Annotated in this window: 99 protein-coding genes and 1 riboswitch (1 of these 100 running past the window's edge); of the genes, 71 read left to right on the plus strand and 28 right to left on the minus strand. The window is 55.4% G+C overall.

The window, feature by feature from the left end:
* The first annotated feature begins 346 nt into the window (after positions 1-346).
* The 4 genes from metA (at position 347) to aceK (ending at position 6,255) form a co-directional block, all read left to right on the plus strand.
* Positions 347-1,276 (plus strand): homoserine O-acetyltransferase MetA, encoded by a 930-nt coding sequence (gene metA, locus AC2CF9_RS14960; RefSeq protein ID WP_071668471.1) that lies wholly within the window; start codon positions 347-349, stop codon positions 1,274-1,276.
* A 258-nt stretch (positions 1,277-1,534) separates the two neighbouring features.
* Positions 1,535-3,133: a malate synthase A gene (gene aceB / locus AC2CF9_RS14965; RefSeq protein WP_484557351.1), complete on the plus strand. Its 1,599-nt coding sequence runs from the start codon at positions 1,535-1,537 to the stop codon at positions 3,131-3,133.
* Positions 3,134-3,149: 16 nt separating this feature from the next.
* On the plus strand, positions 3,150-4,451 hold the full coding sequence (gene aceA / locus AC2CF9_RS14970; RefSeq protein WP_484557352.1) for an isocitrate lyase: 1,302 nt from the start codon (positions 3,150-3,152) through the stop codon (positions 4,449-4,451).
* A 67-nt stretch (positions 4,452-4,518) separates the two neighbouring features.
* Entirely contained in the window at positions 4,519-6,255 is a 1,737-nt protein-coding gene (gene aceK / locus AC2CF9_RS14975) for a bifunctional isocitrate dehydrogenase kinase/phosphatase (RefSeq protein ID WP_484557353.1), read from the plus strand.
* Here the strand turns inward: aceK and iclR are convergent.
* From iclR to pgi, 6 genes are all read right to left on the minus strand, one after another.
* On the minus strand, positions 6,252-7,085 hold the full coding sequence (gene iclR, locus AC2CF9_RS14980; RefSeq protein WP_484557354.1) for a glyoxylate bypass operon transcriptional repressor IclR: 834 nt from the start codon (positions 7,083-7,085) through the stop codon (positions 6,252-6,254). The two genes, aceK and iclR, sit on opposite strands and share 4 nt — an antisense overlap.
* 194 nt (positions 7,086-7,279) lie before the next feature.
* Positions 7,280-9,370, minus strand: a complete 2,091-nt coding sequence (locus AC2CF9_RS14985; RefSeq protein WP_484557355.1) for a YjbH domain-containing protein — start codon at positions 9,368-9,370, stop codon at positions 7,280-7,282.
* Positions 9,370-10,107, minus strand: coding sequence for a capsule biosynthesis GfcC family protein (locus AC2CF9_RS14990; RefSeq protein ID WP_484557356.1), 738 nt, complete (start codon positions 10,105-10,107; stop codon positions 9,370-9,372). The genes AC2CF9_RS14985 and AC2CF9_RS14990 overlap by 1 nt, the downstream gene beginning before the upstream one ends.
* A complete protein-coding gene (locus tag AC2CF9_RS14995) occupies positions 10,104-10,751 on the minus strand; it encodes a YjbF family lipoprotein (RefSeq protein WP_094112274.1) in 648 nt (215 codons plus the stop codon). Before AC2CF9_RS14995 ends, AC2CF9_RS14990 begins: the two co-directional genes overlap by 4 nt.
* A gap of 75 nt (positions 10,752-10,826) precedes the next feature.
* Positions 10,827-11,078: an exopolysaccharide production protein YjbE gene (gene yjbE, locus AC2CF9_RS15000; protein ID WP_113655588.1), complete on the minus strand. Its 252-nt coding sequence runs from the start codon at positions 11,076-11,078 to the stop codon at positions 10,827-10,829.
* A 505-nt stretch (positions 11,079-11,583) separates the two neighbouring features.
* On the minus strand, positions 11,584-13,230 hold the full coding sequence (pgi, locus tag AC2CF9_RS15005; protein WP_484557357.1) for a glucose-6-phosphate isomerase: 1,647 nt from the start codon (positions 13,228-13,230) through the stop codon (positions 11,584-11,586).
* A gap of 454 nt (positions 13,231-13,684) precedes the next feature.
* Positions 13,685-13,879, plus strand: a riboswitch (Lysine riboswitch).
* 112 nt (positions 13,880-13,991) lie between these two features.
* On the opposite strand from pgi, the gene lysC reads away from it, so the two are divergent.
* Positions 13,992-15,347, plus strand: coding sequence for a lysine-sensitive aspartokinase 3 (gene lysC / locus AC2CF9_RS15010; protein WP_484557358.1), 1,356 nt, complete (start codon positions 13,992-13,994; stop codon positions 15,345-15,347).
* 295 nt (positions 15,348-15,642) lie between these two features.
* Entirely contained in the window at positions 15,643-16,563 is a 921-nt protein-coding gene (gene panS / locus AC2CF9_RS15015) for a ketopantoate/pantoate/pantothenate transporter PanS (protein ID WP_039381880.1), read from the plus strand.
* A gap of 46 nt (positions 16,564-16,609) precedes the next feature.
* Here the strand turns inward: panS and AC2CF9_RS15020 are convergent, their stop codons facing one another.
* Complete coding sequence (locus AC2CF9_RS15020; RefSeq protein WP_039381881.1) at positions 16,610-17,203, minus strand: YhgN family NAAT transporter; 594 nt, start codon at positions 17,201-17,203, stop codon at positions 16,610-16,612.
* Positions 17,204-17,423: 220 nt separating this feature from the next.
* Between AC2CF9_RS15020 and asd the strand changes: the two genes are divergently transcribed.
* From asd to glgP, 6 genes are all read left to right on the plus strand, one after another.
* Positions 17,424-18,533: an aspartate-semialdehyde dehydrogenase gene (asd, locus tag AC2CF9_RS15025; RefSeq protein WP_071668465.1), complete on the plus strand. Its 1,110-nt coding sequence runs from the start codon at positions 17,424-17,426 to the stop codon at positions 18,531-18,533.
* Positions 18,534-18,889: 356 nt separating this feature from the next.
* Entirely contained in the window at positions 18,890-21,076 is a 2,187-nt protein-coding gene (glgB, locus tag AC2CF9_RS15030) for a 1,4-alpha-glucan branching enzyme (protein ID WP_150018664.1), read from the plus strand.
* Complete coding sequence (glgX, locus tag AC2CF9_RS15035) at positions 21,076-23,055, plus strand: glycogen debranching protein GlgX (RefSeq protein WP_484557359.1); 1,980 nt, start codon at positions 21,076-21,078, stop codon at positions 23,053-23,055. The genes glgB and glgX overlap by 1 nt, the downstream gene beginning before the upstream one ends.
* A gap of 10 nt (positions 23,056-23,065) precedes the next feature.
* On the plus strand, positions 23,066-24,358 hold the full coding sequence (gene glgC, locus AC2CF9_RS15040) for a glucose-1-phosphate adenylyltransferase (RefSeq protein ID WP_150018662.1): 1,293 nt from the start codon (positions 23,066-23,068) through the stop codon (positions 24,356-24,358).
* A 65-nt stretch (positions 24,359-24,423) separates the two neighbouring features.
* A complete protein-coding gene (glgA, locus tag AC2CF9_RS15045) occupies positions 24,424-25,857 on the plus strand; it encodes a glycogen synthase GlgA (RefSeq protein ID WP_094112166.1) in 1,434 nt (477 codons plus the stop codon).
* A gap of 22 nt (positions 25,858-25,879) precedes the next feature.
* Positions 25,880-28,327: a glycogen phosphorylase gene (gene glgP / locus AC2CF9_RS15050; RefSeq protein WP_150018661.1), complete on the plus strand. Its 2,448-nt coding sequence runs from the start codon at positions 25,880-25,882 to the stop codon at positions 28,325-28,327.
* A 70-nt stretch (positions 28,328-28,397) separates the two neighbouring features.
* Here the strand turns inward: glgP and AC2CF9_RS15055 are convergent, their stop codons facing one another.
* Positions 28,398-28,952 (minus strand): DcrB family lipoprotein, encoded by a 555-nt coding sequence (locus tag AC2CF9_RS15055; protein ID WP_484557360.1) that lies wholly within the window; start codon positions 28,950-28,952, stop codon positions 28,398-28,400.
* Between the two features lie 113 nt (positions 28,953-29,065).
* The gene (locus tag AC2CF9_RS15060; protein WP_039381893.1) at positions 29,066-29,731 is read right to left on the minus strand and encodes a 7-cyano-7-deazaguanine/7-aminomethyl-7-deazaguanine transporter; all 666 of its coding nucleotides are present in this window, start codon (positions 29,729-29,731) and stop codon (positions 29,066-29,068) included.
* Between the two features lie 248 nt (positions 29,732-29,979).
* Between AC2CF9_RS15060 and tusA the strand changes: the two genes are divergently transcribed.
* Positions 29,980-30,231, plus strand: a complete 252-nt coding sequence (tusA, locus tag AC2CF9_RS15065) for a sulfurtransferase TusA (protein ID WP_039381895.1) — start codon at positions 29,980-29,982, stop codon at positions 30,229-30,231.
* Here the strand turns inward: tusA and AC2CF9_RS15070 are convergent.
* Complete coding sequence (locus AC2CF9_RS15070; RefSeq protein ID WP_484557361.1) at positions 30,209-32,485, minus strand: zinc/cadmium/mercury/lead-transporting ATPase; 2,277 nt, start codon at positions 32,483-32,485, stop codon at positions 30,209-30,211. The genes tusA and AC2CF9_RS15070 overlap by 23 nt on opposite strands.
* A 92-nt stretch (positions 32,486-32,577) precedes the next feature.
* A complete protein-coding gene (locus AC2CF9_RS15075; RefSeq protein ID WP_484557362.1) occupies positions 32,578-33,207 on the minus strand; it encodes a lysoplasmalogenase in 630 nt (209 codons plus the stop codon).
* A 159-nt stretch (positions 33,208-33,366) separates the two neighbouring features.
* Here AC2CF9_RS15075 and AC2CF9_RS15080 point away from each other — a divergent pair, with 159 nt between their 5' ends.
* Positions 33,367-33,723 (plus strand): DUF2500 domain-containing protein, encoded by a 357-nt coding sequence (locus AC2CF9_RS15080; protein ID WP_039381903.1) that lies wholly within the window; start codon positions 33,367-33,369, stop codon positions 33,721-33,723.
* A gap of 39 nt (positions 33,724-33,762) precedes the next feature.
* Here AC2CF9_RS15080 and AC2CF9_RS15085 read toward each other — a convergent pair whose 3' ends face one another.
* Both AC2CF9_RS15085 and rsmD read right to left on the minus strand, forming a co-directional pair.
* Positions 33,763-34,032 carry a DUF1145 family protein gene (locus AC2CF9_RS15085; RefSeq protein WP_039331733.1) on the minus strand — a complete coding sequence of 90 codons (270 nt, stop codon included), beginning with the start codon at positions 34,030-34,032 and terminating at the stop codon, positions 33,763-33,765.
* Positions 34,022-34,621 (minus strand): 16S rRNA (guanine(966)-N(2))-methyltransferase, encoded by a 600-nt coding sequence (gene rsmD, locus AC2CF9_RS15090; protein ID WP_484557363.1) that lies wholly within the window; start codon positions 34,619-34,621, stop codon positions 34,022-34,024. The genes AC2CF9_RS15085 and rsmD overlap by 11 nt, the downstream gene beginning before the upstream one ends.
* Before the next feature lie 228 nt (positions 34,622-34,849).
* On the opposite strand from rsmD, the gene ftsY reads away from it, so the two are divergent.
* The 4 genes from ftsY (at position 34,850) to rpoH (ending at position 39,208) form a co-directional block, all read left to right on the plus strand.
* Entirely contained in the window at positions 34,850-36,451 is a 1,602-nt protein-coding gene (gene ftsY, locus AC2CF9_RS15095; protein WP_484557364.1) for a signal recognition particle-docking protein FtsY, read from the plus strand.
* A gap of 5 nt (positions 36,452-36,456) precedes the next feature.
* Entirely contained in the window at positions 36,457-37,125 is a 669-nt protein-coding gene (ftsE, locus tag AC2CF9_RS15100; RefSeq protein WP_065650521.1) for a cell division ATP-binding protein FtsE, read from the plus strand.
* Positions 37,115-38,110, plus strand: coding sequence for a permease-like cell division protein FtsX (gene ftsX, locus AC2CF9_RS15105; RefSeq protein ID WP_484557365.1), 996 nt, complete (start codon positions 37,115-37,117; stop codon positions 38,108-38,110). Before ftsE ends, ftsX begins: the two co-directional genes overlap by 11 nt.
* Positions 38,111-38,350: 240 nt before the next feature.
* Positions 38,351-39,208, plus strand: coding sequence for an RNA polymerase sigma factor RpoH (gene rpoH, locus AC2CF9_RS15110; protein ID WP_039381911.1), 858 nt, complete (start codon positions 38,351-38,353; stop codon positions 39,206-39,208).
* A 71-nt stretch (positions 39,209-39,279) separates the two neighbouring features.
* Here the strand turns inward: rpoH and panM are convergent, their stop codons facing one another.
* Positions 39,280-39,675, minus strand: coding sequence for an aspartate 1-decarboxylase autocleavage activator PanM (gene panM / locus AC2CF9_RS15115; RefSeq protein ID WP_150018653.1), 396 nt, complete (start codon positions 39,673-39,675; stop codon positions 39,280-39,282).
* A gap of 401 nt (positions 39,676-40,076) precedes the next feature.
* Between panM and AC2CF9_RS15120 the strand changes: the two genes are divergently transcribed.
* The 10 genes from AC2CF9_RS15120 to ugpQ all read left to right on the plus strand — a co-directional run bounded on the left by AC2CF9_RS15120 (position 40,077) and on the right by ugpQ (position 50,173).
* Complete coding sequence (locus tag AC2CF9_RS15120; protein ID WP_484557366.1) at positions 40,077-41,204, plus strand: branched-chain amino acid ABC transporter substrate-binding protein; 1,128 nt, start codon at positions 40,077-40,079, stop codon at positions 41,202-41,204.
* Between the two features lie 155 nt (positions 41,205-41,359).
* Positions 41,360-42,286: a high-affinity branched-chain amino acid ABC transporter permease LivH gene (gene livH, locus AC2CF9_RS15125; protein ID WP_039381919.1), complete on the plus strand. Its 927-nt coding sequence runs from the start codon at positions 41,360-41,362 to the stop codon at positions 42,284-42,286.
* Positions 42,283-43,554 (plus strand): high-affinity branched-chain amino acid ABC transporter permease LivM, encoded by a 1,272-nt coding sequence (locus AC2CF9_RS15130; RefSeq protein ID WP_150018651.1) that lies wholly within the window; start codon positions 42,283-42,285, stop codon positions 43,552-43,554. Before livH ends, AC2CF9_RS15130 begins: the two co-directional genes overlap by 4 nt.
* Entirely contained in the window at positions 43,551-44,318 is a 768-nt protein-coding gene (gene livG / locus AC2CF9_RS15135) for a high-affinity branched-chain amino acid ABC transporter ATP-binding protein LivG (protein WP_039381923.1), read from the plus strand. Before AC2CF9_RS15130 ends, livG begins: the two co-directional genes overlap by 4 nt.
* Before the next feature lies 1 nt (position 44,319).
* Complete coding sequence (gene livF, locus AC2CF9_RS15140; RefSeq protein WP_094111290.1) at positions 44,320-45,033, plus strand: high-affinity branched-chain amino acid ABC transporter ATP-binding protein LivF; 714 nt, start codon at positions 44,320-44,322, stop codon at positions 45,031-45,033.
* Between the two features lie 224 nt (positions 45,034-45,257).
* Positions 45,258-46,574 carry a sn-glycerol-3-phosphate ABC transporter substrate-binding protein UgpB gene (gene ugpB, locus AC2CF9_RS15145; protein ID WP_150018650.1) on the plus strand — a complete coding sequence of 439 codons (1,317 nt, stop codon included), beginning with the start codon at positions 45,258-45,260 and terminating at the stop codon, positions 46,572-46,574.
* Between the two features lie 55 nt (positions 46,575-46,629).
* Positions 46,630-47,520 (plus strand): sn-glycerol-3-phosphate ABC transporter permease UgpA, encoded by an 891-nt coding sequence (gene ugpA, locus AC2CF9_RS15150; RefSeq protein WP_484557367.1) that lies wholly within the window; start codon positions 46,630-46,632, stop codon positions 47,518-47,520.
* The gene (gene ugpE, locus AC2CF9_RS15155) at positions 47,517-48,359 is read left to right on the plus strand and encodes a sn-glycerol-3-phosphate ABC transporter permease UgpE (RefSeq protein ID WP_094111291.1); all 843 of its coding nucleotides are present in this window, start codon (positions 47,517-47,519) and stop codon (positions 48,357-48,359) included. Before ugpA ends, ugpE begins: the two co-directional genes overlap by 4 nt.
* The gene (locus tag AC2CF9_RS15160) at positions 48,360-49,433 is read left to right on the plus strand and encodes a sn-glycerol-3-phosphate import ATP-binding protein UgpC (protein ID WP_484557368.1); all 1,074 of its coding nucleotides are present in this window, start codon (positions 48,360-48,362) and stop codon (positions 49,431-49,433) included.
* Positions 49,430-50,173 carry a glycerophosphodiester phosphodiesterase gene (ugpQ, locus tag AC2CF9_RS15165; RefSeq protein ID WP_484557369.1) on the plus strand — a complete coding sequence of 248 codons (744 nt, stop codon included), beginning with the start codon at positions 49,430-49,432 and terminating at the stop codon, positions 50,171-50,173. The genes AC2CF9_RS15160 and ugpQ overlap by 4 nt, the downstream gene beginning before the upstream one ends.
* On the opposite strand, the gene AC2CF9_RS15170 is transcribed toward ugpQ, so the two are convergent.
* Entirely contained in the window at positions 50,170-50,463 is a 294-nt protein-coding gene (locus AC2CF9_RS15170) for a DUF2756 domain-containing protein (RefSeq protein ID WP_484557370.1), read from the minus strand. The two genes, ugpQ and AC2CF9_RS15170, sit on opposite strands and share 4 nt — an antisense overlap.
* 201 nt (positions 50,464-50,664) lie before the next feature.
* Between AC2CF9_RS15170 and ggt the strand changes: the two genes are divergently transcribed.
* The 4 genes from ggt (at position 50,665) to gntU (ending at position 55,592) form a co-directional block, all read left to right on the plus strand.
* On the plus strand, positions 50,665-52,416 hold the full coding sequence (gene ggt, locus AC2CF9_RS15175) for a gamma-glutamyltransferase (protein WP_484557371.1): 1,752 nt from the start codon (positions 50,665-50,667) through the stop codon (positions 52,414-52,416).
* 159 nt (positions 52,417-52,575) lie between these two features.
* Complete coding sequence (gene gntR, locus AC2CF9_RS15180; RefSeq protein ID WP_484557372.1) at positions 52,576-53,571, plus strand: gluconate operon transcriptional repressor GntR; 996 nt, start codon at positions 52,576-52,578, stop codon at positions 53,569-53,571.
* Positions 53,572-53,712: 141 nt separating this feature from the next.
* On the plus strand, positions 53,713-54,252 hold the full coding sequence (gene gntK / locus AC2CF9_RS15185) for a gluconokinase (protein ID WP_039381948.1): 540 nt from the start codon (positions 53,713-53,715) through the stop codon (positions 54,250-54,252).
* Positions 54,252-55,592, plus strand: a complete 1,341-nt coding sequence (gene gntU / locus AC2CF9_RS15190) for a gluconate transporter (RefSeq protein ID WP_039381950.1) — start codon at positions 54,252-54,254, stop codon at positions 55,590-55,592. The genes gntK and gntU overlap by 1 nt, the downstream gene beginning before the upstream one ends.
* Before the next feature lie 335 nt (positions 55,593-55,927).
* Here gntU and AC2CF9_RS15195 read toward each other — a convergent pair whose 3' ends face one another.
* Positions 55,928-57,553 carry a Na/Pi cotransporter family protein gene (locus tag AC2CF9_RS15195; RefSeq protein WP_484557373.1) on the minus strand — a complete coding sequence of 542 codons (1,626 nt, stop codon included), beginning with the start codon at positions 57,551-57,553 and terminating at the stop codon, positions 55,928-55,930.
* 286 nt (positions 57,554-57,839) lie between these two features.
* Between AC2CF9_RS15195 and psiE the strand changes: the two genes are divergently transcribed.
* The 3 genes from psiE to ubiA all read left to right on the plus strand — a co-directional run bounded on the left by psiE (position 57,840) and on the right by ubiA (position 59,744).
* The gene (gene psiE, locus AC2CF9_RS15200; protein WP_065650366.1) at positions 57,840-58,250 is read left to right on the plus strand and encodes a phosphate-starvation-inducible protein PsiE; all 411 of its coding nucleotides are present in this window, start codon (positions 57,840-57,842) and stop codon (positions 58,248-58,250) included.
* An 88-nt stretch (positions 58,251-58,338) separates the two neighbouring features.
* Positions 58,339-58,854: a chorismate lyase gene (gene ubiC, locus AC2CF9_RS15205; RefSeq protein ID WP_150018202.1), complete on the plus strand. Its 516-nt coding sequence runs from the start codon at positions 58,339-58,341 to the stop codon at positions 58,852-58,854.
* Entirely contained in the window at positions 58,851-59,744 is an 894-nt protein-coding gene (gene ubiA, locus AC2CF9_RS15210) for a 4-hydroxybenzoate octaprenyltransferase (RefSeq protein WP_190315030.1), read from the plus strand. Before ubiC ends, ubiA begins: the two co-directional genes overlap by 4 nt.
* A gap of 35 nt (positions 59,745-59,779) precedes the next feature.
* Here the strand turns inward: ubiA and plsB are convergent, their stop codons facing one another.
* Positions 59,780-62,203 carry a glycerol-3-phosphate 1-O-acyltransferase PlsB gene (gene plsB, locus AC2CF9_RS15215; protein ID WP_484557398.1) on the minus strand — a complete coding sequence of 808 codons (2,424 nt, stop codon included), beginning with the start codon at positions 62,201-62,203 and terminating at the stop codon, positions 59,780-59,782.
* A gap of 127 nt (positions 62,204-62,330) precedes the next feature.
* Here plsB and AC2CF9_RS15220 point away from each other — a divergent pair, with 127 nt between their 5' ends.
* The 4 genes from AC2CF9_RS15220 (at position 62,331) to AC2CF9_RS15235 (ending at position 65,228) form a co-directional block, all read left to right on the plus strand.
* The gene (locus tag AC2CF9_RS15220; protein ID WP_108570124.1) at positions 62,331-62,699 is read left to right on the plus strand and encodes a diacylglycerol kinase; all 369 of its coding nucleotides are present in this window, start codon (positions 62,331-62,333) and stop codon (positions 62,697-62,699) included.
* Positions 62,700-62,804: 105 nt separating this feature from the next.
* Complete coding sequence (lexA, locus tag AC2CF9_RS15225) at positions 62,805-63,419, plus strand: transcriptional repressor LexA (protein WP_065650361.1); 615 nt, start codon at positions 62,805-62,807, stop codon at positions 63,417-63,419.
* 129 nt (positions 63,420-63,548) lie between these two features.
* Positions 63,549-64,871: an MATE family efflux transporter DinF gene (gene dinF, locus AC2CF9_RS15230; RefSeq protein ID WP_484557374.1), complete on the plus strand. Its 1,323-nt coding sequence runs from the start codon at positions 63,549-63,551 to the stop codon at positions 64,869-64,871.
* Between the two features lie 144 nt (positions 64,872-65,015).
* Positions 65,016-65,228: a CsbD family protein gene (locus tag AC2CF9_RS15235; protein WP_150018205.1), complete on the plus strand. Its 213-nt coding sequence runs from the start codon at positions 65,016-65,018 to the stop codon at positions 65,226-65,228.
* A gap of 51 nt (positions 65,229-65,279) precedes the next feature.
* Here the strand turns inward: AC2CF9_RS15235 and zur are convergent, their stop codons facing one another.
* The gene (gene zur, locus AC2CF9_RS15240) at positions 65,280-65,801 is read right to left on the minus strand and encodes a zinc uptake transcriptional repressor Zur (RefSeq protein WP_484557375.1); all 522 of its coding nucleotides are present in this window, start codon (positions 65,799-65,801) and stop codon (positions 65,280-65,282) included.
* Positions 65,802-66,189: 388 nt separating this feature from the next.
* On the opposite strand from zur, the gene AC2CF9_RS15245 reads away from it, so the two are divergent.
* From AC2CF9_RS15245 to pspG, 3 genes are all read left to right on the plus strand, one after another.
* Positions 66,190-67,452: a conjugal transfer protein TraF gene (locus tag AC2CF9_RS15245; RefSeq protein WP_484557399.1), complete on the plus strand. Its 1,263-nt coding sequence runs from the start codon at positions 66,190-66,192 to the stop codon at positions 67,450-67,452.
* Between the two features lie 90 nt (positions 67,453-67,542).
* Positions 67,543-68,538: a tRNA dihydrouridine(20/20a) synthase DusA gene (gene dusA, locus AC2CF9_RS15250; RefSeq protein WP_150018208.1), complete on the plus strand. Its 996-nt coding sequence runs from the start codon at positions 67,543-67,545 to the stop codon at positions 68,536-68,538.
* Positions 68,539-68,719: 181 nt separating this feature from the next.
* A complete protein-coding gene (pspG, locus tag AC2CF9_RS15255; protein ID WP_039381981.1) occupies positions 68,720-68,983 on the plus strand; it encodes an envelope stress response protein PspG in 264 nt (87 codons plus the stop codon).
* Positions 68,984-69,163: 180 nt separating this feature from the next.
* Here pspG and AC2CF9_RS15260 read toward each other — a convergent pair whose 3' ends face one another.
* Entirely contained in the window at positions 69,164-70,147 is a 984-nt protein-coding gene (locus tag AC2CF9_RS15260) for an NADPH:quinone reductase (RefSeq protein ID WP_484557376.1), read from the minus strand.
* 73 nt (positions 70,148-70,220) lie between these two features.
* Between AC2CF9_RS15260 and dnaB the strand changes: the two genes are divergently transcribed.
* From dnaB to AC2CF9_RS15290, 6 genes are all read left to right on the plus strand, one after another.
* The gene (dnaB, locus tag AC2CF9_RS15265) at positions 70,221-71,627 is read left to right on the plus strand and encodes a replicative DNA helicase (protein WP_484557377.1); all 1,407 of its coding nucleotides are present in this window, start codon (positions 70,221-70,223) and stop codon (positions 71,625-71,627) included.
* Between the two features lie 128 nt (positions 71,628-71,755).
* The gene (locus AC2CF9_RS15270; RefSeq protein ID WP_039381989.1) at positions 71,756-72,247 is read left to right on the plus strand and encodes an Lrp/AsnC family transcriptional regulator; all 492 of its coding nucleotides are present in this window, start codon (positions 71,756-71,758) and stop codon (positions 72,245-72,247) included.
* Positions 72,248-72,475: 228 nt separating this feature from the next.
* Positions 72,476-73,090 (plus strand): YitT family protein, encoded by a 615-nt coding sequence (locus AC2CF9_RS15275; protein WP_484557378.1) that lies wholly within the window; start codon positions 72,476-72,478, stop codon positions 73,088-73,090.
* A gap of 47 nt (positions 73,091-73,137) precedes the next feature.
* Positions 73,138-74,331 carry an amino acid aminotransferase gene (locus tag AC2CF9_RS15280; protein WP_484557379.1) on the plus strand — a complete coding sequence of 398 codons (1,194 nt, stop codon included), beginning with the start codon at positions 73,138-73,140 and terminating at the stop codon, positions 74,329-74,331.
* Between the two features lie 151 nt (positions 74,332-74,482).
* Entirely contained in the window at positions 74,483-74,899 is a 417-nt protein-coding gene (locus AC2CF9_RS15285; protein ID WP_150018214.1) for a secondary thiamine-phosphate synthase enzyme YjbQ, read from the plus strand.
* Between the two features lie 3 nt (positions 74,900-74,902).
* Entirely contained in the window at positions 74,903-75,253 is a 351-nt protein-coding gene (locus AC2CF9_RS15290; RefSeq protein WP_150018215.1) for an MmcQ/YjbR family DNA-binding protein, read from the plus strand.
* 4 nt (positions 75,254-75,257) lie between these two features.
* Here the strand turns inward: AC2CF9_RS15290 and AC2CF9_RS15295 are convergent, their stop codons facing one another.
* Positions 75,258-76,322 (minus strand): NAD(P)-dependent alcohol dehydrogenase, encoded by a 1,065-nt coding sequence (locus AC2CF9_RS15295; RefSeq protein WP_484557380.1) that lies wholly within the window; start codon positions 76,320-76,322, stop codon positions 75,258-75,260.
* A 258-nt stretch (positions 76,323-76,580) separates the two neighbouring features.
* A complete protein-coding gene (uvrA, locus tag AC2CF9_RS15300) occupies positions 76,581-79,409 on the minus strand; it encodes an excinuclease ABC subunit UvrA (protein ID WP_039382007.1) in 2,829 nt (942 codons plus the stop codon).
* Between the two features lie 226 nt (positions 79,410-79,635).
* Here uvrA and ssb1 point away from each other — a divergent pair, with 226 nt between their 5' ends.
* From ssb1 to AC2CF9_RS15350, 10 genes are all read left to right on the plus strand, one after another.
* On the plus strand, positions 79,636-80,193 hold the full coding sequence (gene ssb1 / locus AC2CF9_RS15305; protein WP_484557381.1) for a single-stranded DNA-binding protein SSB1: 558 nt from the start codon (positions 79,636-79,638) through the stop codon (positions 80,191-80,193).
* Between the two features lie 160 nt (positions 80,194-80,353).
* Positions 80,354-81,145, plus strand: a complete 792-nt coding sequence (locus tag AC2CF9_RS15310; RefSeq protein ID WP_484557382.1) for a site-specific integrase — start codon at positions 80,354-80,356, stop codon at positions 81,143-81,145.
* A gap of 126 nt (positions 81,146-81,271) precedes the next feature.
* On the plus strand, positions 81,272-81,601 hold the full coding sequence (locus AC2CF9_RS15315) for a hypothetical protein (protein ID WP_484557383.1): 330 nt from the start codon (positions 81,272-81,274) through the stop codon (positions 81,599-81,601).
* Positions 81,591-83,126 (plus strand): site-specific integrase, encoded by a 1,536-nt coding sequence (locus AC2CF9_RS15320; RefSeq protein ID WP_484557400.1) that lies wholly within the window; start codon positions 81,591-81,593, stop codon positions 83,124-83,126. The genes AC2CF9_RS15315 and AC2CF9_RS15320 overlap by 11 nt, the downstream gene beginning before the upstream one ends.
* Positions 83,127-83,142: 16 nt before the next feature.
* Positions 83,143-85,176, plus strand: coding sequence for an integrase (locus AC2CF9_RS15325; RefSeq protein WP_484557384.1), 2,034 nt, complete (start codon positions 83,143-83,145; stop codon positions 85,174-85,176).
* Entirely contained in the window at positions 85,169-85,588 is a 420-nt protein-coding gene (locus AC2CF9_RS15330; protein ID WP_047407003.1) for a hypothetical protein, read from the plus strand. Before AC2CF9_RS15325 ends, AC2CF9_RS15330 begins: the two co-directional genes overlap by 8 nt.
* Positions 85,589-85,639: 51 nt before the next feature.
* On the plus strand, positions 85,640-86,989 hold the full coding sequence (drt3a, locus tag AC2CF9_RS15335; RefSeq protein WP_484557385.1) for an antiviral reverse transcriptase Drt3a: 1,350 nt from the start codon (positions 85,640-85,642) through the stop codon (positions 86,987-86,989).
* Positions 86,982-89,024, plus strand: coding sequence for an antiviral reverse transcriptase Drt3b (drt3b, locus tag AC2CF9_RS15340; protein ID WP_484557386.1), 2,043 nt, complete (start codon positions 86,982-86,984; stop codon positions 89,022-89,024). Before drt3a ends, drt3b begins: the two co-directional genes overlap by 8 nt.
* Positions 89,025-90,384: 1,360 nt before the next feature.
* Complete coding sequence (locus AC2CF9_RS15345; RefSeq protein ID WP_484557387.1) at positions 90,385-91,500, plus strand: type IV toxin-antitoxin system AbiEi family antitoxin; 1,116 nt, start codon at positions 90,385-90,387, stop codon at positions 91,498-91,500.
* Entirely contained in the window at positions 91,485-92,327 is an 843-nt protein-coding gene (locus AC2CF9_RS15350) for a hypothetical protein (protein WP_484557388.1), read from the plus strand. The genes AC2CF9_RS15345 and AC2CF9_RS15350 overlap by 16 nt, the downstream gene beginning before the upstream one ends.
* Before the next feature lie 1,165 nt (positions 92,328-93,492).
* Here the strand turns inward: AC2CF9_RS15350 and AC2CF9_RS15355 are convergent.
* Positions 93,493-93,888, minus strand: a complete 396-nt coding sequence (locus tag AC2CF9_RS15355) for a transposase (protein ID WP_039382017.1) — start codon at positions 93,886-93,888, stop codon at positions 93,493-93,495.
* A gap of 527 nt (positions 93,889-94,415) precedes the next feature.
* Here AC2CF9_RS15355 and AC2CF9_RS15360 point away from each other — a divergent pair.
* Together AC2CF9_RS15360 and AC2CF9_RS15365 are read left to right on the plus strand one after the other, a co-directional pair.
* On the plus strand, positions 94,416-95,672 hold the full coding sequence (locus tag AC2CF9_RS15360) for an MATE family efflux transporter (RefSeq protein ID WP_039382019.1): 1,257 nt from the start codon (positions 94,416-94,418) through the stop codon (positions 95,670-95,672).
* An 8-nt stretch (positions 95,673-95,680) separates the two neighbouring features.
* On the plus strand, positions 95,681-96,631 hold the full coding sequence (locus AC2CF9_RS15365; protein ID WP_039382021.1) for an ATP-grasp fold amidoligase family protein: 951 nt from the start codon (positions 95,681-95,683) through the stop codon (positions 96,629-96,631).
* A 52-nt stretch (positions 96,632-96,683) separates the two neighbouring features.
* Here the strand turns inward: AC2CF9_RS15365 and AC2CF9_RS15370 are convergent, their stop codons facing one another.
* Both AC2CF9_RS15370 and soxS read right to left on the minus strand, forming a co-directional pair.
* Positions 96,684-96,965 carry a YjcB family protein gene (locus AC2CF9_RS15370; RefSeq protein ID WP_150018217.1) on the minus strand — a complete coding sequence of 94 codons (282 nt, stop codon included), beginning with the start codon at positions 96,963-96,965 and terminating at the stop codon, positions 96,684-96,686.
* 217 nt (positions 96,966-97,182) lie between these two features.
* Positions 97,183-97,611 carry a superoxide response transcriptional regulator SoxS gene (soxS, locus tag AC2CF9_RS15375; RefSeq protein WP_484557389.1) on the minus strand — a complete coding sequence of 143 codons (429 nt, stop codon included), beginning with the start codon at positions 97,609-97,611 and terminating at the stop codon, positions 97,183-97,185.
* A gap of 96 nt (positions 97,612-97,707) precedes the next feature.
* Between soxS and soxR the strand changes: the two genes are divergently transcribed.
* The 4 genes from soxR (at position 97,708) to AC2CF9_RS15395 (ending at position 102,523) form a co-directional block, all read left to right on the plus strand.
* Complete coding sequence (gene soxR, locus AC2CF9_RS15380) at positions 97,708-98,196, plus strand: redox-sensitive transcriptional activator SoxR (RefSeq protein ID WP_484557390.1); 489 nt, start codon at positions 97,708-97,710, stop codon at positions 98,194-98,196.
* A 43-nt stretch (positions 98,197-98,239) separates the two neighbouring features.
* Positions 98,240-98,905, plus strand: coding sequence for a glutathione S-transferase family protein (locus AC2CF9_RS15385; protein ID WP_039385684.1), 666 nt, complete (start codon positions 98,240-98,242; stop codon positions 98,903-98,905).
* 477 nt (positions 98,906-99,382) lie between these two features.
* Positions 99,383-100,732 (plus strand): NCS2 family permease, encoded by a 1,350-nt coding sequence (locus AC2CF9_RS15390; protein ID WP_484557391.1) that lies wholly within the window; start codon positions 99,383-99,385, stop codon positions 100,730-100,732.
* A 141-nt stretch (positions 100,733-100,873) separates the two neighbouring features.
* Positions 100,874-102,523: a Na+/H+ antiporter gene (locus AC2CF9_RS15395; RefSeq protein ID WP_039382034.1), complete on the plus strand. Its 1,650-nt coding sequence runs from the start codon at positions 100,874-100,876 to the stop codon at positions 102,521-102,523.
* Positions 102,524-102,546: 23 nt separating this feature from the next.
* Here the strand turns inward: AC2CF9_RS15395 and AC2CF9_RS15400 are convergent, their stop codons facing one another.
* Positions 102,547-103,449, minus strand: a complete 903-nt coding sequence (locus AC2CF9_RS15400; protein ID WP_150018221.1) for a LysR family transcriptional regulator — start codon at positions 103,447-103,449, stop codon at positions 102,547-102,549.
* A gap of 102 nt (positions 103,450-103,551) precedes the next feature.
* Between AC2CF9_RS15400 and AC2CF9_RS15405 the strand changes: the two genes are divergently transcribed.
* The 3 genes from AC2CF9_RS15405 to AC2CF9_RS15415 all read left to right on the plus strand — a co-directional run bounded on the left by AC2CF9_RS15405 (position 103,552) and on the right by AC2CF9_RS15415 (position 105,338).
* Positions 103,552-103,974 (plus strand): CidA/LrgA family protein, encoded by a 423-nt coding sequence (locus tag AC2CF9_RS15405; RefSeq protein WP_039382038.1) that lies wholly within the window; start codon positions 103,552-103,554, stop codon positions 103,972-103,974.
* Positions 103,967-104,662: an LrgB family protein gene (locus AC2CF9_RS15410; RefSeq protein ID WP_150018222.1), complete on the plus strand. Its 696-nt coding sequence runs from the start codon at positions 103,967-103,969 to the stop codon at positions 104,660-104,662. The genes AC2CF9_RS15405 and AC2CF9_RS15410 overlap by 8 nt, the downstream gene beginning before the upstream one ends.
* A 130-nt stretch (positions 104,663-104,792) precedes the next feature.
* Positions 104,793-105,338, plus strand: a complete 546-nt coding sequence (locus AC2CF9_RS15415) for a YfaZ family outer membrane protein (RefSeq protein WP_039382044.1) — start codon at positions 104,793-104,795, stop codon at positions 105,336-105,338.
* A 729-nt stretch (positions 105,339-106,067) separates the two neighbouring features.
* Here the strand turns inward: AC2CF9_RS15415 and AC2CF9_RS15420 are convergent.
* From AC2CF9_RS15420 to acs, 3 genes are all read right to left on the minus strand, one after another.
* Positions 106,068-107,720: a cation acetate symporter gene (locus AC2CF9_RS15420; protein ID WP_484557392.1), complete on the minus strand. Its 1,653-nt coding sequence runs from the start codon at positions 107,718-107,720 to the stop codon at positions 106,068-106,070.
* On the minus strand, positions 107,717-108,046 hold the full coding sequence (locus AC2CF9_RS15425) for a DUF485 domain-containing protein (RefSeq protein ID WP_039382048.1): 330 nt from the start codon (positions 108,044-108,046) through the stop codon (positions 107,717-107,719). Before AC2CF9_RS15425 ends, AC2CF9_RS15420 begins: the two co-directional genes overlap by 4 nt.
* 173 nt (positions 108,047-108,219) lie before the next feature.
* Positions 108,220-110,175 carry an acetate--CoA ligase gene (acs, locus tag AC2CF9_RS15430; protein ID WP_150018224.1) on the minus strand — a complete coding sequence of 652 codons (1,956 nt, stop codon included), beginning with the start codon at positions 110,173-110,175 and terminating at the stop codon, positions 108,220-108,222.
* A gap of 579 nt (positions 110,176-110,754) precedes the next feature.
* Here acs and gltP point away from each other — a divergent pair.
* From gltP to AC2CF9_RS15450, 4 genes are all read left to right on the plus strand, one after another.
* Positions 110,755-112,056 (plus strand): glutamate/aspartate:proton symporter GltP, encoded by a 1,302-nt coding sequence (gene gltP / locus AC2CF9_RS15435; protein ID WP_065650335.1) that lies wholly within the window; start codon positions 110,755-110,757, stop codon positions 112,054-112,056.
* Between the two features lie 151 nt (positions 112,057-112,207).
* A complete protein-coding gene (gene murQ / locus AC2CF9_RS15440) occupies positions 112,208-113,119 on the plus strand; it encodes an N-acetylmuramic acid 6-phosphate etherase (RefSeq protein WP_484557393.1) in 912 nt (303 codons plus the stop codon).
* Positions 113,119-114,552: a PTS N-acetylmuramic acid transporter subunit IIBC gene (murP, locus tag AC2CF9_RS15445; protein WP_484557394.1), complete on the plus strand. Its 1,434-nt coding sequence runs from the start codon at positions 113,119-113,121 to the stop codon at positions 114,550-114,552. Before murQ ends, murP begins: the two co-directional genes overlap by 1 nt.
* Before the next feature lie 247 nt (positions 114,553-114,799).
* A protein-coding gene (locus AC2CF9_RS15450) for a methyl-accepting chemotaxis protein (protein WP_484557395.1) crosses the window boundary here: on the plus strand, positions 114,800-115,343 show its beginning. 1,001 nt of this gene lie beyond the right edge of the window; 544 of the gene's 1,545 nt are visible here — the first part of the coding sequence; the start codon lies at positions 114,800-114,802; the stop codon falls past the right edge of the window.

Here is a 115,343-nt window from a genome sequence, read left to right on the forward strand (position 1 = left end):
CCATGCGAGAGTAGGGAACTGCCAGGCATCCATCCAGTAAGAGAGCCCTGAACACGCGTTCAGGGCTTTTTTACGTCTGCAGAAAATAACTTTTAGGTTTTCTCTCGAGTATTGCTGAAGCATCAGCATGCTATGCATACTTTTTTCACCTCAAAAAACATCTTACTTTCCGGCATTCAGTGCCGGCGCATTTTTCTCTCTTCTCTGCCGCTGCCGGGTATGCCACATTAAGCTGAAACATTTTCATAAATGGCATGAAGTCTCGACATTCCGCGTATGCCAGGCTAATCTCGGGCATCTGGATGTCTAAACGTTTATATGGTTATCAGCAAGAGGTGAGCAGGTTATGCCAATCAGGGTGCCCGACGAATTACCGGCAGTGAATTTCTTACGTGATGAAAATGTGTTTGTGATGACCTCATCGCGCGCCCGTGTTCAGGAGATCCGCCCGTTAAAAGTACTGATCCTTAACCTGATGCCAAAGAAGATCGAGACTGAAAATCAGTTTTTACGTCTGCTCTCTAACTCACCGCTGCAAATTGATGTGCAACTATTGCGGATAGACAGCCGCGAATCACGTAATACCCCTAGTGAACATCTGAATAACTTTTACTGCAATTTCGAAGAGATACAGCACGATAACTTCGATGGCCTGATTGTGACAGGTGCGCCGCTGGGCCTGGTTGACTTCAACGACGTCGCCTACTGGCCGCAGATCCAGCGCGTGCTGCACTGGGCAAATGAGCATGTTACCTCTACGCTGTTTGTCTGCTGGGCGGTACAGGCGGCGCTGAACATTCTGTATGGTATCCCCAAGCAGACGCGGCAAAACAAACTGTCAGGTGTCTATGAGCATCAGATTCTGCATCCGCACGCCTTACTGACGCGCGGCTTTGATGACAATTTTCTGGCGCCGCATTCGCGCTATGCGGATTTTCCCAGCCAGCTTATACGCGACTACACCGATCTCGAACTGTTTGCTGAATCTGAGGCAACCGGCGCCTATCTGATGGCGAGTAAAGACAAGCGGCTGGCCTTTGTAACCGGGCACCCGGAATATGACGCGCTGACGCTTGCAGGTGAGTTTCATCGTGACAATGACGCGGGCCTGCAGCCGGAAGTGCCGTTTAACTATTTCCCGCAGAACAATCCGGCCCTGCCGCCACGTGCGACCTGGCGCAGCCATGGTAACCTGCTGTTTTCTAACTGGCTGAACTACTATGTTTACCAGATCACGCCGTTTGATCTGCGCCATATGAATCCGACTCTCGACTGATCTCTTTTTAGCTTCTCTCCACCGCGATCGCCTTCGGGCCATCGCGGTTTTTTTGCATTTTTTCTGTCAGAAATCATTGCCTTTATTTCGATACTTTAAATAACTGCATTTACAGTGAGTTAGTATCTATTAAATAATAAAATGGAAATAGTTTTTGAAATAAAAATCAAAATGCATATGCTCTGATCCTGTCGGTTACAAAACATCCAGCATTCCGATCCCGGCAGTAAACCAGGATCGCTTCAGGAGAGAGCCAGCATGACAGACACGGTTATTCACTCTACGCTCACCTTCACTCAGCCCTTCTCAGACGCGGAAAATCAACTGCTGACGCCGGCGGCTATCGATTTTCTGCAGGCGCTGGTCGTGCGCTTTGCCCCGGAACGCGATCGACTGCTTAAGGCGCGGCAGCAGCGCCAGCGGGACTACGATCGCGGAGCGCTACCTGACTTCAGTACGGAAACCACTTCCATTCGTGAAAATGAATGGCAGGTGCGCCCGCTGCCTGGGCTGCTGTGCGATCGCCGGGTTGAAATTACCGGGCCACCCGATCGCAAAATGACCATTAACGCGCTGAACGCTAACGTTAAGGTTTTTATGGCTGATTTCGAGGATTCGCTGGCCCCGTGCTGGAGCAAACTGATTGAAGGGCAGCAGGTGCTGCGTGAAGCGGTCGCCGGTACGCTGCGTTTTACCCGCGATGATGGTCGGATCTACCAGTTGCGCTCCGATCCCGCACTGCTGATGTGCCGGGTACGCGGATTACACCTGGCTGAAAAGCATGTGGAGTGGCGTGATAAAGCGATTCCGGCTGGCCTGTTTGATTTTGCTCTCTTTGTCTTCCATAACGTGCGGGCGCTGCAGGAGAAAGGGCATGCGCCGTGGTTTTATCTGCCTAAAACCGAGCACGCCAGTGAGGTAGCGTGGTGGCGTGAGATCTTCCGCTTCAGCGAAGATCGTTTTGATCTGCCGCGTGGCACGATCAAAGCCACGGTACTGATTGAAACGCTGCCCGCGGTATTTCAGATGGATGAAATTCTGTGGGAGCTGCGCGACCACGCCGTGGCGCTTAACTGTGGCCGCTGGGATTACATCTTCAGCTACATCAAAACGCTGGGGCAGCACGGCGATCGCATTCTGCCCGATCGACAGCAGATCACCATGGATCAGCCATTTCTGGATACGTACTCCCGGCTGCTGATTAAAACCTGCCACCGGCGCGGCGTACTGGCGATGGGCGGCATGTCTGCACTTATCCCGGCGCAGGAAGAGACGCGCAATGCGTGGGTAAAAGAGAAAGTTGAGGAAGATAAAGCGCGCGAAGCGGGTAACGGCCATGACGGAACCTGGGTTGCGCATCCGGGTCTGGCAGATATTGCCATGAAGGTGTTTGATCGCCAGCTGGGCGACCGCGCCAATCAGCTGCACGTGACGCGTAATACCGATTCGCCGGTAACGGCTGAGCGGCTGCTGCGCCCCTGCCGTGGTTTACGTACTGAAGCGGGTATGCGCGCAAACATCCGCGTTGCGCTGCAGTATCTGGAAGCGTGGATTAGCGGTAACGGCTGCGTGCCGATTGAGGGACTGATGGAAGATGCGGCAACGGCTGAAATCGCCCGCGCCTCTATCTGGCAGTGGATCCGTCACAAACAGATCCTGAGTGATGGCCAGCTGGTCACCGCTGCCCTGTTTGAGCAGTTTCTTGACGAAGAGCTGGCCGCGCTGCGTCAGCGCTACGGCGATATACGTTTTCAGCAGGGACGCTTTGAAGATGCAGCCGCGCTGATGGCGCAAATCACCACGGATAACGAGCTGGTTCCATTTCTGACGCTGCCAGGCTACCGCCTGCTGCCCTGACCCCGGAGAGAGTGCTATGAATCGGACACAACAGATCACACAGCTGGAAATGAGCTGGCAGGATGCGCGCTGGAACGGTATCACGCGTCCCTATCGGGCGGAAGAGGTCATCAGCCTGCGCGGATCGGTGACGCCCGCCTGCACGCTGGCAGAGCGGGGCGCCGTCAGGCTCTGGTCGCTGCTTAACGGCGGCGCGGCAAAAGGTTATATCAATAGCCTCGGCGCATTAACCGGCGGTCAGGCGCTGCAGCAGGCGAAAGCGGGTATCGAAGCTATTTATCTCTCTGGCTGGCAGGTGGCGGCGGATGCGAACCTCGCCGGGCAGATGTATCCCGATCAGTCGCTCTATCCGGTTAACTCTGTACCGGAGGTGGTGCAGCGGATTAACCAGAGCTTTCAGCGCGCCGATCAGATCCAGTGGGCCAGCGGCCTGTCGCCGGAAGATGACGCGTATGTCGACTATTTTCTGCCGATAGTGGCCGATGCGGAGGCGGGCTTTGGCGGCGTACTGAACGCTTTTGAGCTGATGAAATCGATGATTGTGGCCGGGGCTGGTGCCGTGCATTTTGAAGATCAGCTGGCGGCGGTAAAAAAATGCGGCCATATGGGCGGTAAGGTGCTGGTGCCAACGCAGGATGCGATTCAGAAACTGGTTGCCGCACGCCTCGCGGCTGATGTCATGAATGTGCCAACCGTGCTGATTGCGCGCACCGATGCGGATGCCGCTGACTTAATTACTTCTGACTGCGATCCGAACGACAGCGCGTTTATCACCGGCGAACGTACGCCGGAGGGATTCTTCCGCACCCGTGCCGGGATCGAGCAGGCGATCAGCCGCGGTCTTGCCTATGCGCCCTATGCTGATGTTTTATGGTGTGAAACCTCCACGCCCGATCTGGCGCTGGCGCAGCGCTTTGCTGACGCGATACACGCGCGCTATCCCGGCAAACTGCTGGCTTATAACTGCTCGCCCTCATTTAACTGGAAGAAGAACCTCGACGATCGCACTATCGCCCGCTTTCAGCAGGCGCTGAGCGACATGGGCTATCGCTTTCAGTTTATTACGCTGGCCGGCATCCACAGCATGTGGTTCAGCATGTTTGACCTGGCGCACGCGTACGCGCAGGGCGAGGGGATGCGCCACTACGTTGAAAAAGTGCAGCAGCCGGAATTTGCGGCGCGCGACAAAGGCTACACCTTTTCATCGCATCAGCAGGAAGTGGGCACCGGTTACTTTGACCGCATCACCACGGTGATTCAGGGCGGCGCATCTTCTGTGACGGCCCTGACCGGCTCAACGGAAACCGCGCAGTTCTGATCGGCTCAGTAAGAGAGGCGCCGCTGGCGTACAGCGGCTCATGGCTACAGCTTACCGGAGGTAACGGATGTCACCCGGAGAATCCCTTATTGCTCATACCATCCTGCAGGGCTTTGATGCGCAGTACGGACGTTTTCTCGATATCACCGCCGGCGCGCAGCAGCGGTTTGAGCAGGCGGACTGGCCGGCGGCGCAGCGCGCCATGAAGGAGCGCATACATCTGTATGATCACCATGTCACCCTGGTAGTCAGTCAGTTGCGCGTGCTGAACGGGCAGGCGGAGTGGGATACCGCCTTCTGGCTGCGGGTAAAGGCGCACTATGAGACGCTGCTGCCGGGCTATCCGCGCCACGAAATTGCAGAGAGCTTTTTTAACTCCGTTTACTGCCGGCTGCAGGGGCACAGCCATCTGTTTCCGGAGCGGCTGTTTATTCACTCCTCGCAGGCGGGTCTGCAACAACCGGAAGCGCAGCGTCCGCTGTCGCGTCTCTATTTTCCCCGGCCGGACTGGCAGAGTGCGCTGCGGCAGCTGCTGGCCGATCTTCCCCTGCGGCTGACGTGGCAGGATCGGGCACGCGATATCCGCTGGATTGCGCGGCATCTGGAGGAGCAGTTCAGCACGGCGCAGCTGGCCGGTGCCGTGCTGGAGGTCGCCAGCGAACTTTTTTATCGTAACAAAACCGCGTGGATTGTCGCGCGGCTGCAGTTCCGCAGCGGTGAGATCCTGCCCTGTCTGCTGCCGATCCAGCGCGACAGCGATGGAGAGCTGTGGATCGATACCTGCCTCACGGATCGCGATGAGGCGAGCATTGTATTTGGGTTCGCCCGCGCCAGCTTCATGGTTTACGCCCCGGTGCCCGCGGCGCTGGTGGCGTGGCTGCAGCCGCTGCTGCCAGGCAAAACCCTCGCCGAACGCTATATCGCCATCGGCTGCCAGAAGCACGGTAAAACGGAGAGCTACCGCGAATATCTGCACCATCTGGCACACCACGATGAGGCCTTTGCGCCTGCGCCTGGCGTGCGCGGCATGGTGATGCTGGTGTTTACTCTGCCGGGCTACGATCGGGTATTCAAGGTCATTAAAGATCGTTTCGCGCCGCAAAAGGAGGTAACGGAAGCGCAGGTGCACGACTGTTACCGGCTGGTCAAAGAGCACGATCGCGTTGGACGCATGGCGGATACGCAGGAGTTTCGCTATTTTGCCCTGCCGCGCGCGCGGATCCCGGACGCGCTGATGGCGGAGTTTATGCGCGATATACCGGAAAAGATCACGCTGCGCGATGAGAGCGTGATCGTTCGTCACCTCTGGCTGGAGCGCCGCATGGAGCCGCTTAACCTCTGGCTGCAGCACGCCAGCGAGGCGCAGCGCCGGCATGCGCTGGAGGAGTATGGCAATGCCATCTGTCAGCTGGCGGCGGCTAACATTTTTCCCGGCGATATGCTGTTTAAAAATTTCGGTATGACGCGCCACGGGCGCGTGGTGTTTTATGACTACGATGAAATCCGCCTGATGACCGAGCTGATATTCCGTGACGTTCCGCCTGCGCGTTATGAAGAGCAGGAGCTGCAGGCAGAGCCCTGGTACAGCGTCGGGCCGGATGACATATTTCCGGAGACGTTCCGTTACGCGCTCTGCAGCGAACCCGCGACCGGCAGACTGCTGCAGGCGCTGCATCCGCAGCTGTTTGACCCCGGCTGGTGGCGGTCGCTGCAGGCGCAGATCCGCAATGGTCATGTTGAAGAGGCGATGGCGTGGCGTAACGCCCGGCGCTTCAGCGTGCGCTACGCCACGGTAGCGGTTTAACGTCCGGCATAAGCCTGCGTGACCGTTCGGGCGGCGCGGATCACCAGCGCACCCAGCTCGGTGATGCGATCGTCCGTCATACGGGCCAGCGGGCCTGAAATCGAGATCGCGGCAAACGCGTCGCCGTGTTCGTCATAAATAGGTGCCGCTACGCAGCGCAGCCCCAGCGCATGCTCCTCATCATCGTGCGAGAAGCCCATTTTGCGGATCAGCGCCAGATTCTCTTTCAGCGTATGCGGCGACATCAGCGTTTTAGGCGTATAGCCGTGCAGGCCTTTCTGATGCAGCAGTGCAGTTACCTGATCGTCATTCAGATGGGCCAGAAAAGCTTTCCCGGCGCCGGAAGCGTGCATCGGCAGCTTACCGCCAATCGGGGCTGACATACGCATCAGCTGCGTGCACTGCACCTGATCAACAATGACCGCCTGATAATCACTCAGGTCCAGCACCGCCAGATTCACCGTCTCGCCGGCTTCCTCCATCAGTCGCCGTAGCACCGGATGCACGATGGCCAGCAGATTGCGGCTCTGCAGAAAACTGCTGCCCACCACAAAGGCGTGGGCGCCAATCGTCCAGTAGCCCAGATCGCCCACCTGATGCACAAAGCCCTGCTGCTGCATCGTGGAGAGCAGACGATGCGTGGTTGAATTTGGCAGGCCCGCCTGCTGCGCCAGCTCGGTCAGCGCCACGCTGCCGTGCGCGTCGGCAATCAACTCCAGCAGACGCAGGCCGCGCGTCAGCGACTGAACCTGACCGCCAGCCGGCGGCATAGCCGCAGAGGGTGTGACGCGAGGTTTTTTCCCGCGTTTAGCCGGTACCGGGGTAGCCATAGTTGCTCCATTTCAGCGTTGTACGTGGAAACCATTTTCGTTTTAACCATTATGGAGGCAAATGCAGCTGTGCTGGTCGGATCTGTGAGTAAAGAGGAAAGAAACCGTGCGAGGTCTGGCTGACGCCAGCGGGAGGAGAAGTGGAGTGCGTATCAGCACAGATAGAGTGCGCGGGTATTACCCCGCGCATGATCTTAATTAAACCGCGCGTCGCGATCGGCGGTCAGATCGTAGAGCTGATATTTACGACTCAGCATCTGGCCACCATCACGCGTCAGCGGCACCCAGTTCACCTGTGCACGGCCGCGCGTTGGCGTGACGGTAAACAGATCCATCGGAATCGAAATATAGAAGCCTTTGGTAAAGTCGCCTTCGCCATACGCTTCGGATGAAACATTGGTTTTGGTAGCGTAGAAGCCCACGGCAACACCGCTGTCGTAGCGTTTGGAGATATCCAGCGTGGCGCCTTTATCCTTCGCCAGGTATTGCCCCACGCTCGCTTTTACCAGCACATCCTGCATAAACCACGGACGCCAGTAGGCGGTCAGATGACCGGTTGGCGCTTTGTAGTCGCGGAACTGCATCATGTTGTCCCAGTCGCGCTGTTTGACATAGTTGGCGTCAACGCCCACCGCCCAGTTGCTGTCTACCGGGCGGTAGAGCACTTCAGCACCGGCGCCGCCATACATGGTCTCCAGATAGCCGCCATAAACCTGACCATAAATGTTGTTACCGAGGTAACGCATATAGTTGGCCTGCAGATCGTTGACGTAGACATTGTTCTTCACATAATCGCGGATATGGGTACGCACACGCGGTAGCGTGGAGTCAGATGGCGCGCCGTTATAATTGAAGCGGTCATAGTTGTTCACGATATTGCCAAACAGGCTGCCGCCCACCAGCAGGTGATCGGTCAGCCAGTAATCCGCGTTTGCCATCGCGCCAACCTGATACATATAGAAGCTTTCCGGCCCACCAACTGACTGGTTGAGCACCGGTGACAGGCTGTAGTTCAGGCGATCTTTCCGCATAAACAGGCCCTGCTCGGTTGCGCCCGGATCGACCGGATTAACGCGCGACTGCTGCAGCGGCTGCTCATGCCCCAGCGGATAGCCGCTGAGCGTATTATGCAGGCTGGCCACCTGCGTGCGCGTCGTCACCTGCGGCATATTAAAGCGCGACTCCGTGACGGCAATCGTGTCAATGCCGGCCGGCAGATGATTCATCATAATACGATTGGCGCGATCAACGCCTTCGCGCGTATCGCGATATTTAATCTGCTCGCCGCTGACGTAAAGGGTAGCGCCTTTGGTCTGAATGCGCGGGCCATTGAATCCGGCGTCATACTTCAGTGCGCTGAGCTGGCTGGCGACCACGGCAGAATCCAGCAGATCGCCCTGCGGATGCGGGTCGTAAGCAGGCTTCGGCGTATCAATATGCGTCTGGCGCAGATCGTTGAAGTTGGTGCGAAGGGTGACGCCAAACATAAAGGTGTTGCCGCGCTCATAGCTGGCATTGATATCTGCCCAGTCAGTAAGGCGATAAATCGCACCGGCGTTGACTTTGCTGCGCTGCTCCAGTCGTCCGGCAAAATCATCCTGATAGTCGTTGCCCTCATACTCCAGCTTAAGGCGCAGCGGCTGCCACGGCGTCTGATACTCCACGCCGCCAAACAGGGCGGCGGGGCCATGAAACAGCTGTGAGCCATTGACTGAACCAGCCGTGCCGCCACCGGTGCGGCTGCAATAGCTGTCGCTGTAAGAGCAAAACGGGTTTTTCACGGTGCCGCTGTTGCCGAGATAGCCCCAGCCAAGGCCCAGCGTAAAATCAAACGGCCCCCAGGCTTTAGACGCCACCAGATATTCGCTGTCAAACAGCCCGGTGCCGCCGAGGTCGCGCGAACCTATCGCCACCTCCGGCAGCCAGTAGCTCTCCTGCCAGAGGCGCAGTTTCAGATCGAACGCTTTGTCTTTATAGCTCTGGTTGCCGCTGAAATCTTCCACGCCGCTGTAGCGACGGGTCCGCACATCGGTATAGCGTACGGTGGTTTCCAGCCACGACAGAAGCTGAAGCGAGGCGGAGTAGTAGCGATACTGATCGTTATCCCGCGCGTTAAGGCTGAATTCGCCCTCTTTCGCCATGCGGGCGGTAGGCGTCTGCAGCAGGCCAACGCCGCCGAAATCAGATTGTGAAGGACCCACCGGCTGTGGCCAGGTTTCAGCCTGCACCTGGCAGGCGGCAGAGACGGATGCAGCCAGCAGGCTGAGCAGTAGTTGTTTTTTCATTATTGCGGGATCCGGTGAGTCAGAACAGAAATCAGACGCGTATTTAAATCTGCCTGGCCCCACGGCAGGCTCCATGAGGTAAAGCCGAGCCAGATAAGGCTGCCGGGTTCGACTTCAGCATGGCGCTGATTCCAGTAGGCGACCGGCACCTGACGGGCTTCGCCAGAGGGTGCAATAACGGTGACCACGCTGCGATCGCCGCCGGTCAGGCGTTCGTGTGCGGCGAGATAGTCGCGTACGCTGCGTCCGGGCTGCCAGCTCTCTGCGCCAGGCCGGGCGAGGGCGCCCATAATCAGTACCTGGTGCGGTTCCGGCAGGGTATAGAGGTCATAACTGCCCTGCAGTGCACGATCCGCTTCCGGATGCAGCCGCAGCCAGTCGATATCCAGCGAGGTAAACTGCCGGCCGGTAACCGGCAGCGCGTCGAGCTGCCGGATCACTGCACCGATGGTTGCGCCCAGTGCGGCATCGCTGCTGCCCTGCCAGGCGCGCAGATCGGCCAGCAGCTGGTGGCGCTGTTGCTGTACGGCAGCGGTGGCACCGCGCTCTGCTATGACGGTGCCGGGCCACCAGGTATTGAGGCCGGGATGCGTCAGCAGCTGGCTCAGACGCTGAAGGTCATCAATTTGCATACTGCTATCGCCTGTCGCAGCGTGCACGGTAATCTGGCCTGCGGCCAGCGCGTTGCCTGCCGCAGGCAGAGCCAGTGCAGCCAGCAGAGTGATTATTTTTTTCATGATTTAGCCGGCTTCAGAAGAGTGGTTACAACAGGAAACTGGTCAGCGGCAAGCATCTGCTGCGCCTGCAGCACCGTGCCGTCGCGGTTGTCGATCCAGAACGTGTTCTGCCAGGTGCGGTTCAGGCTCGCCATCGACACATTTTCCTGCCAGACGCGGCACGGTATCGCTTCTCCCGCCAGCGTCAGCACTTCATCGGTGCCGCGCTCAAACTGCGAGACCGCTGTTGCGGCGCGTACCCGATCCTGTTCACGCCACTGTACGACGCGTGTCCAGCTGGCACCGTTCTGCAGATGCAGCGCATCAGCCAGCGGATCCCCGGCGAGGTTGCTGACCGCCTGCAGGTTATCGCGCAGCCCCAGCGTTTTCACCAGGCGGCCATGCTGCATCACCAGCATGGCTTTATCCTGAGTCACCCACTTTTGCTGACCCGCTTCGAGATAGCCGAGCACCACAAAGATACGTGCACCATTGTCGATGCGGGCGTACATACTGGCGTAAGGGAGTTTCTGAATCTGTTCGGCACTGACCGTCACGTCGTCGGGACCATTGACGGCAAGCATGACGGTCTGCTCAAGACCTTTTTGCGTCTGTGTGCAGGCCTGCAGCAACAGACAAAGCAGCAGCAAAGAGAGTTGGCGCACTGTGTGTATCCCTGTCTAAAAAACAAAAGCAAAAAATAACCACACGGCGGTGTGGTCAGGAGTCAAAGCGTATTATCAGCGGGTCGTGCCCGTTGTGGTTGTTGTTGTACCGGTATTTGCGCCATCACCGCCGCCGCCGCCAGCAGCGGCAAGGCCGAGACCCACCAGCGCGCCGAGCGCGCCAATCCCCACCGCGGTCGATGCGCCAGAAGAGATCGCGCCCGCCTGTGCGCCGGCTGCCGCACCGGTCTCTTCCGGTACGGCGTGGGCGGCAGAAGCGACCGCGAGATATAACAAGGCTGCACCGGCAGCCACGAGTTTTTTCATAACAGCGTTTCCTGCATTTAGAAAAAAATGAATGAAGGAGCTATCCTGGTTTCAGGCGTATTTACGTCAGAGCAATGAAATATCAGCCTGTAGCAGGCTAAAAAGCGCGCCCGTATCCGGCTGCTGTGGTATTGCAGTCAGAAAAAACCGGCGTGAATAGCTTTTTTCCGTGGCCCGTTTGCTGCTGTCTGAAGCGTAAATATGACGACATTATATACGGCAGGATTTTACACTTTTTCAGTAAAATTTGGCACGGAATAGGAATTATCGGATTTTCCTGATGGGTTGTAAATTTAAATCCGCATGGATTCAGAGGGGCTGGGCGCCTGCTGCACGCAATCAGATCCGGTAAAATCTGTGGTTTTTGCAGAGGCTTAGCGCAACATCAGATTTTCTGTAGCCAGCCGAAGGGATATTTCATCAGCAATCAATGGCCGTATTAAAACCGGCAAATAAGCGGAATAAAAAAGGCGGCCAGCGGCCGCCCTGATAACCCTAATGCAAATTAACGCCAGGATTTGTAGCGATTGATCAATCCATTGGTTGAGCTGTCGTGACTGGCAATATCTGCGTCATTTTCCAGTTCAGGCAAAATACGATTCGCCAGCTGTTTGCCCAGCTCCACGCCCCACTGATCGAACGTGTAAATATTCAGAATGGCACCCTGCGTGAAAATCTTGTGTTCATACAGCGCAATCAGCGCACCCAGGCTGTAAGGGGTAATTTCGCGCAGCAGAATGGAGTTAGTCGGACGGTTACCTTCAAACACTTTAAACGGCACAATGTGGGCCACCGACTCCGCCGATTTACCGGCATCGGTAAACTCTTTCTCTACCGTATCGCGTGACTTACCAAATGCCAGCGCCTCGGTCTGAGCAAAAAAGTTCGACAGCAGCTTCTGATGGTGATCGGCCAGCGCGTTATGGGTAATGGCCGGTGCAATAAAGTCGCACGGCACCAGCTTGGTTCCCTGATGGATCAGCTGATAAAACGCATGCTGACCATTGGTGCCAGGCTCGCCCCAGATAATCGGGCCGGTCTGATAGTCGACCGGATTGCCTTCACGATCGACATACTTGCCGTTCGATTCCATGTTGCCCTGCTGGAAATAGGCAGCAAAGCGATGCATATACTGGTCATAAGGCAGAATCGCTTCGGTTTCGGCACCAAAAAAGTTGTTGTACCAGATACCAATCAGCGCCAGCAGCACCGGCAGGTTCTGCTCCGCCGGAGCGGTGGCAAAATGCTGATCCATCGCGTGTGCACCGCTGAGCAGCTGCGTGAAGTTATCAAAGCCGATGGAAAGAATAATAGAGAGGCCGATGGCCGACCAGAGCGAGTAGCGCCCGCCAACCCAGTCCCAGAACTCAAACATGTTGCTGGTATCAATACCAAACTCGCTGACCGCGTTGCCGTTGGTAGAGAGCGCGGCAAAATGTTTTGCCACGTGCTGCTGATCGCCCGCCGTTTTCAGGAACCAGTCGCGTGCGCTGTGCGCATTGGTCATGGTTTCCTGCGTGGTGAAGGTTTTTGAGGCCACCAGGAACAGCGTGGTTTCCGGATTCAGATCTTTCAGCGTCTCAGCAATATGCGTGCCGTCAACGTTAGAGACAAAGTGCATATTCAGATGGTTTTTATACGGGCGCAGCGCCTCAGTTACCATAAACGGACCGAGATCGGAGCCGCCAATGCCGATGTTGACCACATCGGTAATGGGCTTACCGGTGTATCCCTTCCATTCGCCGCTGATGATACGCTCAGAGAAGCCTTTCATCTTATCCAGCACGGCGTTGACTTCCGGCATCACATCTTTGCCATCAACCAGAATCGGCGTATTGCTGCGGTTGCGCAGCGCCACGTGCAGCACGGCGCGCTCTTCCGTACGGTTGATCTTCTCTCCGGAGAACATCGATTTAATGGCACCCGCCAGGTCAGTCTCTTTAGCCAGCGCCTGTAATTTTGTGAGGGTTTCCTCAGTGATACGGTTTTTTGAGAAATCCACCAGCATCTGATCATCGAACGTAGCGGAGAATTTCGCAAAACGATCGGCATCCTGCTGAAAAAGATCGGCGATCTGCACTGATTTCATCTGTTCAAAATGCTGCTGCAGCGCTTGCCACGCTGCGGTTTGTGTCGGATTGATATTTTTCATGGCAACACTCTTGTTGATATAAGAACCGTCATTTCATCCGGGCGCGTTCCGCTGGCCCGGCATGCTTAGTTTCTCTTACGGCGCGCTGCTGATGCCCTGGTGTGCGCCTGTTTATCAGGAACATAACCGCGTCGGGTACAGTTGAACAGGCATCGCGCAAACGCATTTCAGTATGACCATAGTTGCGGGCGAAAGGAAAAATTTTGTGACCCTGGCCGCACGGTTTCAGTGAAATCCAGGCGGCAGTATGCCGCATGCGGAAAAGATAAATTCTGCGGCGCGTCAGTAAAAAGCCGCGCAAGCGGGCGCTTTTGCATCAGGGATCCTGCGCCGGGCGTGGCGCGTATTCACAGCGGGGCTGCACACGTTAAAAAATCATTTCTCCGGGTGCCACAAGGCTGGACAGCAGCACAATTTGTCGATAATTTATGCCCGCGACTTGCACCTCCGGGTGCAAGCCAGAAGAGGCGCGTCGCCCAGGCAGTGTGTTTGAGGATCCGTATCCGGCGAAAACACATCAGGGGGTGCGACGCCGAGATGGCATAACACGCGGAGTGTTGCGCTGTCGGCTGCAGGGGCTGAATCCTCTGGGTTGTCACCAGAAGCGTCCGCAGTCGGACGTTTCGCAAGGTGAAGTGCTTTTGGTGACTCATCTCCTGATCTTGTCTGTCCAATTCCGCTCTTCTCTTGTGCCAAGGCTGTTATCCCTGTCTTCTGAACCGAATTCCCGGCGGAAGATAACCTGACACGAGGTTTGTTACATGTCTCAACCGTTGATTGTGGCAAAATTTGGTGGCACCAGCGTTGCCGATTTCGATGCCATGAACCGCAGCGCAGACGTTGTGCTGTCCGATGCCCACACCCGTCTGGTCGTTCTCTCTGCGTCTGCTGGCGTGACGAATCTGCTGGTCGCGCTGGCCGAGGGCCAGGAGCAGGCAGAGCGTACCCAGATGCTGGATGAAATTCGCCGTATCCAGTACGCCATTATCGATCGCCTTGCTGCGCCGGATGTGATCCGTGAAGAAATTGACCGCGTGCTGGAAAACATCACCATGCTGTCAGATACCACGGCGCTGGCTAATTCTCTGGCTCTTACCGATGAGCTGGTCAGCCACGGCGAACTGATGTCAACGCTGCTGTTTGTCGAGATCCTGCGCGAGCGCGGTGTCAATGCAGAGTGGTTTGACGTACGCAAAGTGATGCGCACCAGCGATCGTTTTGGCCGGGCAGAGCCGCAGGTGGCTGAGCTGCAGACGCTGGCAGCGGCGCAGCTGCAGCCGCGCATTGCCGAAGCGCTGGTGGTGACTCAGGGCTTTATCGGCAGCGAGAGCAAAGGGCGCACCACCACGCTGGGCCGCGGCGGCAGCGATTATACTGCTGCGCTGCTGGGCGAGGCGCTGCAGGCTGAGCGCATCGATATCTGGACCGACGTAGCAGGTATCTATACCACCGATCCCCGCGTGGTGCCGGCTGCGCGCCGTATCGAAGAGATCACCTTCGAAGAGGCGGCAGAAATGGCCATTTTTGGCGCGAAAGTGCTCCATCCCGCCACGCTGCTGCCGGCGGTACGCAGCGATATCCCGGTGTTTGTTGGCTCCAGTAAAGATCCGGCCGCCGGCGGCACGCGCGTCTGCAATGAAACGCGTAATCCGCCGCTGTTCCGCGCGCTGGCACTGCGTCGCAAGCAGACGCTGCTGACGCTGCACAGCCTGAACATGCTGCACGCGCACGGTTTTCTGGCTGAGGTGTTTGCGATTCTGGCGCGCCATAATGTTTCTGTGGATCTGGTTACCACTTCTGAAGTCAGCGTGGCGCTGACGCTGGATAACACCGGCTCCACCAGCAGCGTGGATAGCCTGCTGACGCAGGCGCTGCTTACCGAGCTCTCTTCGCTGTGCCGCGTGGAAGTTGAAGAGAACCTGGCGCTGGTCGCTATTATCGGTAACAACCTGTCGAAAGCCTGCGGCGTGGGCAAAGAGGTCTTTGGTGCGCTGGAGCCGTTTAATCTGCGCATGATCTGCTACGGTGCCAGCAGCTACAACCTCTGTTTCCTGGTGCCGACGCCAGATGCGGAAGCGGTGGTGCGCGCGCTGCATCACAACCTGTTTGGTGCCTGATCCCCCCTTTATGATGCTGATTAGCCGGACGCTGTCCGGCTTTTTTTTCGCTTAATCCCGTCATATCTGCTGGCGTTTGCCGCAAAGCGCAGTGTTATTTCCCGCCTCAGGGCGCAACAGGCAGCAGCTGATAGGCAATTGCCGCCGGCACCGTCGGCGGCGATAACGAAATGTTATGATCCCTGCCGATTGCAGCGGTCGTTCCCCGGGCAATCTTTCACCTGTGGCACATCATCTAAAACCTCTCCGGCTCACTTTTATAGCGGACAAAGGTCTCTGAAAAAGGAAGTGTTTCATGCTCGCCAGTCTCACCCGCCTGTTTCCACTCTGGGCTGTACTGCTCTCAGTCGCCGCCTACTACTCGCCATCCACCTTTACCGGTATCGGTCCGTGGGTCTCTTATCTGCTGATGCTGATCATGTTTGGCATGGGCGTTACGCTGAATATTGACGATTTTAAACGCGTGCTGGTGCGTCCGGCTCCGGTGATTGCCGGCACCTTTCTGCACTATCTGGTGATGCCGCTGGCCGCATGGGCGCTGGCAAAGCTGTTTCAGATGCCGCCCGATCTGGCAGCCGGCATGATTCTGGTCGGCAGTGTCGCCAGCGGAACCGCGTCAAACGTAATGATTTATCTGGCGAAGGGCGATGTGGCGCTCTCGGTGACGATCTCTTCCGTCTCTGCGCTGGTGGGCGTGTTTGCCACGCCGCTGCTGACCCGTTTTTACGTTGATACGCATATTCAGGTCGACGTGGTGGGGATGCTGCTGAGCATTGTGAAAATTGTGGTGATCCCGATTTCACTCGGGCTGATTATTCATCACACCATGAACAGCGTAGTGCGCCGCGTTGAACCCTGGCTGCCGGCGTTTTCCATGCTCTGCATTTTGCTGATTATCAGCGCGGTGGTGGCGGGCAGTCAGAGCTTTATCGGCTCGGTGGGTCTGATGGTGATTCTGGCGGTGATCCTGCATAACGCCATTGGTCTGCTCGGCGGCTACTGGGGCGGCAAGCTGTTTGGTTTTGATGAGTCGACCTGCCGCACGCTGGCGCTGGAGGTGGGGATGCAGAATTCGGGGCTGGCGGCTACGCTCGGCAAACTCTATTTCTCACCGCTTGCTGCCCTGCCGGGTGCGCTCTTCTCGGTCTGGCACAACCTCTCCGGCTCACTGCTGGCAGGCTACTGGTCCGGTAAACCCATAAAGAAAAAATCCTGAATGGATGATGCGGGCGAGGCCAGTCGCCCGCAGCCATAGCGGGCGGTTACAGCTTCAGATACGCACGGATCCCATCCAGAAACATCTGCGTCGCCAGCATAATCAGGATCAGCCCCATTAGCCGCTCAAGCGCGTTAACGCCCTTGTCGCCCAGCAGGCGCAGAAACAGTCCCGACAGCAGCAGAATGATAACCGTAGCCCCCCAGGCGATCAGCAGCGCGCCGACCAGATGGCTCATCTGATGCGGATACTGGTGCGACAGCAGCATCAGCGTGGCGAGCAGTGAGGGACCCGCGACCAGCGGGATGGCCAGCGGCACCAGAAACGGCTCCTCGCCGGCCGGCAGGCCGCTGCTGCCGGTGTCGCCGGAGGGAAAAATCATGCGAATCGCGATCAGGAACAGAATAATGCCGCCGGAAATAGAGACCGTTTCGGTGCGCAGATTCAGGAACATCAGAATGCGTTCACCGGCAAACAGAAACAGCAGCATCAGACCGAGCGCAATCAGCATTTCGCGCATCAGCACCACGCGACGGCGTCTGGGTTCCAGATGTTTCAGCACCGACATAAAAATAGGCAGGTTGCCGAGAGGATCCATGATCAGCAGCAGCAGCACGGTCGCAGATATCATTTCAGTCATGGGCGGTAAACCACTCCTTTCTGTTGGTGTTCACTATTATTAGCTCTGTTGCTGAAAAAACAGATGTAATCGAATTAATTCACTTGCCAGAAGTGCAGCATTTTGTAGAGTTGAAGGTCGCAGGTAAACCTGAATATTACGCAGGCTCGCGCACCTTATGCGCCGGGCCTGATACATGCACTATACAGGCCTCGGCCCGAGCTCCTGAGACGGACAGAAAATGAAGAATGTAGGTTTTATTGGTTGGCGTGGCATGGTCGGCTCTGTGCTGATGTCACGAATGAGCGAAGAGCGCGATTTTGACGTGATCAATCCGGTGTTCTTCTCTACGTCGCAGCTGGGTCAGGCTGCGCCCGCGTTTGGCGGTAAGTCAACCGGTGCGCTGCAGGATGCGTTTGATATCGACGCGCTGAAAGCGCTCGACATCATTATTACCTGCCAGGGCGGCGACTATACCAGTGAAGTCTATCCAAAGCTGCGCGAGAGCGGCTGGCAGGGCTACTGGATTGATGCAGCTTCTACGCTGCGCATGAAAGATGACGCCATCATTATTCTCGATCCGGTCAACCATCAGGTTATTCGCGACGGCCTGAACAACGGCATCAAAACTTTCGTCGGTGGCAACTGCACCGTCAGCCTGATGCTGATGTCGCTGGGCGGCCTGTTTGCGAACGATCTGGTGGAGTGGGCTTCGGTGGCGACTTACCAGGCGGCGTCCGGCGGCGGCGCGCGTCATATGCGCGAACTGCTGACGCAGATGGGTATGCTGCACGATCATGTCGCACCGGCGCTGCAGGATCCCGCTTCCGCTATTCTGGAGATTGAGCGCAGCGTGACTGATTTTACCCGTTCCGGCACGCTGCCGACGGATAACTTTGGCGTGCCGCTGGCGGGCAGCCTGATTCCCTGGATCGACAAGCAGCTCGACAATGGCCAGAGCCGCGAAGAGTGGAAAGGGCAGGCCGAAACCAACAAGATTCTCAACACCGGCAACATCATTCCGGTCGACGGCCTCTGCGTGCGCGTGGGTGCGCTGCGCTGCCACAGCCAGGCGTTTACGCTGAAGCTGAAAAAAGATCTGCCGCTGGCAGAGATTGAGCAGCTGCTCGCGGCGCATAACGAGTGGGTAAAAGTGGTGCCAAACGATCGCGAGATCACGATGCGCGAGCTGACGCCCGCCGCGGTTACCGGTCGCCTGACCACGCCGGTTGGCCGCCTGCGCAAACTCAACATGGGACCGGAGTATCTTTCCGCTTTCACCGTTGGCGATCAGCTGCTGTGGGGTGCCGCAGAACCGCTGCGTCGCATGCTGCGTCTGCTTATCGACTAAGCGCAGCGACATCAGACAGGCCGGGGTTTTCCCGGCTTTTTTTTAATCAGCTGACGGGCAAAACATAAGGCAAATTGCCGCCAGCGAGTGATCGGCTTCCCTTTTTTGTTTTTCTGATAACAATTTTTCATGTTCCTCCCTGGCTTCTGCCAACCCCAAGCTATGATTTAACTGAGAAGTACCGATTGTTAACAGGTTGTACTTTGTAAGCGAATTAGTAGTGGTACCTGGCAACGAATTTTCCCATGGAGGGTGGCCTCTCTTGCCAGCGTACGTATGACTCAATGAAAAGCAGCGCACTTACAGCGGCACAGCTGCCTCTGCGGTCGCCTGCACAAAATCATAGGAAGAAAGTCATGTCAGAGTTTCCCGATCGCGATGCGATCAATGCGCTCTTTGCCGGGGATTACGCCGACCCCTTTTCTGTCCTGGGAATGCACCAGACCGTTCAGGGCCTTGAGGTCCGCGCGCTGCTGCCGGATGCGTCTGAAGTCTGGGTGATTGAAACCAAAACCGGCCGCAAATGTGGTCAGCTGAAGTGTCTGGACTCACGCGGCTTTTTCAGCGGAGTGATTCCGCGCCGCAAAAACATGTTTCGCTATCAGCTGGCGGTGAACTGGCATGGTCAGCAGAATCTGATTGATGACGCCTACCGTTTTGGCCCGCTGCTGGCCGATATGGACGCCTGGCTGCTGGCTGAAGGCACGCACCAGCGTCCATATGAAACCCTGGGGGCGCACGGCGCGACCATTGATGGCGTCAGCGGCACGCGCTTTGCCGTATGGGCACCGAATGCCCGGCGCGTCTCTGTGGTCGGGGATTTCAACTTCTGGGACGGCCGCCGTCATCCAATGCGCTTCCGGCGCGAACTCGGTATCTGGGAGCTGTTTGTGCCGGGTGCGGTAAACGGACAGCTCTATAAATATGAGATTATCGATTTACACGGGCAGATGCGTATCAAAGCTGACCCGTTTGCGTTTGAAGCGCAGATGCGCCCGCAGACAGCATCAATGATCTGCGGCCTGCCGCCGAAGGTTGAGATGCAGCCAGCGCGCAAAGCGGCGAACGGTTTTGATCAACCCATCTCTATTTATGAGGTGCACCTCGGCTCATGGCGACGCCACACCGATAACAACTTCTGGCTGAGCTACAAAGAGCTGGCTGAGCAGCTTATCCCTTATGTCAAAGAGATGGGCTTTACCCATATTGAGCTGCTGCCGATTAATGAGCATCCGTTTGACGGCAGCTGGGGTTATCAGCCGCTGGGCATGTATGCGCCGACGCGGCGCTTCGGCACGCGCGATGAGTTCCGTCAGTTTGTTGCAGCGGCACATGAAGCGGGCATCAACGTACTGCTGGACTGGGTACCGGGCCATTTCCCTGATGACGACTTCGGACTGGCGAAATTTGACGGCACCGAACTCTATGAGCACAGCGATCCGCGCGAAGGGTACCATCAGGACTGGAATACGCTGATCTATAACTTTGGCCGGCGTGAAGTCAGCAACTATCTCTCCGGTAACGCGCTTTACTGGCTGGAGCGGTTTGGCATTGACGGCCTGCGCGTGGATGCGGTGGCTTCAATGATCTACCGCGACTACAGCCGTAAAGCGGGCGAGTGGATCCCGAATCATCTGGGCGGGCGCGAAAATCTGGAAGCGATTGCGTTTCTGCGTCATACCAACCAGACGCTGGGCACGGCGGTGCCTGGCAGCATCACCGTGGCGGAAGAGTCAACTGACTTCCCCGGCGTCACGCGTCCGGGCGAGAACGAAGGGCTGGGCTTCTGGTTTAAGTGGAACCTGGGCTGGATGCACGACACCCTCGACTACATGAAGCTCGACCCGGTACATCGCCGCTATCATCACAATCTGATGACATTTGGCATGGCCTACAACTATAGCGAAAACTTCGTGCTGCCGCTCTCCCATGACGAAGTGGTGCACGGCAAGCGCTCTATTCTCGATCGCATGCCGGGTGACGCCTGGCAGAAGTTCGCTAACCTGCGCGCCTACTACGGCTGGATGTGGGCGTTTCCGGGTAAAAAGCTGCAGTTTATGGGCAATGAGTTTGCTCAGGGGCGCGAGTGGAACCATGACGTCAGCCTCGACTGGCACCTGCTGGAAGGCGATGACAACTGGCATCACGGCGTGCAGCGTCTGGTACGCGATCTCAACCACACCTATCGCCACTATGCGCCACTTTATCAGCTCGACTTTGATCCGCAGGGCTTTGAGTGGCTGGTAGTGGATGACCACGATAACTCGGTGTTTGTCTTTGTACGCCGCGACCGCGAAGGCAATGAGATCATTGTTGCCAGCAACTTTACGCCGGTTACGCGCCAGGATTACCGTTTTGGCGTTAATCAGGCGGGCAGCTGGCGCGAAGTGCTGAATACCGATCAGCACGACTATCACGGCAGCGACGTGCGCAACCACAGCATTGCCCGCACCGACGAAATTGCCAGCCACGGCCGCGCGCAGTCGCTGAGTCTGACCCTGCCACCGCTGTCGACCATCTGGCTGGTGCGGGAGGCGGACTGATGATCGAAGCGGGCCAGCCTGCGCCGCACGGGGCCCGCTATGATGGACGCGGCGTCAACTTCACGCTCTTCTCGCGTCACGCAGAGAAGGTGGAGCTCTGCCTGTTCAGCCGTGAAGGAGAGGAGCAGCGCCTGACGCTGCCCGCCCGCAGCGGCGATATCTGGCACGGCTATATCGCCGGGCTGAAGCCGGGCCAGCGCTACGGCTATCGCGTTTATGGCCCGTGGGATCCGCAGCGGGGACACCGTTTTAATCCGGCTAAACTGCTGGTGGACCCCTGCGCTAAAGCCGTCACCGGCAGCGTGGCGGATGACGCCGCGCTGTATGGCGGCATCGCGCAGCCTGACAGTCAGGACAGCGCCGGCTGTATGCCCAAATCGCTGGTTATCGCTGAAGACTTTGACTGGGAAGACGATCGGCCACTGCGTACGCCCTGGGGCAAAACGGTCATTTACGAAGCGCACGTGCGCGGTCTGACGCAGCTGCACCCGGAAATTCCTGAAACGCTGCGCGGGACGTATGCGGCGCTCGGCCACCCTGCTATGGTGAAGTACCTGCGTCACCTCGGCATTACCGCGCTGGAGCTGCTGCCGGTGGCGGCGTTTGCCAGCGAGCCGCGGCTGCAGCGGACAGGGCTGCAAAACTACTGGGGCTACAACCCCTATGCGCTCTGGGCGGTACACCCGGATTATGCGTCAGGAGAAGCGGGCGTCACGGCGCTGCAGGAGTTTCAGCAGGCGGTGAAAACGCTGCATGCAGCGGGGATTGAAGTGATCCTGGATGTGGTATTTAACCACTCCGCAGAGCTGGAAGAGATTGGCCCGACGCTGTCGCTGCGCGGAGTGGATAACGCCAGCTACTACTGGCTTGATGAGCAGGGGAACTATCAGAACTGGACCGGCTGCGGCAACACGCTGAATCTCAGCGATCCGCAGGTGGTAGCGTGGGCGCTGGAAGCGCTGCGCTACTGGGTACAGCACTGTCACGTTGATGGCTTTCGCTTTGATCTCGCCAGCGTGCTGGCACGTACGCCGGACTTTTGCGCTGAAGCACCGCTGCTGGCGGCGATTCGCGCCTGTCCGGTTCTGTCACAGGTCAAGCTGATTGCTGAGCCGTGGGATATTGGCGAAAACGGCTATCAGGTGGGCCGGTTTCCGCCAGGCTTTGCCGAATGGAACGACCATTTTCGCGACGCTGCACGCCGCTACTGGCTGCATGGCGAACTGAACAACGGCGAGCTGGCGCGTCGGTTTGCCGCCTCAGCCGATCTGTTTCAGCAGGCAGAGCGCCGGCCGCACGCCAGCATTAATTTTATTACCGCGCATGATGGCTTCACGCTGCGCGACCTGGTGAGCTATAACCATAAACATAATCAGGCTAACGGCGAGGATAACCGCGACGGCAGCAGTGATAACTTCAGCCATAACCACGGGCATGAAGGGCTGAAAGCGAATCCGGATGTCCTGCAGCGGCGGCGGCACAGCGCGCATGCGCTGCTGACCACGCTGCTGCTGGCGCAGGGCACGCCGATGCTGCTGGCGGGCGATGAGCGCGGCCAGAGCCAGTACGGCAATAACAACGCCTACTGTCAGAATAACCTGCTGACGTGGCTCAACTGGCAGCAGGGTGATGAAGGACTGGTCGACTTTACTGCGGCACTGATCCAGCTGCGCCAGCGCATTCCGGCGCTGACGGCAGACTGCTGGTGGCAGGAGGGGGATGGTCAGGTGCAGTGGTTCAATGCCAGCGGCAAACCACTGGAACCAGAAGAGTGGGAGCGGGGTGCGCATCAGATGCAAATCCTGCTGTCGGACCGCTGGCTGATAACAATAAATGCAACAGATGCAATCAGTGACCTAGCCTTACCAGACGGAGAATGGCATGCCATACCTCCTTTCGCCGGGGAAGATAATCCCATTTTGACAACTGTCTGGCACGGGCCCGCACGCGGCGTGTGTGTGTTCCTAAAGCAATCATAAGGAGTCAGACATGGTGAAGTTAGACAGAAACGATCCTCTGATGCTGGCGCGCCAGCTCCCTACCCAGACAGTTGCCCTGATCCTTGCTGGCGGACGCGGTACGCGTCTGAAAGATCTGACCGCAAAACGCGCGAAGCCTGCCGTTCACTTTGGCGGCAAGTTTCGTATCATCGACTTTGCCCTTTCCAACTGCATCAACTCAGGCATCCGGCGCATCGGCGTCATTACTCAGTATCAGTCGCATACGCTGACGCAGCATATTCAGCGCGGCTGGTCACTGTTTAACGAAGAGATGAATGAGTTTGTCGATTTGCTGCCTGCTCAGCAGCGCGCCGCGACGGAGTACTGGTATCGCGGCACTGCCGATGCGGTGACGCAGAACCTCGACATTATCCGGCGCTATAACGCGCAGTACATCGTGATCCTTGCCGGCGATCACATCTACAAAATGGACTACTCGCGTATGCTGCTCGACCACGCTGAACGCGGCGCGAAGTGCACTATTGCCTGTCTGCCGGTTCCGCTGGCGGAAGCGACCGCCTTTGGCGTGATGGCGGTAGATGCTGAAAACAACGTGGTCGATTTTGTTGAAAAACCCGCGACGCCTCCCGCTATGCCTGGCGACGCAGATAAAGCGCTGGCAAGTATGGGTATCTATGTTTTCAATGCCGACTATCTTTATCAGTTACTGGAAGAAGATTTGCTGGCAGAGAACTCCAGCCACGACTTTGGCAAAGATCTGCTGCCAAAAATTGTGGCGAGCGGTGAGGCGTATGCACATTCATTCACGCTCTCCTGCGTGCAGAACGATGAGAATGCAGAACCCTACTGGCGTGATGTAGGTACGCTGGAGGCCTACTGGCGTGCGAATCTCGATCTGGCATCCGTGACGCCAGAGCTGGATATGTATGACCATGAATGGCCCATCCGGACCCATATGGAGCCACTGCCGCCGGCTAAATTTGTGCAGGATAGATCCGGCAGTCATGGCATGACCATGAACTCGCTGGTATCGGGCGGCTGTATTATTTCCGGCTCCGTAGTCGTGAATTCAGTGCTGTTTCCGCGCGTGCGCGTAAACTCATTTTGCAATATTGATTCAGCGGTGCTGCTACCGGATGTTGTGGTAGGCCGTTCGTGCCGGCTTCGCCGCTGTGTAATTGACCGTGCCTGCGCAATCCCGGAGGGCATGGTGATTGGAGAGAATCCGGATGAAGACAGCCGGCGTTTTTACCGATCGGAAGAGGGCATCGTACTGGTGACGCGCGCCATGCTGGCCAGGCTGGCCACCGCGGGTCAGTGAGTGGCGACAAGCATACAAAAAAACCGCCGCGTGGAACGCGCGCGATAACATAATAGGGGTTCAGGATGCAGGTTTTACATGTCTGTTCAGAGCTTTTTCCGCTGCTGAAAACGGGCGGGCTGGCTGATGTCGTCGGCGCATTACCGCAGGCGCAAATAGCCGATGGTACGGATACGCGGGTACTGATCCCGGCGTTTCCGGATCTGCGTAAAGGAATTCCTGATACTGACGTGGTGGCGGAGCTGCAAACTTTTGCCGGGCCCGTGCGCCTGCTGTTCGGGCAGTACAACGGTGTCGGTATTTATCTGATTGATGCGCCAGGACTGTATGACCGTCCCGGCAGCCCCTACCACGACACGTCGCAGTTCGCATACGTAGACAACTATCTGCGTTTCGCACTGCTGGGCTGGATGGGCGCCGAGCTGGCCAGCGGAGTAGATGGCCTGTGGCGTCCGCAGATTGTGCATGCGCATGACTGGCATGCCGGTCTGACCTGCGCCTATATCGCCGCGCGCGGTAATCCGGCTAAAACGGTCTTTACCGTGCACAACCTTGCCTACCAGGGGCTGTTTAATGCCCGGCATCTGGATGAGATTCAGATCCCGCGGGAATATTTTGGCATGCATGGCCTGGAGTTTTACGGCCAGATCTCCTACCTCAAGGCTGGCCTGTTCTTTGCCGATCACATCACGGCAGTCAGTCCGACCTATGCGCTGGAGATCACCCGCCCGGAGTTTGGCTATGGCATGGAAGCGCTGCTGGAGCAGCGTTTGCGTGAAGGTCGCCTGAGCGGCATTCTCAACGGCGTGGATCCGGGCATCTGGGATCCGGCTCATGACCTGCTGCTGACCGCCCGTTATGACCGTGAAACCCTGGAAAGCAAAGCGGAAAACAAACGTCAGCTGCAGATCGCTATGGGACTGAAGGTCGATGATAAAGTGCCGGTTTTCTGCGTCATCAGCCGGCTGACAAAACAGAAAGGGCTCGATCTGGTGCTGGAAGCGCTGCCGGGTCTGCTGGCACAGGGCGGGCAGCTGGTCCTGCTGGGTCAGGGCGACGCCGAACTGCAGCAGGGTTTTCTTGCAGCCGCGGCGGAGCATCCTGGCAGCGTGGGCGTACAGATTGGCTATCACGAAGCGTTCTCACACCGCATTGTTGGCGGTGCCGATGTGATTATGGTTCCCAGCCGCTTTGAACCCTGCGGGCTGACGCAGCTCTATGGCCTGAAATATGGCACGCTGCCGCTGGTGCGTCGTACCGGTGGCCTGGCTGATACCGTACAGGATAGCTCTCTGGAGAACCTGGCGGATGGCGTCGCCAGCGGCTTCAGTTTTGAAGACAGCAACGCCTGGTCACTGCTGCGGGCTATTCGCCGCGCCTTTGTACTCTGGTCACGGCCTTCACTGTGGCGCTATGTTCAGCGCCAGGCCATGGCGATGGATTTCAGCTGGCAGGTGGCTGCGCAGGCCTACCGCGATCTTTATCAACGTATGCTGTAATTGAGAGATTGGGAGTCCGGATATGAATGCACCTTTCACCTACGCCTCACCCACGCTGACGGTTGAAGCGCTGAAGCACTCAATCGCCTATAAGCTGATGTTTACGATTGGCAAAGATCCTTCAATCGCGAATAAGCATGAGTGGCTGAACGCCTCGCTGCTCGCGGTGCGCGACCGTATGGTGGAGCGCTGGCTGCGTTCCAGCCGTGCGCAGCTGTCGCAGGACGTGCGTCAGGTTTACTACCTGTCGATGGAGTTCCTGATGGGTCGCACGCTGGGCAATGCGCTGCTGGCGATGGGCATTTATGACGATCTCAATCAGGCGCTGGATGAGATGGGACTCAATCTCAGCGAACTGATGGAAGAGGAGAACGATCCCGGACTCGGCAACGGCGGCCTTGGTCGTCTGGCCGCCTGCTTTTTAGATTCGCTGGCAACGTTAGGCCTGCCGGGACGCGGTTACGGCATCCGCTATGACTACGGTATGTTCCGGCAGAACATTGTTGACGGCCAGCAGCGTGAGTCGCCGGACTACTGGCTGGAGTATGGCAATCCGTGGGAGTTTCAGCGCCATAATACCCGCTATAAAGTGCGTTTCGGCGGTCGTCTGCAGCATGAGGGCGCGCGCGTCCGCTGGATTGAAACGGAAGAGATCGTCGCGATGGCGTACGATCAAATCATTCCCGGTTTTGATACCGATGCCACCAATACCCTGCGGCTGTGGGGTGCGCAGGCGAGCAATGAGATCAATCTCGGCAAGTTTAACCAGGGCGACTACTTTGCGGCCGTCGAGGACAAAAATCACTCCGAGAACGTCTCACGCGTTCTCTATCCGGATGATTCAACCTACTCAGGACGCGAGCTGCGGCTGCGTCAGGAGTACTTCCTTGTCTCCTCGACGGTGCAGGATATTCTGCATCGCCACTGGAAAATGCATGAAACCTGGGACAACCTTGCTGACAAAGTCGCTATCCACCTGAACGACACGCATCCGGTTCTGGCGATCCCGGAGCTGATGCGGCTGCTGATTGATGAGTATAAATTCAGCTGGGATGACGCATTTGAAGTCACCTGTCAGATCTTCTCCTATACCAACCATACGCTGATGAGCGAGGCGCTGGAGACCTGGCCGGTGGATATGATCGGCAAAATTTTGCCGCGTCACCTGAGCATTATTTTTGAGATCAACGACTACTTCCTGAAGACGATTCAGGAGCACTATCCCGACGACTGGGATCTGATGTCGCGCATCTCGATTATCGATGAGAATGATGGCCGCCGCATCCGTATGGCGTGGCTGGCGGTGGTGGTCAGTCACAAAGTAAACGGCGTCTCTGAGCTGCACTCCAATCTGATGGTGCAGTCGCTGTTTGCCGACTTTGCCCGGCTTTTTCCGGGACGTTTCTGCAACAAGACAAACGGTGTGACGCCGCGTCGCTGGCTGGCGCTGGCGAATCCGGCACTCTCCGGCGTGCTGGATGAAACCATTGGTCGCAACTGGCGTACCGATCTGTCACAGCTCAGCGAGCTGCAGCCGCATATCGACTATCCGGCGTTTATTCGTCAGGTTGCCGATGCCAAATTTGCCAACAAGCAGCGGCTGGCGGCATGGGTCGCCAAAAATATGGATATCGTGCTCAATCCGCACGCGCTGTTCGATGTACAGATCAAGCGTATTCACGAATATAAACGGCAGCTGCTTAACGTGCTGCATGTGATCACCCGCTATAACCGGATCAAAGCCGATCCCGATGCCAGCTGGGTGCCACGCGTAAATATTTTTGCCGGCAAAGCCGCCTCGGCCTACTACGTGGCAAAACATATTATTCATCTGATCAATGATGTGGCTGACGTGATCAACAACGATCCGCAGGTAAAGAACAAGCTGAAAGTGGTGTTTATCCCTAACTACGGCGTCAGCCTCGCGCAGATCATCATTCCGGCAGCCGATCTTTCCGAGCAGATCTCCACGGCGGGTACCGAGGCCTCCGGCACCAGCAACATGAAGTTTGCGCTAAACGGCGCGCTGACCATCGGCACGCTGGATGGGGCAAACGTGGAGATGCGCGAGCACGTGGGCGCAGAGAATATCTTTATCTTCGGTAACACCACTCCGCAGGTTGAGCAGCTGCGCAAAGAGGGCTACAACCCACGCAAATACTTTGAGGAAGATGCTGAGCTGCATCAGGTGCTGACGCAGATTGCCACCGGCGTGTTCAGCCCGCAGGAGCCGGGACGTTATCGTAACCTGTTTGATGCGCTGGTGAACTTTGGTGACCACTATCAGCTGCTGGCGGATTACCGCAGCTATGTGGATACGCAGGATAAAGTGGATAAGCTTTACCGGCAGCCGGATGAGTGGCAGCGCCGTGCAGCGCTGAATATCGCCGGTATGGGCTACTTCTCGTCAGATCGTACCATTCAGGAGTATGCGGATGAGATCTGGCATATTTCGCCGGTAAGGTTATAAAAAAGGTCGCCATGAATGGCGACCCTGGAAAATATGGCCCGGTGCGCATCAATGCGCATCGGGTAACGGCTTACTTCAGCGTAATGCTCTTCACAATGCTGTCTGCATCGCTCTGCGCCTGCTGCTGATTCTCCGCCGGCAGGGTGATCTGCAGCGTCAAAAGCTGGTTATCGACTTTTGCCAGCACTACCGTTGACCACGATGTCTGATTGTTAGCGGAAATCACCGTATCCAGCTGCTGTGCCGGCTGGTCTTTCAGCGTTACCGCTTTATTCGACACCACCTGCAGCTGCGGATCGCGATTGCGCTGCTGCTGCTCCAGACGTTTTGAGAGCGTCTCAAGTGAGTCACTGGTCGGGTCGCCGGCGATCACAATAATGGCGCGCTGGCCGGTTTCATTAGCGTAGACGTGCATATTGGTGGATTCAGAGCCGAGTTTACCGCTCTTATCAGACATGCCTGCAGGCAGCGTAAAGCTCAGTTTCCCTTCCATCAGATTTACCGTCTGAGCGGACTGGCTGACGCTGGTGCCGCTGTTGTCAGCGGTATCCTCTTTTTTCTGATCGCACGCCGCCAGGCCCAGCACCAGCAGGCCGATACCTGCATACTTCACTACGTTGCGCATTCTGTTCCCTTTTACAATTCCAGTCTGGCTTATACAAACGGAATCGGCGGTCAAAAGCAACCGCCGATGTGTCAGGAAATCTTAGCGCACCGCGCCATTTCGTCTATGGCACATTAGCCGAAATTGATCTGGCGCGCCTGATGCCGTTCCGCCATGCGCTTCAGGGCGGCATTCAGCAGCAGGCCGTAGGCGGGCAGGAAGAAGATCAGGCAGATCAGCACTTTGAAGCTGTAGTCCACCAGCGCAATCTCGACCCAGTGCGCTGCCATGAAGGGATCCTGGCTCTTATAAAAAGCGATAAAGAAAAAGGCCAGCGTATCGCTGACGTTGCCGAGAAACATGGCGCAGGCTGGCGCTATCCACCACTGCGGCAGCTGGCGCAGACGGTTAAAGACGTGAACGTCGAGGATCTGACCCAGCGCATAGGCCATAAAGCTGGCGCAGGCGATACGGGCGACAAAGAGATTGACCTGCTGCAGCGACGCCCAGCCCTGCCATGCCCCCTGATAAAAGAGGCAGGAAATAGCGTAGGAGATAAACAGCGCCGGGATCATCACTGCGAGAATAATGCGCCGCGCAAGCGGAGCGCCGAAAATACGCACGGTCAGGTCGGTTGCGAGAAAAATAAAGGGAAAGCTGAACGCACCCCAGGTGGTATGAAAACCGAAAATAGCGACCGGCAGCTGAACCAGATAATTGCTGGAGGTGATCACCAGCAGATGAAACAGCGACAGCCAGAAAAGGGCGTGCATGCGCTGACGCGCAGAAAAAGCGATCATAGTGAGCCTTTTTAAACAATGGGGTGAGGGAACCCATCCCTTCATCGTTCGCATTTTTGCTGCGCTGACTGCGCGTGCCAAAAGGCGAAGGATTTTGGGGACTAAGCAACGGTATTGAAAAATCGGACGGCATCTTAACCCGTTGCGCAATTTATGCAACGGTTAATTTTAACGCAATCGTTGTCGCCTTGCGCTGCGGAAATGGCGAGCTAGAATGAGCATCCCTGTTACTGACCGATAAGAGAATCATGAGCGATCCTTTCTCCGCACCCGACCATACGCTGGATGCGCTGGGCCTGCGCTGCCCTGAACCCGTGATGATGGTACGCAAGACGGTACGCACAATGCAGGCGGGTGAAACGCTGCTGATTATTGCCGACGATCCGGCGACCACGCGCGATATCCCCGGTTTCTGCCGCTTTATGGATCACGATTTACTGGCACAGCAGACGGAAGCGCTGCCGTACCAGTATCTGATCAGGAAAGGCGCGGAGGCCTGACGGGGGGCTGGCGCAGCAGACGCAGAGCGTTTGCGGTCACCAGCGCCGTAGCACCCGAATCGGCCAGCACCGCCAGCCACAAGCCGGTTAAGCCGAACAGCGTCGTGAGCAGAAACAGCGCCTTCAGCCCCAGCGCCAGCGTAATATTCTGCAGTACGATGGCGCGGGCGCGCCGCGCCAGCGCAACAGTCTGCGGCAGAAGGGTCAGGCGATTCTGCGTCAGCGCAGCGTCAGCCGTTTCCAGCGCCACGTCAGTGCCGCTGCCCATAGCAATCCCGATAGCCGCCGCTTTCATCGCTGGCGCATCATTAATGCCGTCACCCACCATCGCCAGCGGCTGCTGCTGGCTCAGCGCGCGTACGGCACTGACTTTGTCTGCCGGCAGCAAACCCGCCCGATATTCAATATTAAGTTCTGCCGCTATGGCGGCGGCCGCACGCGGGTTATCACCGGTCAGCATGACGCTGGCGATCCCCGCGGCTCTGAGCTGATCGATAGCCGCCGCAGCCTCTTCACGCAGCCGATCCTGCAGCGCCAGCAGCCCCAGCGGCCGATCTGCCTGCAGCAGGATCACCACCGTGTTGCCCTCGCGCTCGTACTCCATCACCCGCTGCCGCTGCTGCTCGCTTAATCCCGGCGCGGCACGCGGTGTCAGCAGCTGATAAGGAACGCCGTCGATGCTCGCGCGAATGCCGCTGCCCGCCAGCGTCTGCTGCTGTTGCGCTTCCGGCAGAGTCAGCTGCCGTTTCGCAGCTTCTGCGACAATCGCCTGCGCCAGCGGGTGCCCGGACCCGCGCTCTGCCGCCGCCGCGAGGCGCAGCAGCGCCGCTTCGTCAGTTTGACCAAAAGCGTGGATCGCCGTAACCTGCGGTTTACCCAGGGTCAGCGTGCCGGTTTTGTCGAAGGCGATAACCTGCACGCGGCTCAGCTGCTCCAGCGCGGCGCCGCCTTTGAGCAGCACGCCCTGACGCGCGGCGGAGGCCAGCGCTGAAGTCACCGCCGCCGGCGTTGAGATCACCAGCGCGCAGGGGCAGCCAATCAGCAGCAGCGTCAGCCCTTTATAGATCCACGGCTGCCACTCTCCCAGGCCAGAGAGCGGCGGGATCACTATCACCAGTAGCGCCAGCAGCATAATGGCCGGCGTATAGATGCGGCTGAAGCGATCGATAAAGCGTTCTGCCGGTGCGCGATGGCTTTCCGCTTCATCAATCAGCTGCAGAATACGATCGATAGCGCTCTCTCCCGGCAGGGAGGTCACTTTTATCTGCACCAGCCGATCAACGCTGGTGGCGCCCGCCATCAGCCGATCGCCGGGCTGATGGCTCACCGGCAGGGACTCACCGGTCAATGCGCTTTCATCAAAGCTGGCGCTGGACTGCAGCAGCTCGCCATCAACCGGCAGGCGGCCGCCGGCGGCAACTTCAATAATGTCGCCCGGCTGCAGCGCCGCCAGCGGGACCGTAACGCGCTGCGCGCCCTGCAGCCGTGTTGCACGCTCCGGACGCAGCGCCATCAGGGCGGTCACACCGCGCCGCGCCTGCGCTGCGGCCCAGGCCTCAAGCCGCTCACCGATTAAAAACAGCAGCAGCACCATCGCAGCTTCGGCATGAGCGCCCGTTACCAGTGCGCCAGCTGCAGCCGCCGTCATCAGCGTTTCGATTGAGAAAGGCGAGCCGCTGCGGATCCGCTGCCAGGCGCTGTGCGCGACCGGCAGGAGACCGGCCAGCGCGGTCGCGACAAACAGGCGATCGCCCCAGATCGGTGACTGCTGACTTATCAGCCAGCTCGTCAGCATCAGCAGTGCCAGCAGCAGCAGCGCAGCGCGATCGCGCCAGTGTGAAGCCGCAGGCGGGAGAGCGGGGGCATCAGCGGCGTGCAGCCTGAAGCCCGCCTGTTTTACCGCCTGTTCTATGGCAGTCTGCATGGCGGCGGGAGCGCAGACTTCCAGCTTTTCACTGGCAAAAATCACGCGCGCCTGCATGACCTGCGGCAGCTTTTGTACGGCGGTTTCGATAGTGCGTGCGCAGCCCGGGCAGTCCATCCCGGTGATTCGCCAGCGCAGTGCAGGCTGCACGCTGGCAGAGTCTCTGTTTGCATCCGCGTCAGCTGACGTCGCGCTTCCGGCACAGCAGGCGGTGCTGGCGGGCGTGGTCAGACGGGTGAAGCGGGCCGCGGGCAGGGGACGCACGGCAGCGTGTGGCTGCAGTTTGCTGCCCGGCCGGTCACAGCCGCAGGGGGAAATCTGTTGATGCATGAAGCCTCCGGTATCAGTAACGGGCAGCTGCCCGTTACTGAAGGCTACACTCTGGAGTCAGCTCCAGAGTCAAGCCCGGAATGGCCGGTTTATCAGGAGAGCCAGAGTGAACGCACAATCATAAAATGACCGGCAAAATAGCAGGCGGCGACAATGGCGCTGTCAGCGCTGAAGCGGCGGCGATAGTGGGTGATAAACCAGATAATATTGGCCAGCAGCAGCAGGCCCGCACCAATCAGCAGCGAGAAGCTGTAGTCAGTCGGACGGAAAAAGTAGTTTTCAGCCGCCATCCAGTTCATCACCAGCGTCATGCCAATCAGGGTACAGATAGGCCAGCGCAGCTCCTCCAGCCGCGTCCAGAGCAGCGCAATGACCGCAACGCCGATAATCAGAAACGTTAGCGGAATGGGCCAGTAGAAGCTCATGGTCATATGGGCGGTAAAACTGATGGTGTAGAGCAGATGCGAAAGGAAAAACGCGCCCAGCGCATAAAGCATTTGCTGCCGGGGCAGCAGCATCAGCGCATCGCCTGCCAGCGTGGCAATCAGTCCGGCAAGGATCAGATAGTCAGTGGTGTTTACGGCAGGTGCCTGCCAGGCCCAGGCAACCAGCAGCAGCAGGGTAACAGGTTTAAACAGCCAGCGTTGCCACTGCGGACCGCGATAGGAGGCATCCACATAGAGCCAGCCGGAAAAAAGTACTGCAAGGAAAGACCAAAGCATTTTTTCTCCCTTTTGTAGACGAGATGTCCACACTGTTGAAATATCCCAGACTCTCTCTGAGTTTAAGTTACCGCTGGCAAATGTGACAATCGGGCAACTCTGGTTGTATGCTTTAGCTTCTTTTTAAATGATCAAATGAAGTGAAGTGCGAGCAAAAACATGAGCAAACCACCGCTAATCTTTTTTATCGTCCTGGCGATTATCGCCATTCTGGCGACCCGGCAGTTTATCAAGCAACGGCGGGAAGCTGCGGTTAACGACGCCTCACCGGTACGATCGCTGACTGTACAGGTAAAAACCAAGCGTGAGTATCCGGCACCGAATCGCCGTTCGCGTCAGCGCGAAGAGATTGCCGGTGAAGAGATGAAATATGAAGCCTGGTTTCATCCGCTGAACGGGGCGAGCGACATTAAAACCGCGGTCAGCGCCAGCGATTACCACCAGATGGACAAAGGCGTAAAAGGCGAGCTGAAGATGCAGGGCAGCCGCTTTGTCAGCTTTACCCCCGCGCGCTGAAACCGGAGCGCCGGTAAAGGTGCCCCGGTTAGCACCGGATCACATCTTCGGATAGTGCTTTTTCTGCCAGGCGAGCAGCTCAAATACACCGAAAAAGAAAATCTTAGCCTGTGTGGCGCCGCTCAGCTTCGGCGCCTCTTTAGGCTGGGTGGCGCGCAGCAGCACCAGCTGCAGTCCATGCATAATCACCATGAAAAACAGGGCGACATGCACAAAATAGCGCAGCGGTGTGGGGAAAGGGTGCACCAGGTTAAGCAGCAGAAAAGCCCAGACGCAAATCATCAGTAACCGTCCCAGATTAAGCCACATCGTGCGCCTCCTGTTGGCGTTGATAGAGTCGATAGGCGACCTGACCGGCGATCTTTTCCCGGTAAAGCTGCCAGCTGGCGGGCACGTCAGGCGCCCCCTGTTCCACTTCACTTTCCACGTAAATCAGCGCGTCTGCGCTCAGCCACTGATTACGCTCCAGCAGCGCCAGCGTCTCCGCCAGCAGCCCTTTGCGAAAGGGCGGATCGACAAATACGATATCAAAAGCTTCGCCAGGCTGAGCCAGCCACTGCAGCGCGCTGGTCTGCACCACCGTCGCCTGCGTGGCGCGCAGCGTGTCGACGTTGCGCGCCAGCTGCTGCGCTACGCTGCGCTCCAGCTCCAGCAGCGTGACTGAATCTGCATAGCGCGACAGCGCTTCGAGACCCAGCGCGCCGCTGCCGGCGAAGCAGTCGAGGCAGCGCGCCTGCGCAAGATGAGGCGCCAGCCAGTTAAAGAGGGTTTCACGTACGCGATCGGTCGTGGGACGCAGGCCTGCGCTATCCGGCACCGGAAGTTTACGGCCGCGCCACTGGCCGCCGATGATGCGGATCTGGCCAGCGCCGCCGCTGCTGCGGGATGATTTACTCATTTTGCTCACAACTCGTCATAATTTGTTGCGTAGTTTAACGGGCGCGACAGGCAGAAGAAACGTAAAAAAGGGTGCTGTGGTGCGCTGGCCGGAAAGTGTTAGACTATTGAACGATACAAGCGTGCGTAATTCGCTGATTTTACGCCGCAGAAAGTTAAAAAACTGAATTTATATCCCCCGGGGACAGCGTGCTACCGGGAATAAGCCATCGAGGAGTGTAGTTACACAATGGCAAAAGAGAAAAAACGCGGCTTTTTTTCCTGGCTGGGATTTGGCAAGGAAGAGCAGGCACCCGCCCCGGCTGAAGAGCAGGTAAAAGAGCAGCCTGCAGAGGAGGTTCAGCCCGCTGCCGCTGAAGAGAGTGCGTCAGAGCGTGCCGAAGCGCAGGCAGCAGAAACCGTTGCGCTGACGGAGCAACTGGCGAAAGAGCAGGCCGCGGCAGAGCAGGCAGCCCCGCATGCGCTGCCCTCTGAAGAGGCCATCATCACCGCTCAGCCGGAGGAGATCCTGCCGGAAGAGGAGCCTGAGCTGGCGCCGCTGCCGGTCAATGAAGAGATCCTGCCGGAAGAGGAGCCTGAGCTGACCCCGCTGCCGGCCGATGAAGAGATTGTACCGGAAGAGGAGCCTGAGCTGGCGCCGCTGCCGGAAGAGATGCCGGCGGCCGTTGCGGAGGAGCCACCGCTGACAGCCGCCGTCGCGCCGGAGCCGGTTCTGCCCGGCGATGAAAGCCAGCTGGCGGAAGCGGAATCTCTGGCTGATGAGGATGCGCCGCTCAGCGATGAAGAGCTGGAGGCACTGGCGCTGGCGGAGACCTACGCTGAAGACGCCGCTGCAGACTCTGCAGACACCGTAAGCGATCTTCCGCTGGCGGCAGCGCCCATTGTGGCGCAGGAGCAGGAGCGCCCGACCAAAGAGGGCTTTTTTGCGCGCCTCAAGCGCAGCCTGGTTAAAACGCGCACCAACCTTGGCTCCGGTTTTATCAGCCTGTTTCGCGGTAAAAAGATTGATGACGACCTGTTTGACGAGCTGGAAGAGCAGCTGCTGATTGCGGATGTGGGCGTGGAAACCACTCGCCGGATTATTACCAGCCTGACTCAGCAGGCAAGCCGCAAACAGCTGCGCGATGCTGAAGCGCTCTATGGGCTGCTGAAAGCGGAAATGGCCGGCATTCTCAATAAAGTCGATGCGCCGCTGGATGTCAGTGGCAAAACGCCGTTTGTGATCCTGATGGTGGGCGTAAACGGCGTCGGCAAAACCACCACTATCGGTAAACTGGCGCGTCAGTATCAGGCGGAAGGCAAATCGGTGATGCTGGCTGCCGGCGATACCTTCCGTGCCGCGGCGGTCGAGCAGCTGCAGGTGTGGGGCGAGCGCAATCATATTCCGGTTGTGGCACAGCATACCGGTGCGGATTCCGCCTCGGTGATTTTCGATGCTATTCAGGCGGCGAAGTCGCGCAATGTGGATGTGTTAATTGCCGATACAGCCGGTCGCCTGCAGAACAAATCGCACCTGATGGAAGAGCTGAAAAAAATCACCCGCGTGATGAAGAAGCTGGATGAGGATGCGCCGCATGAAGTGATGCTGACGTTGGATGCCAGCACCGGACAGAATGCGGTCAGCCAGGCAAAACTGTTTAATGAAGCGGTAGGGCTGACAGGTATCGCCCTGACCAAACTGGACGGCACGGCGAAAGGGGGCGTTATCTTCTCCATTGCCGATCAGTTCGGCATTCCTATTCGCTATATCGGTGTCGGAGAAGGCATCGAAGATTTACGGCCATTCAAGGCCGAAGACTTTATTGAGGCACTGTTTGCCCGAGAGGAATGATTGGCATGATTCGCTTTGAAGAAGTCAGTAAGGCTTATCTGGGAGGGCGCCAGGCGCTGCAGGGCGTTGATTTTCATCTGCGTCCCGGCGAGATGTCCTTCCTGACCGGACACTCCGGCGCGGGTAAAAGTACCCTGCTGAAGCTGATTTGCGGCATTGAGCGTCCGAGCGCCGGACAGATCTGGTTCAGCGGGCACGATATCTCCCGCCTGCGTCACAGCGAAGTGCCGTTTCTGCGGCGCCAGATTGGCATGATTTTCCAGGATCACCATCTGCTGATGGATCGCTCTGTCTATGACAATGTGGCTATCCCGCTGATTATTTCCGGCGCCAGCGGCGAAGATATCCGCCGTCGTGTTTCAGCGGCACTGGATAAAGTCGGCCTGCTCGACAAAGCGAAAAGTTACCCGATTCAGCTCTCCGGCGGTGAACAGCAGCGCGTGGGTATTGCGCGCGCGGTGGTTAATAAACCCGCCGTCCTGCTGGCAGATGAACCCACCGGTAACCTCGATAATGCGCTGTCAGAAGATATCCTGCGCCTGTTTGAAGAGTTTAACCGGGTCGGGGTAACGGTACTGATGGCAACCCACGATCTGGGGCTAATCGCGCGGCGTAACTACCGCGTGATGACGCTGAATCAGGGACGTCTGCACGGAGGCCACGATGGTCAATAAACGCAACAAGCGCCCGGCGGCGGCCAGAGCGGCAAAGCAGCCTAAAACGCCGTCAAAGCGCAAAGCGCTGAAAGGTGGCTGGCAGGAGCAGTGGCGCTACGCCCTGCGCGGTACCCTGTCCGATATGTGGCGCCAGCCGCTGGCAACGCTGCTAACCGTTATGGTTATCGCGATTTCACTGACGCTGCCCAGCGTCTGTTACATGGTGTGGAAAAACGTCAGCCAGGCGGCCACCCAGTGGTATCCGGCGCCGCAGCTAACGGTCTATCTCGACAAGACGCTGGACGACACTGCGGCAGAAAACGTCACCGCACAGCTTAAGCAGCTGGAAGGTGTCGACAGTGTGAACTACCTGACGCGTGACGAAGCGCAGAGTGAGTTTCGCAACTGGTCTGGTTTTGGCGGCGCGATGGATCTGCTGGAGCAGAATCCGCTGCCGGCGGTGGCCATTATCACGCCGAAGCTTAATTTCCAGAACTCTGACACCATGGCAAGCCTGCGCGATCGCGTGGCAAAAGTGCAGGGCGTGGATGAAGTACGGATGGATGACAGCTGGTTTGCCCGTCTGGCAGCGCTGACCGGCCTGGTCGGGCAGGTGGCCTCCATGATCGGTCTGCTGATGATTGTGGCAGTGTTCCTGGTGATTGGTAACAGCGTCCGGCTCAGCATCTTTGCCCGGCGCGACACCATCAACGTCCAGAAGCTGATTGGCGCAACGGATGGCTTTATCCTGCGGCCGTTCCTCTATGGCGGTGCGTTGCTCGGTTTTGCCGGTGCGCTACTGTCGCTGGTGCTCTCTGAAGTACTGGTGCTGCGACTGCAGTCGGTGGTGGCGCAGGTCGCGTCGGTATTTGGCACCGCCTTTACGCTGGAAGGTTTTGCATGGGATGAGGGCCTGCTGCTGCTGCTGATTGCCGCCATTATTGGCTGGATTGCTGCATGGCTTGCCACTGTGCAACATTTACGCCGATTTACGCCGCAGTAACCCATGGCAACGATTTTTTGATATACTCTTCCTCTGCTGCCAGCGATGCGGGCGCAGAGGAATGCTCCGATTTTCCCCGCTGTCACCTGTGTGTAAAATATTCACTGCTATAATTGAACTTGTGGATAACCCTGGCGTCTAATTAGCACAGATTGCTGTTGGTTTTCGCCTGACGTTGACATACTGTAGCGTTTGCGTAAGGACACGCGCAGCAACTCCATTGAATTTGTGAGGGTTTGAATGACCAAAGAAATGCAAACTTTAGCGATTGCTCCTCTGGGCAACCTGGAATCTTACGTTCGGGCTGCCAACAACTGGCCGGTATTGACGGCAGAAGAGGAAAAAGCACTGGCTGAGCGGCTGCATTACCAGGGCGATCTGGATGCAGCGAAAACGCTGATCCTGTCACACCTGCGCTTTGTTGTTCACATCGCACGTAACTATGCAGGTTATGGTCTGCCACAGGCGGATCTGATTCAGGAAGGCAACATCGGCCTGATGAAAGCGGTGCGCCGTTTTAATCCGGAAGTCGGCGTGCGTCTGGTTTCATTCGCAGTGCACTGGATCAAAGCAGAGATCCACGAATATGTGCTGCGTAACTGGCGCATTGTCAAAGTCGCCACCACCAAAGCGCAGCGTAAGCTGTTCTTTAACCTGCGTAAAACCAAGCAGCGTCTGGGCTGGTTTAATCAGGATGAAGTCGACATGGTGGCGCGTGAACTCGGCGTCAGCACGAAGGATGTGCTGGAGATGGAGTCGCGTATGGCGGCACAGGACATGACCTTTGATATGTCCTCTGACGATGAAGCGGGCGACGGCAAGCCAATGGCTCCCGTGCTCTACCTGCAGGATAAAACGTCAGATTTCGCTGACGGTATCGAAGAGGATAACTGGGACGCCCACGCAGCGGATAAGCTGAGTGATGCGATGCTCAGCCTGGATGAACGCAGTCAGCATATCATTCGTGCCCGCTGGCTGGATGATGACAATAAAACCACGCTGCAGGAGCTGGCCGACCGCTATGGCGTCTCAGCGGAGCGCGTGCGTCAGCTGGAAAAGAATGCGATGAAAAAGCTGCGCATGGCGATTGAAGCCTGACAGTTCGCAGACGGTAATAAGGGCAACCTCAGGGTTGCCCTTTTTTATGTCCGCCATCCGGCCGCGCAACGCTACTCTGCCACTTTTACCCAGCCGTCTGCCTGCGCGCGGAAGCCACACGCCTGCATAAACGCTGCCCGAATCCCCTGGTCAGCATAGCCATCATCCGCAATCCACCAGTGATCCTGCGAACCATTCTGCGCCAGTGTCTCCTCCAGTAAGTAACGCCCGACGCCGCGCCGGCGCGTAGCCTCACGGACTTCAAAGTGCGTGATTTTGCCGTGGGTACCACGGATTTCCAGCTGCAGCGCGCCCAGCAGCCGATCGTTAAACCGCGCGGCATAGAGCCGCTGCGTATCACTTAGTGTGTTTTCCAGCTGCGCAATATCCTGCTGCGGCCAGATTTTAGCGAGGTCGATGCGATCCTGCGGCGTAAGTGAAACGATACGCTGAATAGTGAGTTTCATAACCCGTACCTGTACTGGCAGAAAGGGCATAGTGTAGCGAATTTATACAGTCAGAGCGCTGTCACTTTTTTGCGATAAAAACAGGTCAAATGGCAGACACTTTGCCAGGATTGTGGAGTAAGCCCGCAACGATTGCCGAATAAGCCAGCATAACGCGCTACCCTGGTGCGCAAATTACGGCCATAACCTCCAGAGTATTATGCTGTTCAGGCCGCTCATTACTGAATATGTCAGTTGATTTACAGCAGAAAATTCCTGTTTAATAACCTGAAAATAAAGCTGTTTTAACAAAAAAAGCCAGATAAGAGCGCTAACTCCTTCTATCTGAATCAGTTTCCTCTTTCACTGGCTGAAATAAAACCAATCACAACAGACACGACATAACAGATGGGGAAGTACGCATGAAGATGAGTAAAGGACGCGCGTTACTGGCGGGCTGCGTTGCACTGGCAATGAGCCATGCCGCGCTGGCTGCCGATATCAAAATCGCTATCGTAGGTGCAGCAACCGGCCCGGTCGCGCAATATGGTGATATGCAGTTCACGGGTGCAGCGCAGGCGATCAAAGATATTAATGCCAAAGGCGGCGTAAACGGCGACAAACTGGTTGGCGTGGAGTATGACGACGCGTGTGACCCGAAACAGGCAGTTGCGGTAGCGAACAAAGTGGTTAACGACGGCATTAAATATGTTATCGGCCATCTCTGCTCCTCTTCTACGCAGCCTGCATCTGACATCTATAACGATGAAGGCATTCTGATGATTACGCCGGCCGCCACTGCTCCTGAGCTGACCGCGCGTGGCTATGCTGACGTTATGCGTACCACCGGCCTCGATTCCGATCAGGGCCCGACGGCAGCAACCTATATTCTGGAGCAGATCAAGCCGAAGCGTATTGCCGTCGTGCATGACAAGCAGCAGTACGGTCAGGGTCTGGCGGAGTCCGTGCAGAAAACCCTGAAGGCCAAAGGTGGTAACGTGGTGCTGTTTGAGGGCATCACCGCCGGCGATAAAGATTTCTCCACGCTGATTGCCCGCCTGAAGAAAGAGAACGTCGATTTTGTTTACTACGGCGGCTACTACCCGGAGCTGGGGCAGATCCTGCGCCAGGCAAAAACGGCCGGCCTGAAAGCGGGCTTTATGGGACCCGAGGGCGTGGGTAACGCCTCACTCTCCAACATTGCTGGCGATGCGTCAGAAGGCCTGTACGTTACGTTGCCAAAGCGTTATGACCAGCTGCCGGAGAACAAAGCGATCGTTGATGCCATTAAGGGCAACAGCGCTTCAAACCGCAAAGATCCGACCGGCCCGTTTGTCTGGACCACCTATGCCGCAATTCAGTCGCTGGTGGCGGGCATTGAGCGCAGCAAAAGCGATGAGCCCGATGAGATTGCAAAAAACCTGAAAGCGGGCGCGCCGGTGCCGACCGTAATGGGCGACCTGAGCTGGGATCAGAAAGGCGATCTGAAAGGGTTCGAGTTCGGCGTGTTCAAATGGCACAAAGATGGCTCATCAACCGCAGTGAAATAAGCGCTGTTAACCGGTTCTACCGTATAGCGTAACTATCTCCCCCTCCCGTGCGCGGGCGGGGGCAGGGAGCTGGCAGACGCGCCGTGAGCGGTTTGCTGCCCTGACCCTTTCTTACCCCAGAGAGGGAATCTCTGATCCACTTGCAGGTCCTCATTATGTCCGAGCAGTTTCTCTATTTTATTCAGCAGATGTTCAACGGGGTAACCCTCGGGAGCACCTATGCGCTGATCGCGATTGGCTACACCATGGTGTATGGCATCATCGGCATGATCAACTTCGCCCACGGCGAGGTTTACATGATCGGCAGCTATGTCTCTTTTATTGTCATTGCCGCCCTGATGATGATGGGCATTGATACCTCGTGGCTGATGATCGCCGCCGGTTTTATCATGGCAGTGATCATCTCCAGCGCTTACGGCTGGAGTATTGAACGCGTTGCCTATAAGCCGGTGCGCGCTTCCAAGCGGCTGATTGCGCTTATCTCCGCCATCGGGATGTCTATTTTCCTGCAAAACTACGTCAGCCTGACCCAGGGCTCGCGCGATCTGGCGCTGCCGAGTCTGATCACCGGCCAGTGGACATTGGGTGAAAGCAACGGCTTCGCCGCCACGCTCACGACCATGCAGCTGGTGATCTGGGTAGTGACGTTTCTGGCAATGCTGGCGCTGACGCTGTTTATCCGCTATTCGCGTATGGGCCGCGCCTGTCGCGCCTGTGCGGAAGATCTGAAAATGGCCAGCCTGCTGGGCATCAATACCGATCGCGTTATTTCGCTGACCTTCGTGATCGGCGCGGCGATGGCAGCGGTCGCGGGCGTATTGCTGGGGCAGTTCTACGGCTCAATCAACCCGTTTATTGGTTTTATGGCCGGCATGAAAGCGTTCACCGCAGCGGTTCTGGGCGGTATCGGCAGTATTCCCGGCGCTATGATTGGCGGGCTGGTACTTGGCATTGCGGAAGCGCTGACGTCAGCTTACCTTTCGACAGAATATAAAGATGTGGTCTCTTTTGCGCTGCTGATTGTGGTCCTGCTGGTGATGCCAACCGGTATTCTGGGTCGCCCGGAGGTAGAGAAAGTATGAAGCGTCTCGGTCTGCTTAACGCCGTGCTCTCTGCGGCAATGCTGCTGGTGCTGGCCAGCTTCTTTATGGGCATGCGTCTCGACCTGGATGGCACCCGGCTGATTGTGGTCAGCGCGGGCGAGGTTCGCTGGAACTGGATCTTCGCGGGCTGCGCGGTGGTCTTTATCTTTCAGCTGCTGCGTCCGCTATTTTCAGGCCGGCTTCGCCGCAGCGGTAAAGCCTTTGTGCTGCCGGCGTTTGATGGATCTACCGCGAAGCAGAAACTGCTGATGACGCTGCTGATCGTCGCTGCCGTTGCGTGGCCGCTGTTTGCCTCACGCGGCAGCATCGACATTGCTACGCTGACGCTGATCTACGTCATGCTGGGACTGGGGCTTAACGTGGTGGTTGGCCTCTCCGGACTGCTGGTGCTGGGCTACGGCGGTTTTTATGCCATTGGCGCCTATACCTTTGCGCTGCTGAACCACTACTACGGTTTTGGCTTCTGGGAGAGCCTGCCGCTGGCGGGCATCGTGGCGGGCGCTTTTGGCCTGATGCTGGGGTTTCCGGTGCTGCGCCTGCGCGGCGACTATCTGGCGATTGTCACGCTCGGTTTCGGTGAAATCGTGCGTATTCTGCTGCTGAACAGTACGTCGATTACCGGCGGGCCGAACGGTATTGCGCAGATCCCCAAGCCCGGCCTGTTTGGCATTGAGTTTGGCCGCCGCGTCAGCGAAGGGGGCTGGACGACATTCCACGACCTGACCGGGCTTGCCTACAACCCTAATCACCGTGTGATTTTCCTCTATCTGGTCGCGCTGCTGCTGGTGGTACTGACGCTGTTTGTGATCAATCGCCTGCTGCGTATGCCGCTGGGGCGCGCATGGGAAGCGCTGCGCGAAGATGAGATCGCCTGCCGCTCGCTGGGTTTAAGTCCGACGCGCATCAAGCTGACCGCCTTTACCATCAGCGCCGTATTTGCCGGTTTTGCCGGGACGCTGTTTGCGGCGCGCCAGGGCTTTGTCAGCCCGGAGTCGTTTACGTTTGTCGAATCCGCGTTTGTGCTGGCTATCGTGGTACTGGGCGGCATGGGGTCGCAGCTGGCGGTGATCCTCGCGGCGATCCTGCTGGTGGTATCGCGTGAACTGATGCGCGATCTTAATGAGTACAGCATGCTGGTGCTGGGCGGCCTGATGGTGCTGATGATGATCTGGCGTCCGCAGGGGTTACTGCCGATGAAGCGTCCGCATCTGAAACTGAAAAAGAGCAAACAGGGAGAGCAGGCATGAGTCAGCCTTTATTAGCCGTTGAAGGCCTGATGATGCGTTTTGGCGGCCTGCTGGCCGTCAACAATGTGGCACTGGCGCTGCATCCGCAGGAGATTGTTTCGCTTATCGGACCTAACGGTGCCGGTAAAACGACCGTGTTCAACTGCCTGACCGGCTTCTATAAGCCAACCGGCGGCACCATTAAATTGCGCGATCGACCGCTACAGGGTCTGCCGGGGCAGAAAATCGCGCGCATGGGTATCGTGCGCACGTTTCAGCATGTGCGGCTGTTCCGTGAGATGACGGTGATTGAAAATCTGCTGGTGGCGCAGCATCAGCATCTGAAAAGCGGTGTCTTTTCCGGCCTGTTAAAAACTCCGGCGTTTCGCCGTGGTGAGAGCGAGGCGCTCGATCGCGCAGCCATCTGGCTGGAGCGTATCGGCCTGCTGGAGCTGGCAAACCGCCAGGCGGGCAATCTGGCTTACGGCCAGCAGCGCCGGCTGGAAATTGCCCGCTGCATGGTCACGCGCCCGGAGATCCTGATGCTGGACGAACCGGCCGCGGGCCTCAACCCGCGTGAAACGCATGAGCTGGATGCGCTGATCGCCGAGCTGCGCAGCGAGCACAAGGTATCAGTGCTGCTGATTGAACACGATATGAAGCTGGTGATGGGCATTTCCGACCGCATCTACGTGGTCAATCAGGGAACGCCGCTGGCGAACGGTACACCGGAACAGATCCGCAACAACCCGGACGTGATCCGGGCTTATTTAGGTGAGGCGTAAGATGGCAAACCCGATGTTAACGCTGCAGGGTGTAAGCGCCCACTACGGCCCGATCCAGGCGCTGCACAATATTAATCTGCATATCAGTCAGGGGGAGATCGTCACGCTGATTGGTGCCAACGGCGCCGGTAAAACCACGCTGCTGGGTACGCTGTGCGGCGAGCCGCGCGCCAGCAGCGGCACCATTGTGTTTGACGGAAAAACCATCACCGACTGGCAGACGGCAAAAATCATGCGGGAGGCGATCGCGATCGTGCCGGAAGGGCGTCGGGTGTTTTCCCGCATGACGGTGGAGGAGAATCTGGCGATGGGCGGTTTCTTTGCCAGCCGGCATGAGTATCAGACGCGTATTGAGCGGGTTTACCAGCTGTTTCCCCGGCTGGCAGAACGCAAAGTGCAGCGTGCCGGTACCATGTCCGGCGGCGAACAGCAGATGCTGGCGATTGGTCGTGCGCTGATGAGCCAGCCGCGTCTGCTGCTGCTGGATGAACCCTCGCTCGGCCTGGCGCCTATCATCATCCAGCAGATTTTTGACACCATCGAGCAGCTGCGTAAAGAGGGGATGACCATCTTTCTGGTTGAGCAAAACGCCAATCAGGCGCTGAAGCTTGCCGATCGCGGTTACGTGCTGGAGAACGGTCACGTAGTGCTGGAGGACAGCGGCGAGGCGCTGCTCTCTAACGAAGCGGTACGCAGCGCCTATCTCGGCGCCTGACCGGCCTGCGGCCCGGTATCCTGCCGGGCCGCCTTTCTCCTGCCTGCCGCTTTTTTTGCTAAAAAATGTGCACGACGTTCACGTTTTGCCGCCTGGCTGGCGCGTTTCTGTGTGTCATATCTCTGTCATATTTCGGTTATTTTTCTATCATCTTCCCGTGTCATGTTACTCCGCGAACAAAAAATGCGTGATATTGCGCGTACCTAACAGCACAGGAAAACTTTATGACCGCTTTAACGCTTCGTCCCCGTCTGATGAGTGTGTTGCTTGGTCTGGCGCTCAGCGGTAACGCGCTGGCTGCGACCGAAATCCCTTTCTGGCACTCAATGGAAGGGGAGTTAGGCAAAGAAGTTGACTCTCTGGCACAGCGTTTTAACCAGGCGCATCCCGATTACAAAATTGTGCCCACTTACAAAGGTAACTACGAGCAGAGCCTGGCGGCGGGGATTGCAGCGGTACGCACCGGTAAAGCGCCTGCGCTGCTGCAGGTCTATGAAGTCGGTACGGCAACCATGATGGCCTCGAAAGCGATTGTGCCGGTGCATGACGTGTTCAGCCAGGCTGGCGTGCAGATGGATGCGAAGCAGTTTGTGCCGGCCGTGGCGGGTTACTACAGCGACAGCAGCGGTCAGCTGATCTCTCAGCCGTTTAACAGCTCAACGCCGGTGCTCTACTACAACAAAGATGCCTTTAAAAAAGCGGGGCTCGATCCGGAGCAGCCGCCAAAAACCTGGCAGGAGCTGGCAAAAGACGCCGCTGCGCTGCGTAAAGCCGGCATGAGCTGCGGCTATGCCAGCGGCTGGCAGGGCTGGATCCAGATTGAAAACTTCAGCGCGTGGCATGCGCTGCCGGTAGCCAGTAAAAACAACGGCTTCGACGGCACCGATGCGGTGCTGGAGTTCAACAAACCGGTGCAGGTGCGGCATATCCAGATGCTCGAAGAGATGAACAAAAAAGGTGATTTCACCTACTTTGGACGCAAGGATGAGCCGACCGCCAAGTTTTATAACGGCGACTGCGGGATCACGACCGCCTCTTCCGGTTCGCTGGCGGATATCAAGCACTACGCCAAATTTAACTTCGGCGTTGGCATGATGCCGTATGACGATACCGTGCCTGAAGCTCCACAGAACGCCATCATCGGCGGCGCCAGCCTGTGGGTGATGAAAGGCAAAGATGCGGCTACCTATAAAGGGGCGGCGGAGTTTATGAAGTTCCTCGCGCAGCCGGAGATTGCCGCCGAATGGCATCAGAAAACCGGCTACCTGCCGATCACTACCGCCGCCTACGAGCTGACCAGAAAGCAGGGTTTCTATGAGAAAAACCCGGGCGCGGATATCGCTACCCGGCAGATGCTCAACAAAGATCCGCTGCCGTACACCAAAGGGATGCGCCTCGGCAATATGCCGCAAATCCGCACGGTGGTAGATGAAGAGCTGGAAGGCGTCTGGACCGGCAAGCAGACGCCGCAGGCAGCGCTGGATAACGCGGTTAAGCGCGGTAACGCACTGCTGCGCCGCTTTGAACAGCAGGTGAAATAAATCCGATCCACCGGGAGCGACGCTGGGTCGCTCCCGCTTTCAGCGTGAGTTCGCTATGCCCTCATCGTCTCGTCCGGTCTTTCGTGCCCGGCTGCTGCCCTATTTGCTGATGGCACCGCAGCTGATTATCACCGCCATCTTCTTTCTCTGGCCTGCCGGAGAGGCCCTCTGGTATTCGCTGCAGAGCATCGATCCATTTGGCATCTCCAGCACTTTTGTCGGGCTGGAGAACTTCAGTCGTCTGTTCAGCGATCCCTACTATCTCGACTCCTTCTGGACCACCATAGTGTTCAGCCTGCTGGTCACGGTGCTGGGGATGCTGTTCTCGCTCCTGCTGGCCGCGCTGGTTGACTATGTTGTGCGTCTGCAGAAGCTCTATCAGACCCTGCTGCTGCTGCCGTACGCGGTGGCGCCGGTGGTCGCCGCAGTGCTGTGGATGTTCCTCTTTAATCCGGGGCTTGGGCTGCTCAGCCATCTGCTCAATCAGATGGGCTATAACTGGAACTATGCGCAGAACAGCGGTCAGGCAATGTTTCTGGTCGTGCTCGCCTCTATCTGGCAGCAGATGAGCTACAACTTTCTGTTTTTCTTCGCGGCGCTGCAGTCGATTCCGAAGTCGCTGACTGAGGCGGCCGCTATCGACGGAGCCGGGCCGGTACGGCGCTTTTTCCATCTTTCTCTGCCGCTGATTACGCCGGTAAGCTTCTTTCTGCTGGTGGTCAACCTGGTCTACGCCTTCTTTGACACTTTTCCGGTCATTGATGCCGCTACCGGTGGCGGGCCGGTACAGTCCACCACCACGCTTATCTACAAAATTTATCGGGAAGGATTCACCGGTCTCGATCTCTCCTCATCTGCCGCGCAGTCGGTCGTGCTGATGCTGCTGGTGATTGGCCTCACTATTCTGCAGTTCCGCTTTGTTGAGCGTAAGGTGCAATATCAATGATTGAGAACCGACGCGGGCTGGATATTTTCAGCCACACGCTGCTGATTCTGGGCGTGCTGACCATTCTGTTTCCGCTCTATGTCGCCTTTGTCGCCGCCACGCTGGATAACACCGCGGTTTATCAGGTGCCGATGACGCTGTTGCCCGGCACGCATCTGTGGGAGAACATTTCGCGTATCTGGACGCAGGGCGTTAACGGCAGCGCGGCATTTGGCATGATGTTGCTGAACAGCTTTATTATGGCGCTGGCGATTACGATCGGCAAAATCAGCGTTTCTATGCTCTCAGCTTTTGCGCTGGTCTGGTTTCGCTTTCCGCTGCGCACGCTCTTTTTCTGGCTGATTTTCATTACGCTGATGCTGCCGGTTGAAGTCCGTATCTTTCCGACGGTCGAGGTGATCGCCACGCTTAACCTGCTCGACAGCTACAGCGGGCTGACGCTGCCGCTGATGGCGTCGGCAACGGCTACCTTTCTGTTTCGCCAGTTCTTCCTGTCGCTGCCGGACGAGCTGATTGAAGCCGCGCGCATTGACGGCGCCGGGCCGATGCGCTTCTTTTGGGACATTGTTCTGCCGCTGTCCAAAACCAACCTTGCCGCGCTGTTTGTGATCACGTTTATCTACGGCTGGAATCAGTATCTCTGGCCGCTGCTGATTATTAATGATGCCAGCCTGAGCACCGCCGTGGCGGGAGTAAAAAGCATGATCAACACCAGCGGCGGTCCGACGCAGTGGAATGAAGTGATGGCGGCGATGTTATTAACCCTGATCCCACCGGTTGTGGTGGTTCTTGTAATGCAGCGCGCGTTTGTGCGTGGCCTGGTGGAGAATGAGAAATAGATGGCAGGCGTAACTTTACAGAGCGTGACGAAATCGTATGACGGCAAAAATGCGGTGATCCAGCCGCTGACCATCACCATCAACGAGGGCGAGTTTATGGTGATGGTGGGGCCATCCGGCTGCGGTAAATCGACGCTGCTGCGCATGGTGGCCGGACTGGAGCGCGTCAGCTCCGGCGACATTTTTATTGCTGAGCAGCGGGTCACGGAGATGGAGCCGAAAGATCGCGGCATCGCGATGGTGTTTCAGAACTACGCGCTCTACCCGCATATGACGGTAGGCGAAAACATGGGCTATGGCCTGAAAATCCGCGGTATGGGCAAAGCGCAGATCGCCCAGCGCGTGCTGGAGACCGCGCGCAGTCTGGAGCTCGATCACCTGCTGAACCGGCGACCGCGGGAACTCTCGGGCGGGCAGCGGCAGCGTGTGGCGATGGGACGCGCTATCGTGCGTGAACCGGCTGTCTTCCTGTTCGATGAACCACTCTCCAACCTTGATGCGCGCCTGCGCGTGCAGATGCGTCTTGAACTGCAGCAGCTGCACCGCCGCCTGAAAACCACCAGCCTTTACGTAACGCACGATCAGGTTGAGGCGATGACGCTGGCGGAGCGGGTGATGGTGATGAACAAAGGGATTGTGGAGCAGGTTGGCACGCCGGTAGAGGTCTATGAGCGCCCGGCCAGCCAGTTTGTTGCCGCCTTTATCGGTTCCCCGGCGATGAACCTGCTGCCAGGAGAGATCAGCCGCGACGGCCTGCACTTTATGCTGGATGCGCTGAACAGCCTGCCGCTGGGCGAGAGACGGCCGCAGTGGGCTAACAGGCCGCTGACGCTTGGCATCCGTCCTGAGCATATTCATCTCTCTTCACGTGAAGCAGGCGGCGTGCCGCTGGTGGTCGATACGCTGGAGATCCTCGGCGCGGACAACCTGGCACACGGCCATCTTGGTCAGGCGCGGCTGGTGGTACGGCTGCCGCACAGCGAACGTCCGCAGGCGGGCAGCACGCTGTGGCTGCATCTGCCGCCGGATGCGTTACACTTCTTCGATGCTGTTCATGGAAAACGTCTGGAATGAGTAACAACAACTGGCCCTACCCGAAAATTGTGGCCCATCGCGGCGGCGGTAAACTCGCCCCGGAAAACACGCTGGCGGCGATCGATACCGGCGCGCGTTACGGCCATACCATGATTGAGTTTGATGCCAAACTCTCGCAGGATAAACAGATCTTTCTGTTGCACGATGACACACTCGATCGCACCAGCAGCGGCTGGGGCGTGGCGGGCGAACAGACGTGGGCGCAGCTGGCACAGCTCGATGCCGGCGACTGGTTCAGCGGGGCGTTTACGGGCGAGCCGCTGGCGCTGCTGACGGATGTGGCGGCGCGCTGTCGTCAGCACCGGATGATGGCGAACATCGAAATCAAACCCACTACCGGCACCGACGCGGAGACGGGCGCTGCCGTGGCGCTCGCCGCCTGTCAGCTCTGGCAGGGGCAGACACCTCCGCTGCTCTCCTCGTTCTCACCTGAAGCGCTGGCGGCAGCACAGCAGGCCGCGCCAGAGCTGCCGCGCGGTCTGCTGCTGGATGAGTGGGATGACGCATGGCAGGCGCTGACCAGTCAGCTGGAGTGCGTGTCGATTCACCTGAATTACCGGCTGCTCGATGCTGAACGTACCGCACTGCTGAAGGCGGCGGGGTTACGTATCCTGGCCTATACGGTTAACCAGCCCGCACGTGCCCGCGAGCTGCTGAACTGGGGTGTGGATGCCATCTGCACCGATCGCATCGATATTATCGGTCCCGATTTCAGTTAGTTGTTATTCGGCATGGTGCCGTTCTGCTGCGTATTCTGACCCGGCTGCGACTGCAGTACCTGCTGCCGGGTACTGTCGCGTTTTTCCTGCAGCTGCCGCTGCATATTTTGCGTCTGCCGCTGCTGATCCTGATGCAGCAGGCGCTGCTGCTGCTGCTGCTGGGTCTGCATCTGGGTCTGCATACGCTGCTGGCTTGGGTTATAGCCGGGCTGATTCACATTGTTATTCAGCGTATTTGCCATACCGCTCAGCGGCAGCAGGGCTGCCAGCGCAATAAGCCATGTTTTCATTATTCCCTCCGATCGTCTGATCTGCTGTGTAAACAGGCGGCCCGCAGGCCGCCTGCCTCTTATTCATAAGTTTATGCGATATCACAAAGCCTGAAATCGGGCGTGCGTGCAATTTGCGTTAAGTGTTATGTTTTTACTGCTTTAGCAAACACTTGCATCGATAAATAACAAATGTAAACAACTGAAAAGGATGGTGGCAGGATGAGGACAGCAGGCAGGTTGCGCCAGTTGAGCTGGGCGATGTTAATGAGTTTTACCGTGGTGCAGGGGGCCGCTGCGGCGCCGGCAAGCGCGCCACCAATCTCCTATGGCGTTGACAGCGACACCTTTCATCCGGTGAAAGCGCAGCACGGCATGGTCGCCTCGGTGGATGCGATGGCAACGCAGGTGGGCGTGGATATTCTCAGACAGGGCGGCAATGCGGTGGATGCGGCGATCGCCGTGGGCTTTGCGCTGGCCGTTACCCATCCGCAGGCGGGTAATCTCGGCGGCGGCGGCTTTATGCTGCTGCGCACGGCGTCCGGGCGTACTGCTGCTATCGACTTTCGTGAAATGGCGCCGGCGCGCGCCTCGCGCGATATGTTCCTTGATAAGCAGGGTAATGCGGATAGTAAGTTATCACTTACTTCTCACCTGGCGTCTGGCACACCCGGTACGGTCGCGGGATTTGCGCTGGCGGCAAAGAAGTATGGCACGCTGCCGCTGCGCACGCTGCTGGCCCCGGCTATAAAGCTGGCGCGTGACGGCATTATCGTCAACGATGCGCTGGCGGACGATCTTGCCACCTATGGCAAAGAGAACCTGATCAATCACGCAAACAGCCGGGCAATCTTTTACAAAGCGGATGGTAAACCTTATCAGAAAGGCGATCGGCTGGTGCAGAAGAACCTGGCGCGCAGCCTGCAGCTGATTGCGCAGCAGGGAGCCGATGCGTTCTATACCGGTCGCATTGCTGATGAGATCGCCGGCGAAATGGCACAGCACGGCGGGCTGATTGGCAAAGCGGATCTCGCCGCTTACCGTGCCGTGGAGCGTAAACCGGTCAGCGGCACCTACCGCGGCTATGAAGTGTTCTCCATGCCACCACCCTCATCGGGCGGGATCCACATTGTGCAGATCCTGAATATTCTGGAGAACTTCGATCTGGCGAAGTGGGGCTTCGGCAGCGCAGACGCCATGCAGGTCATGGCAGAAGCAGAGAAGTATGCTTACGCCGATCGCTCCGAGTATCTTGGCGATCCCGATTTCGTCAAAGTGCCGCAGCAGGCGCTGACCAGCAAAGCCTATGCCAGAACCCTGGCGCAGCAGATCGACGTCAGCAAAGCGCGCCCGTCATCAGAGATCAAACCGGGTAAGCTGGCACCGTACGAGAGCAATCAGACCACCCACTTCTCGGTGGTGGATAAAGCGGGCAACGCTGTGGCGGTGACCTATACCCTGAACACCTACTTTGGCAGCGGGATCGTGGCGGGCAACAGCGGCATCCTGATGAACAATGAAATGGATGATTTCTCCGCGAAGCCGGGTACGCCAAACGTTTACGGCCTGGTCGGCGGCGAGGCGAATGCGATTCAGCCGGCGAAGCGTCCGCTCTCCTCCATGTCACCGACGATTGTAGCCAAAGAGGGGAAAACCTGGCTGGTCACCGGCAGTCCGGGCGGCAGCCGGATCATCACGACCGTGCTGCAGATGGTGGTTAACAGCATCGATTTTGGAATGAACGTGGCGGAAGCGACTAACGCGCCGCGTTTTCATCATCAGTGGCTGCCCGATCAGCTGCGCGTGGAGAAAGGCTTCAGTCCCGATACGCTGCGCCTGCTGGAAGCGAAAGGTCAGCACGTGAAGGTGCTGCCGGCAATGGGCAGTACGCAGAGCATCATGATCGGTCCGGATGGCATGCGCTACGGCGCGTCCGATCCGCGCTCGGTTGACGATCTCAGCGCCGGTTATTAATCGCCGGTAAGCCCGACACTGCTTCCGGTATTGTTTAGCCAGCCTGCGTGCTGGCTTTTTTATCGCCGTTCGACCCATCCGGCGTGCGGGCAGGCATCAGACGCGGAAGCGGTAAAAATAGTGATAAACTCAGCGTATCTCTGGCCTCAGGTGCATACGATGAAGAAGAAAAGACCGGTATTACAGGACGTCGCCGATCGCGTCGGCATCACCAAAATGACCGTCAGTCGCTATCTGCGCGACCCGGAGCGGGTCTCCGCCGCGCTGCGTGACAAAATTGCCGTCGCGCTGGATGAGCTGGGTTATATCCCTAATCGTGCACCCGATATGCTCTCAAACGCCACCAGCCGCGCCATTGGCGTGCTGCTGCCCTCCCTGACCAACCAGGTCTTTGCTGACGTGCTGCGCGGAATTGAAACCGTGACCGATGAGGCGGGATATCAGACGCTGGTCGCGCACTTTGGCTACAATCCGGAAAAAGAGGAGCGGCAGCTGCGCTCGCTGCTGGGCTGGAATATTGACGGCGTGATCTTAACTGAACGTACCCATACCACTGGTACGCTGCGCATGCTGGAGGTGGCCGGGATCCCGGTCATTGAGATCATGGACAGCGTTACGCCGTGTCTGGATATGGCGGTGGGATTTGATAATGTCGAAGCGGCGCGACAGATGACGCAGGCTATCCTGAAGAAAGGGCATCGCCATACGGTCTACCTGGGGGCGCGGCTTGATGAGCGTACGCTGCAGAAGCAGCAGGGGTATGAACAGGCGATGCGCGAGGCGGGACTGACGCCGCACAGCGTGATGATGGAAGACGCCTCTTCCTTCAGCGCCGGCGCACAGCTGCTGTGCGAGGCGCAAAAGCGCTATCCGGCAACCGACAGTCTGTTCTGTACTAACGATGACCTGGCCGTAGGTGCCATGTTTGAATGCCAGCGTCAGGGGCTGCGCGTGCCGGAGCAGATGGCGATCGCGGGCTTTCACGGCCACGATATTACGCAGGTCGTGACGCCGCGGCTGGCCACCGTGCTGACGCCGCGCGAACGAATGGGAAGCGAGGCGGCTGCCATGCTGCTGGCGCGCATTAGTGGCGATTGTTCATTTAGCGGCCCGCTCGATATCGGCTTTGAGATTGCTGAAGGTGACAGCATCTGATTATGGCGAATGTATGAGCCACTTCACACTTTTACGCTTTTCCGGCTGACGAGGGTTGTCAGCATCGGGACGCACTCCGACAATGAATGACAGATTTGTTATCGGTAACATTGGCAGAATAAGCTGCCGGAGCGCAAAACTATGATCACGCCATCTTCATCACATCACGTTTTTATCCTGATGGGTGTATCCGGCAGCGGAAAGTCTGTCGTTGCTAATCGGGTATCACACGAACTGAATACCGCTTTTCTGGATGGAGATTTCCTTCATCCACGCAGTAACATCATGAAAATGGCGGAAGGCCACCCGCTGGATGATAACGATCGCCAGCCGTGGCTGCAGGCGCTGAACGACGCGGCTTTTGCCATGCAGCGCACTCAGGCGGTATCGATTATCGTCTGCTCGGCGCTGAAAAAGTCCTATCGCGACATTTTGCGCCAGGGCAATCACAACCTGAAATTTATCTATCTGAAAGGCGATTTCGAAACCATTGAAACCCGCCTCAAAGCCCGTAAGGGTCACTTCTTCAAGCCACAGATGCTGGTAACGCAGTTTGCCACGCTGCAGGAACCTGGCACAGATGAGGCTGATGTCCTGATGGTGGATATCAACCACTCGCTGGATGACGTTGTTGCAGCTACGGTTGCGACCATCAGGGATGCAATCAACAAGGGCGAGTAATGAGTACCGCAACGCTGGTGTTAACCGCAGCAGGCTCTGTCCTGCTGCTGCTGTTTCTGGTAATGAAAGCGCGGATGCACGCCTTTGTCGCCCTGATGCTGGTTTCTATTGGTGCCGGGCTTTTCTCCGGTATGCCACTCGATCAGATTGCCGATACGATGCAGAAAGGCATGGGCGGCACGCTGGGCTTTCTTGCCATCGTCGTAGCGCTTGGCGCAATGTTCGGCAAAATTCTGCATGAAACCGGTGCGGTGGATCAGATCGCTATCCGGATGCTGAAAACCTTTGGCGAGAGCCGGGCGCACTATGCGATGGGGATCGCCGGGCTGATCTGCGCGCTGCCGCTGTTTTTTGAAGTCGCGGTGGTGCTGCTGATCAGCATCGCCTTTGCGGTGGCGCGCCGCACGCATGACAACCTGGTGAAGCTGGTGATCCCGCTGTTTGCCGGCGTGGCGGCGGCGGCGGCGTTTCTGCTGCCGGGACCTGCGCCAATGCTGCTGGCGGCACAAATGCACGCTGATTTCGGCTGGATGATCCTGCTGGGACTCTGCGCGGCCATTCCGGGGATGCTGATCGCCGGGCCGCTGTTTGGCAGCCTGATCGCCCGTCACGTCAGCTTCAGCGCGCCGCCGGAAGATCATCAGCCGGATGTGGACGAGGGCAGGCTGCCCTCATTTGGTTTCAGCCTCTCTCTGATCCTGTTTCCGCTGCTGCTGGTCGGGCTGAAAACCATCGGTGCGCGCTTTACCACGCCGGATACCCGGCTCTACGAATGGCTGGAATTTATTGGCCATCCGTTTACCGCGATTCTGCTGGCGCTGCTGGTGGCGATCTATGGTCTGGCGTACCGGCAGGGCATGGATAAAGAGAAGGTGATGCAGGTGTGCGGCAGCGCGCTGCAGCCCGCCGGCATTATTCTGCTGGTTATCGGTGCCGGCGGCGTCTTTAAGCAGGTGCTGGTTGACTCCGGCGTGGGGCCGGTGCTGGGTCACGCGCTGACCGGTGCCGGTATGCCGATTGCGCTGGCCTGCTTTATTCTGGCGGGTGCTATCCGGGTTATTCAGGGCTCTGCAACCGTGGCCTGTCTGACCACCGTAGGGCTGGTGATGCCGGTGATCGAACCGCTGCACTACAGCGGCGCACAGCTCGCGGCGCTCTCAATCTGTATCGGCGGTGGCTCAATTATTATCAGCCACGTCAACGATGCCGGCTTCTGGCTATTTGGCCGCTTTACCGGTGCCACCGAGGGCGAGACGCTAAAGACCTGGACGCTGATGGAGACCATCCTCGGCACCACCGGCGCCATCGTCGGCATGATTGCGTTTAGTTTGTTATCGTAAATAACCCAGGGGCGCATAAATGCGCCTCCTGCGGGATTAAATAACGTCGTTAATGGCGGTTGATACGGTGCACGCATCCAACCAGGGGCGCATAAATGCGCCCCCTACGTCACCGTAGGGTCGCCATTCATGGCGACCGTGTCGATGCCCGCACCGGATCCGATGACGCGGTTTATTACGTCACCGTAGGGTCGCCATTCATGGCGACCGTGTCGATGCCCGCACCGGATCCAATGACGCGGTTTATTACGGCACCGTAGGGGCATCATTAATGACGCCCTGGCCGATGCCCGCATCAAATCAGGGGCGCATAAACGCGCCCCTGCGTGCAGACCTTAATCTACTTCCCGCTCATCATCTGGCTGGTCGAGAACGGTATAAGCCACCGCACAGAACAGCGAATTAAGGCGCTTCATATCTCCCAGCAGTCCCAGATGCAGCGAGCTGGTCTCAATGCTCTGCACATTATTCAGATGCAGTCGCTCCACGTGCGAATGAGAGAAACGGCGGATCAGAATACGGAAGCGATGTTTGGCCCGCCGCAGGCGTTTCGCGCTGGTGATATCATGCGACAGAAATACCGAAAGGCTCAGGCGCAGATTATTCAGCACCTGCTCCTGCAGCGTATTCAGCTCTTCCAGCCCTTTTGCCGAAAAGGCCCGCCGCGCCTGTAACGATTTATCCGCAACGTCACCGCTCATGCGCTCAATGATGTCACCCGCCTGTTCAAGATTCAGCGCCATCTCAATAATTTCAGCCCAGCGCCGCGCATCCTCCTCCGCCAGATCTTCGCGCGGCATGCGGGCCAGATAGAGTTTGATGGCGGTATAGAGCACGTCAACATCATCATCCAGCTGCCGCACCCGGTGCGCTTCACGCAGTTCGCCCCGAACCACGCGGCTGAACGACTCCAGCATCTGCTCCAGCACGTCGCCCATGCGCAGGGTCTCACGCGCGGCATTGACCAGCGCCAGCGCAGGCGTATCCAGCGCGCTTTTATCCAGATGTCTGGGCTTGAGGTGCGCCTGATGCTCTGCATCGTCAGAAATCATACGCTGGCAGAGTCGCGCCATCGGCGCCGCAAACGGCACCATAATCAGGCAGCGTGCCAGGTTGTAAAAAACGTGGAAAAAGATCACCAGCTCTTCATCATTCACCGGCAGCCGATCCAGCAGCTCAGCAATCAAATCAACAAACGGCAGTACCGCAATGCTGCCGATAAGCTTGAACAGCAGGCTGCCGAGCGCCACCCGCTTGCCGGCCGCATTGGAACCGCTGGCGTTGATCATCGCCAGCAGGCCGCTGCCGAGGTTGGCACCAATGACCAGACAGAGCGCCACCTTAAATGAGATCACCCCGGCGGCGGTCAGGGTTGCGGTGATCAGCACCGCCGCCAGGCTGGAGTAGCTAATGATGGCAAAAACGGCGCCGATTAACGCGTCCAGCAGCGTATCGCCGGTCAGGGTGGAGAAGAGCACCTGTACGCCCGAAGCCTGCGTTATCGGACGTGCAGCGGTGACAATCAGCTGCAGCGCCAGCAGGATCAGCCCGAGACCAATGGCGGCACGGCCCATCTGTCCGACGCGCGTCTGTTTGCGGCTGAGAAAAAAAACCACGCCAAAAAAGATAAACAGCGGGGAGAGCCAGGAGAGATCGAAGGTCAGCACGCGCGCCATAATGGCCGTGCCGACATCAGCCCCCAGTACCACCACCAGGGCAGGTGTCAGGCTGACCAGGTTTTGCGCCACAAACGAGGTGACCAGCAGCGTGGTGGCGTTACTGCTCTGTACCAGAGCGGTAACGCCAATGCCGGCCAGAAAAGCCATCGGTTTTTTTTCCACGCTGCGGCTCAGTACCCGACGCAAATCGGCACCGTACACGCGCATGATGCCGGTGCGCACAATGTGGGTGCCCCAGACCAGCAGTGCGACAGCAGAAAGCAGATTGAGCAGAGTTAACACGGTCGCAGACTCCTGTATGCCAGGCAAAAAGCAGCCAGCTGCCTGCCTGGCAAACACGGCAGCGGGGGGAAAACCGGTAGCGCACCGCATGAATTTTTCGTTAGATATAAATAACCTGAAGCGGCGTCGACCTGTTAACTGTAGCTGAATCCGGTTCACTGCGATGAGATATCCGCGGCGTTTACGCTGCCCCTGACGGAGAACCGCTACCTTAACGTCATATTGTGATTCAGATCACATTGCAGCATGATAGCGCTCTTCTCATTTGCGCATTAAGGACGCAGCAATGACAGATAAATCAGCCGCCGGTCAGCTTATCGCGACGGTGCTGCAGTGGGTACTTAACATCGGCCTGTTGATCCTGGCCGTGATCCTGGTGGTATTTCTCGGCAAGGAGACGATTCATCTGGCTAACGTGCTGTTCAGCACCGGTGAACAGGCGTCATCCTATCTGCTGATTGAAGGCATTGTGATCTACTTTCTCTACTTTGAATTTATCGCGCTGATTGTGAAATATTTTCAGTCGGGCTATCACTTTCCGCTGCGCTACTTTGTTTATATCGGGATCACCGCCATTATCCGGCTGATTATCGTTGACCACAAAAACCCGTTCGACACGCTCTGCTATTCCGCTGCGATCCTGATCCTGGTGGTCACGCTGTGGCTGGCAAACAGCAACCGGCTGAAGCGCGAATAGCGTTCCTTATCATCTCTGGCGCTCGCGGCCGTGCCAGCGGCCGTGCTCTGCGGTAAACTAAGGCAACTTTTTTGCCGGAGATCGCCTGATGTCGCACGATGCGCTGCGCCAGTTATATGCCCTGCAGTGGTTACCCGCCTCCTCGCTGCTGCCTGCACCGCTGACCGACTGGCTGATGGAAGAAGATTCCATGACGCGCCGTTTTGAGCAGCACTGCCGGCAGGTTACCGTTCAACCCATCCGTGAAGGCTTTGTCAGCGCGGCGGAAGTGGCAGCAGAAGCGGCTTTTCTGCCGGACGATACGCGCTTCTGGCTGCGTGAAATTGTGCTGTGCGGCGACGGCGAGCCGTGGCTGCTGGGCCGCACCGTAGTGCCCGAGAGTACGCTGCAGGGACCGGAGCAGATGCTGCAGCAGCTTGGTACACGCCCGCTGGGGCGCTATCTTTTTGCCTCTTCAGCGCTGAGCCGCGATTTTATTCATCCTGGCCAGGCCGGCGATTTGTGGGGACGGCGTTCTCGCCTGCGCCTTTCGGAGAAGCCCCTTCTGTTAACTGAACTTTTTTTACCGGCATCGCCGCTTTACCGCGCGCTGCAGCAAGGATGAAACCTGTGCAAAAATCACTACCTGTAAGCAAATGGCAGGCTTACAGCCGCCTGATGCGCATCGACAAACCTATCGGCACGCTGCTGCTGATGTGGCCCACGCTCTGGGCGCTGTGGCTGGCTGGCATGGCGGTACCGCCGCTCCCGGTGCTGATCGTGTTTGTGCTTGGCGTCATCGTTATGCGCGCTGCCGGCTGCGTCATTAATGATTACGCCGATCGCAAAGTGGATGGTCATGTCAAACGCACCGCCGGCCGGCCGCTGGCGAGCGGGGCGGTTTCAGAGAAAGAGGCAAAGCTGCTGTTTGCCGCGCTGGGCCTGCTGGCGTTTATGCTGGTGCTGACCATGAATCGCATGACCATTCTGCTCTCTTTTGGCGGGCTGGCGCTGGCGTGGGTCTACCCCTTTATGAAACGCTATACCCATCTGCCGCAGGTGGTACTTGGCGCAGCCTTTGGCTGGGCGATCCCGATGGGATGGGCTGCAGTAAGTGAGTCCTTACCTTTAGTCTGCTGGCTGGTGTTCTTCGCTAACATCTGCTGGACGGTGGCCTACGATACCCAGTACGCCATGGTGGATCGCGATGACGATCTGAAAATAGGCGTTAAATCTACGGCGATTCTGTTTGGTCGTTTTGACAAGCTGATTATTGGCCTGCTGCAGCTGGCTACGCTGGGGCTGATGGCGCTGGTGGGAAGTATGCTGAATCTGAACGGGGCATTCTACTGGTCACTGCTGGCTGCCGGCGCGCTGTTTGTCTATCAGCAAAGCCTGATCGCCCGCCGCGAACGCGACGCCTGCTTTCAGGCCTTTCTGAACAACAACTACGTCGGACTGGTGCTGTTTGCTGGCGTGCTGCTGAATACGCAGCCGTTTCTGGCGCTGTTCTGAACCGGCAGGGACGCATCATGCGTCCCTGCCTTGCCTTACTCGTGTGCGATCGCACTCTCAATCGTCAGACGCACGTCGCTGGTGACCAGCTCCGCCAGCATCTGCCACATCGCGTGCGTGCGCTCCGCATCGGCATCACCTGAGTCGCTGATATAGCGCTCATCGCGCAGCGTCAGTACCAGCGTGGTAAATACCGCCTTATCAAAGAACTCCGGCGCATTGATACCGTGCAGCACTGACAGACGCTGCGCCAGCGTGCGGCTCTCTTTCTCCAGCGTGCCACGGTTGATCGTGGGTTTGGCACTGAGAATGGCGAAAGTGATCGCAAAGCGCTGCAGCGTTTCGCGAATACCGGCTGCCAGCAGCTGCAGCGAGCGATAGCGCGCGGTGCTCAGCTTAATCTGCCCATCCAGCTGCGTTACCAGCCCCTGTCGCGCCATCTCCGCACACAGCGCACTGAGCAGCGCCGGCAGTTCGGCATTTTCCCAGCGCAGGAACAGTTCACTTTTCAGCATCGGATAGACCAGGCTTACCTGGCGCAAAAGCTCTGCTTCGCTGATTTCGCGGTGCTGCTGCACAATCGCGGCAATCAGCGACGGCATCACCAGCATGTGCTGAATGTTATTCCGGTAGTAGGTCATCAGCACGGCCTGCTCGCGCGGCAGAATAATGATATCGCCAATGCTGTCCTGCTCGGTTTCAAACTTGTTCATGCTCATCGCGTGATCCAGCAGCGCTTCGGCGCTCAGATCGGGCACCGTCGCTTCCGGTGAATAGGGCACGTTGCGCAGCAGCTGAGTGTAGCACTCCAGCTGCTCCGTCAGCTGCTCACGCGTCAGAGAGCGCTGGCGCGACGCCAGCAGCGCGGTCACACACAGATTCATGGCGTTGGCCGCACCCGCTTCGTTAATGCGCACCATCAGGCGGGCAGCGATATCGTTTACCGCTGGCGTCATCCACGCGGGACGCTGCGGATCGATAGGGTCGATCGCCTCGCGCCACTCGGGAATATGCTTGTTCAGGTAGTTAACCAGCGGCAGCGGTTCGCCAAAGTTAACGTAGCCCTGACCGAGATTGCGCAGCTTACGCAGGCCGCGCACCATCTGTACAAAGCCCTCTTTCTCTTTGGCCGCGCCGCGCAGCTCTTTGGCGTAAGTACCCACTTCCATTACGTGCTCATAGCCGATATAGATCGGTACAAACGTAATCGGGCGGCTGCCGCCGCGCAGCAGCGCCTGCAGCGTCATTGAGAGCGTGCCGGTTTTAGGATCGAGCAGGCGGCCAGTACGCGAGCGTCCGCCCTCAACAAAGTACTCAACCGAGTAACCGCGGCTGAACAGCTCGCCCAGATATTCGCGGAATACGGTGGAGTAGAGTTTATTGCCCTTAAAGGTACGGCGAATAAAGAAGGCCCCCAGCCGGCGGAAAATGGGGCCGGCTGGCCAGAAGTTGAGATTGATACCGGCAGCGATGTGCGGCGGCACCAGCCCCTGATGATAAAGCACGTAGGAGAGCAGCAGGTAATCCATATGGCTGCGATGGCAAGGCACATAGACTATTTCATGTCCATCCTGCGCCAGCTGACGCACGCGCTCGCCGCCGTTGACGCTTATGCCCTGATAGAGGCGGCTCCAGAGCCAGCCCATAATGCGGTCGGTAACGCGAATCGCCTCATACGAGAAGTCTGCCGCGATCTCTTCCATCATCTCAACGGCATTTTGCTGCGCTTTTTCATGCGAAATCTTTTTGCTGCGCGCTTCATCTTCAACCGCTTTTTCAATCGCTTTCGACTGCAGCAGCTTGTTGAACAGATCCTGACGGGCGGGCAGGCTGGGTCCTACCGCAGCCAGACGCTGGCGGGCAAAGTGAATACGCGCCACGCGCGCCAGCTTCTGTGCAATCGACTTATCCGTGCCGTGTTCGGTCGCCATCTGGCGCAGCGAGACGGTGGAAGAGAAGCGGACGAAGCTGTCGCGGCCGTGCCAGAGAATGGCGAAAAACTTCTGTACGCCATTCAGTACGCGCAGATGCGGCGTAGGCTCGCCCTGAATTTCACGCCCTGGCGCACGGCCAAACATCACCGCCACCGGCAGCATCTGGACATCCAGCTGCGGGTTATTACGATGCAGATCCAGATAGTCGTGAAACAGTTTCACTGACTCCGGGTTCGCCACGTAGTAAGGAAAGACACGCGGGCCATCATGGATAAACACATGACGCGGCAGCAGCGTGCCGTCAATCTCCAGCGGCGCGAGCGGATCGGGCAGATCAAGCCGCAGACACTGGTTACGCAATGTAAGCAGGTCCGCCTTTGAATCATAAGGCAAAACATACATCACGGGACGGGTGGGATCGATACCGTGCTCCGAAACCGGATCGGTCGGTATGACCTTACTTTTTACCAAAATAGAGAGTGGTAAATTCAATAATTTGTAATAGAGTTTACGCCAACCTGACATAGACAACTTGAAGCCTCTTGTTAGCAAAGCGCGGCAAGCATACCAGAAAGTGCAGCGAAGATCTGTGGCTGTGCCATCGCACGCTGCGCACTCATTGACGCCAAAATTACTCAAGGGTTCCCTATTCATGGCAAATAACGTTACCGGCCTGCTACGTATCATCAAAGCGGCGGGCTACTCCTGGCAGGGCATTCGCGCGGCCTGGCAACATGAAGCGGCCTTTCGTCAGGAGGCCGTTGCAGCGGTGATTGCGGTGGTCGTCGCCTGCTGGCTGGATGTGGACGCAGTGACGCGCGTGCTGCTGATTGGTTCGGTGATACTGGTGGTGGTAGTGGAAATCCTCAACAGCGCGATTGAGGCGGTGGTCGACAGAATCGGCCAGGAGCGTCATCCGCTGGCGGGCCGCGCCAAGGATATGGGTTCTGCCGCCGTGCTGCTGACGATCCTTCTCGCGCTGTTTGTCTGGATCACGCTGCTCTGGCCGCGCGCATATTAAGGCCGCCCGTACCGAGATATCGCTGATTTTTGCCGCAGCTGCGGTTTTCATTTCGCCAATACCTGTATATACTCACAGCGACTGTATAAACAACCAGGGGGCGGGATGAAAGCGTTAACCAGCAGGCAGCAGCAGGTCTATGACCTGATTCGCGACCATATTAATTCAACCGGCATGCCGCCAACGCGTGCTGAAATTGCTTCACAGCTGGGCTTCCGCTCACCCAATGCGGCTGAAGAGCACCTGAAAGCGCTGGCGCGTAAAGGAGTCATTGAGATTGTCTCTGGCGCCTCGCGCGGCATTCGCTTGCTGATGGAAGAAGAGACAAGCGGCGGACTGCCGCTGATCGGGCGTGTCGCTGCCGGCGAGCCGCTGCTGGCTCAGGAGCACATCGAGACCCACTATCAGGTCGATGCTAACCTGTTCAAGCCGAGCGCGGATTTTCTGCTGCGCGTTAGCGGCATGTCGATGAAAGATATCGGAATTATGGATGGCGATCTGCTTGCCGTGCATAAAACCCAGGATGTGCGTAATGGCCAGGTCGTGGTAGCGCGCATTGATGACGAAGTCACCGTAAAACGCTGGAAAAAGCAGGGTGCTATCGTGCATCTGCTGCCGGAAAACAGCGATTTTCAGCCTATCGAAGTGGATACGCGCCAGCAGTCTCTGACCGTTGAAGGTCTGGCTGTCGGTATTGTCCGCACCGGTGAATGGCTGTAATACCTGGTTAGCCCCCCCGCTGCGGTCTGTGCCTGCACAGGCCGCGGTCTGCTATATTACCCCTCTGCTTCCAACCGTGGCGCCGTGCAGCTGCATGAGGCGCGTTGCCCGCAATAACAGGACTGGCTGATGCCGCTGTTTACCTCTTCTGATCGCACGCTCTGGCGCCTGGCGCTGCCCATGATCCTCTCTAATATCAGCGTACCGCTGCTGGGCATTGTGGATACGGCTATCATTGGCCACCTCGACAGCCCGGTTTACCTCGGCGGCGTAGCCGTGGGCGCAACGGCCACCAGCTTTGTCTTTATGCTGCTGCTCTTTTTGCGCATGAGCACCACTGGCCTGACGGCGCAGGCGTTCGGCGCCGGCAATAAGCCAGCGCTGGCGCGCGCGCTGATCCAGCCGATGCTGATTGCGCTGGCGGCAGGCGTGCTGTTCATTGTGCTACGAACGCCGGTCAGCGAGCTGGCAGCCGCGCTGATGGGCGGCAGCGAGGCGGTGCAGCAGCAGGCGCAAACCTTTATCGCTATCCGCTGGCTCAGCGCGCCTGCCACGCTGGCAAACCTGGTGATCCTCGGCTGGCTGCTCGGCGTACAGTATGCGCGCGCGCCGATGGTGCTGCTTATCACCGGCAACGTCGTGAATATCCTGCTCGATCTGCTGTTTGTTCTGCAGTGGCACTGGGGCGTGGCGGGCGCCGCAGCGGCCACCGCCGTCGCGGACTATGTGACGCTGGCCGTGGGGGTTTGGATGGTGGCGCGGGTGCTGGCGCTGCGCGGCATATCATTATCGCTGCTTAAAGCCAGCTGGCGCGGCGACGCCGCGCGCCTGTTCCGGCTTAACCGCGACATCATGCTGCGTTCGCTGCTGCTGCAGCTCTGTTTCGCCTCGCTGACGCTGCTGGGCGCGCGACTCGGCGCTGACGTGGTTGCGGTCAATGCGGTATTGCTGATGTTCCTGACTTTTACCGCCTATGCGCTGGATGGTTTTGCGTATGCGGTGGAAGCCTGCTCCGGTGAGGCGACCGGCGCAGGCGATCGCAGCCGGCTGCGGCTGATTTGGTATGCCGCCTGCCGGCAGGCGGGCATTGTGGCGCTGCTGTTCGCTGTGATTTACGCCCTCTGCGGCCCGGCAATTGTTGCGCTGCTGACCTCAATTGAGTCGCTGCGTGAGGCGGCCGACCGCTATCTTATCTGGCAGGTGATCCTGCCGCTGGCTGGCGTCTGGTGCTATCTGCTGGATGGGATGTTTATCGGAGCCACGCGCGGCCGGGATATGCGCAACAGCATGCTGCTGGCGGCGCTGGGCTATGCGCTGACGCTGCTGACGCTGCCGTGGCTCGGAAATCATGGTTTATGGCTGGCTATTACCGTATTCCTCGCGCTGAGAGGCATTACGCTCGGGCTGATCTGGCGTCATCACTGGCAGCGCGACAGCTGGTTCAGCGTGTGATGTCAGCCGATCGGCCAGCAGCGCACAAAACTGGCAGTTTGTGCTGCAGCGGTTAACCTTAACGTGACAGCACGCAGGTTATACGGCGGTTCAGCCCGCGTCAGGGTGGCCACCGTCTGGCTCAGCAAACCGGGGAGAGATGCGATGAACCGAGATGAAGCGAGTGGCAGCTGGAAACAGTTTAAAGGAAAATGCAAAGAGCAGTGGGGCAAGCTGACCGATGATGACCTGAGCGTGATCGAAGGCAGACGCGACCAGCTGATCGGCAAGATTCAGGAGCGCTACGGCTATGCCAGAGCAGAAGCGGAGCGCGAAGTAAACGAATGGGAAAGCCGGCACAACGATCCACACAGCTAGTGCCACTCCCGCTTCAGCGCATAACCCGCCCGCATGCCTTCAGGCGTGTGCTCAGCCCTTTTTGCCGCGTTTTTTACTCATCGCTTCATGATCGTGCGCACAGCTGGCGTGCTGTGTACAGGCGGCAATTTCCGCACAGTTTTCGCACAGGCCGTGCGCTTCAATTACCGTATGGCGCAGGCTGAAGTATGCCTGGTCAGCCAGTCCCGCAATGATTTTTTCCACGCCGTGCGCCTGCTGTTCACTCACTGCGGCGCAGCTGTCGCAAACCAGCATGACAGAGCTGTGGGCCGGCTCATTAAAATGATGGCAGACCACATAGCTGTTGTTGGACTCCACGCGGTGGATAAATCCCTGCTCCAGCAAAAAGTCGAGGGCGCGGTAAATCGTGGGCGGCTTCGCCTGAGGCTCACTTGTACGCAGCTGATCCAGCAGATCGTAGGCGCTGACAGAACCTTTCTGCTCAGCCATCAGGCGCAGTACTTCGGCACGCTGTGGCGTAAGACGCACGCCGCGATCGAGACAGAGCGCCTCAACCTGGGTCAGCAGCTGCGCTGGGGTAAGAGTTGACATAATGTTCTCCGGCTAACAGGTGATGTTATTTTATCACACTCTATCCGCCCATGCTGTTTTTGCCTGCCCTGGCCGAAGCGTGCTGTCGATCACACTTATCCGGCAATTTTAAGCGTGTTTCGTGCGCTATTTTTGCTTTGCAAGTGACCAGATTCCCGTTATGGTTCAGGCAGGCTAAAGTTATCACTGGCCTTATAAGAGCAATATTTCGCCTGAGTGGCTAAAAAAAGCGCAGTGTGGCGCAATCGTGTCCAATTCTGCGAACAGCAGTGCTTATCCCTTTCAGTTCACAGCAATGAAGCGTTAGCCGCCATTCAGAATAGCGGTTAACACCATTATTTCGCCTACGCGACACTCAATAATTTTTTAAGGTGATAGCAGCCTCATGATGACAACACGCTTTACGCTGGCCCGGGTGGCTTATTTTGCTGGTTTAAACGCGCTGCTGGTTTCCTCTTCAGCGCTGGCCGCGGGAACCTGGTATGATGCGCGCAATGATGCGATGGGCGGAACCGGTGTTGCGTCGTCGCACTGGAGTTCTGCCGTGCTGGCTAACCCGGCGCTGATGACGCGCGCGCAGCCGGAAGAGAACGCCGGCATTATTTTTCCCTCTGCCGGGTTGCAGGTTACAGATAAAGACAAGCTGGTCGATCGCATTGATGACATTACCGATACGGTTGATCGCTATCGCGACGTGATTGATAACATCAACGTGAATCTGATCTCAGATCCGTTCGCCGCCATTGATGCCGTACCGCAGCTGCGTGCCGCAGCCGGTGACATGGCCGATCAGCTGCGCGGGCTTAAAGGTAACAAAGCGGATGCCACCGCTGGCGTTGCGCTGGCCGTCACCGTTCCCAATGCGACGCTGCCGTTTGCTTTTATTACCAAAGCCTATGGCACCGCCCATATCCGGGCCAATGTGGCTCAGAGCGATATCGATTATCTGGATAGTCTGGCAAACGGAGCGTTTCCGCAGCCGGGCGATCAGGATAAGCTGCGCTCCAGCGCGAACGGGCTGGCAGCGCTGGTCACCGATTATGGTATCGCCATGGCACATGAGTTCACGGTTGCCGGTCACCCGGTCTCGCTCGGTATTACGCCCAAGCTGCAGAAGACCTGGCTCTACAACTACAGCGCCAGCGTCTATAACTACGATAAAAACGATCTCAAAAACGGACGCTATCGCAGTTCAGACACCGGCTTTAACGTTGATGCCGGTCTCGCAACCGCGTTTGCTGAAAACTGGACGTTTGGTCTGACCGGGCAGAACCTGATCTCACGCGATCTGGAAACCAAAGTCGTCAATGGCTATCGCGATACCTATCAAATCCGTCCGCTGGTAACGACCGGACTGGCATGGGAGCGCGGGCCGGTTACCCTGACCGGCGATGTGGATCTGACGGAAACCAAACGCTTTAAGTCGCAGGAGAGCAGCCAGTATGCAGGCGCAGGCGCGGAATATCGCGTGCTCGACTGGCTGGCACTGCGCGCAGGCTACCGCGCCGATCTGAAATCAAATGACGTTAACGTGGTTACCGCCGGCCTTGGGCTGTCGCCGTTTAATAATGCGGTGCATCTGGATCTCGCGGGCTCCGCCGGTAAAGATCGTACCTGGGGTGCGATGGTACAGCTCGGCTTTAACTTCTGACGGGTCTGTCACGGGCGGCTGTGTCGTCCGTGACGGCTGTGGTATCATTGCGCAGTTTCTCATCATTTAACTCCGGATTTACTGCGCTTCATGACTGATAACTTCTCTTCGCAACGTTTCTCTATCGCGCCGATGCTCGACTGGACCGATCGTCACTGCCGCTATTTTCATCGCAAGCTGACCGGCGATACGCTGCTCTATACCGAAATGGTGACGACCGGCGCGATTATTCATGGCAAAGGCGATTACCTTGCCTATAGCGAAGAGGAGCATCCGGTTGCGCTGCAGCTGGGCGGCAGCGATCCGGCGGCGCTGGCGCAGTGTGCCAGCCTGGCTGAGGCGCGCGGTTACGATCAGATCAACCTTAACGTGGGCTGTCCTTCCGACCGCGTACAGAATGGTCGCTTTGGTGCCTGCCTGATGGCGGATGCGAACCTGGTGGCTGACTGCATTAAAGCGATGCGCGATGTGGTTTCTATTCCGGTCACGGTAAAAACCCGCATCGGTATTGATGAGCAGGACAGCTACGCGTTTCTGCGCGACTTTACCGGCACCGTGGCAGAGCGGGGCGGCTGCGACACCTTTATCATTCACGCCCGCAAAGCCTGGCTGTCAGGCCTGAGCCCTAAAGAGAACCGGGAGATCCCGCCGCTGGACTATCCGCGCGTTTATCAGCTAAAACGCGATTTTCCAGCGCTGACCATGGCGATCAACGGCGGGGTAAAAACGCTGGAAGAGGCGAAGACGCACCTGATGCATCTGGATGGCGTGATGATGGGCCGCGAAGCGTATCAAAATCCTTCCGTGCTGGCGCAGGTTGACCGCGAGCTTTTTGGCCGCACAACGCCGGCAGTGGATCTGGTTGCCGTTGTGCGTTCAATGTATCCCTATATCGAAGCAGAGCTGACGCAGGGCACCTATCTGGGGCACGTCACCCGGCATATGCTGGGGCTGTTTCAGGGTATTCCGGGCGCCCGCCAGTGGCGACGTTATCTGAGCGAAAACGCACATAAACCGGGTGCTGATGTGCGGGTGCTGGAAGCCGCGCTGGCGCTGGTGGCCGATCGCATCCCTCAGGAAGCGTAATCCGCGTTCTCTGAAAACCGCAGCAGAAATGGTGCGGTTTTATTTTGCCTGAAACCTGGTTTTTTTCACCACGTTTACTGAAGCACTCTGAAGAAATCCAATTCGGTCAATGAGTTATAAAGTGACCAATCTGGCACGGAAATTGTATCTGTCTGCAGAGTCCTGACAGAGGAGAATAGACGTGGAAATTGTATTTGTGCTTGGATTCTTTTTAATGCTGTTGCTGACCGGCGTTTCCCTGCTGGGGGTGATTGCGGCTTTAGCCGTTGCCACCGCGCTGATGTTTTTAACCGGCCTGTTTGCTTTTGTCATAAAACTGTTACCCTGGCTGCTGCTGGCCGTGGTCGCCGTCTGGGTCTGGCGCAGCGTTACCACACCGGGTAGTAGTACCAGGCTGAACCGGCTCAGGAGAAAAATCAGCAGGATGGAGCGACGCGGCTGGTAAAAATTGCGGCTCAGATCACAGCGCTGAATTCCGCTGGCGCTAAATAAAACGTAAACATATTTTTTACTTATGTTTTCTGCCACTATATGAATACAGATTCAGTCCCGCTGTCCCTACACCAGCGCGAACTAAAAAAAGAATCAGGGGCTTCCTTCAGGAAGCCCTCTTTTTTTGCCTGAATCAGGGCAACAGCAGACTGGAGCCCTGGGTCGCACGACTCTCCAGTATCTGATGCGCGCGCATGGCATCGCGTAGCGGGAACTTCTGCTGCTCCGGTACGTTTACCTGAATGGCGCGGCTGGCTATCAGGGAAAAGAGTTCACTGCTCGCCTGCTCCAGCTCCTCACGGTTAGTGATATAGCCAAACAGCGACGGGCGGGTGACAAACAGGGAGCCTTTCTTATTAAGAATCCCTAAATCCACGCCGGTTACCGGGCCGGAGGCGTTGCCAAAGCTGACCAGCAGCCCGTGGCGCTGCAAAGAATCGAGCGACGGTTCCCAGGTATCCTTGCCGACAGAGTCATACACCACGGCCACTTTTTTCCCCTGCGTCAGTTCGCTGACGCGCTGTGCAATATTCTCTTCGCGATAGTTAATGGTGGCCCATGCGCCAGCCGCTTTGGCAATCTGCGCTTTTTCGGCAGAACCCACCGTGCCGATAAGATGGGCTCCCAGCGCTTTAGCCCACTGGCAGGCAATCAGACCCACACCGCCTGCGGCAGCATGAAACAGGAACGTCTCATCCGCTTTGACTTTCCACGTCTGACGCAGCAGATACTGGACCGTCAGCCCTTTAAGAAATGAGGCCGCCGCCGTTTCAAAAGAGATACTTTCCGGCAGCAGCGCCAGTCGCTCTTCCGCAACGTTGTGAATTTCACTGTAAGCGCCCAGCGCGGCCTGACAGTAAACCACCCGGTCGCCAGGCTGAAAACGCGTGACCGCTGCGCCCACTTTGCTGACCACGCCCGCCGCTTCTGTACCGAGTCCGGAAGGAAACGCTGAAACCGGGTAGAGCCCGCTGCGCACATAGGTGTCGATATAGTTAATGCCTATCGCCCGGTTTTCTACCTGCACCTCATGCTCAGCCGGATCGGCAGGATCAAAATCTGCCCACTGCAAAACCTCCGGGCCACCGTGCTGACTGAACTGAATACGCTTTGCCATGCTGACTCCTGTGAATGTTCATCCGGGGGCGGTATACTTGCGCGTCCCTTTCACGATCGGTAATGCATTCACTATGGCAGGATATAAACCCACCAACAAATCGAACGAACCCCGCGATCGGCAGCTGGAAGGCGTAAAAATGCCGCCGCACTCCATAGAAGCGGAGCAGTCGGTGCTGGGTGGGTTGATGCTGGACAACGAGCGCTGGGACAACGTCTCTGAGCGCGTTGTCGCAGACGATTTTTTTAACCGCTCGCACCGCATGATTTTTGCTGAGATGCAGCGGCTGCTGGAGCTGAGCCAGCCTATCGACCTGATCACGCTGTCAGAATCGCTGGAAACGCGCGGCGAGCTGGAGATGGCGGGTGGCTTTGCCTATCTGGCCGAGCTCGCGAAAAATACGCCAAGCGCGGCCAACATTGGCGCCTATGCAGATATCGTGCGCGAACGTGCGGTAGTGCGTGAGATGATCGCGGTTGCCAATCAGATTGCCGACGCCGGTTACGATCCGCAGGGGCGGAGCAGTGAAGACCTGCTCGATTTTGCCGAATCCAACGTCTTTAAAATCGCCGAGCAGCGCGCAAATAAGGATGACGGCCCGCAGAACATCGAGCAGATCCTTGAAGCCACCGTGTCCCGTATTGAAGCGCTGGTCTCAACGCCGCACGATGGCGTAACCGGCGTAGATACCGGCTATCAGGATCTGAACAAAAAAACGGCCGGCCTGCAGAGGTCCGATTTGATTATCGTGGCGGCGCGCCCCTCAATGGGTAAAACCACCTTCGCCATGAACCTGTGCGAAAACGCCGCGATGCTCAATGAGAAACCGGTGCTGATCTTCAGTCTGGAGATGCCCAGCGAGCAGCTGATGATGCGTATGCTGGCATCCCTGTCGCGCGTGGATCAGACGCGTATTCGTACCGGCCAGCTGGAAGATGAGGACTGGGCGCGCATCTCCGCCACGATGGGTATTCTGCTGGAGAAGAAAAACATCTTTATTGATGACTCTTCCGGCCTGACGCCAACCGAAGTACGCTCGCGTGCCCGCCGCGTGTTCCGCGAAAATGGCGGTCTGAGCATGATCATGATCGACTATCTGCAGCTGATGCGCGTGCCGTCGCACTCCGAGAACCGTACGCTGGAGATCGCCGAAATTTCGCGTTCATTGAAAGCGCTGGCCAAAGAGCTGAATGTGCCGGTCGTGGCGCTGTCGCAGCTGAACCGTTCACTGGAGCAGCGCGCCGACAAACGTCCGGTTAACTCCGATCTGCGTGAATCAGGCTCGATCGAGCAGGATGCTGACCTGATCATGTTTATCTACCGCGATGAGGTTTATCACGAAAACAGCGATCTGAAAGGCATCGCTGAGATCATCATCGGCAAGCAGCGTAACGGGCCGATCGGTACCGTGCGTCTGACGTTCAACGGCCAGTGGTCGCGCTTCGACAACTACGCCGGCCCGCAATACGACGACGAATAAGCCTTTCCCTGCCAGTGCATGCACGTTTTGTGCATGCATCTCACGTCATCAGAAAATAGTGTTGGACAAGGCGGTCCGCTATCAGGTTATCTGTGCCAAAGCGAATGTGACAACGCTGTGGGATCAGAATGACGCAGGTAGATGATTACGATCTTAAGATATTGACGCTATTACAATCTAACGGCCGTCTTACCAATCAGGAACTGAGCGATCTGGTGGGGTTATCCGCATCACAATGCTCACGCCGCCGCATCAATCTTGAACAGGCGAATTTGATCCTTGGCTACCATGCCCGGCTGTCGCCCGATGCGGTGGGTCTCGGCATGGTCGGATTGATTGAAGTGCGGCTGAAAAACCATACGCCCGATTACGAAGATAATTTTTTGCAGATGGTGGAAGCGGAACCCGCCATTGTTGACGCGTTTAAAACCACCGGAGACGCTGACTATCTGCTGAAAGTGGCGGTGGCCGATCTCGCCTCGCTGAGCGCGCTGATCAGCCAGCTGGTGGCGGGCCATCAGAGCGTGTCGCACGTTAAAACGGCGGTGGTACTCAACCGGCTGAAAGAGAATGGCCTGATGATGAAGCCTGCGCACAAAGTGCGCCATAAAGGTGCGTAATGCGCCATAAAAGTGCATCAGGCTGCCTCTCTCTGCTTATTTCTCGCGAGTAAGATCGAATTTGTGCATGAATCAACGGTTTTATTCTTATTCATGCATAAAACTGTGCAATAAAGCGCCTTAGATATCAATGGGATATTCGCTGGCACCCTCCGGCTAAGCAGCAGCGAGGCCGGAGTGGTGCGTTTTTTGCAGCTCTATCGCTTTTACTTGCACAGAGAACTCCTGATGGACAACATCGCTCAGCCAGTGGCAGCTCCTCACTCCCGTATCGAAGATGCGCTGGCTATCGTGCTGGGAACGCTGATGGTCTCATTTGGCGTCATGCTGCTGAAGCAGGCGGGCGCGCTGACCGGCGGAACGGCCGGTATCGCGTTTTTAATCAGCTACCTTTCATCCTCCTCTTTCGGCGCCGCCTTTTTTGCCATCAATCTGCCGTTTTACTGGCTGGCGATACGCCGCATGGGATGGGAGTTTACCTGCAAAACCTTTGGCGCCGTCGCGCTGGTTTCCCTGTTCACGCAGCTGCAACCGCTGTTTATTCACTTTTCGGCTTTAAATCCTTTTTATGCGACACTGTTCGGTAACGTGGTCATGGGGATCGGGTTTATAGTGTTGTTTCGTCACAAAGCCAGCCTGGGTGGTATCAATATTCTGGCGCTCTGGCTGCAGGATCGCACCGGTCTGCGTGCCGGAAAGCTACAGATGATGGTTGATACCTGTGTGGTATGCGCCTCGCTGTTTGTCGTACCGCTACCGATGCTGCTGGCCTCTGTTGCGGGCGCGGCGATCCTTAACCTTATCATTGCGCTGAACCATCGTCCTGGCCGTTATCAGGTATAAAAGCGCCATCTTGCGCTTACTCATGCATTTTTATGGAGATCTGCACCGTGTTTCAAAACGTTGATGCCTACGCCGGCGATCCGATCCTGTCGCTGATGGAAACCTACAAACAAGATCCGCGCGCGCATAAAGTCAATCTCAGTATCGGCCTGTTCTACAACGAAGCAGGGATCGTTCCGCAGCTGCAGGCCGTTGCGGCAGCTGAAGAGCGTCTGCAGGCGCAGCCGCATCAGGCATCACTCTATCTGCCGATGGAAGGTTTAGGCCCTTACCGCAACGCGATTGCGCCGCTGCTGTTTGGTCACGAACACCCGGTGCTGAAAGCGGGACGCATTGCGTCTATTCAGACGCTGGGTGGTTCCGGTGCGCTGAAAGTGGGGGCTGATTTCCTGAAGCGCTATTTTCCGCACTCAGAAGTCTGGGTCAGCGATCCGACCTGGGAAAACCACGTAGCGATTTTTAACGGCGCGGGCTTCGCGGTAAATACCTATCCCTGGTACGATGCCGAGACCAACGGCGTTAAGTTTGACGCATTTATCAGCTGCCTGAAATCGCTGCCAAAGCACGCCATTGTGCTGCTGCATCCCTGCTGCCATAACCCGACCGGCGCCGATCTCACTGACGCCCAGTGGGATGAGACCACCGCCGTGCTGAAAGCGCAGGAGCTTATCCCGTTCCTCGATATCGCCTATCAGGGCTTTGGCGCAGGAATGGAAGAGGATGCTTACGCCATTCGCGCTATCGCAGCCGCAGGTCTGCCGGCGCTGGTGAGTAACTCATTTTCCAAGATCTTCTCGCTCTATGGCGAGCGCGTGGGCGGGCTTTCTGTGGTCTGCGACAGCGCTGAAGAAGCGGGACGGGTGCTGGGTCAGCTAAAAGCCACCGTGCGCCGCAACTACTCCAGTCCGCCAAATTTTGGTGCGCAGGTGGTCTCCTGCGTGCTGAACGATGCCGCATTACTGAACATGTGGCTGGCAGAAGTTGAAGCGATGCGCCTGCGTATTGCGGAGATGCGCCAGGCGCTGGTCAGCGAGCTGCAGGCGATTCTGCCGGGTAAAAATGTCGACTATCTGCTGAAGCAGCGCGGTATGTTCAGCTATACCGGTCTCAGCGCACAGCAGGTTGATCGCCTGCGCGATGAGTTCGGCATCTATCTTATCGCCAGCGGGCGTATGTGCGTTGCTGGTCTGAACCACGGTAACGTTAAACGCGTTGCAGAGGCGTTTGCTGCCGTTATGTAACCGCCGGGCGCGACACCAGGAACCATCCGTTTTCATGCGGATGGTTTTTTTTTGCGCCTGCCCAGGCAGGCTGATGCTTTTTCCTATGGCAGGGTTTACCTTTCGCCAACATGCTGCACACTTAAGAGACCTGTTTTTTTAGGACTTTGTTATGTGGCAGCAACAGACCCTCACCCTGAGCGCAAAAGCGCGCGGGTTTCACCTCATTACCGATGAGATCTTAAGCCAGCTTAACGGCCTCAATGGCGTGCGCATCGGCCAGCTGCATCTGCTGTTACAGCATACCTCCGCGTCGCTGACGCTGAATGAAAACTGCGATCCCACCGTGCGCAGCGACATGGAGCAGCATTTCTTACGCCAGGTGCCTGAAAACGCAGGGTGGCAGCACGATTATGAAGGCGCAGACGATATGCCTGCCCATATTAAGTCGTCACTGCTGGGCGTTTCACTGCTGCTGCCGGTCAGCCGCGGGCGGCTGATGCTGGGTACCTGGCAGGGCATCTGGCTGGGGGAACATCGCGTACAGGGCGGTGCCAGACGCATCGTCGCGACTTTACAAGGGGAATAACCAATGACGATTTCTGAGCTATTGACCTACTGCATGAGCAAACCCGCCGCAGAACAGGACATTAAAGAGGCGTGGGATGCAACGCAGATTAAGAGCCACGGCGTGCTGTTTGCCATGCTTTATGAGAAAGCAGGGCGGCCGGCGGTGACGCTGAAAACCTCTCCCGCACTGGCTGAACTGTTGCGTGAAGAGCACAGCGACGTCTTTCCCAGCGAATACCTGAATAAATCCTGCTGGAGCACGCTGTGGCTGGATGGATCGCTGAAAGATTCGCAGATTTACTATCTGGTTGACGCCTCTTACCAGCAGGCCGACGCCACGCACGCGGCGGGCGCCGGCCAGCACAACGCCTGAGCCGTTACGCCGCAGGCGTATCGCGCAGGGTATTGATATCGATGACAAAGCGATATTTCACATCGCTTTTCAGCATGCGCTCATACGCCTCATTAATCTGATCCATGGCAATCAGCTCAATGTCTGAGGTGATGCCGTGCTTGCCACAAAAATCGAGCATCTCCTGCGTTTCAGCGATGCCGCCGATCAGCGAGCCAGAGACACTGCGGCGTTTGAAAATCAGGTTAACCACCTGAGGTGCCGGATGATCGTGCTCGGGCACACCGACCAGCGTCATATTGCCATCACGCTTCAGCAGGGTGATAAACGGGTTGAGATCGTGCTGTGCGGCTACCGTGTTCAGAATAAAATCGAAACTGTTAGCGTGGGTCGCCATCTGATCGGCATCTTTAGAAATCACCACTTCATCAGCGCCAAGGCGTTTGCCATCTTCGACTTTTGATGGCGATGTCGTAAACAGCACGACCTGCGCGCCCATCGCATGAGCAATTTTCACCCCCATATGGCCCAGGCCGCCGAGGCCCACGATACCCACTTTTTTACCCGGCCCGACGTTCCAGTGGCGCAGCGGCGAATAGGTGGTGATCCCCGCGCACAGCAGCGGCGCAACGCCTGCCAGATCGAGGTTTTCCGGCACGCGCAGCACAAAATCTTCGTTGACCACCATGCTGGTGGAGTAGCCGCCGTAGGTGACCGCGCCGGTTTCGCGATCCTGGCCGTTGTAGGTGCCTGTCATGCCCTCTTCGCAATACTGCTCCAGCCCTTCCTGACAGCTCGGACAGCTGCGGCAGGAGTCAACCATACAGCCAACGCCCACCAGGTCGCCGGGCTGATATTTATGGCTGTGCGCGCCCACGGCGGTTACGCGACCAACAATTTCATGGCCTGGTACGACCGGAAAAATTGTGTTGTTCCATTCGTTGCGCGCCTGGTGCAGATCGGAGTGGCAGACACCGCAATAGAGCACTTCAATCTCCACATCATGCTCACGCAGTTCGCGCGGTTTGTAGTCGAACGGGGCGAGCTTTGATTTGGCGTCCTGTGCAGCCCAGGCATGGGTAATATTCATGGTGTCTCCAGTCGGATGTGTCGTGAGTAGGGTATGCAAACGCCTTACGGAGTCCGAAAGGCCGGAACGCTGAGGCAGCGTTGCAAGCAGACCGCTATAAGCGTAGTCAGCCCGCCTGGATGCGACCATGCCTGAAGTTGTCTGATTCTTGCCTGTTTCTGCATTTTGTTGCGCAATCAGGCACGCCTGAACAACCGGCAAATAAAAAGCCGCCCCGGAGGGCGGCCTGATAATGGTAAAGGCGCAGACAGAAAAGCCTTACTTTTTCAGCATCGGTTTCAGGAAGCGTGCGGTATGTGACTTTTCACACTCTGCTACGGTTTCCGGCGTACCGGCGACCAGGATCTCACCGCCGCCGCTGCCGCCTTCAGGACCCAGATCCACAATCCAGTCTGCGGTTTTAATCACATCCAGATTATGCTCAATCACCACGATGGTATTGCCCTGATTACGCAGCTGATGCAGGACTTCCAGCAGCTGCGCAATATCGGCAAAGTGCAGGCCGGTGGTCGGCTCATCCAGAATATAGAGCGTCTGTCCGGTACCGCGCTTCGACAGCTCACGCGCCAGCTTGACGCGCTGCGCCTCACCGCCGGAGAGCGTGGTGGCGGACTGGCCGAGGCGGATATAGGAGAGGCCGACATCCATCAGCGTCTGCAGCTTGCGTGCCAGCGCCGGGACCGCTTCAAAGAAGTCGCGCGCTTCTTCAATCGTCATCTCCAGCACTTCGTGAATGCTTTTGCCTTTGTACTTGATCTCCAGCGTTTCACGGTTGTAGCGCTTGCCTTTACACTGATCGCACGGCACATAGATGTCGGGCAGGAAGTGCATTTCCACTTTGATCACACCATCGCCCTGGCACGCTTCACAGCGTCCGCCGCGCACGTTAAAGCTAAAGCGGCCCGGATTGTAGCCGCGCGAGCGCGACTCCGGCACGCCGGCAAAGAGTTCACGCACCGGCGTAAAAATGCCGGTATAGGTCGCCGGGTTGGATCGTGGCGTACGTCCGATCGGGCTTTGATCGATGTCGATCACTTTATCGAAGTGCTCAAGGCCGGCGATCTCACGATACGGTGCCGCTTCACCGCTGGTTGCACCGTTAAGCTGCTGCTGCGCAATCGGGAACAGCGTATCGTTAATAAGCGTTGATTTTCCGGAGCCGGAGACGCCGGTGATGCAGGTAAACAGGCCAACCGGCAGCGTCAGCGTCACATCTTTCAGGTTATTGCCGCGCGCGCCGGTGAGCTTCAGCACTTTAGCCGGATCGCCTTTCACCCGCTCGGCCGGCACTGCGATTTCGCGCTTGCCGCTCAGGAATTGACCGGTCAGCGACTCTTCATGCGCCATAATGGCGTGTACATCACCTTCAGCCACTATCTGTCCGCCGTGCACGCCCGCGCCCGGACCGATATCGATGATATGGTCAGCCGCTCTGATCGCGTCTTCGTCATGCTCTACCACAATCACGGTATTGCCGAGATCGCGCAGGTGGATCAGGGTCGAGAGCAGGCGTTCGTTATCGCGCTGGTGTAACCCGATAGAGGGCTCATCAAGAACGTACATGACGCCAACCAGGCCCGCGCCAATCTGGCTGGCCAGACGAATACGCTGCGCCTCGCCGCCGGAAAGCGTTTCAGCTGAACGTGACATAGAGAGATAGTTCAGGCCGACGTTGACCAGGAAACTCAGCCGATCGCCGATCTCTTTCAGGACCTTCTCAGCAATTTTTGCGCGCTGGCCGCTCAGTTTAAGGTTGGTGAAGAACTCCATCGCATGACCAATACTCATTTCAGAGATGGTAGGCAGATTGGTATCTTCAACAAATACGTGGCGCGCTTCACGGCGCAGGCGCGTGCCGTGACAGCTGGTGCAGGCGCGGTTGCTGATAAACTTCGCCAGCTCTTCGCGCACCGCATTGGACTCCGTCTCTTTATAACGGCGTTCCATATTGTGCAGCACCCCTTCAAACGGATGACGCCGCACGGAAGTATCACCGCGATCGTTGATATATTTGAATTCAATATTCTCTTTGCCCGAGCCGTACAGGATCACCTGACGCGCTTTGTCGCTCAGGCTGCTGAACGGCGCCTCTACGTCAAAGTCGAGATGCTCAGCGAGCGAGCGCAGCATCTGAAAATAGTAAAAGTTGCGGCGATCCCAGCCGCGAATCGCACCGCCCGCCAGCGACAGCTCAGGGTTCTGTACCACGCGATCGGAATCGAAGTATTGCTGCACGCCAAGGCCGTCACAGGTCGGACAGGCGCCGGCCGGGTTGTTGAACGAAAACAGGCGCGGTTCCAGCTCACGCATGCTGTAGCCGCAGATCGGGCAGGCGAAGTTGGCGGAGAAGAGCATCTCTTCGCTGTCAGGATCGTCCATGTCCGCCACGATCGCGGTGCCGCCGCTGAGTTCAAGCGTGGTTTCAAACGACTCCGCCAGACGTGTCGCGAGATCGTCGCGTACGCGAAAGCGATCGATGACGACTTCAATGGTATGTTTTTTCTGCAGCTCAAGTTTTGGCGGATCGGAGAGATCGCACACTTCACCATCGATGCGGGCACGGATGTAACCCTGCGCCGCCAGGTTTTCCAGCGTTTTGGTGTGCTCACCTTTTCGATCTTTCACCACCGGCGCCAGCAGCATCAGGCGGCGACCCTCTTCCTGCGCCAGCACCTGATCCACCATCTGACTTACGGTCTGCGCCGCAAGCGCGACGTCGTGATCGGGACAGCGCGGCTCACCCACGCGGGCAAACAGCAGGCGCAGGTAGTCGTGGATTTCAGTAATAGTACCCACCGTCGAGCGCGGGTTATGCGAAGTCGATTTCTGCTCAATGGAAATGGCGGGCGACAGGCCTTCGATGTGATCGACATCCGGCTTCTCCATCAGCGAGAGAAACTGGCGCGCGTAAGCAGAGAGGGACTCTACATAGCGCCGCTGACCTTCGGCATAGAGCGTATCAAATGCCAGCGATGACTTCCCGGAACCTGAGAGACCGGTGACAACGATCAGCTTATCGCGTGGAATGATCAGGTTAATATTTTTCAGATTGTGGGTGCGAGCACCGCGGACTTCGATCTTATCCATTCACCTTTCCCGGATTGAACTACACCCGCTATGCCAGCAAAGCATAACGGGCAGAAACGCATCATTATGGCACAAAAAATAACCTGAATAAATATCCAGTAGTTTTATCCTTTGGTACACTAGAGACGCAAAACTGGAAGCACGCTCCAAAGTATCCATCATAGATCAGGACGTGTTAAACTTTGTCGTTTAGACTTATAGCATCAACTCATCGGGAGAGAGCAACATGGCCAGTCGTGGCGTAAACAAAGTGATTCTTGTCGGGAATCTGGGTCAGGATCCGGAAGTGCGTTTCATGCCAAACGGTGGCGCTGTAGCCAACTTCACGCTGGCCACGTCTGAAAGCTGGCGTGACAAGCAGACCGGTGAAAACAAAGAGAACACCGAATGGCACCGCGTTGTGCTGTTTGGCAAACTGGCTGAAGTTGCCGGTGAATATCTGCGTAAAGGCTCACAGGTCTATATTGAAGGTCAGCTGCGTACGCGCAAGTGGCAGGATCAGAGCGGTCAGGAAAAATATACCACCGAGGTGGTTGTCAACGTAGGCGGCACCATGCAGATGCTGGGTGGACGTCAGCAGGGCGGAGCGAATGCAGGTGGCGCACCGATGGGCGGTCAGAACAGCGGCGGAAATAACAACGGCTGGGGTCAGCCGCAGCAGCCGCAGCAGCAGTCTCAGGGCGGCAATCAGTTCAGCGGCGGCGCGCAGCAGCGTCCACAGCAGCAGAGCGCACCGGCGAACAACGAACCGCCAATGGATTTCGACGACGATATCCCGTTCTAGGATTTACCTAAGAACATTTAGTCATGAATTTTCTATCAAGCCTCTGTTAATACAGGGGCTTTTTTTATATTCGACATATCAAAACCGTCAATTTTTTATTGACCCTCTTTTAGGTTATTATGGACCTTGCAATTGTGTAAAATTTATGAAGTGTAGGTGCATGAAGAATCACTATGGGCTTAAAACATTTATTATGGACAGTGGCGAGCGCTACTGCATAGTGATGAATCGCTCTTCTAGCCTTCCCGTGTATTACCCTACTCTTTATTTAACAACACAACTTCGCAATAGGGGGGATGCTTTTTCAACGATGTCAGCGGCGGCTAGCAACCTAATTGTTTTGCTCCGCTTTTTAGATATTCGTGGAATTGACCTTGAACAGCGTTTTTTGACCAAAAATTTCTTAAAACCACATGAGCTGGACGACCTGCGAGATTTTGCTCAGCGTAAGCAAGCAAAGACGTCATTAAATACATCCTCTACCCTTTGGCTTGATGAGCCGGAGTCCGATATTGTTGATAACGGAACACAGCATTCTAGGCTGACAACGTGTGCCAACTATTTACACTGGTATGCGATGCATATTTTAAAGACGGCAGAACTGGAAGTGGTCCAGCAGATCGACGCTATGGCGCAACAGATAAAGAAGCGCAGGCCTTCTAAACAGCGCAGAAGCAGTGAGCTACAAGATAGATCACTGAGTGATATTCAATTGGATTCACTATTTGAAGTTATCCTTCCTGGATCCAAATTAAATTCTTTTTCAATTGAAGTGCAGCGCCGAAATCGGCTGATGATCTTGCTTCTGTTTTATCTTTGTATTCGGGGTGGTGAATTATTGAATATCAGAATACAGGATGTTGATTTTAGTACTAACAGGATCCGTATTGTTTGGCGAGCAGATGAGCGGGCTGACTCTAGAACCAATGAGCCTAATGCCAAAACCAGATAACGACTCTTACCGTTGTCTGAATCTTTAGTTCTAGAACTGCATAGTTATATCATTCAAGATCGGCGTAAAGTCCGAAATGCTAAGAAAAATGATTACTTGTTTGTGACATACAAGTCTGGACCAACTGTGGGTAATCCTATTTCGAAGGCGGGATATCACAAAATTTTTTCCGTGGTCAGGACTGTCTCGCCGCAATTGTATGCAGCGACCGGGCATTCGCTCCGTCATACCTGGAATCGCAAGTTTTCAGAAAGAATGGATGCAATGGATGAGAAAGTCAGCGAGGAACGCCAAGAACAGCTCCGTTCGTATTTAATGGGCTGGAGGGATGGCTCAGGAACCGCAGCTACTTACAACAAACGTTTCATTCGGCAAAAGGGTTTTGAGGCCGCTCTGGTATTGCAAGAAGGCAGCGGTACGCGTTTACCAGAGGACATGAAGAATGATGACGAATAAAGCTGTACCCGGAGCATCATCAGATCAAATCCGTGCCAAGGCCTATGGCTACTTCTTTCAGTTGTATGATCCATCGTGGGTTTTGGATAAAAATACAACTGTTACTCTTGCAGATATTCACCAACACTTGTTAGGCAAGGTACTTGATGGCTGCCTGCGTACACTAGCATTTTATGCTTCTAGTCTTTCCGCTTCTCATACTATGAACATTACTATGCGGTTTCAGCACATGCTGCGTGAGACTGAAGCGGAAGCAATCACTGATACGACATTGGTTAATTATCGGTCAATGTTGACGCCTGCAACAGAATGGTATCTGGCAACTATACGTGGCTTTCTTCGAACTTGGCACCAGCTTGGTTATCCTGGTATCAGCAAAGATGTGATCCGTTTGCTGGATGGCTGGAGGCTAAAGGGTAATCGTAAGGGAGATGCGGTTAAGCGTCAGGATCCTCAAGAAGGGCCTCTGACGGATAATGAGCTGACAGCGTTTAACGAGGGGGCTGTTCGAGCTTATGAAAAGAGCTTAATTACCATAGCGGAGTTGGCTATGGCACTTAGCATCAGTCATACAGGACGACGACCCATCCAGATCTCGTTGCTTCATGCGGTCGATGTGCTTTGCGGTAAAAATGAAAAGGGAGAGCCATTCTATGTTTTGAATGTGCCGCGAGCCAAGCAGCGCAGCGGTTCTTTTCGAATAAACTTCAAGCCATTTGCAATATCACTGGAACTATGGGCAATCCTGAGTGCTCAGGCAAGAAATGCGATTGCGCAGGTTGAAAATCGTTTGGGGTTTGAATTGCAGGAAGACGACCGGCAGCAAATCCCTCTTTTTCCTGATCTTGATGTGTTAGATGCCGTCCAATCTCCTTATGAATTCCGCCAACTGCTTGCTACCGACAAACTCCACATTTCCGCCGCAGAGATAACCGACACACTCCAATACATCGTAGAAAAGTCCGACATCCGGTCGGAACGTACCGGTGAGCTATTACATATCAATGCTCGTCGTTTTCGTTATACCACAGGCACACGAGCTGCCCGGGAAGGCTTTGGCGAGCTGGTGATTGCGGAACTGCTTGACCACGCGGACACCCAAAACGCAGGCGTTTACATCAAGAATATCCCCAAGCATGTGAAAAAGCTTGATGAGGCGGTTGGCTTCCAATTAGCACCATACGCTCAGGCCTTTGTCGGGGTACTTGTCGATTCAGAGAGAGACGCGCATCGAGGTAACGACCCTACCAGTCGTATTCGGACCGAGATGGGTCAGGGTGTTGGTACTTGTGGAGAACATGGCTTTTGTGGTGCCAATGTTCCTATTCCTTGCTACACCTGCATGCATTTCCAGCCTTGGCTGGACGGCCCACATGAAGACGTCTATCAAGGACTGCTCAACGAACGTGAACGGGTGAAAGAGATAACTGGCGACATCCAGATTGCTGCCGTACTTGATCGCAGTATTATCGCGCTGGCAGATGTGATCATGCGTTGTGCAAAACGTCGTGAAGAGCTTAGTTAACAAGGAGCAATAACCAATGGCTGAAATTTTCCTGTTTAAGCCAAAGGCTACGCTGACAGCAGCAGAAAACCTTGAAGCATTCATATCCCAGTGCCGAGATCAATTGACTGTATTCGGCTCTGATCTCAATTGGGAAAATCCTGTTTGGCCAAACATAACTGTATTTGCCAAGTTGGGCATTATTACGAGAAAACCCATACTGGAAGAGACGCAAGACCCTGCTTTTATTGATTTTGCCAAAGCCTATTTCCGTTACCAGCATGGGCATAGCCTCTCTAGGGCAAAGAATGAAAGTAAAGCCCTCCGTGCGGTTGAGGCGGCTTTGCTTCAAGTAAACGGAAACGCAAATATTGATGGCCTGTCGATTTCTGTGCTGGATGAAGCAGCTGAATTGGCAAAGCATTACTACTCCGATGGCTCCGCATATCATTGTGGCCGTGAGATTGAGCGGCTGGCTAAGTTTGTCGTTGAAAACCAGCTTGTATCATGTGCTGTGCAAAATTGGGTCAACCCCATTAAGCGTGCAGACGACAAGAACAAAACAGGTAGAGAGGCGAATAAAAATAGGGAAGAGAAACTACCGAGTGATATCGCTCTCAATGCGCTTGCGGAAATTTTTGCCAATGATCCAATAGACGGAAGAGACATATTTACAACATCGGTATTTGCCATGCTGATGTCAGCTCCTTCACGCATTTCTGAGGTGTTAGCACTTCCTGCGGATTGTGAGGTGTTCGAAACGGACCGCGATGGTATAGAACGCTATGGCTGGCGTTTCTTTGCCGGTAAAGGCTATAAGGGAGACATCAAATGGATACCTACAGTAATGGTCAGCGTCGCTAAAACAGCCGTCGCCAGAATTAAAATGTTAACTGAGAATGCTCGGCAACTGGCTAAGTGGATTGAGTCACATCCAAATAGATTTTACCGCCATGCTAACTGCCCTGATGTCGCCGATGATGAGCCTTTGACGGCTGAGCAGTCATGTATGGCTCTCGGTCTTGTCTCTGAATCCAAAAAAAAATGCCGTTCTTCTCTTTATAATCGAGGGTTGGCCCATAAAGATCGTGTGCATACACTAAGAAGCTTGTGGGAGCATACGTTGGCGCGTTTGCCTGATGACTTCCCGTGGTTTGATAAACACAAGGGAATTAAGTACAGCAATGCCTTGTTTGCACTGAATGCAAATCAGTTCCACGGTAACAGAGGATGCCTACCAGTAGAATTGCATAAGCCAACCAATAATTTCTTCAACAGCGATCTAACTCCTCGTCTTGCTTTGAAAGCAAAACACACCAGTATCTTTGATCGCCATCGTTACCATGCTGTAAACGGAGAACCGGTAAAACTGACCTCACACCAGGCTCGACATCTACTCAATACCATTGCCCAGCGCGGCGGTCTGTCAAACCTGGAAATTGCCAAGTGGTCGGGGCGGGCAGATGTGAAACAAAATCGAACTTACAACCACATGACTGAATATGAGCTGGTTGGCATGGCTGCACGCCTCGATCCCTCAAAAGGGCTACTTGGGCCTATTGGTGAGATTGAAAAACATCTGCCCGTGACTATTCGAGAGTTCAATACCTTAGAGCATGCCGCAGTCCATGTGACGGAGTATGGCTACTGCGTACATGATTACACCATCGGACCTTGCGAGAAGTTCCGAGATTGTATCAATTGTAACGAGCAGGTTTGTATCAAAGGCGAGGATACAGAAATATTGGATCGGATTAAGAAACGTTTGGTGACGTTGGAACAAATGCTTTGTATTGCTGATGAAGCGGTAGAAAGCGGCGAGATGGGGGCTGATCGCTGGTATCAATACCACAAGAAAACTGTCACCCGGCTTCGTGAGCTAGTCGCTATTTTAGAGAATCCAGACATTGAAAATGGTGCCCAGATTAAGCTCCGGGGCAATGATTTCAGCCAGCTTCGCCGTGTTGTCGCAAAGACTTCTATTGTGGTCATCGAGCAAAAAGGCAAAGAAAGTGAAGAAGCTGTGATGTTAGATGATTTGAAAACTTTGTTAGGAGGTGGCCTTGGCTAAGCATCTGGACAATAGAGACATTAACGCCATCGTGAATCTAATTCGAGGATGGCAGGAACCAAAACTGTCCTGGTCAGCAATCTGTGAGGCGGCAGAACCATTGGTCGGAAAGTTGCCATCAAGACAGTCCCTTAATGCACATGAAGCAATAGTGACTGCCTATCAAACAAAGAAAGAGGCGCTTAAAGGCCGTGGCCCCAAAAATCCGCGTCCAGCTAGTTTGAACATTGCAGCCGCTAGGATTGTGAATCTTGAAAGCGAAATCGAAGAGCTTAAGGAAGAGAATCGGAGGTACAAACAACAGTTTGTGATCTGGCAATACAATGCATACAAACATGGAATGACAGAACATCAACTTAATGCGCAGTTAACAAAGATTGATCGGGAACGTTCTGACGGTGAAAAACGATGATAATCATAGTAGGAAAATTGTCAGTTATATTGGTCATAAAGGAGATTGAAAATGATTGACCAGTCTTTTTCAGCAAAAAACTTTAGAAGAATATACGACTTGGATAGGAAAAATAAAGGTGCTATAGAAGTTGAACACTTTCCTGATGCTTATAAAATCAGGAAAAAAATGATAAGGCTAAAAGGTTTTATTTATTGGCTCGCAAGAAGACATAAAAATGGTCAGATTAGCACGGATAAATTTGAAGAAAAGAAAGGAAAAATTAATTCGCATATCAAACTAAGGAAGGAGCAATATAATAATGAAGTAAATAGTAAGTTGAAGGTTATTGCAAGTAATGTCAGTGTGAAAGGGTATACTTTACCTCTGACATTGTTGCCACAACAAGTGAAAAATAAAAATGTATATTCAATTGGGAATTCAGTTGAAGCATTATTTGTATCTTGGCAAATAAAATATATTTTAAGTTCTTTATACACAATAAAATCGAATAATAGGGATCTGATTATCAGTCGCCTAAGCGCTTTGGCTAAGGAAATGAGTCCAAAGTACATAATCAGGGCCGATGTTGAAAGTTTTTATGAATCTATAAATCATAAGTCTTTATTAGATATTTTGCATTCGTCACCTAAATTATCTGTTCCTCCACGTCGGGTTATTACGCAGTTAATTAGAAAGTATCAGGCTTTGACAGGGTTAGATAAAGGAGTGCCTCGTGGTGTAGGCATAAGTTCGTATTTATCTGAGCTGTATATGAGTGTTGTGGATAATAAAATAAGAACGCTATCAGATGTTACTTATTATGAACGATTTGTAGATGATTTGATAGTAATCTTCTCACCAAATAAAGGAGGGAATATAGGTGACTATCTCCCCAAGATCACTAATATTATAAATGACCGTGGCTTGCTTCTTAATAATAAAACAAAAGAGTTGGACTTATTTACGCAATCTAACAAAAACTTTGAGTATCTAGGCTATAAATTCCAGATAACTGCTGGAGGTTGTAGTATAAAGATGAGTTCTAATAAAGTCCAAAAAATAAGGAATAGGATTGATAAAATATTTTATGAATATAATCAGAGTGTTAGTAAAACACCGAAGAGAGCAGCAAGAAATATTTTACTTAGAATGAAATTCCTTACCGGAAATACTCGGCTTTATAATAGTAAGTCAAAAGCTTTTGTTGGCATATATTTTAGCAATCGATTCATAACTGATTTATCTGATTTAAGCGGATTAGATGCTTATTTATCTAACAAAATAAATGGATTGCAAGATCAGAAACTTAAAAAAAGAATTAGTAGGTTTTCTTTTAAAAAAGGATTTGAAGATAAAATTTTTAGGAAATTTAGTTTCATCGATTTTAGCGATATATCTAAGGGGTGGTCACATGTCTAAAAAAGCATTATCTATAAATTTCCCAATAGAGCGAGTAGTTCTTTCCGATTTTCTACCATATGAAGTTCCTATTATTTTTTCAAATAGACATCTCTACAACTTTATTGTTAAACATCAAATAAAACATGATGGATTGAATTTTATATGGTTAAAGAGAGATTGTTGTTTAAATAGTTTAATTCTACTTTTATTGGGTCTTGAACAGAACACCGCAACAGTTGAAATAGTTGATAATGGCATTAGTTATATTATTACAGATATTGAGCATGCTAAACTACCTAGTATTGCCTTTACTTTTCCAATTTCGCATAAGCATAAAGAATACAGATATTTGTCACTAATGCACCCTAAGGGGCAGTTATTAGGTGTTGATTTTTATAGAAATTATAAAGATTTAATAACATACTATTCTAATGTTAGCCCATTTAGCCTCAGATCAGCAAAAAGGGTCGCTGGTTGTACTTACATCGATTCGAAGTCTCTTATTGAAAGTTTTGACAAAGAAGATTTAAGTATTGAGGTTGAAGGCCAAGATTATGAAAATTTAAAATCTTTTTTTGTGTATAAGAAATATCGTAATATTTTTGAGTTTTATGAATCTGAAGATCATCATTGGTGTGAAAAACGTTTTAATTTTCTCTCTAAATTAGATGTATCTAACTGTTTTGATTCAATTTACACCCATTCAATTTCATGGGCTGTTTTGCAAAAAAGTTATGCAAAACTACATTTAAATAAAACAAAGTCGACATTCCCATTTAAATTTGATCAATTAATGCAGAGGTCGAACTACAACGAAACAAATGGCATAATAATTGGACCGGAATTATCCAGGATTTTTGCAGAGATAATACTGCAGTCCGTAGATAATAATATCATCAATGATCTTAATAAAGACGGTTTAGTTCTTGGGGAGGATTACCAAGTATATCGCTGCGTCGATGATTATTTCATTTTTTATAATGACGAGGATGTGTTTAATAAAATTAGAATAAGTACGCAGACAAATCTAAAGACTTATAAGCTAAGTTTGAATAAATATAAAGAAGAGAGGTTTTCGCGCCCAATAATAACGCCAATAACTATTGCCAAGAAAAAAATAGCGAATCTGATATCGGAAAGAATATCTTACAACATTGCTGAAAATGATTCTCTAGATGAAGATTCAAAGAAAGAAAATGTCTACATACATCAAAATAGTTTATCTACCGACTTTAAATCGATACTTTCTGTATCAGGCATAACATATTCAGATATCTTAAACTATTCATTGTCTATAATTGAAAGGAAAATCAAGACACTTTTTAAAGATTATAAAGAGCTTTCAAAAGATGGAAGTGGCGACCGCCAATTAATTAATGCTATTGTATCTGTGGTGAATTTCACATATTTTATATATGCAGTTGCCCCTAAAGTGAATAGCACCATAAAATTATGTAGAATAATTCAGCAAATAATTATGTTTGTTAAAGATCAAAAATTAGGTGAGGAATATCAGCATATTGTATTCAAATGTGTATTCGATAACTCATGTTCTATTTTAGATAAATATTCTGTTGATAAAACAACACCTATCGAAACCTTGTATTTATTAGTGCTGATTAGACAGCTTGGTAAATATTATTGGTTAGGTGAAAAAAGCTTGATGAAGTATTTTAATATTAGCTTTGATGGTGGTGTCTACTCATTTGATGATAACTTGAATTACTTTTCCATTACTTCTCTAATGTTTTATATGAGTGACAAGAAAAGATATGATGGAGTCAGGGCGCATCTTTTGCTTCATATTGATAATATTTATAGCATGAAAGTTGATACACTTTTAAATGAGTCTGAATTGGTTCACTTAACGTTGGACCTAATTGCTTGCCCATACATATCTGTTTCTTTTAAGAAGGCTCTGCTTTCTCGTTATGGAATTGACGAATCGTATGTAAAAAGAATTATATCATTAAATGAATATTGGTTTACAAAATGGAATGACTTTGATTTTGCAAAGGAACTGGACGCGAAACTTAGCAACGCTGTATACTGATAGGAAGCGCATCAGGCACCCTTAATGGCTGTTGGCAGCCGCACACACCAGCGCTAACAGGTATGATTGCCCTATGCATGGGAATTATGCTTGGCAAGATTCGCCTGAGTCTTTCCTTTGAGGTAACCCCCTACTGCACAGCTTTTGGCCTATGTAGTAGGGGGTTGTCGAGACAAAAGTGACTTAGGCATCATTCTATCCAGCTTGGAGACACACCGGATTAGGTTTACAGGTGTCAAAACCAGCCTGACTATTCTCTTACATACTTAATGTAAATTAATCAGTGTACCGTGACTTTGCACGGCGTTCTTGAGTGTTTTCGCCATGGTTGATTCGTTCATTACCACAAATATAACAAGAACATGAACAAGGTGTTTGGTAAATTTTCCCTACAACTTTCGGTGTTTTAGCGACCGTAGTTCGATATGTTTTTCTCTTGGATTTTAACCGATATATATGGTGGCGACGCCAGGCCCGATTTCTAACCATTTACATTCACTCCAAATTTCGAACGCGGCGTCATACCGCGCCCTTATCAATCTTTGGAGTTTTATATCAACATGGTTTTTCATGAATACCTCGGTATATGTCAACATATGGTGGAGCATTATATCACTAACTTGTGGATGAAAAGTCTGACACCCCACATTTTCATCTAGGCTCCATAATTGTCAATTATAAGACAGGCGATTAGGTCTATCAGTAGAACGGCGAAGACGGCTAAAACGAGCTTGCTGGTCGTCAGCGTGTTGCAACACGGTTAGTCCTGAGCTTACTGCCCGGGATTGATAGGCAACAGCAACGACCAATCTAACGAAAACAAAATTGTCTCATGATGCAAACTTGGTTTTTGGGCTGATCCATCTACTCAGTAATCGCTGCTGACAATGTAGTGTTTAATAGGTAAGGTTAGGGAAAACTTTACAAATAACATTACATTTTAAGTTTTTTCTCGGGGTGGGATGCCAATATCCCTTTACATATGGCATTTTTTTATTGATGGCACATATGGTTGTGACATATCAGGTGAATCTAACCGTTCTGAAGCTGACTGATAAGTCACCTTTAAAGATATATGCGCAAGCCCCTGTTAATACAGGGGCTTTTTATTTTTTACTTTCGGCACTCATCAAATATCAATTCATATCCGTTTTTTGATTCAAAGATCCTGCATGACAGCCAGGAGAAAAAAGAGTGACATATTTTATCTGTATGGACGCGCCAGCTCATGCAAAGCAGGAAAGAGCAATATTAGCATTAAAGCCATTATTAGCTGAGCAGCTAATGATGCAATTATGGCTAATATTAGCTAAGCTAGCTTTATTTTTGCACAGCTAATAACGGGCTGGAAACGAATGTCATGAGCCATTACCCACATTATTCAGGATTTGAACAACAGATGCTGGATGCACTGAGGGAAGCTATTGCTGAAGCCTTCGGCTCCGAAGCTTCTGTGCTGAATGCCTCACACGAGCTTCCCGAAGCTGGAGTTGAACTTGATGGCAAGATTGTGATCAAGACTCCGGGTAAAACCCTGCAGGTATTTGTCGACGTCAAAAAAAAGGTCTACCCAAGAGACCTGAGAAATGCTGTCTACCAGCTTCGCAGAAGCATAGATGAAACCAGTGATTGTCACGAAGCGATTGGACTGCTTGCTGCAGGTGAGTTGAGTCCCGGGGCTAAACAGGAGCTCAGGAATCAAAATATCGCCTCATTCGAGCTGGGGGGTAGCCTTTATCTGAAGCATGAAGGCTGGCTCATTAACATCGAAAAGCCTTCCCACCGTACCAAAAAGAAGACTCATGGCATTGAGCTTTTCACTGAGGCTCGGGAAAGTGTAATACATGCGCTTCTGATAAATAGCCATAAGTGGTTGACCGGCGCAGAACTGGCCGAAAATGCCGAAACATCTCCATACACCTGCTCTCTTGTCCTGCAGGAACTAACATTGCTTGAATGGGTGGAGTCTACTGGTAGAGGGCCGGGCAAGCGCAGAATGCTCACTCACCCTGATAAGCTTTTGGACGCCTGGTCTGAGCAGTGGCAGGGGCGTAAAGAAAAGAGGTCAAAGTGGTACACCTTTGTCGAAACGCCCGAGCATTTGCTGGCTCACCTGGCGGAAGAGATAGACCGTCAGAAAGTGGATTATCCGTGGGCATTTACGGGTGCTGCTGCAGCGAATGTTTATGCTCCACTGCTGACCAGTACTGAGGGAGCAGAGATCATTGTGCCCAGGGGCTATGCGGATAAGATGGCTGATAGATTAAACCTGAAGCCAGTGAGTAAAGGGGCAAACGTTACGCTCATTGAGCGCGAACCTGCGAGTTTGCTTTATCGATATATGCACTTGGATCAGCCTGTCTTTTTCGCCAGTCCTTACATTCTGTATCTGGACTTGTTAGATGGTCGGGGCCGCAACAAGGAACTGGCGCAACATATCAGAGAACGATTGGAGTCTTTATGGCAACGGAATTGAAACCTCGTACAGCGGCTGGATACGATCAAAATGTCACACTGGCATGCGAGAGGACGCTGCTTACACTGTTAAGCGCCTTTGGAAATTTGAGAGAAACTCTGAGACTTGTCGGTGGTTTGGTCCCCCGTTACCTTACACCAGCGACTCCGCCTGAAATTCCTGTACATGCGGGAACTTCAGACGTAGATGTTGTGTTAAACCTTGAAATACTGGCAGCCGGCAACGAGTACGCTAGCCTTGCGCAGCAGCTAAAAGCACGCGGCTTTACCCGATGGATTGAAGATGGGCAGCCTGCGTCCTGGCGCTGGCGTCGCAGGGTCAATGACAACATCGAAGTAGTCGTTGAGCTTCTCCGGGATGCGGGTAATGAGGAGCCAGGCCGGACCATCAGCGTCGATGGGGAAAGAGTTTCGGCGCTAACAATTAAGCATGCCAGAATCGTCCACGACTGGTATCAGGAGAAGACCGTTTCTGCACAGCTTCTGGATGGTAATGGTATATCAGTAGATACAGTGCGATTTGCAGACGTGCCAGCATTTGTGATTCTGAAAGCGCTGGCTTTAGATCAACGGCAGGAGAGGAAGGATGCTGCTGACCTAATCCACGTGATCAGATATTCCGGTTCGGTAGAGGAAGTCGCAGCTCTATTCGTTCAGCGTATTCGTTCAAAGCAGCACCCGGAGGCTTTGACGGACGGGCTGGCAGCGCTTGGCAGACGTTTTGGGGATGACGAGCATGGTGAAGGCTATGAAAAGGTGGGGGCTGTTGCCTATGCACGTTTCCATAGCGAGAACGATGAAGACGAAGATGAGCTTGTTAGCCGATAGCGTTTCGCTGCAGGGTTAGTTCAGAAGTTACTGACTGAGATTGAGAGGCAACGGACAGCCTGACGAAAACAGAAGTGCCGCAGCGTCAGCCCGGCAGGTTTACGCTGCGATATAGCCCGCCAGTAATGATGCGCTTTTTTACAGCCAGAGCCACGCGGGTTTTGCCCGGCTTATTATTATGTCGCTAACCGCTTTTGCTGAGGTTTCCAGACTCTCTGTTTTTCACGCCTCCTCATCCAGTGGCTGCGGCCAGTGATGTTCAGCCAGCGTCAATTTGTCGCGTTCTGCCGGCGTTTTTAAGAATTTAGCCCACCCGCTTTTGCTTGATTCCCCCGCCTCATCGCCTGCGCATCTGCCGCTATATGCCCTTAAGTGAGTAAAAAGCTCTTCTTTTAATCACCTTTTTACATAAAGCTCCGCCGCTCTGGCACGCTCACGCTGATGACAACCGGCCGGTACCGTCTGTTTTTTATACGTAGCGGGGTCGCATCTGCCTGTTCATGAGAAGAAATGAGAATAAAAAATGGCTAAAAGCGATCTGCTGCCCCCGGTTTTAATCAGAGAGTGGCCCTGTTTATCGGGAAGAAAAACCATTCAGGTATCAAGCGAGAGCGGTGTGGTTAAGAATGATCCCGGTCACAATCCGCAGAAAAATATTAAAACCAGCGACAAATAACCGCATGTTATTTATCGGTCATATCGCTTTTTATCTCATATAGTTTAAAGCTCATTACGTTTTTTAGCGGGAAAAGTCCTGGAGAAATTAAATCATAAATTGATTATCCCAGGCGACGCATCGATTTTTAAGCGCAGCCGTCAGGACCAGGGTAAATGAGAGGGTAAAAGTGGTGCAGCCGGAGGGGATGTTCAGTTGTGCTAATTAAAAACAACGATGATTTAAGGTCAGCAACAGCAGTGTTAATGAAATAAACGAAGCGCCAATCTCACCGCAATGAGATTGGGCAACGTCTAAATGGCTTAAAATACAAGGCTTTTGCTGGTGTTAATCAATTTTACCGCAAAAAAAGAAGCATTTTCCTGTCATTACTCATCAGGAAAAAGAGGTGCGAATTGTTATATTATGAACGCCGGATTAAATGATCTTTATCTCTTCTGGTAAGAACAAATCTCAGCATTTAGTCAAATAACAGCGGCCTTACAACTATTAGCGATTTTCCGATCCTGACGGATAGTGGTAAACGCTGCGGCTAATGTCGAGCAAACGACAGCTGCGGCGGGTTCCAATATCAAAGGTTGTCTGCAAAAAGTTGACTGCCTGACGCTTTTCGTTGGTGGTAAAGAAGTTTTTGAGTACGCTCTGCAGCATCTCTTTATCGGAACTTAGCGTTTGCAGCTCGCGGGTAAGATTTTGCAGCTTGTCCTCTAACTCTTTGATTTTTCTTCCTTCTTCAGAAGACAGACCTGAAAATTTCTTCTTCCAGCTGTAGAAGGTCGCCTCTGAAATGCCGAGCTCTTCACAAATCTCCCTGACTTTTACTCCTGTTTCAGAAGCTTTAATGGCATTGGTGATTTGCTCTTCGCTATATCGTGACTTTCTCATAAATGCTCTTACCTTTCTTATCAATTAGTGGATGAGAATTACTGTATTAATATCTGGTACTGCAAAAACGGTATTAATGCAGTATTAAAGTGCGCGATTTGAATTGCGAGGGATAAATTAAGATATTTAGAATAAATATCATCATGGGATAAATCTTATTTTATTATGAATGCCAATGAACATCTTCCTGGCATTGGCTTTTTGATATAGATTCATTCCATCCCAAATGCAGAAAAATACGACAAACATTGGATATTCGGTACAGCTTTCTTGCAAAAAAGAGAGGGCGTGCCAGTAAACTTTTGTCTCGAATTCGGGTTGAAATCGTTTACATCCGCTGAAATTCGCACCAGATTTAATCAGAATTTTCCTGAATTTCTCTTCTAAATCCTGACGCGAGTCTCATTTTTCGGACCAGCCTGGTTTGAAGTTATTAATTTTTGTCAGGCCCACTGAGCGCTTGTTAATTCATTTCAAGGACGTTTTACCGCAAGGCAGTTGCTGTAAGTAATACTAAGGACCAGTCAATGAAATTGAGCGTAATGTCTAATGCCGTCTGGATGATGTCTGAAAAAGTCGTCTCGGTGTTTGGCGTCATCTTTGTCACCTCCTATGTGGCAAAATCGTTTGGCCCGACCATATTTGGCCAAATGGCATTTTCAGCTTCGCTATTCTCCATGGTGCAGACCGTGGCGATTTTCGGTACCGAAACCATCCTGTTTAAGCGCATCAGCAAAAGTGCGCCTAAAGGTCTGCGTCTGATGGCCGTGGCGCGCACCATGCGCCTCGCCTTGCTGCTGCTGACCTCTATTCCGGTCTTGATTTGGGTCTGGTACAACATGCAGGAGAATTTTCTCGCGTTTGCGCTGGCCTCATTTATCTCCTCGGTATTTGTAACGCAGGACACTTTTAGCGTCTACAACAACGCACGTCTCGCGTCGCGGCTCAATACGCTGGCTAACTCAGTGGGACTGCTGCTTGGCTTTGCGCTGAGCTTTACCATCGCGTGGCTGCATCTCAATCCGCTGTGGCTGACCGTATCCATCGTGGCGGTAACGCTGGTGCCTTATCTCATCAAGCGCATCAATTTTTACCGTGAGCATCAGGATATTGCGCCGCCGCAGCAGAAACGCACTACCTATCTGCGCTACCTGATGTATGCCGGTTTGCCGCTGGCTATCTCCAGTATTTTTATCTCCGTGCAGGTGAAAGCGGCACAAATGTTTCTGGCCGGCATCGCCTCCGCCCGCGATCTGGGCCTGTTCGCCGCGGCCAACACCATTTCGGCTTCCTGGATTTTTATTCCGGTTGCCATCATCACTTCCTGCTTTTCGGAAATTTTCCGTGAGCGTGGAGCAGCCGCAATCAAACTCACCGCGCGGCTGAACGGCTATGTCATGGGAGTTTCATTGCTGTTATTGGCGGTGATCGCCATGTTTGGCGAGAAGATCATCATCGCGTTATATGGTCACGAGTACACACAATCGGGAAGTCTCGTTACGTTACTGTCGTTAGCAACCTGCTTTTCGGCAATGGGGACCGTAGCTTACCGCTACATGGTCAAAGAGGGCGGGTTTAACTATCTGCTGAAGAAGATCCTCTGCCTGATGGTTATCAGCCTGCCGCTCTCTTGGTGGCTGATCCAGGGCTACGGCATTATGGGTGCCGCCTGGAGCGTCTTCATCACTGAGCTGCTCTCCCTTACCGTAATGAATTACTTCTTTAAAAACGGCGTCATTCAAAAAATTCAGGTTTCCTCACTCAACTACAAAACCTACAAATGAGGTCAGATATGCTCAGGTTGAAAGAAGAACTCAGAAGAAGCGTTCAGTATTTTATCAAGAAGATGCCCTGGGCTACGCAGGATCGCATCTACTACTTCCGTAAATTCCGTAAGCTGCCTAATCTGCGCGAGCCAAAGGTGTTTAACGAGAAGGTGCTGTATCGCAAATTTGTGTATGGCGACTATCAAATCTATGGTCGCCTGTCGGACAAGTATTCAGTACGCGAATACATAGCTGAGAAGGTAGGCAGTGAGTATCTGATCCCGCTGGTTTACGAGACCAGCGATCCGCATTCGCTCCACACGCTGTCGCAGTGGAAGAACACTGTGATCAAGCCTAACCATGGTTCCAACATGGTTGAGATCCTGCTGGAAGAGCCGGATGCGCTGAAGAAGCAGCAGATCATCAGCGACTGTCATCGCTGGCTGAAAACGGACTTTGCGAATGAAGCGCGTGAGATCCACTATCGCTACATCAAGCCGCGGATTCTGGTAGAGCAGTACATTGGCGATGGCAAAAGTGCGCCGATTGACTACAAATTTCACATGTTCAACAAGCGCGATGGCAGTTTTGAATATGTGCTGCAGGTGATCTACAATCGCTGCAACCCGCTGTTGTCGATGAATTTTTACGTCAACAATCTGAACGAGGCGTATCACAAGATCCGCGATACCGGTCTGGATGTTGAGCCTATTCTGCCGCAGCTGCAGAAGGCGCTGGCGCTGAGTAAGACGCTGGCCAGCGATTTCGACTATGTCCGCGTTGACTGGTATATCCACGGTGAAGAGATCTACTTTGGTGAGCTGACCTTCACGCCGGGTGCCGGGCTGGTAACCGGTCTGGACCGCGGACTGGACCAGATGATGGGTGATATGTGGATTCAGGATCGTCGCGGTACGAAGAGACCGGGCGTTTCGGTTGCGGAAGTCGGTATTCCCGCCGTGTTGAAGAAAATTTGATCGCACAGCAATATAAAGAACCCCGCAGCGCGGGGTTTTTTATGCATACTGTTCAGGGTATTGGCCACTCAGTCGGCGCCTGACTCATCACATCGATAAAAGCCTGTTTGCTAATCTGCATAAAGTTGTGCACGTTCTCCATGCTCAGCGTAATACCCAGTAGTCCGGTCACAAACCAGCAGGACATCCCCACGCCAAGACCACCGCACAGCAGCGCCATAACCGGATGGCTCTTTTGCCGCAGTTTTATTTTCATCGAGCTGGCGAGAAACATCAGAACAGCGCTCAGAATACCCCAGCGCATTACCAGTAAACTGGTTGTTAACGTAGCCATTGACGCGAAACCTCTTCAAATCAGTAATATCCCTGACATTAACCGGACATCACTGACGGCAAAGAGCGCGTCAGGAAACGCTCTCACGTCGGATTAAGTGTGATTTGGATCACATTATATCAGCGGATTTGAAATTTTGAACAAATTTTGTACCCGCGAAGGCGGGCTGGGACGCGCGGCTAAAGTTGGAAGAGAGCGCCTGAAGCAGGCGCGCTGATTACCGGACAGGGCAGCATTCACCGGTGGTGCGCTGGGCGAAGCTGTTCATATTATCGCCGCAGTCAAAGCTAAGCAGGCGAGGCCGTTGCGCAATCGCCTGACGACGCATGGCGTGACGATACGCCGTAGGCGTCTGCGAAAACTGCCGGCGGAACACGCGCGAAAAGGTTTGCTGCGAATCGTAACCATACTGCATAGCGATATCAAAAACCGGTCGCTGCGTCTGCAGCAGCGCTTCTGCCGCCATCGTCAGACGTCGTTCACGAATATAGCCACCCAGCGTCTGTTTCGTGACGGTACGGAACATACGCTGCAGATGCCATTTTGAGTAACCCGATTTTGCTGCCACATCATCAATCGACAGTGCTTTATCCAGATTCTGATCGATCCAGTTAGTCAGTGAATGAATGATTTCCTGTTGCATCATAGCCTCATCCTTCTGAAGGGGTATCACCCGGTGAGAAATTCGTACTTTTGATGGTGAGCGAGTATAGTTCCTCAAGTTAACTTGAGGTAAAGGCTGATGGTAAAAAAAGAGCGTAACTATCCAAAGCCGGTGCTGACGCCAGGGGAAGTGGCTAAACGTAGCGGCGTAGCGGTCTCGGCACTGCACTTTTATGAAACCAAAGGATTGATCTCCAGCACCCGTAATAATGGCAATCAGCGACGCTACAGCCGTGACGTGCTGCGCCGCGTGGCGATCATTAAAATTGCGCAGCGTATCGGTATTCCGCTGGCGACGGTGGGTGAGAGCCTGATGCATGTCCCGGCGAATAAACGGATGTCGACACAGGAGTGGGATGCGCTGACGCAGCACTGGCGTGAGGAGCTGGATAAACGCATTGAGACGCTGACGCGGCTGCGGAACGATCTGGATGGATGTATTGGCTGTGGCTGTTTGTCGATGCGCGACTGTCCGTTACGCAACCCCGGCGACCGGCTGGCGCAGCAGGGATCAGGCGCCGTGCTGCTTGACCCGGAGCAGGGTGAGCAGGGTGAGCAGGGGCGTTAATCCGCTATACTGGTGCGATACCTTTATCAGCAAGGAGCTGTACATGATCACCGTTCATCATCTGGAAAACTCCCGTTCGCATCGTGTGTTATGGCTGCTGGAAGAGCTGGCGGTACCGTATCAGATCAAACGTTATCAGCGGGAAAATACGATGCTGGCACCCGACGAGCTGAAGAAGGTGCATCCGCTGGGGAAATCACCGGTAATAACCGATGGCAACCGCGTTATTGCTGAATCTGGCGCCATTCTGGAGTATCTGCAGCTGAAGTATGACAGCGAGCAGCAGCTGACGCTGAGCAATGAAGATGAACAGATTCAGGGGCGCTACTGGCTGCATTATGCTGAGGGATCGCTGATGCCGCTGCTGATCATCAAGCTGGTTTTTGCGCAGCTAAGCAAAAAACCGGTTCCCTGGCTGCTGCGCCCGATCGGCGGCGCCATGCGTAAAGGCATGGAGAAAGCCTGGCTGAATAAGCAGCTGGCGTTGCATACCCGCGTGATTGAACAGCATTTAAGTCAGCATGCGTTTTTTGCCGGTTCGCGTTTCAGTATCGCTGATGTTCAGATGAGTTTTCCGCTGCTGGCGCTTCAGATGCGCGGCGGCCTGCACGATCTGCCTGCCACCACCCGCTGGCTGGAAGAGATGCAGCAGCGCGCCGCCTGGCAGCGAGCGCTGAAGCAGGGCGGCCCGATTAAATTCAGCGACTGACGCCGGCCCGATATCCGGTAATCGCGGGGCCAGGGCGCCGATGTCGCCGCAGGGGGCGCATTAATGCGCCCCGGAGCGAATAATTACCGCGGGCCAGGGCGCCATTAATGGCGCCCCTACAAAACCCGTATGCGGCCCGGAATCCGGTAATCGCGTGGGCCAGGGCGCCATTAATGGCGCCCCTACAAAACCGTATGCGGCCCGGAATCCGGTAATCGTAGGGGGCGCATTAATGCGCCCCGAATTGATCCGCCGTCACCGCAGACGTGCTTTCTCCAGCCCGGTGACGATTAACAGTTGAAAACGTCACCCCAAACGCCAGATAATCGCCTGCCATTTTATCTCCCCCTCTTTGACGGGAAGTACATAGCTGCGTAATCGTTTGCGCCTCTTTTCTCTTTGAGAAATCCCCACCAGGGTGATGCGTAAGCGGCAGCTGTGCGGCGACTTACATCTAAAATATGCAGAGGAATAATTATGTCTGGCGACTCACGCCCGGCCAGTGGAAAACTGGACGCCTGGTTCCACATTTCAGCACGCGGCAGCAACGTGCGGCAGGAAGTGCTGGCGGGGCTGACCACCTTTCTGGCCATGGTCTACTCGGTTATTGTAGTACCGGGCATGCTTGGTAAAGCGGGCTTTTCCCCGACGGCGGTATTTGTTGCCACCTGCCTGGTCGCCGGGTTTGGCTCCCTGCTGATGGGACTCTGGGCCAATCTGCCGCTGGCTATCGGCTGTGCTATCTCGCTGACCGCCTTCACTGCATTCAGCCTGGTGCTTGGGCAGCACATCAGCGTACCGATCGCGCTGGGTGCCGTATTCCTGATGGGATTACTGTTTACGTTTATCTCGGTAACCGGTATCCGTGCCTGGATCTTACGTAATCTGCCGATGGGCGTGGCGCACGGTACCGGGGTTGGGATCGGCCTGTTTTTACTGCTGATTGCAGCAGACGGTATTGGTCTGGTAGTGAAAAATCCGGCCGCAGGCCTGCCGGTGGCGCTGGGCGATTTCACCGCGTTTCCGGTCATCATGTCGCTGGTGGGTCTGGCGGCAATCTTTGGCCTGGAAAAACGTCGCGTACCCGGCGGGATCCTGCTGACTATACTGGCTATCTCACTGATCGGGCTTGTGTTTGATCCGGCGGTCACCTGGCAGGGGCTGTTTGCGATGCCAAGTCTGAAGGATGCCAGCGGTCAGTCAGCGATGTTCAGTCTGGATATCGCAGGCGCGCTGCAGCCAGCCGTACTGCCCAGCGTCCTGGCGCTGGTTATGACGGCGGTGTTCGATGCGACCGGTACTATTCGTGCGGTCGCCGGGCAGGCCAATCTGCTCGATAAAGAAGGGCAGATCCTTAATGGCGGCCGGGCGCTGACCAGCGACTCCCTCAGCAGCCTGTTTGCCGGCCTGGTCGGTGCGTCTCCGGCAGCGGTCTATATTGAATCAGCAGCCGGTACGGCAGCGGGTGGCAAAACCGGCTTAACCGCTATCGTCGTGGGCGTACTGTTTCTGCTGATGCTGTTCATGTCGCCGCTTGCCGGTCTGGTGCCGGTCTATGCGACCGCGCCGGCGCTAATGTATGTCGGGTTACTGATGCTGAGCAACGTGGCAAAAATTGATTTCAGCGATTTTGTCGATGCCATGTCAGGCCTGCTGACCGCGGTGTTTATTGTGCTGACCTGTAACATCGTGACCGGCATTATGCTGGGCTTCGCCTCGCTGGTGATTGGCCGTCTGTTTGCCGGGGAGTGGCGCAAACTTAACGCGGGAACAGTGGCGATCGCTGTCGCACTGGTCACCTTTTATGCGGCAGGCTGGGCTATCTGACCACAGGCTCCAGTAATTTCCAGATAATCCCCTGACTTTGCCAGCGCCGCACATCGGGTCCCCCTATGTGCGGCGTTTTGTTTTACACTTTTTAGCGTAACGACCCTCGCTTTTAACCATTTCGATTCGCCTAAGGAAAGCATGGAAATCTTTTTTACTATTCTCATTATGACGCTGGTGGTCTCACTCTCCGGCGTCGCGGCAAGAATCCTGCCGTTTCAAATTCCGCTGCCGCTGGTGCAGATCGCAGCGGGTGCCTTACTTGCCTGGCCCACGTTTGGCCTGCACGTTGATTTCGATCCGGAACTCTTTCTGGTGCTGTTTATCCCGCCGCTGCTGTTTGCTGACGGCTGGAAGACGCCTATCAATGAGTTTCTGAGCCACGGTCGCGAGATCCTCGGGCTGGCGCTGGTACTGGTGCTGATCACCGTGGTCGGTATCGGCTACCTGATCTACTGGCTGGTACCGGGTATTCCGCTGATCCCGGCTTTTGCGCTGGCGGCCGTGCTGTCACCGACCGACGCCGTGGCGCTGTCGGGTATCGTTGGCGAAGGACGCATTCCAAAGAAAATCATGTCGATTGTGCAGGGTGAGGCGCTGATGAACGACGCCTCTGGCTTGGTATCGCTGAAGTTCGCGGTCGCCGTGGCGATGGGCACCATGGTCTTTACCTGGGGCGGCGCCAGCGTGGAGTTTCTTAAAGTGGCCATTGGCGGACTGATTGCCGGCGTGGCCGTTTGCTGGCTCTATGGCCGCTCGCTGCGCCTGCTGAGCCGCTGGAGCGGAGACGATCCGGCGACGCAGACCGTGCTGCTGCTGCTGCTGCCGTTTGCCTCCTACCTGATTGCTGAACACCTCGGCGTCTCCGGTATCCTTGCCGCCGTCGCGGCCGGGATGACCATCACCCGCTCCGGTATCATCCGTCAGGCGCCGCTGGCGATGCGCCTGCGTGCAAACAGCGTCTGGCAGATGCTGGAGTTTGTGTTCAACGGCATGGTGTTCCTGATGCTCGGCCTGCAGCTGCCGGATATCCTTGCGACGTCCGTTGAGCAGGCGAATGCCGATCCCAACGTCGAGCTGTGGATGCTGTTTACCGATGTCGCGCTGGTGTATGCGGCGCTGATGATTGTGCGTTTCGGCTGGCTCTGGATCATGAAGCGCGCCAGTATGCGCCTGCTGAAGAAAAAACCGCTGGAATTCTCAAACTACTCGCTGCGCGAGCTGCTGATTGCCTCTTTTGCGGGCGTACGCGGTGCGATTACGCTGGCGGGCGTGCTCTCTATTCCGCTGTTTCTCAGCAATGGCGAGCCCTTCCCGGCGCGTTATGAACTGGTATTCATCGCCACCGGCGTGATCCTCTTCTCCCTGTTTGTTGGCGTTATCCTGCTGCCTCTCCTGCTGCGCGGTATCGACAGCCATGATAAAGCAGGCCACCGTCATGAACTGCAGCATGCGCGAGCCGCGATGGCGGGTGTGGCGATTGAAAGCCTGCATAAGATGGAGCAGCGGCTGGAGAGTGATACCGAAGAGAATATCGATCCGGAGCTGCTTAAAGAGGTCAGCCTGCGGGTGATTGGCAATCTGCGCCGCCGCGTGGATGGCAAGGATGACGTGGATCAGGCGCTGTTTGCTGAGAATCTGGAGCGTCGTTTCCGTCTGACCGCGCTGCGCGCCGAGCGTGCTGAAGTCTATCACCTGCGCGCAACACAGCAGATTTCTAACGAAACGATGCAGCGCCTGCTGCGCGATCTCGATCTGCTGGAAGCGCTGCTGATTGAGAAAGAGGAGTAACCGCCTTTGAATGCCGCCGCGTCTCACACCTGCAGACGCGGCGCATCATCCGGCCAGTGTGTGCGGCAGCAGCTGATCCAGGCTTCCGCACTGCGCGACAGATAGCTCCCTTCCCGCCAGATCAATCCGATACGCCACTCCAGCGCAGATGCCAGCGGCAGCCATGCCAGCGACTGCGGATCCAGCCGCTGACAGATAGGTTCCGGCAGTACGGCTACGCCCATCCCCGCCTGCACCATCGCAGCCAGAAAATCCCACTGACCGCTGCGCAGCGCAATCTGAGGCGTTATGCCTTCACGCTGAAACGCCTGCATCAGCTGCCGGTTAAGGGCAAACTCTTCATTCAGGATCAGCAGCGGATGCTGCGCCAGTTCTGCCAGCGTCAGATGCGGACGGGCGTGCCAGGCCGCGCTGCGCGATACCAGCACGCAGAGCGGATGGCGCATCAGCTCCAGCGTGTTAAGCGGTAAACCGGGCTCAACCGGCAGGGCGGTAAGCGCAATATCCAGCGCGCCGCTCAGCACCGCCTGCTGTGCGGTCAGCCCGCCTGATTCTGCAATATGCAGCTGCACGCCGGGATAGCGGCGCTGAAATGCTGAAATTGAGCCGGCAATCTGCATACCCACCATCGGCGGAATACCCAGGCGCAGTTCACCGGTTTTCAGCTGATTAATATCACCAATCTGCGCCTCCAGCTGATGAAACTCCTGCAGGATCGCGAGACCGCGCTGGTAAACCGCCTGACCGCTGTCAGTGAGATGCAGACGGCGTCCCTCCCGCCGCAGCAGTGCGCACCCCAGCTCCTCTTCCAGCTGGCGCACCATTTTGCTGATAGTGGGCTGCGTCACATAGAGCTGCTCTGCTGCACGGGTAAAGCTCTGCTGCTGTACTACGGCGACAAAATAGCGCAGGGCGCGTATATCCATGATCATTCCTTAATGGCATAGTCCGGATGATTTTAATTCATTTTTTTCACGGTTAGCGGCAGATTTATACTGCATTTCTCATATTTATTACCGGAGATCGCCATGGCTGCCGCCATCAATCCGCGCCCCCGTCTGTTACAACATCTGATACTGCCGCTGCAGCTGCTGCTTTATATCGGGCTATTCAGCGTCTGCGATCTTCTGGTGCGCTGGCTGCATCTGCCGCTGCCGGCAAATGTACTCGGCATGGTTGTGCTGCTGTTATTGATTGTGTTGCGCGTGTTGCCGCTGGGCTGGGTCCGTGCCGGGGCAAACTGGCTGCTGGCTGAAATGCTGCTGTTTTTTATTCCGGCGGTGGTGGCGGTAGTCAATTACAGCGATCTGCTGCGCAGTGAGGGATGGCGTATTTTTATCGTGATTGCGATCAGCACACTGCTGGTGCTGGCGGTCACATCGCTGGTGGTTGATCGCCTCTACCGGTTTGAAATGGCGCGTGCGGCACGCAGGCAGGATATCCATGAGTAACGCCATCATCAGTCTGCTTTGTCTGGCATTCACCCTGCTGGTCTATTACCTCAACAAGCGTCTCTACCGGCGCTGGCGGCGACTGATGCTGATGCCGCTGGTGCTGACGCCGCTGGTACTGGTCGGCCTGCTGCTTATTACGCATATCAGCTGGCAAAACTATATTGCGGAGAGTCACTGGCTGCTCTGGCTGCTGGGACCCGCCACGCTGGCATTTGCTGTGCCGGTATACGAAAACATGGCGCTCATCCGGCGTCACTGGCTGTCGCTGAGCGCAGGGGTCCTGTGCGCTACCACGGTTGCCGTCTGCAGCTCAGTCTGGCTGGCGCGGTTACTGGCGCTGCCGGAGAGTATTCAGCGTAGTCTGGCCGTGCGTTCAATCACCACGCCATTTGCGCTGGCCGCCGCCGGTCCGATGGGCGGACAGCCCGATCTGGTGGCGCTGTTTGTGGTGATCACAGGCGTATTTGGCATGGCGGCAGGGGATATTCTTTTTCTGCGCATCGCGATAAAACAGGGAGTGGCGAAAGGCGCCGGGCTGGGTGCCGCCTCTCACGGTGCCGGAACTGCGCGCGCCTATCAGATTGGTCAGCAGGAGGGCGTGGTATCCAGCCTGGTGATGATGCTTTCGGGCGTCGTCACGGTTCTGCTGGCGCCGCTTCTGAGCCATCTGCTGTGGCACGCATGACACGTTTATCGATAAATCGTTCCCGTTGTAATTTAATTTTACGTAAAGGTTTCCAATAAAAGTTGTGTCTGACGACTATGCTAACTACTCTTTGCGCCGACTTATTTTTTACTTCATGGAGTGGATTAGCATGATCAAGCAACTTGTTACCGGAAGCGTTTTGGGCCTTGCACTGCTGAGCGGTAGCGTACAGGCGATTGAGGGCAGTGTTGACGTGGGTGAGCACAGCACCAACCTGAACCTTGGCCTCGGTACCACCTCTCCGGGTCTGTTTCTGAAAGGTAACTGGCTGCGCAGCGACCATGACGGCAGCACCTACGGTGCAGGTCTGGGCTATAACATCGATGTTGGCGATCTGCGCGTCGCGCCGACGGCAAAAGCGCTGTTTACACATCCGGAAGATGGCCGTGATGGCTTCACCATCGCCGTGGGTGCAGGCGCACAGTACAGCTTCAACAGCATGTGGGGCCTGTATGGTGAATATTATTATGCGCCAGAGGCGTTTTCCGATCGCCTGGACAGCTATCAGGAAGCGTCAGGCGGCCTGAGCTTTACGCCAGTTTCACTGCTGAACCTGCGCGTGGGCTACCAGTATATCGAGCTGAACAACAAAGGCAGCCGCAAAGATAACGTGCTGGTAGATGGCCCATACGTAGGTGCCTCACTCCGCTTCTGATCTGCCGCTGCAAACCAGGGGCGCATTAATGCGCCCCCTACGTTACCCCGTAGGGGCGCCATTTATGGCGCCCTGGTCGACGTCTGCACGTGATTGAATGACGTCATTTATGACGCCCGTGTCAATTCCCGCCCGTGATTGAATGACGCCATTTATGGCGGTTGATACCGCGCGCGCAATAAACCAGGGGCGCATTAATGCGCCCCCTACGTCACCCCGTAGGGGCGCCATTTATGGCGCCCGTGTTAATTCCCGCACGTGACTGAATGACGCCATTTATGGCGACCGTGCCGATTCCCGCATTGGATCCAATGACGTCATTCATGACGCCCTGGTCGATTCCCGCACGTGACTGAATGACGCCATTTATGGCGGTTGATACCGCGCGTGCAATAAACCAGGGGCGCATTAATGCGCCCCCTACGTTACCCCGTAGGGGCGCCATTTATGGCGCCCTGGTCGACGTCCGCACGTAACTGAATGACGTCATTTATGGCGGTTGATACCGCGCGCGCAATAAACCAGGGGCGCATTAATGCGCCCCCTACATCACCTCCGTAGGGGCGCCATTTATGGCGCCCTGGCCAATTCCCGCACGTGAATGGATGACGCCATTTATGGCGGTTGATACCGCGCGCGCAATAAACCAGGGGCGCATAAATGCGCCCCCTACGTCACCCCGTACGGTCGCCATTTATGGCGTCCGTGTCGAACTCGGTGCGCCTGCGATCAGTGTGATTTTCCCTGTGAAATACCAACACCGGTTTGCGAACGAATAAACTGTCCGCGGAACCGTGCGCGCTCCTGTGCGCCCTGAGCGGAGTGATCGGTGATGGAAAAGAACCAGGTGCAGACAAAAGCGACCAGCATGGAGAACAGCGCCGGGTACTCGTAAGGATAGATCGGCGTAGCGTGACCCAGCACCTGAACCCAGACGGTAGGACCCAGAATCATCAGCACCACCGCCGTCAGCAGTCCCAGCCAGCCGCCCACCATCGCGCCGCGTGTGGTGAGCTTCGACCAGTACATGGAGAGCAAAATAATCGGGAAATTGCAGCTGGCGGCAATAGAGAAGGCCAGACCGACCATAAAGGCGATGTTCTGCTTCTCAAACAGGATCCCCAGCGCAATGGCAACCACACCCAGCACCAGCACGGTAATTTTAGAGACGCGCAGCTCTTCACGCTCCGTTGCCTGACCTTTACGGATCACGCTGGCGTAGAGATCGTGCGATACTGCCGACGCGCCCGCCAGCGTCAGCCCGGCGACAACGGCCAGAATCGTGGCGAAAGCCACCGCCGAGATAAAGCCGAGGAACAGGCTGCCGCCTACCGCATTCGACAGATGCACCGCTGCCATATTGGTGCCGCCAATCAGGGCGCCGCTGGCGTCTTTAAACAGCGGGTTTGCACCTACCAGCAGAATCGCACCAAAGCCGATAATAAAGGTCAGGAAATAGAAGTAACCCATAAAGCCGGTGGCCCAGAACACGCTTTTACGCGCCTCGCGCGCATCCGCCACGGTAAAGAAGCGCATCAGAATATGTGGCAGTCCCGCTGTACCAAACATCAGCCCCAGCCCCAGCGACAGGGCGGAGATAGGATCTTTCACCAGTCCGCCGGGCTGCATAATCGCCGCGCCTTTAGGGTGGACCGCCATCGCCTCCGTAAACAGCGTATTAAAGCTAAAACCGGTGGCTTTCATTACCATAATCGCCATGAAGCTGGCACCGAACAGCAGCAGCACCGCTTTAATGATCTGCACCCAGGTAGTCGCGAGCATGCCGCCGAACAGAACATAGAGCACCATCAGAATGCCAACCAGCACCACGGCGATATGATAATCAAGGCCGAACAGCAGCTGGATAAGCTTGCCGGCTCCCACCATCTGTGCAATCAGATAGAGCGCAACCACCACCAGCGAACCGCAGGCGGAGAGGGTGCGGATCGGTTTCTGCTGCAGCCGGTAGGAGGCGACATCGGCAAAGGTATAGCGTCCGAGATTGCGCAACCGCTCAGCGATCAGAAACAGGATCATCGGCCAGCCGACGAGAAAGCCGAGCGAATAGATCAGCCCGTCATAGCCCGAGGTATAGACCAGCGCGGAGATACCGAGAAATGAGGCGGCTGACATAAAATCGCCCGCCATCGCCAGCCCATTCTGGAAGCCGGTAATATTGCCGCCTGCGGTGTAGTAGTCGCTGCGTGAGCGGGTACGCTTTGATGCCCACCAGGTAATACCCAGCGTGAACGCGACAAACACCACAAACATGATTATCGCTTCATAGTTGGTCGCCTGCTGCTGGACGTCGCCGGTCAGCGCATCGGCCGCCAGTACGCCCGCTGGCGCCAGCGCCAGCAGAATCGGGAGCGCGCGCTTCATGATTTTACCTCGCTGACGATCTGTTTGGTCAGGCGATCAAACTCGCCATTTGCGCGCCAGACATAGACGCCGGTAAGCAGGAAAGAGACCACAATCAGGCCCACGCCAATTGGAATACCGCGCGTCACATTGGTACCGGCATGCAGCGGCGTGCCGAGCCAGCCGGGCGCAAACGCGATCAGCAGGATAAACCCGACATACAGGACCAGCATAATAATGCTCAGCAGCAGCGCAAAAGCCTGGCGCTTGTGAACCAGCTCCTGAAAACGGGGGTTATTTTCTATTTGTTGCCAGACGGCTTCCTGTTGATTCAGGGTGTCATTCATCACAGTTTCTCCAGAGGCAAAGCAGACGGAAATCTCACATTAATGTGATTTAACGGATTGAATATTCTGGTTATCAGGGTTGTGCGATGGTGAACAGCATACGGCGTAAGGTGAACTAACGGAGAGAAGCCTGCCGGGGACAGGCTGATGCTCTCCGCTGATAAGGGCAACGATTACGGCATGGCGATCGACTGCTTCTCCTCCAGTAATTTCTCTACTACACCTGGATCGGCCAGCGTAGAGGTATCGCCAAAGTTGCTGGTATCGCCCGCTGCAATTTTGCGCAGAATACGTCGCATAATTTTACCGGAGCGGGTTTTCGGCAGCGAGTCGGTCCAGTGCAGCACGTCCGGCGTGGCGATAGGGCCGATCTCTTTGCGTACCCAGTTGCGCACTTCCGTATACAGCTCCGCTGACGGCTCTTCGCCCTGATTCAGGGTGATATAGGCGTAAATAGCCTGCCCTTTAATGCTGTGCGGAATACCGACCACGGCCGCTTCAGCAATTTTCGGATGTGAAACCAGCGCGGACTCAATCTCTGCCGTGCCCAGCCGGTGTCCGGAAACGTTCAGGACATCATCCACGCGTCCGGTGATCCAGTAGTAGCCATCTTCATCGCGTCGCGCGCCGTCACCGCTGAAGTAGCGATGCTTAAACGTGGAGAAGTAGGTCTGTTCAAAGCGTTCATGATCGCCAAACAGCGTGCGCGCCTGACCAGGCCAGGAATCATTAATAACCAGATTACCCTCGGTTGCGCCCTCAAGCTGATTGCCTTCGTTATCCACCAGCGCCGGCTGTACGCCGAAGAACGGTTTGGTGGCCGAGCCCGCTTTCAGCTCGGTTGCGCCCGGCAGCGGCGTGATCATAAAGCCGCCGGTTTCAGTCTGCCACCAGGTATCGACAATCGGACAGCGGCTGTCGCCAATCTTTTTGTAATACCACTCCCAGGCTTCCGGATTGATCGGCTCACCCACGGAGCCCATGATGCGCAGGCTGCTGCGTCGGGTGCCTTCAATCGCCCGGTCGCCTTCGGCCATCAGCGCGCGAATCGCGGTGGGCGCCGTATAGAGCAGGGTAACGTTGTGCTTGTCGACGACTTCCGCCATCCGGCTCGGCTTCGGCCAGTTGGGCACCCCTTCAAACATCAGCGTGGTTGCGCCACAGGCCAGCGGCCCATAGAGCAGATAGCTGTGACCGGTGATCCAGCCGACGTCTGCGGTGCACCAGTAAACGTCGTCGTCATGGTAATCAAAGACATATTTAAAGGTGCTGGCCGCATAGACCAGATAGCCGCCGGTGGTATGCAATACGCCTTTTGGCTTGCCGGTCGAACCGGAGGTGTACAGAATAAATAGCGGATGTTCCGCTTCAACCGCCACCGCTTCGTGCTCTGCGCTGGCCTGGCTGACCAGATCGTGCCACCAGAGATCGCGTCCCTCATGCCACTCTGTATTTTTTCCGGTGCGCTGAAATACGATCACATTCTTCACGCTGGTCACCAGCGGATTAGCCAGCGCGTCATCAACATTCTTTTTCAGCGGAATGGCGCGTCCGGCGCGGATACCTTCATCCGCCGTGATCACCAGCTTCGCGTTGCTGTCGACCACGCGTCCCGCCACGGCTTCCGGCGAAAAGCCGCCAAAAATCACCGAGTGCACGGCGCCAATGCGCGCGCAGGCCAGCATGGCAACAGCGGCCTCCGGCACCATCGGCATATAAATGGCCACCACATCGCCTTTTTTAATCTCAAGCTGCGTTAATACATTTGCCATGCGGCAGACGTCAGCGTGCAGCTCACGGAAAGTCAGCGTTTTACTTTCACTGGCGTCATCCCCTTCCCAGATAATGGCCGGACGATCGCCCCGCGTTGCCAGATGGCGATCCAGGCAGTTAGCCGCAAGATTCAGCATGCCATCTTCATACCAGCGAATAGAGATATTGCCCGGCGCAAACGAGGTATTTTTCACCGTGCTGTAAGGCGTGATCCAGTCGAGAATTTTTCCCTGCTCACCCCAGAAAGTGTCAGGATCGTCCACGGACTGCTGATAGCGCGCCGCATACTCGTCGGCATTAATCAGGGCGTTCGCTGCAATGGCAGCGGGTACAGGATGCTTGTGAATTTGGCTCATGGCTGACCTCCTTGAAGATGTTAATCATATGTCAATCAAAGGTTAATTGAAGAGGGGGCCAGGGCTTTGTTTCGGTTTTGCAGTCTGGATCACGGCCTGCCGGCACGCGGTAAAGGGCGTAAAAACGGCGCTTTTTGCGGCAAAAAAACGGCGTACTGAAAGCGGCATTCAGCAGGCAATAGATGTTTTTGTGATTAAATGTTAGGCAAACGCGCCGGGCGGAAAAATCGTCAAATCTGAATAGCTATGCGGAAAATTATCGAATTAACGCTTTTCATAACAGCGGGTTATAGCCACAGGGTCTCAGCAGCATTTTATGCTACTGAGCTGCGCACGATTTAAGCTATCGCGCCGGGGGTTGCATTTACCGCAGTGAAAATGGTACTTATCTGGCCGCTGTTCAGCAGGTATCAACTCAGGCTGTATCCTTGCGCTGGTGCAAACCGCCGGCAGAACAAAGCGGAATACAGCCCATTATAACCCTCTATTTTATCGGGCTTTTGCTCACTTCCCTGTGTGTATCATCTCCTGCACCTTCGCAGCAGAGCAAAGGGGTTTTAACTGAGGAAATAACGCGTTATGAAAGGTTTTAAACTCACCCTCGCCTGGCAGATCCTGATTGCCCTGATCCTCGGCATTATTGTAGGAACCGTGCTGCATAATCAGCCAGACGATCGTGAATGGTTAATCACCAATATACTTACCCCTGCCGGTGATATCTTCATTCATCTGATCAAGATGATTGTGGTGCCGATTGTTATTTCCTCGCTGATTGTTGGCATTGCCGGCGTCGGGGACGCGAAAAAACTCGGGCGTATCGGGGTGAAAACCATTATCTATTTTGAAGTGATCACCACCATTGCCATTGTGGTCGGCATCACGCTGGCTAACGTATTCCAACCCGGCAGCGGCATTGATATGTCAACGCTGGCAACGGTGGACATCTCTAAATATGAAGCTACCACCGAAGCGGTTCAGGGCGCGCCTCATGGCCTGGTCAGCACCATTCTGTCGCTGATCCCGCAGAACATCTTCGCCTCGCTGGTTAAAGGCGATATGTTGCCGATTATTTTCTTCTCGGTGCTGTTCGGCCTGGGTCTGTCGGCGCTGCCGTCGGAACATCGCGATCCGCTGGTCGGCCTGTTCCGCTCGGTATCAGAAACCATGTTCAAAGTGACTCACATGATCATGCGGTATGCGCCGGTGGGCGTATTTGCACTGATTGCGGTGACCATTGCGAACTTCGGTTTTGCATCGCTCTACCCGCTGGCGAAACTGGTGCTGCTGGTCTATGCCGCCATCCTGTTTTTCGCCTTTGTCGTGCTCGGTGCGGTCGCGCGCTTCTGCAAGCTGCGTATTACGACCCTGATGCGTATTCTGAAAGATGAGCTGATTCTGGCCTACTCTACCTCCAGTTCAGAGACGGTGCTGCCGCGCATTATGCAGAAGATGGAGGCGTATGGTGCGCCGAAAGCGATAACCAGCTTTGTGGTGCCAACCGGCTACTCCTTCAACCTGGATGGCTCTACGCTCTATCAGAGTATTGCCGCCATCTTTATTGCTCAGCTTTACGGCATTGACCTGTCGCTGACCGATGAGATCATCCTGGTGCTGACGCTGATGGTAACCTCAAAAGGGATTGCCGGTGTGCCGGGCGTCTCCTTCGTGGTGCTACTGGCAACGCTGGGCAGTGTGGGTATCCCGCTTGAAGGGCTGGCGTTTATCGCAGGCGTTGACCGCATCATGGATATGGCGCGTACGGCGCTGAACGTGGTAGGAAATGCGCTCGCTGTGCTGGTTATTGCGCGCTGGGAAAATCAGTTTGATGCTAAGCAGGCTGCTGCCTACGAGCTGCAACTGCGTACGCAAAGCGCCACCTGAGTCGTTCCTGAGCAGAATAAAACCCGCCGCTGGCGGGTTTTTTTATGCCTGCAGACGTGAAAACAAAAAATTCTGCGCCGCTGCACATGAATTAACAATTCTTTGTGGTATAAATTTTTCAGAATAAATTATTCATTCGCAGGAGCGTAATATGACCCTTGATCTCAACAAAATGATCACCGAGAGCCGCAATCCGGCCAGCCAGAATATTGACGAGCTCAGCACGGAGGCGATGCTGCGCGTCATTAATGATGAAGATAAAAAAGTGGCGCTGGCGGTAGAGGCGATTGTGCCGCAGATCGCACAGGTTACGGAGGCGATTGCGCACGCCTTTAGCCAGGGCGGACGACTGATTTACTGCGGCGCCGGTACCTCCGGCCGGCTCGGTATCCTGGATGCCAGTGAGTGTCCGCCTACTTTTGGTACGCCGCGCGGTCAGGTGGTAGGGCTGATTGCCGGCGGGCATACGGCGATCCTGCAGGCGGTAGAGAATGCGGAAGATAACGCCGAACGGGGTGCACAGGATCTGGCGGATATCGGTTTCAGCTCCCGGGACGTGCTGGTCGGAATTGCGGCCAGCGGCCGCACCCCCTATGTGCTGGGCGCGCTCGCTTACGCACGTGAACAGGGCGCGTTTACCGCCGCGCTGACCTGCAATCCCGACAGCGCGATGGCGCAGGCGGCTGATGTCGCGCTGACGCCAATTGTGGGGCCGGAGATCGTCACCGGCTCGTCGCGTATGAAGGCAGGCACGGCACAGAAACTGGTGCTGAATATGCTGAGCACCGGCGCGATGATCCGCAGCGGCAAGGTGTATGGCAACCTGATGGTGGACGTGGAAGCCACCAATCAGAAACTGGTTCAGCGTCAGATAAACATTGTTAAGCAGGCCACCGAATGCGACGACGCCACGGCTCAGCAGGCGCTGACGGCGTGCGGCGGCCACTGCAAAACCGCTATCGTTATGGTGCTGGCGGGCCTGACGGCGGAAGAGGCGCGCGCGCTGCTGGATCAGAATCGCGGGTTTATCCGCGCCGCGTTACGTGACCCGGGAGTACGCTGATGGCCGCAATCACTGAAACGCTGCTGCGCGATATTCTGCGGGCCGTAGGCGGGCCGGATAACGTAGCGATGTGCGGCAACTGCATGACCCGCCTGCGCCTGACGCTGGTGAATGCTGCGCTGGCGGATAGCCCCCGGCTGAAACAGCTGCCGGGCGTACTGGGTGTGATTGTCAGCGACGCCCAGCTGCAGATTGTTCTGGGGCCGGGCAAGGCGCAAACCGCAGCGGAAAAGATGCAGCTATTGCTCAATGAAGGCGCGCCGGCGCAGGATCTGCAGACCATCGCCCGGGCACAAAAGCAGCAGATAAAAGCGAAACAGAGCAGTGCGCTGCACCGCTTTCTCGCCTGCTTTGCCACCATTTTTACGCCGCTTATTCCGGGCTTTATCGGCGCTGGCCTGCTGCTCGGCTTTGCCACCCTGACTGAGCAGCTGTTTCACCTTAATCAGCCGGGTGAGCACGCCCCGTGGCTGCTGGCGACCGTGGCCTACATGAAAGTGTTTGGCAAAGGACTGTTTACCTTTCTCAGCATTCTGATTGGCTATAACGCGCAGAAAGCGTTTGGCGGCACCGGCGTCAACGGCGCGATTATCGCCTCGCTGTTTGTGCTCGGCTACAGCCCGGAAGCCACCGTCGGGTACTACAGCGGGATGGAGAACTTTTTCGGGCTGACGATCGATCCGCGCGGCAATATTATCGGCGTGCTGCTGGCCGCGATATTTGGTGCATGGACAGAGAAGCAGCTGCGTAAAATCATTCCCGATAATCTGGATATGATCCTTACCTCGCTGCTGACGCTGCTGATTACCGGCGCCGTGACGTTTCTGCTCATTATGCCGGTAGGAGGGGAACTGTTTAAAGGCATGTCATGGCTGTTTATTCACCTTAATAACAACCCGTTTGGCTGTGCCATCCTGGCCGGGCTGTTTCTAATTGCGGTGATGTTTGGTATCCACCAGGGCTTTATTCCGGTCTATTTCGCGCTGATGGAGACGCAGGGCTTTAATTCGCTGTTTCCCATACTGGCTATGGCGGGAGCGGGGCAGGTCGGCGCCTCGCTGGCGCTGTGGTGCAAAGCTGGAAAAACGTCGCTGCTGCGCAGCCAGATCAAAGGAGCCATTGTGCCGGGGCTGCTGGGCGTCGGGGAACCGCTGATTTACGGGGTCACGCTACCGCGCCTCAAGCCTTTTATCACCGCCTGCTGCGGGGGTGCACTGGGCGGCTTCTTTATCGGTCTGGTGGCCTGGCTCGGCCTGCCGGTAGGGATGAATACGGTGTTTGGCCCCTCCGGCCTGGTGACGCTGCCGCTGATGACGTCAGCACAGGGCATTTTTGCCGGCATGGCGGTCTATCTTGCCGGTCTGCTGGTCGCCTGGACGGGCGGGTTTCTCTTCACCTGGTGGTGGGGCATGAAAAATATCGATTTGGGTTAACGCCCGTTGCGGGCGCTGCTGCGCCCGTAAATATTTTCTGTTTCCTCCATTTTGGCTAAATAATGGTGTGAGCCGCAACGCATAATCCTGTTTTCATTCATCCATTTTAACTATTAAATACAATGCCTTATTAAAATTGCTCTTTTTTAGCAGCAAGAATTAAATCATCAGCGCTTAAGTCGTTCCGCTAATCAGCCGATAGATCCGGAATAATGTTTATCAGCCTGAATTGACCAGGGATCTCTGTATGCGCAATAACCAGCCTATTACACAGCGTGAATTCGTTTTCGATGACGATGCAACGCTGATGTCGACTACCGATCTCAGCAGCCATATCACCTACGCCAATGACGCTTTTATTGAGGTCAGCGGCTTCACGCCGGAAGAAGTAAACGGCCAGCCCCATAACATAGTGCGCCATCCGGATATGCCATCCGAAGCGTTTGCCGATATGTGGCATACCCTGAAACAGGGGCAGCCCTGGAGCGCGCTGGTGAAAAACCGGCGTAAGAATGGCGATCACTACTGGGTACGGGCCAATGCGGTGCCGGTGGTACGCGAAGGATGCGTGCGCGGCTATATGTCGGTACGGACCAAACCTGCAGCAGCAGAAGTGCAGCAGGCTGAGGCCCTGTACCGCGATTTCCGCGAAGGGCGCAGCAAAGGACGCTGCTTCTATAAAGGGTTGATTATCGGCAGCGGCTGGCGCCGCGCCACGTCACTGCTGAAAACGCTGCCGCTGCGCTGGCGCATTCGTTCAGCGCTGGCGCTGCTGCTGCCGCTGGTCGCGG

This window comes from Pantoea sp. SYBGC1 (assembly GCF_057197005.1).

What these genes read in the sequence shown, in the direction of transcription:
- metA (WP_071668471.1), top strand. Translation starts at nt 347, where the DNA reads ATGCCAATCAGGGTGCCCGACGAATTACCGGCAGTGAATTTCTTACGT.
- aceB (WP_484557351.1), top strand. Translation starts at nt 1,535, where the DNA reads ATGACAGACACGGTTATTCACTCTACGCTCACCTTCACTCAGCCCTTC.
- aceA (WP_484557352.1), top strand. Translation starts at nt 3,150, where the DNA reads ATGAATCGGACACAACAGATCACACAGCTGGAAATGAGCTGGCAGGAT.
- aceK (WP_484557353.1), top strand. Translation starts at nt 4,519, where the DNA reads ATGTCACCCGGAGAATCCCTTATTGCTCATACCATCCTGCAGGGCTTT.
- iclR (WP_484557354.1), bottom strand. Translation starts at nt 7,085, where the DNA reads ATGGCTACCCCGGTACCGGCTAAACGCGGGAAAAAACCTCGCGTCACA.
- AC2CF9_RS14985 (WP_484557355.1), bottom strand. Translation starts at nt 9,370, where the DNA reads ATGAAAAAACAACTACTGCTCAGCCTGCTGGCTGCATCCGTCTCTGCC.
- AC2CF9_RS14990 (WP_484557356.1), bottom strand. Translation starts at nt 10,107, where the DNA reads ATGAAAAAAATAATCACTCTGCTGGCTGCACTGGCTCTGCCTGCGGCA.
- yjbE (WP_113655588.1), bottom strand. Translation starts at nt 11,078, where the DNA reads ATGAAAAAACTCGTGGCTGCCGGTGCAGCCTTGTTATATCTCGCGGTC.
- pgi (WP_484557357.1), bottom strand. Translation starts at nt 13,230, where the DNA reads ATGAAAAATATCAATCCGACACAAACCGCAGCGTGGCAAGCGCTGCAG.
- lysC (WP_484557358.1), top strand. Translation starts at nt 13,992, where the DNA reads ATGTCTCAACCGTTGATTGTGGCAAAATTTGGTGGCACCAGCGTTGCC.
- panS (WP_039381880.1), top strand. Translation starts at nt 15,643, where the DNA reads ATGCTCGCCAGTCTCACCCGCCTGTTTCCACTCTGGGCTGTACTGCTC.
- AC2CF9_RS15020 (WP_039381881.1), bottom strand. Translation starts at nt 17,203, where the DNA reads ATGACTGAAATGATATCTGCGACCGTGCTGCTGCTGCTGATCATGGAT.
- asd (WP_071668465.1), top strand. Translation starts at nt 17,424, where the DNA reads ATGAAGAATGTAGGTTTTATTGGTTGGCGTGGCATGGTCGGCTCTGTG.
- glgB (WP_150018664.1), top strand. Translation starts at nt 18,890, where the DNA reads ATGTCAGAGTTTCCCGATCGCGATGCGATCAATGCGCTCTTTGCCGGG.
- glgX (WP_484557359.1), top strand. Translation starts at nt 21,076, where the DNA reads ATGATCGAAGCGGGCCAGCCTGCGCCGCACGGGGCCCGCTATGATGGA.
- glgC (WP_150018662.1), top strand. Translation starts at nt 23,066, where the DNA reads ATGGTGAAGTTAGACAGAAACGATCCTCTGATGCTGGCGCGCCAGCTC.
- glgA (WP_094112166.1), top strand. Translation starts at nt 24,424, where the DNA reads ATGCAGGTTTTACATGTCTGTTCAGAGCTTTTTCCGCTGCTGAAAACG.
- glgP (WP_150018661.1), top strand. Translation starts at nt 25,880, where the DNA reads ATGAATGCACCTTTCACCTACGCCTCACCCACGCTGACGGTTGAAGCG.
- AC2CF9_RS15055 (WP_484557360.1), bottom strand. Translation starts at nt 28,952, where the DNA reads ATGCGCAACGTAGTGAAGTATGCAGGTATCGGCCTGCTGGTGCTGGGC.
- AC2CF9_RS15060 (WP_039381893.1), bottom strand. Translation starts at nt 29,731, where the DNA reads ATGATCGCTTTTTCTGCGCGTCAGCGCATGCACGCCCTTTTCTGGCTG.
- tusA (WP_039381895.1), top strand. Translation starts at nt 29,980, where the DNA reads ATGAGCGATCCTTTCTCCGCACCCGACCATACGCTGGATGCGCTGGGC.
- AC2CF9_RS15070 (WP_484557361.1), bottom strand. Translation starts at nt 32,485, where the DNA reads ATGCATCAACAGATTTCCCCCTGCGGCTGTGACCGGCCGGGCAGCAAA.
- AC2CF9_RS15075 (WP_484557362.1), bottom strand. Translation starts at nt 33,207, where the DNA reads ATGCTTTGGTCTTTCCTTGCAGTACTTTTTTCCGGCTGGCTCTATGTG.
- AC2CF9_RS15080 (WP_039381903.1), top strand. Translation starts at nt 33,367, where the DNA reads ATGAGCAAACCACCGCTAATCTTTTTTATCGTCCTGGCGATTATCGCC.
- AC2CF9_RS15085 (WP_039331733.1), bottom strand. Translation starts at nt 34,032, where the DNA reads ATGTGGCTTAATCTGGGACGGTTACTGATGATTTGCGTCTGGGCTTTT.
- rsmD (WP_484557363.1), bottom strand. Translation starts at nt 34,621, where the DNA reads ATGAGTAAATCATCCCGCAGCAGCGGCGGCGCTGGCCAGATCCGCATC.
- ftsY (WP_484557364.1), top strand. Translation starts at nt 34,850, where the DNA reads ATGGCAAAAGAGAAAAAACGCGGCTTTTTTTCCTGGCTGGGATTTGGC.
- ftsE (WP_065650521.1), top strand. Translation starts at nt 36,457, where the DNA reads ATGATTCGCTTTGAAGAAGTCAGTAAGGCTTATCTGGGAGGGCGCCAG.
- ftsX (WP_484557365.1), top strand. Translation starts at nt 37,115, where the DNA reads ATGGTCAATAAACGCAACAAGCGCCCGGCGGCGGCCAGAGCGGCAAAG.
- rpoH (WP_039381911.1), top strand. Translation starts at nt 38,351, where the DNA reads ATGACCAAAGAAATGCAAACTTTAGCGATTGCTCCTCTGGGCAACCTG.
- panM (WP_150018653.1), bottom strand. Translation starts at nt 39,675, where the DNA reads ATGAAACTCACTATTCAGCGTATCGTTTCACTTACGCCGCAGGATCGC.
- AC2CF9_RS15120 (WP_484557366.1), top strand. Translation starts at nt 40,077, where the DNA reads ATGAAGATGAGTAAAGGACGCGCGTTACTGGCGGGCTGCGTTGCACTG.
- livH (WP_039381919.1), top strand. Translation starts at nt 41,360, where the DNA reads ATGTCCGAGCAGTTTCTCTATTTTATTCAGCAGATGTTCAACGGGGTA.
- AC2CF9_RS15130 (WP_150018651.1), top strand. Translation starts at nt 42,283, where the DNA reads ATGAAGCGTCTCGGTCTGCTTAACGCCGTGCTCTCTGCGGCAATGCTG.
- livG (WP_039381923.1), top strand. Translation starts at nt 43,551, where the DNA reads ATGAGTCAGCCTTTATTAGCCGTTGAAGGCCTGATGATGCGTTTTGGC.
- livF (WP_094111290.1), top strand. Translation starts at nt 44,320, where the DNA reads ATGGCAAACCCGATGTTAACGCTGCAGGGTGTAAGCGCCCACTACGGC.
- ugpB (WP_150018650.1), top strand. Translation starts at nt 45,258, where the DNA reads ATGACCGCTTTAACGCTTCGTCCCCGTCTGATGAGTGTGTTGCTTGGT.
- ugpA (WP_484557367.1), top strand. Translation starts at nt 46,630, where the DNA reads ATGCCCTCATCGTCTCGTCCGGTCTTTCGTGCCCGGCTGCTGCCCTAT.
- ugpE (WP_094111291.1), top strand. Translation starts at nt 47,517, where the DNA reads ATGATTGAGAACCGACGCGGGCTGGATATTTTCAGCCACACGCTGCTG.
- AC2CF9_RS15160 (WP_484557368.1), top strand. Translation starts at nt 48,360, where the DNA reads ATGGCAGGCGTAACTTTACAGAGCGTGACGAAATCGTATGACGGCAAA.
- ugpQ (WP_484557369.1), top strand. Translation starts at nt 49,430, where the DNA reads ATGAGTAACAACAACTGGCCCTACCCGAAAATTGTGGCCCATCGCGGC.
- AC2CF9_RS15170 (WP_484557370.1), bottom strand. Translation starts at nt 50,463, where the DNA reads ATGAAAACATGGCTTATTGCGCTGGCAGCCCTGCTGCCGCTGAGCGGT.
- ggt (WP_484557371.1), top strand. Translation starts at nt 50,665, where the DNA reads ATGAGGACAGCAGGCAGGTTGCGCCAGTTGAGCTGGGCGATGTTAATG.
- gntR (WP_484557372.1), top strand. Translation starts at nt 52,576, where the DNA reads ATGAAGAAGAAAAGACCGGTATTACAGGACGTCGCCGATCGCGTCGGC.
- gntK (WP_039381948.1), top strand. Translation starts at nt 53,713, where the DNA reads ATGATCACGCCATCTTCATCACATCACGTTTTTATCCTGATGGGTGTA.
- gntU (WP_039381950.1), top strand. Translation starts at nt 54,252, where the DNA reads ATGAGTACCGCAACGCTGGTGTTAACCGCAGCAGGCTCTGTCCTGCTG.
- psiE (WP_065650366.1), top strand. Translation starts at nt 57,840, where the DNA reads ATGACAGATAAATCAGCCGCCGGTCAGCTTATCGCGACGGTGCTGCAG.
- ubiC (WP_150018202.1), top strand. Translation starts at nt 58,339, where the DNA reads ATGTCGCACGATGCGCTGCGCCAGTTATATGCCCTGCAGTGGTTACCC.
- ubiA (WP_190315030.1), top strand. Translation starts at nt 58,851, where the DNA reads ATGAAACCTGTGCAAAAATCACTACCTGTAAGCAAATGGCAGGCTTAC.
- plsB (WP_484557398.1), bottom strand. Translation starts at nt 62,203, where the DNA reads ATGTCAGGTTGGCGTAAACTCTATTACAAATTATTGAATTTACCACTC.
- AC2CF9_RS15220 (WP_108570124.1), top strand. Translation starts at nt 62,331, where the DNA reads ATGGCAAATAACGTTACCGGCCTGCTACGTATCATCAAAGCGGCGGGC.
- lexA (WP_065650361.1), top strand. Translation starts at nt 62,805, where the DNA reads ATGAAAGCGTTAACCAGCAGGCAGCAGCAGGTCTATGACCTGATTCGC.
- dinF (WP_484557374.1), top strand. Translation starts at nt 63,549, where the DNA reads ATGCCGCTGTTTACCTCTTCTGATCGCACGCTCTGGCGCCTGGCGCTG.
- AC2CF9_RS15235 (WP_150018205.1), top strand. Translation starts at nt 65,016, where the DNA reads ATGAACCGAGATGAAGCGAGTGGCAGCTGGAAACAGTTTAAAGGAAAA.
- zur (WP_484557375.1), bottom strand. Translation starts at nt 65,801, where the DNA reads ATGTCAACTCTTACCCCAGCGCAGCTGCTGACCCAGGTTGAGGCGCTC.
- AC2CF9_RS15245 (WP_484557399.1), top strand. Translation starts at nt 66,190, where the DNA reads ATGACAACACGCTTTACGCTGGCCCGGGTGGCTTATTTTGCTGGTTTA.
- dusA (WP_150018208.1), top strand. Translation starts at nt 67,543, where the DNA reads ATGACTGATAACTTCTCTTCGCAACGTTTCTCTATCGCGCCGATGCTC.
- AC2CF9_RS15260 (WP_484557376.1), bottom strand. Translation starts at nt 70,147, where the DNA reads ATGGCAAAGCGTATTCAGTTCAGTCAGCACGGTGGCCCGGAGGTTTTG.
- dnaB (WP_484557377.1), top strand. Translation starts at nt 70,221, where the DNA reads ATGGCAGGATATAAACCCACCAACAAATCGAACGAACCCCGCGATCGG.
- AC2CF9_RS15270 (WP_039381989.1), top strand. Translation starts at nt 71,756, where the DNA reads ATGACGCAGGTAGATGATTACGATCTTAAGATATTGACGCTATTACAA.
- AC2CF9_RS15275 (WP_484557378.1), top strand. Translation starts at nt 72,476, where the DNA reads ATGGACAACATCGCTCAGCCAGTGGCAGCTCCTCACTCCCGTATCGAA.
- AC2CF9_RS15285 (WP_150018214.1), top strand. Translation starts at nt 74,483, where the DNA reads ATGTGGCAGCAACAGACCCTCACCCTGAGCGCAAAAGCGCGCGGGTTT.
- AC2CF9_RS15290 (WP_150018215.1), top strand. Translation starts at nt 74,903, where the DNA reads ATGACGATTTCTGAGCTATTGACCTACTGCATGAGCAAACCCGCCGCA.
- AC2CF9_RS15295 (WP_484557380.1), bottom strand. Translation starts at nt 76,322, where the DNA reads ATGAATATTACCCATGCCTGGGCTGCACAGGACGCCAAATCAAAGCTC.
- uvrA (WP_039382007.1), bottom strand. Translation starts at nt 79,409, where the DNA reads ATGGATAAGATCGAAGTCCGCGGTGCTCGCACCCACAATCTGAAAAAT.
- ssb1 (WP_484557381.1), top strand. Translation starts at nt 79,636, where the DNA reads ATGGCCAGTCGTGGCGTAAACAAAGTGATTCTTGTCGGGAATCTGGGT.
- AC2CF9_RS15310 (WP_484557382.1), top strand. Translation starts at nt 80,354, where the DNA reads ATGAAGAATCACTATGGGCTTAAAACATTTATTATGGACAGTGGCGAG.
- AC2CF9_RS15320 (WP_484557400.1), top strand. Translation starts at nt 81,591, where the DNA reads ATGACGAATAAAGCTGTACCCGGAGCATCATCAGATCAAATCCGTGCC.
- AC2CF9_RS15325 (WP_484557384.1), top strand. Translation starts at nt 83,143, where the DNA reads ATGGCTGAAATTTTCCTGTTTAAGCCAAAGGCTACGCTGACAGCAGCA.
- drt3a (WP_484557385.1), top strand. Translation starts at nt 85,640, where the DNA reads ATGATTGACCAGTCTTTTTCAGCAAAAAACTTTAGAAGAATATACGAC.
- drt3b (WP_484557386.1), top strand. Translation starts at nt 86,982, where the DNA reads ATGTCTAAAAAAGCATTATCTATAAATTTCCCAATAGAGCGAGTAGTT.
- AC2CF9_RS15345 (WP_484557387.1), top strand. Translation starts at nt 90,385, where the DNA reads ATGAGCCATTACCCACATTATTCAGGATTTGAACAACAGATGCTGGAT.
- AC2CF9_RS15350 (WP_484557388.1), top strand. Translation starts at nt 91,485, where the DNA reads ATGGCAACGGAATTGAAACCTCGTACAGCGGCTGGATACGATCAAAAT.
- AC2CF9_RS15355 (WP_039382017.1), bottom strand. Translation starts at nt 93,888, where the DNA reads ATGAGAAAGTCACGATATAGCGAAGAGCAAATCACCAATGCCATTAAA.
- AC2CF9_RS15360 (WP_039382019.1), top strand. Translation starts at nt 94,416, where the DNA reads ATGAAATTGAGCGTAATGTCTAATGCCGTCTGGATGATGTCTGAAAAA.
- AC2CF9_RS15365 (WP_039382021.1), top strand. Translation starts at nt 95,681, where the DNA reads ATGCTCAGGTTGAAAGAAGAACTCAGAAGAAGCGTTCAGTATTTTATC.
- AC2CF9_RS15370 (WP_150018217.1), bottom strand. Translation starts at nt 96,965, where the DNA reads ATGGCTACGTTAACAACCAGTTTACTGGTAATGCGCTGGGGTATTCTG.
- soxS (WP_484557389.1), bottom strand. Translation starts at nt 97,611, where the DNA reads ATGATGCAACAGGAAATCATTCATTCACTGACTAACTGGATCGATCAG.
- soxR (WP_484557390.1), top strand. Translation starts at nt 97,708, where the DNA reads ATGGTAAAAAAAGAGCGTAACTATCCAAAGCCGGTGCTGACGCCAGGG.
- AC2CF9_RS15385 (WP_039385684.1), top strand. Translation starts at nt 98,240, where the DNA reads ATGATCACCGTTCATCATCTGGAAAACTCCCGTTCGCATCGTGTGTTA.
- AC2CF9_RS15390 (WP_484557391.1), top strand. Translation starts at nt 99,383, where the DNA reads ATGTCTGGCGACTCACGCCCGGCCAGTGGAAAACTGGACGCCTGGTTC.
- AC2CF9_RS15395 (WP_039382034.1), top strand. Translation starts at nt 100,874, where the DNA reads ATGGAAATCTTTTTTACTATTCTCATTATGACGCTGGTGGTCTCACTC.
- AC2CF9_RS15400 (WP_150018221.1), bottom strand. Translation starts at nt 103,449, where the DNA reads ATGGATATACGCGCCCTGCGCTATTTTGTCGCCGTAGTACAGCAGCAG.
- AC2CF9_RS15405 (WP_039382038.1), top strand. Translation starts at nt 103,552, where the DNA reads ATGGCTGCCGCCATCAATCCGCGCCCCCGTCTGTTACAACATCTGATA.
- AC2CF9_RS15410 (WP_150018222.1), top strand. Translation starts at nt 103,967, where the DNA reads ATGAGTAACGCCATCATCAGTCTGCTTTGTCTGGCATTCACCCTGCTG.
- AC2CF9_RS15415 (WP_039382044.1), top strand. Translation starts at nt 104,793, where the DNA reads ATGATCAAGCAACTTGTTACCGGAAGCGTTTTGGGCCTTGCACTGCTG.
- AC2CF9_RS15420 (WP_484557392.1), bottom strand. Translation starts at nt 107,720, where the DNA reads ATGAAGCGCGCGCTCCCGATTCTGCTGGCGCTGGCGCCAGCGGGCGTA.
- AC2CF9_RS15425 (WP_039382048.1), bottom strand. Translation starts at nt 108,046, where the DNA reads ATGAATGACACCCTGAATCAACAGGAAGCCGTCTGGCAACAAATAGAA.
- acs (WP_150018224.1), bottom strand. Translation starts at nt 110,175, where the DNA reads ATGAGCCAAATTCACAAGCATCCTGTACCCGCTGCCATTGCAGCGAAC.
- gltP (WP_065650335.1), top strand. Translation starts at nt 110,755, where the DNA reads ATGAAAGGTTTTAAACTCACCCTCGCCTGGCAGATCCTGATTGCCCTG.
- murQ (WP_484557393.1), top strand. Translation starts at nt 112,208, where the DNA reads ATGACCCTTGATCTCAACAAAATGATCACCGAGAGCCGCAATCCGGCC.
- murP (WP_484557394.1), top strand. Translation starts at nt 113,119, where the DNA reads ATGGCCGCAATCACTGAAACGCTGCTGCGCGATATTCTGCGGGCCGTA.